Source organism: Marinobacter sp. L-80, from assembly GCF_056859395.1.
The window spans coordinates 1-115343 of record NZ_JBSXOI010000067.1 but is presented as its reverse complement, the minus strand read 5'-3'; the positions used below and the strand labels follow the sequence as shown (position 1 = coordinate 115343).

Annotated in this window: 102 protein-coding genes (1 of these 102 running past the window's edge); 47 read left to right on the top strand and 55 right to left on the bottom strand. The window is 59.0% G+C overall.

Annotated features, from left to right (window positions below):
• The 3 genes from msrB to AC13E3_RS11420 all read right to left on the bottom strand — a co-directional run.
• Nucleotides 1–956, bottom strand: partial view of a peptide-methionine (R)-S-oxide reductase MsrB gene (msrB, locus tag AC13E3_RS11430; protein WP_008177071.1) — the 5' portion only. 268 nt of this gene lie to the left of the window's left edge; the window shows 956 of its 1224 coding nt (coding positions 1–956); the start codon lies at nt 954–956; its stop codon lies beyond the left edge, outside the window.
• A gap of 79 nt (nt 957–1035) precedes the next feature.
• Nucleotides 1036–2535 (bottom strand): sensor histidine kinase, encoded by a 1500-nt coding sequence (locus AC13E3_RS11425; RefSeq protein WP_405417926.1) that lies wholly within the window; start codon nt 2533–2535, stop codon nt 1036–1038.
• Nucleotides 2536–2537: 2 nt separating this feature from the next.
• Nucleotides 2538–3239: a response regulator transcription factor gene (locus tag AC13E3_RS11420; protein WP_092031318.1), complete on the bottom strand. Its 702-nt coding sequence runs from the start codon at nt 3237–3239 to the stop codon at nt 2538–2540.
• Nucleotides 3240–3399: 160 nt separating this feature from the next.
• Here AC13E3_RS11420 and AC13E3_RS11415 point away from each other — a divergent pair, with 160 nt between their 5' ends.
• Nucleotides 3400–3981: a QsdR family transcriptional regulator gene (locus AC13E3_RS11415; protein ID WP_014579065.1), complete on the top strand. Its 582-nt coding sequence runs from the start codon at nt 3400–3402 to the stop codon at nt 3979–3981.
• Nucleotides 3982–4143: 162 nt separating this feature from the next.
• Here AC13E3_RS11415 and AC13E3_RS11410 read toward each other — a convergent pair whose 3' ends face one another.
• The 5 genes from AC13E3_RS11410 to AC13E3_RS11390 all read right to left on the bottom strand — a co-directional run bounded on the left by AC13E3_RS11410 (nt 4144) and on the right by AC13E3_RS11390 (nt 11303).
• Nucleotides 4144–5559 (bottom strand): aldehyde dehydrogenase family protein, encoded by a 1416-nt coding sequence (locus tag AC13E3_RS11410; RefSeq protein WP_008177061.1) that lies wholly within the window; start codon nt 5557–5559, stop codon nt 4144–4146.
• A 10-nt stretch (nt 5560–5569) separates the two neighbouring features.
• Nucleotides 5570–6676: a zinc-binding dehydrogenase gene (locus AC13E3_RS11405; RefSeq protein WP_405417923.1), complete on the bottom strand. Its 1107-nt coding sequence runs from the start codon at nt 6674–6676 to the stop codon at nt 5570–5572.
• 72 nt (nt 6677–6748) lie between these two features.
• Nucleotides 6749–7933 carry an acetyl-CoA C-acyltransferase gene (locus AC13E3_RS11400; protein WP_273084630.1) on the bottom strand — a complete coding sequence of 395 codons (1185 nt, stop codon included), beginning with the start codon at nt 7931–7933 and terminating at the stop codon, nt 6749–6751.
• Nucleotides 7934–8097: 164 nt separating this feature from the next.
• Nucleotides 8098–10191 carry a 3-hydroxyacyl-CoA dehydrogenase NAD-binding domain-containing protein gene (locus AC13E3_RS11395; protein WP_405417921.1) on the bottom strand — a complete coding sequence of 698 codons (2094 nt, stop codon included), beginning with the start codon at nt 10189–10191 and terminating at the stop codon, nt 8098–8100.
• Nucleotides 10192–10478: 287 nt separating this feature from the next.
• Complete coding sequence (locus AC13E3_RS11390; RefSeq protein WP_088826290.1) at nt 10479–11303, bottom strand: IclR family transcriptional regulator; 825 nt, start codon at nt 11301–11303, stop codon at nt 10479–10481.
• A 276-nt stretch (nt 11304–11579) separates the two neighbouring features.
• Between AC13E3_RS11390 and AC13E3_RS11385 the strand changes: the two genes are divergently transcribed.
• Complete coding sequence (locus AC13E3_RS11385; RefSeq protein ID WP_053113652.1) at nt 11580–12509, top strand: 2-hydroxyacid dehydrogenase; 930 nt, start codon at nt 11580–11582, stop codon at nt 12507–12509.
• A 42-nt stretch (nt 12510–12551) separates the two neighbouring features.
• Here the strand turns inward: AC13E3_RS11385 and AC13E3_RS11380 are convergent, their stop codons facing one another.
• The gene (locus tag AC13E3_RS11380) at nt 12552–13913 is read right to left on the bottom strand and encodes a hypothetical protein (protein ID WP_053115515.1); all 1362 of its coding nucleotides are present in this window, start codon (nt 13911–13913) and stop codon (nt 12552–12554) included.
• 183 nt (nt 13914–14096) lie between these two features.
• Here AC13E3_RS11380 and AC13E3_RS11375 point away from each other — a divergent pair, with 183 nt between their 5' ends.
• A complete protein-coding gene (locus AC13E3_RS11375) occupies nt 14097–15266 on the top strand; it encodes an acyl-CoA dehydrogenase (RefSeq protein WP_273069118.1) in 1170 nt (389 codons plus the stop codon).
• 74 nt (nt 15267–15340) lie between these two features.
• Here AC13E3_RS11375 and oadA read toward each other — a convergent pair whose 3' ends face one another.
• From oadA to AC13E3_RS11355, 4 genes are all read right to left on the bottom strand, one after another.
• A complete protein-coding gene (oadA, locus tag AC13E3_RS11370) occupies nt 15341–17140 on the bottom strand; it encodes a sodium-extruding oxaloacetate decarboxylase subunit alpha (protein WP_092031332.1) in 1800 nt (599 codons plus the stop codon).
• A 21-nt stretch (nt 17141–17161) separates the two neighbouring features.
• Nucleotides 17162–18583, bottom strand: a complete 1422-nt coding sequence (locus tag AC13E3_RS11365; RefSeq protein ID WP_273069119.1) for an acetyl-CoA carboxylase biotin carboxylase subunit — start codon at nt 18581–18583, stop codon at nt 17162–17164.
• 81 nt (nt 18584–18664) lie between these two features.
• Nucleotides 18665–18943, bottom strand: a complete 279-nt coding sequence (locus tag AC13E3_RS11360; RefSeq protein ID WP_273069120.1) for a hypothetical protein — start codon at nt 18941–18943, stop codon at nt 18665–18667.
• Between the two features lie 191 nt (nt 18944–19134).
• The gene (locus AC13E3_RS11355; protein ID WP_014579051.1) at nt 19135–19734 is read right to left on the bottom strand and encodes a CBS domain-containing protein; all 600 of its coding nucleotides are present in this window, start codon (nt 19732–19734) and stop codon (nt 19135–19137) included.
• Between the two features lie 726 nt (nt 19735–20460).
• Between AC13E3_RS11355 and AC13E3_RS11350 the strand changes: the two genes are divergently transcribed.
• The 4 genes from AC13E3_RS11350 to AC13E3_RS11335 are packed head-to-tail and all read left to right on the top strand — an operon-like array spanning nt 20461 to nt 24085.
• Nucleotides 20461–21657, top strand: a complete 1197-nt coding sequence (locus AC13E3_RS11350; RefSeq protein WP_088826298.1) for an acyl-CoA dehydrogenase family protein — start codon at nt 20461–20463, stop codon at nt 21655–21657.
• A 10-nt stretch (nt 21658–21667) separates the two neighbouring features.
• Nucleotides 21668–22804 carry an acyl-CoA dehydrogenase family protein gene (locus AC13E3_RS11345; RefSeq protein ID WP_092031340.1) on the top strand — a complete coding sequence of 379 codons (1137 nt, stop codon included), beginning with the start codon at nt 21668–21670 and terminating at the stop codon, nt 22802–22804.
• A gap of 42 nt (nt 22805–22846) precedes the next feature.
• On the top strand, nt 22847–23605 hold the full coding sequence (locus AC13E3_RS11340; RefSeq protein ID WP_175497373.1) for a class II aldolase/adducin family protein: 759 nt from the start codon (nt 22847–22849) through the stop codon (nt 23603–23605).
• A 21-nt stretch (nt 23606–23626) separates the two neighbouring features.
• Nucleotides 23627–24085: a MaoC family dehydratase gene (locus AC13E3_RS11335; RefSeq protein WP_092031342.1), complete on the top strand. Its 459-nt coding sequence runs from the start codon at nt 23627–23629 to the stop codon at nt 24083–24085.
• A gap of 5 nt (nt 24086–24090) precedes the next feature.
• Here the strand turns inward: AC13E3_RS11335 and AC13E3_RS11330 are convergent, their stop codons facing one another.
• The 7 genes from AC13E3_RS11330 to AC13E3_RS11300 form a co-directional block, all read right to left on the bottom strand.
• Complete coding sequence (locus tag AC13E3_RS11330) at nt 24091–25758, bottom strand: long-chain fatty acid--CoA ligase (RefSeq protein WP_405417914.1); 1668 nt, start codon at nt 25756–25758, stop codon at nt 24091–24093.
• Between the two features lie 22 nt (nt 25759–25780).
• A complete protein-coding gene (gene surE / locus AC13E3_RS11325) occupies nt 25781–26560 on the bottom strand; it encodes a 5'/3'-nucleotidase SurE (protein WP_008177035.1) in 780 nt (259 codons plus the stop codon).
• A complete protein-coding gene (locus AC13E3_RS11320; RefSeq protein WP_104270448.1) occupies nt 26557–27621 on the bottom strand; it encodes a phosphotransferase in 1065 nt (354 codons plus the stop codon). The genes surE and AC13E3_RS11320 overlap by 4 nt, the downstream gene beginning before the upstream one ends.
• Nucleotides 27622–27655: 34 nt before the next feature.
• Nucleotides 27656–28423, bottom strand: coding sequence for an SDR family NAD(P)-dependent oxidoreductase (locus tag AC13E3_RS11315; RefSeq protein WP_008177032.1), 768 nt, complete (start codon nt 28421–28423; stop codon nt 27656–27658).
• 163 nt (nt 28424–28586) lie between these two features.
• The gene (locus tag AC13E3_RS11310; protein WP_053113634.1) at nt 28587–29789 is read right to left on the bottom strand and encodes an acyl-CoA dehydrogenase family protein; all 1203 of its coding nucleotides are present in this window, start codon (nt 29787–29789) and stop codon (nt 28587–28589) included.
• Between the two features lie 47 nt (nt 29790–29836).
• Nucleotides 29837–30277 carry a PaaI family thioesterase gene (locus AC13E3_RS11305; protein ID WP_053113633.1) on the bottom strand — a complete coding sequence of 147 codons (441 nt, stop codon included), beginning with the start codon at nt 30275–30277 and terminating at the stop codon, nt 29837–29839.
• Nucleotides 30277–31071 carry an SDR family NAD(P)-dependent oxidoreductase gene (locus AC13E3_RS11300; RefSeq protein WP_405417910.1) on the bottom strand — a complete coding sequence of 265 codons (795 nt, stop codon included), beginning with the start codon at nt 31069–31071 and terminating at the stop codon, nt 30277–30279. Before AC13E3_RS11300 ends, AC13E3_RS11305 begins: the two co-directional genes overlap by 1 nt.
• Nucleotides 31072–31223: 152 nt before the next feature.
• On the opposite strand from AC13E3_RS11300, the gene AC13E3_RS11295 reads away from it, so the two are divergent.
• The 5 genes from AC13E3_RS11295 to AC13E3_RS11275 all read left to right on the top strand — a co-directional run bounded on the left by AC13E3_RS11295 (nt 31224) and on the right by AC13E3_RS11275 (nt 36741).
• Nucleotides 31224–32819: a class I adenylate-forming enzyme family protein gene (locus tag AC13E3_RS11295; protein WP_053113629.1), complete on the top strand. Its 1596-nt coding sequence runs from the start codon at nt 31224–31226 to the stop codon at nt 32817–32819.
• 241 nt (nt 32820–33060) lie between these two features.
• A complete protein-coding gene (gene dctP, locus AC13E3_RS11290; RefSeq protein ID WP_008177022.1) occupies nt 33061–34107 on the top strand; it encodes a TRAP transporter substrate-binding protein DctP in 1047 nt (348 codons plus the stop codon).
• Nucleotides 34108–34192: 85 nt separating this feature from the next.
• On the top strand, nt 34193–34741 hold the full coding sequence (locus tag AC13E3_RS11285; protein ID WP_053113628.1) for a TRAP transporter small permease subunit: 549 nt from the start codon (nt 34193–34195) through the stop codon (nt 34739–34741).
• Nucleotides 34738–36048 carry a TRAP transporter large permease gene (locus AC13E3_RS11280; RefSeq protein ID WP_202346381.1) on the top strand — a complete coding sequence of 437 codons (1311 nt, stop codon included), beginning with the start codon at nt 34738–34740 and terminating at the stop codon, nt 36046–36048. Before AC13E3_RS11285 ends, AC13E3_RS11280 begins: the two co-directional genes overlap by 4 nt.
• A gap of 99 nt (nt 36049–36147) precedes the next feature.
• A complete protein-coding gene (locus AC13E3_RS11275) occupies nt 36148–36741 on the top strand; it encodes a hypothetical protein (RefSeq protein ID WP_273045706.1) in 594 nt (197 codons plus the stop codon).
• A gap of 94 nt (nt 36742–36835) precedes the next feature.
• On the opposite strand, the gene AC13E3_RS11270 is transcribed toward AC13E3_RS11275, so the two are convergent.
• From AC13E3_RS11270 to AC13E3_RS11260, 3 genes are all read right to left on the bottom strand, one after another.
• The gene (locus AC13E3_RS11270; RefSeq protein WP_273045704.1) at nt 36836–38233 is read right to left on the bottom strand and encodes a sodium-dependent transporter; all 1398 of its coding nucleotides are present in this window, start codon (nt 38231–38233) and stop codon (nt 36836–36838) included.
• A 166-nt stretch (nt 38234–38399) separates the two neighbouring features.
• Nucleotides 38400–39974 (bottom strand): methyl-accepting chemotaxis protein, encoded by a 1575-nt coding sequence (locus AC13E3_RS11265; protein WP_273069126.1) that lies wholly within the window; start codon nt 39972–39974, stop codon nt 38400–38402.
• Nucleotides 39975–40126: 152 nt separating this feature from the next.
• The gene (locus AC13E3_RS11260; RefSeq protein ID WP_041646450.1) at nt 40127–40999 is read right to left on the bottom strand and encodes a carboxylate/amino acid/amine transporter; all 873 of its coding nucleotides are present in this window, start codon (nt 40997–40999) and stop codon (nt 40127–40129) included.
• An 85-nt stretch (nt 41000–41084) separates the two neighbouring features.
• Between AC13E3_RS11260 and AC13E3_RS11255 the strand changes: the two genes are divergently transcribed.
• Complete coding sequence (locus tag AC13E3_RS11255) at nt 41085–42506, top strand: MATE family efflux transporter (protein WP_405417905.1); 1422 nt, start codon at nt 41085–41087, stop codon at nt 42504–42506.
• Here AC13E3_RS11255 and AC13E3_RS11250 read toward each other — a convergent pair.
• Both AC13E3_RS11250 and AC13E3_RS11245 read right to left on the bottom strand, forming a co-directional pair.
• Complete coding sequence (locus AC13E3_RS11250; RefSeq protein ID WP_008177005.1) at nt 42470–43507, bottom strand: GGDEF domain-containing protein; 1038 nt, start codon at nt 43505–43507, stop codon at nt 42470–42472. The two genes, AC13E3_RS11255 and AC13E3_RS11250, sit on opposite strands and share 37 nt — an antisense overlap.
• A gap of 27 nt (nt 43508–43534) precedes the next feature.
• The gene (locus AC13E3_RS11245) at nt 43535–43750 is read right to left on the bottom strand and encodes a hypothetical protein (protein WP_482902052.1); all 216 of its coding nucleotides are present in this window, start codon (nt 43748–43750) and stop codon (nt 43535–43537) included.
• A gap of 14 nt (nt 43751–43764) precedes the next feature.
• Between AC13E3_RS11245 and AC13E3_RS11240 the strand changes: the two genes are divergently transcribed.
• Nucleotides 43765–44889, top strand: a complete 1125-nt coding sequence (locus tag AC13E3_RS11240) for an HD-GYP domain-containing protein (RefSeq protein WP_273045697.1) — start codon at nt 43765–43767, stop codon at nt 44887–44889.
• Between the two features lie 14 nt (nt 44890–44903).
• On the opposite strand, the gene fghA is transcribed toward AC13E3_RS11240, so the two are convergent.
• Both fghA and AC13E3_RS11230 read right to left on the bottom strand, forming a co-directional pair.
• On the bottom strand, nt 44904–45746 hold the full coding sequence (gene fghA / locus AC13E3_RS11235) for an S-formylglutathione hydrolase (protein WP_062783358.1): 843 nt from the start codon (nt 45744–45746) through the stop codon (nt 44904–44906).
• Between the two features lie 29 nt (nt 45747–45775).
• On the bottom strand, nt 45776–46207 hold the full coding sequence (locus AC13E3_RS11230; RefSeq protein ID WP_041645917.1) for a CBS domain-containing protein: 432 nt from the start codon (nt 46205–46207) through the stop codon (nt 45776–45778).
• Between the two features lie 182 nt (nt 46208–46389).
• Here AC13E3_RS11230 and AC13E3_RS11225 point away from each other — a divergent pair, with 182 nt between their 5' ends.
• Together AC13E3_RS11225 and AC13E3_RS11220 are read left to right on the top strand one after the other, a co-directional pair.
• On the top strand, nt 46390–47751 hold the full coding sequence (locus tag AC13E3_RS11225) for an alanine/glycine:cation symporter family protein (RefSeq protein WP_219122411.1): 1362 nt from the start codon (nt 46390–46392) through the stop codon (nt 47749–47751).
• Between the two features lie 122 nt (nt 47752–47873).
• Nucleotides 47874–48527, top strand: a complete 654-nt coding sequence (locus AC13E3_RS11220; protein WP_062783364.1) for a peroxiredoxin — start codon at nt 47874–47876, stop codon at nt 48525–48527.
• A 78-nt stretch (nt 48528–48605) separates the two neighbouring features.
• Here AC13E3_RS11220 and AC13E3_RS11215 read toward each other — a convergent pair whose 3' ends face one another.
• The 3 genes from AC13E3_RS11215 to AC13E3_RS11205 form a co-directional block, all read right to left on the bottom strand.
• Nucleotides 48606–49388 (bottom strand): MetQ/NlpA family ABC transporter substrate-binding protein, encoded by a 783-nt coding sequence (locus AC13E3_RS11215; protein ID WP_405417900.1) that lies wholly within the window; start codon nt 49386–49388, stop codon nt 48606–48608.
• Nucleotides 49389–49576: 188 nt separating this feature from the next.
• Complete coding sequence (locus AC13E3_RS11210; protein WP_008176989.1) at nt 49577–50242, bottom strand: methionine ABC transporter permease; 666 nt, start codon at nt 50240–50242, stop codon at nt 49577–49579.
• Nucleotides 50242–51249, bottom strand: coding sequence for a methionine ABC transporter ATP-binding protein (locus AC13E3_RS11205; RefSeq protein ID WP_104270440.1), 1008 nt, complete (start codon nt 51247–51249; stop codon nt 50242–50244). Before AC13E3_RS11205 ends, AC13E3_RS11210 begins: the two co-directional genes overlap by 1 nt.
• A gap of 211 nt (nt 51250–51460) precedes the next feature.
• On the opposite strand from AC13E3_RS11205, the gene AC13E3_RS11200 reads away from it, so the two are divergent.
• Nucleotides 51461–52882, top strand: a complete 1422-nt coding sequence (locus tag AC13E3_RS11200; RefSeq protein ID WP_405417897.1) for an HDOD domain-containing protein — start codon at nt 51461–51463, stop codon at nt 52880–52882.
• Nucleotides 52883–52918: 36 nt separating this feature from the next.
• Here the strand turns inward: AC13E3_RS11200 and AC13E3_RS11195 are convergent, their stop codons facing one another.
• Both AC13E3_RS11195 and AC13E3_RS11190 read right to left on the bottom strand, forming a co-directional pair.
• Nucleotides 52919–53536 carry a hypothetical protein gene (locus AC13E3_RS11195; RefSeq protein ID WP_053113587.1) on the bottom strand — a complete coding sequence of 206 codons (618 nt, stop codon included), beginning with the start codon at nt 53534–53536 and terminating at the stop codon, nt 52919–52921.
• A 130-nt stretch (nt 53537–53666) separates the two neighbouring features.
• The gene (locus tag AC13E3_RS11190; protein WP_053113585.1) at nt 53667–55154 is read right to left on the bottom strand and encodes an amidase; all 1488 of its coding nucleotides are present in this window, start codon (nt 55152–55154) and stop codon (nt 53667–53669) included.
• A gap of 52 nt (nt 55155–55206) precedes the next feature.
• Here AC13E3_RS11190 and AC13E3_RS11185 point away from each other — a divergent pair, with 52 nt between their 5' ends.
• Both AC13E3_RS11185 and AC13E3_RS11180 read left to right on the top strand, forming a co-directional pair.
• Entirely contained in the window at nt 55207–56346 is a 1140-nt protein-coding gene (locus AC13E3_RS11185; RefSeq protein WP_273069142.1) for a lysozyme family protein, read from the top strand.
• On the top strand, nt 56325–57095 hold the full coding sequence (locus AC13E3_RS11180; RefSeq protein ID WP_230706113.1) for a sulfite exporter TauE/SafE family protein: 771 nt from the start codon (nt 56325–56327) through the stop codon (nt 57093–57095). Before AC13E3_RS11185 ends, AC13E3_RS11180 begins: the two co-directional genes overlap by 22 nt.
• Here AC13E3_RS11180 and AC13E3_RS11175 read toward each other — a convergent pair.
• Entirely contained in the window at nt 57078–59426 is a 2349-nt protein-coding gene (locus AC13E3_RS11175) for a sensor domain-containing diguanylate cyclase (RefSeq protein WP_273069145.1), read from the bottom strand. The genes AC13E3_RS11180 and AC13E3_RS11175 overlap by 18 nt on opposite strands.
• A gap of 188 nt (nt 59427–59614) precedes the next feature.
• Here AC13E3_RS11175 and AC13E3_RS11170 point away from each other — a divergent pair, with 188 nt between their 5' ends.
• The 10 genes from AC13E3_RS11170 (at nt 59615) to AC13E3_RS11125 (ending at nt 67055) form a co-directional block, all read left to right on the top strand.
• Nucleotides 59615–60403, top strand: coding sequence for a MotA/TolQ/ExbB proton channel family protein (locus AC13E3_RS11170; RefSeq protein ID WP_273069147.1), 789 nt, complete (start codon nt 59615–59617; stop codon nt 60401–60403).
• Nucleotides 60390–60785, top strand: coding sequence for an ExbD/TolR family protein (locus AC13E3_RS11165; protein WP_273069148.1), 396 nt, complete (start codon nt 60390–60392; stop codon nt 60783–60785). Before AC13E3_RS11170 ends, AC13E3_RS11165 begins: the two co-directional genes overlap by 14 nt.
• Nucleotides 60782–61192 carry an ExbD/TolR family protein gene (locus AC13E3_RS11160; protein ID WP_064229296.1) on the top strand — a complete coding sequence of 137 codons (411 nt, stop codon included), beginning with the start codon at nt 60782–60784 and terminating at the stop codon, nt 61190–61192. The genes AC13E3_RS11165 and AC13E3_RS11160 overlap by 4 nt, the downstream gene beginning before the upstream one ends.
• Nucleotides 61189–61941: an energy transducer TonB gene (locus AC13E3_RS11155; RefSeq protein ID WP_273070935.1), complete on the top strand. Its 753-nt coding sequence runs from the start codon at nt 61189–61191 to the stop codon at nt 61939–61941. Before AC13E3_RS11160 ends, AC13E3_RS11155 begins: the two co-directional genes overlap by 4 nt.
• 337 nt (nt 61942–62278) lie before the next feature.
• A complete protein-coding gene (locus AC13E3_RS11150; protein WP_230706109.1) occupies nt 62279–63127 on the top strand; it encodes a formate/nitrite transporter family protein in 849 nt (282 codons plus the stop codon).
• A gap of 77 nt (nt 63128–63204) precedes the next feature.
• A complete protein-coding gene (locus AC13E3_RS11145; RefSeq protein ID WP_008176960.1) occupies nt 63205–64929 on the top strand; it encodes a bifunctional protein-serine/threonine kinase/phosphatase in 1725 nt (574 codons plus the stop codon).
• Nucleotides 64930–65143: 214 nt separating this feature from the next.
• Nucleotides 65144–65662: an Hcp family type VI secretion system effector gene (locus tag AC13E3_RS11140; protein WP_008176957.1), complete on the top strand. Its 519-nt coding sequence runs from the start codon at nt 65144–65146 to the stop codon at nt 65660–65662.
• A gap of 53 nt (nt 65663–65715) precedes the next feature.
• The gene (locus tag AC13E3_RS11135; RefSeq protein ID WP_139043689.1) at nt 65716–66063 is read left to right on the top strand and encodes a hypothetical protein; all 348 of its coding nucleotides are present in this window, start codon (nt 65716–65718) and stop codon (nt 66061–66063) included.
• A 10-nt stretch (nt 66064–66073) separates the two neighbouring features.
• Nucleotides 66074–66523 (top strand): hypothetical protein, encoded by a 450-nt coding sequence (locus AC13E3_RS11130; RefSeq protein ID WP_139043688.1) that lies wholly within the window; start codon nt 66074–66076, stop codon nt 66521–66523.
• A 103-nt stretch (nt 66524–66626) separates the two neighbouring features.
• On the top strand, nt 66627–67055 hold the full coding sequence (locus tag AC13E3_RS11125; protein ID WP_008176952.1) for a hypothetical protein: 429 nt from the start codon (nt 66627–66629) through the stop codon (nt 67053–67055).
• A 119-nt stretch (nt 67056–67174) separates the two neighbouring features.
• Here AC13E3_RS11125 and AC13E3_RS11120 read toward each other — a convergent pair whose 3' ends face one another.
• Both AC13E3_RS11120 and AC13E3_RS11115 read right to left on the bottom strand, forming a co-directional pair.
• Nucleotides 67175–68080 (bottom strand): nucleotidyl transferase AbiEii/AbiGii toxin family protein, encoded by a 906-nt coding sequence (locus tag AC13E3_RS11120; RefSeq protein WP_008176949.1) that lies wholly within the window; start codon nt 68078–68080, stop codon nt 67175–67177.
• 47 nt (nt 68081–68127) lie between these two features.
• Nucleotides 68128–68700 carry a type IV toxin-antitoxin system AbiEi family antitoxin domain-containing protein gene (locus AC13E3_RS11115; RefSeq protein WP_008176946.1) on the bottom strand — a complete coding sequence of 191 codons (573 nt, stop codon included), beginning with the start codon at nt 68698–68700 and terminating at the stop codon, nt 68128–68130.
• Nucleotides 68701–68999: 299 nt separating this feature from the next.
• On the opposite strand from AC13E3_RS11115, the gene AC13E3_RS11110 reads away from it, so the two are divergent.
• Nucleotides 69000–69665, top strand: coding sequence for a hypothetical protein (locus AC13E3_RS11110; protein ID WP_050898367.1), 666 nt, complete (start codon nt 69000–69002; stop codon nt 69663–69665).
• Here the strand turns inward: AC13E3_RS11110 and AC13E3_RS11105 are convergent.
• Nucleotides 69649–72294, bottom strand: a complete 2646-nt coding sequence (locus AC13E3_RS11105) for a nitrate reductase (RefSeq protein ID WP_405417890.1) — start codon at nt 72292–72294, stop codon at nt 69649–69651. The genes AC13E3_RS11110 and AC13E3_RS11105 overlap by 17 nt on opposite strands.
• A 95-nt stretch (nt 72295–72389) precedes the next feature.
• Here AC13E3_RS11105 and AC13E3_RS11100 point away from each other — a divergent pair, with 95 nt between their 5' ends.
• From AC13E3_RS11100 to AC13E3_RS11085, 4 genes are all read left to right on the top strand, one after another.
• On the top strand, nt 72390–72572 hold the full coding sequence (locus tag AC13E3_RS11100) for a hypothetical protein (RefSeq protein WP_139043687.1): 183 nt from the start codon (nt 72390–72392) through the stop codon (nt 72570–72572).
• A 223-nt stretch (nt 72573–72795) separates the two neighbouring features.
• Entirely contained in the window at nt 72796–74178 is a 1383-nt protein-coding gene (locus tag AC13E3_RS11095; RefSeq protein ID WP_008176939.1) for a CmpA/NrtA family ABC transporter substrate-binding protein, read from the top strand.
• Nucleotides 74179–74205: 27 nt separating this feature from the next.
• A complete protein-coding gene (locus AC13E3_RS11090) occupies nt 74206–75213 on the top strand; it encodes an ABC transporter permease (protein ID WP_286803757.1) in 1008 nt (335 codons plus the stop codon).
• Nucleotides 75214–75366: 153 nt separating this feature from the next.
• Nucleotides 75367–76233: an ABC transporter ATP-binding protein gene (locus AC13E3_RS11085; RefSeq protein WP_339621696.1), complete on the top strand. Its 867-nt coding sequence runs from the start codon at nt 75367–75369 to the stop codon at nt 76231–76233.
• A 10-nt stretch (nt 76234–76243) separates the two neighbouring features.
• On the opposite strand, the gene AC13E3_RS11080 is transcribed toward AC13E3_RS11085, so the two are convergent.
• Nucleotides 76244–77539: a nitrate- and nitrite sensing domain-containing protein gene (locus AC13E3_RS11080; protein ID WP_286803759.1), complete on the bottom strand. Its 1296-nt coding sequence runs from the start codon at nt 77537–77539 to the stop codon at nt 76244–76246.
• Between the two features lie 384 nt (nt 77540–77923).
• On the opposite strand from AC13E3_RS11080, the gene AC13E3_RS11075 reads away from it, so the two are divergent.
• From AC13E3_RS11075 to nirD, 3 genes are all read left to right on the top strand, one after another.
• Nucleotides 77924–79156 carry an NAD(P)/FAD-dependent oxidoreductase gene (locus tag AC13E3_RS11075; RefSeq protein ID WP_273084165.1) on the top strand — a complete coding sequence of 411 codons (1233 nt, stop codon included), beginning with the start codon at nt 77924–77926 and terminating at the stop codon, nt 79154–79156.
• 25 nt (nt 79157–79181) lie between these two features.
• Complete coding sequence (nirB, locus tag AC13E3_RS11070) at nt 79182–81689, top strand: nitrite reductase large subunit NirB (protein ID WP_339621702.1); 2508 nt, start codon at nt 79182–79184, stop codon at nt 81687–81689.
• Nucleotides 81690–81875: 186 nt separating this feature from the next.
• Entirely contained in the window at nt 81876–82244 is a 369-nt protein-coding gene (nirD, locus tag AC13E3_RS11065; protein WP_008176927.1) for a nitrite reductase small subunit NirD, read from the top strand.
• A 135-nt stretch (nt 82245–82379) separates the two neighbouring features.
• Here the strand turns inward: nirD and AC13E3_RS11060 are convergent, their stop codons facing one another.
• A complete protein-coding gene (locus tag AC13E3_RS11060; RefSeq protein ID WP_482902051.1) occupies nt 82380–85556 on the bottom strand; it encodes an efflux RND transporter permease subunit in 3177 nt (1058 codons plus the stop codon).
• Entirely contained in the window at nt 85556–86620 is a 1065-nt protein-coding gene (locus tag AC13E3_RS11055) for an efflux RND transporter periplasmic adaptor subunit (RefSeq protein WP_053113564.1), read from the bottom strand. The genes AC13E3_RS11060 and AC13E3_RS11055 overlap by 1 nt, the downstream gene beginning before the upstream one ends.
• A gap of 200 nt (nt 86621–86820) precedes the next feature.
• Here AC13E3_RS11055 and AC13E3_RS11050 point away from each other — a divergent pair, with 200 nt between their 5' ends.
• Complete coding sequence (locus AC13E3_RS11050; RefSeq protein ID WP_053113562.1) at nt 86821–88188, top strand: WS/DGAT/MGAT family O-acyltransferase; 1368 nt, start codon at nt 86821–86823, stop codon at nt 88186–88188.
• Nucleotides 88189–88198: 10 nt separating this feature from the next.
• On the opposite strand, the gene AC13E3_RS11045 is transcribed toward AC13E3_RS11050, so the two are convergent.
• Both AC13E3_RS11045 and AC13E3_RS11040 read right to left on the bottom strand, forming a co-directional pair.
• On the bottom strand, nt 88199–88606 hold the full coding sequence (locus AC13E3_RS11045; protein WP_176443079.1) for an NINE protein: 408 nt from the start codon (nt 88604–88606) through the stop codon (nt 88199–88201).
• Nucleotides 88607–88972: 366 nt separating this feature from the next.
• The gene (locus AC13E3_RS11040) at nt 88973–90079 is read right to left on the bottom strand and encodes a helix-turn-helix domain-containing protein (protein WP_053113558.1); all 1107 of its coding nucleotides are present in this window, start codon (nt 90077–90079) and stop codon (nt 88973–88975) included.
• 225 nt (nt 90080–90304) lie between these two features.
• On the opposite strand from AC13E3_RS11040, the gene AC13E3_RS11035 reads away from it, so the two are divergent.
• Nucleotides 90305–91210 carry a metal-dependent hydrolase gene (locus AC13E3_RS11035; protein ID WP_273018478.1) on the top strand — a complete coding sequence of 302 codons (906 nt, stop codon included), beginning with the start codon at nt 90305–90307 and terminating at the stop codon, nt 91208–91210.
• A gap of 132 nt (nt 91211–91342) precedes the next feature.
• On the opposite strand, the gene AC13E3_RS11030 is transcribed toward AC13E3_RS11035, so the two are convergent.
• The 3 genes from AC13E3_RS11030 to AC13E3_RS11020 form a co-directional block, all read right to left on the bottom strand.
• Entirely contained in the window at nt 91343–92128 is a 786-nt protein-coding gene (locus tag AC13E3_RS11030; protein WP_273070948.1) for a class II glutamine amidotransferase, read from the bottom strand.
• A gap of 48 nt (nt 92129–92176) precedes the next feature.
• Entirely contained in the window at nt 92177–93277 is a 1101-nt protein-coding gene (locus AC13E3_RS11025) for a GGDEF domain-containing protein (protein ID WP_008176916.1), read from the bottom strand.
• Nucleotides 93278–93378: 101 nt separating this feature from the next.
• Entirely contained in the window at nt 93379–94194 is an 816-nt protein-coding gene (locus AC13E3_RS11020) for an SDR family NAD(P)-dependent oxidoreductase (protein WP_053113553.1), read from the bottom strand.
• A gap of 205 nt (nt 94195–94399) precedes the next feature.
• On the opposite strand from AC13E3_RS11020, the gene AC13E3_RS11015 reads away from it, so the two are divergent.
• Both AC13E3_RS11015 and AC13E3_RS11010 read left to right on the top strand, forming a co-directional pair.
• On the top strand, nt 94400–94858 hold the full coding sequence (locus AC13E3_RS11015) for an NfeD family protein (RefSeq protein WP_008176913.1): 459 nt from the start codon (nt 94400–94402) through the stop codon (nt 94856–94858).
• Between the two features lie 2 nt (nt 94859–94860).
• Nucleotides 94861–95895 carry an SPFH domain-containing protein gene (locus AC13E3_RS11010; RefSeq protein WP_273070950.1) on the top strand — a complete coding sequence of 345 codons (1035 nt, stop codon included), beginning with the start codon at nt 94861–94863 and terminating at the stop codon, nt 95893–95895.
• 13 nt (nt 95896–95908) lie between these two features.
• On the opposite strand, the gene yfbR is transcribed toward AC13E3_RS11010, so the two are convergent.
• The gene (yfbR, locus tag AC13E3_RS11005; protein ID WP_273018459.1) at nt 95909–96502 is read right to left on the bottom strand and encodes a 5'-deoxynucleotidase; all 594 of its coding nucleotides are present in this window, start codon (nt 96500–96502) and stop codon (nt 95909–95911) included.
• 106 nt (nt 96503–96608) lie between these two features.
• Here yfbR and AC13E3_RS11000 point away from each other — a divergent pair, with 106 nt between their 5' ends.
• Entirely contained in the window at nt 96609–97433 is an 825-nt protein-coding gene (locus tag AC13E3_RS11000) for a substrate-binding periplasmic protein (RefSeq protein ID WP_227497887.1), read from the top strand.
• A gap of 2 nt (nt 97434–97435) precedes the next feature.
• Here the strand turns inward: AC13E3_RS11000 and AC13E3_RS10995 are convergent, their stop codons facing one another.
• Nucleotides 97436–100261: a DUF748 domain-containing protein gene (locus AC13E3_RS10995; RefSeq protein ID WP_039882155.1), complete on the bottom strand. Its 2826-nt coding sequence runs from the start codon at nt 100259–100261 to the stop codon at nt 97436–97438.
• A 79-nt stretch (nt 100262–100340) separates the two neighbouring features.
• Entirely contained in the window at nt 100341–101627 is a 1287-nt protein-coding gene (locus tag AC13E3_RS10990; RefSeq protein ID WP_008176902.1) for an MHYT domain-containing protein, read from the bottom strand.
• A 234-nt stretch (nt 101628–101861) separates the two neighbouring features.
• Here AC13E3_RS10990 and pdxH point away from each other — a divergent pair, with 234 nt between their 5' ends.
• From pdxH to AC13E3_RS10965, 5 genes are read left to right on the top strand one after another with little or no spacing between them, the layout of a single operon-like run.
• A complete protein-coding gene (pdxH, locus tag AC13E3_RS10985; RefSeq protein ID WP_008176900.1) occupies nt 101862–102497 on the top strand; it encodes a pyridoxamine 5'-phosphate oxidase in 636 nt (211 codons plus the stop codon).
• A complete protein-coding gene (locus tag AC13E3_RS10980; RefSeq protein ID WP_008176898.1) occupies nt 102466–103224 on the top strand; it encodes a 4'-phosphopantetheinyl transferase family protein in 759 nt (252 codons plus the stop codon). The genes pdxH and AC13E3_RS10980 overlap by 32 nt, the downstream gene beginning before the upstream one ends.
• A 33-nt stretch (nt 103225–103257) precedes the next feature.
• Nucleotides 103258–103839, top strand: a complete 582-nt coding sequence (locus AC13E3_RS10975; protein WP_008176897.1) for a DNA-3-methyladenine glycosylase I — start codon at nt 103258–103260, stop codon at nt 103837–103839.
• Between the two features lie 57 nt (nt 103840–103896).
• Nucleotides 103897–104202: a DUF6482 family protein gene (locus AC13E3_RS10970; protein ID WP_008176895.1), complete on the top strand. Its 306-nt coding sequence runs from the start codon at nt 103897–103899 to the stop codon at nt 104200–104202.
• Nucleotides 104199–104657 (top strand): DUF3429 domain-containing protein, encoded by a 459-nt coding sequence (locus AC13E3_RS10965; protein WP_008176894.1) that lies wholly within the window; start codon nt 104199–104201, stop codon nt 104655–104657. The genes AC13E3_RS10970 and AC13E3_RS10965 overlap by 4 nt, the downstream gene beginning before the upstream one ends.
• A gap of 33 nt (nt 104658–104690) precedes the next feature.
• Here AC13E3_RS10965 and AC13E3_RS10960 read toward each other — a convergent pair whose 3' ends face one another.
• From AC13E3_RS10960 to AC13E3_RS10925, 8 genes are all read right to left on the bottom strand, one after another.
• Entirely contained in the window at nt 104691–105689 is a 999-nt protein-coding gene (locus AC13E3_RS10960; RefSeq protein WP_008176892.1) for a sigma-70 family RNA polymerase sigma factor, read from the bottom strand.
• A 138-nt stretch (nt 105690–105827) separates the two neighbouring features.
• Nucleotides 105828–107270, bottom strand: coding sequence for an aspartate kinase (locus AC13E3_RS10955; RefSeq protein WP_039882177.1), 1443 nt, complete (start codon nt 107268–107270; stop codon nt 105828–105830).
• 50 nt (nt 107271–107320) lie between these two features.
• Nucleotides 107321–108589 carry a diaminobutyrate--2-oxoglutarate transaminase gene (ectB, locus tag AC13E3_RS10950; protein WP_008176887.1) on the bottom strand — a complete coding sequence of 423 codons (1269 nt, stop codon included), beginning with the start codon at nt 108587–108589 and terminating at the stop codon, nt 107321–107323.
• 207 nt (nt 108590–108796) lie between these two features.
• On the bottom strand, nt 108797–109312 hold the full coding sequence (gene ectA / locus AC13E3_RS10945; protein WP_008176886.1) for a diaminobutyrate acetyltransferase: 516 nt from the start codon (nt 109310–109312) through the stop codon (nt 108797–108799).
• Nucleotides 109313–109460: 148 nt separating this feature from the next.
• Nucleotides 109461–110411 carry a hypothetical protein gene (locus AC13E3_RS10940; RefSeq protein ID WP_273155797.1) on the bottom strand — a complete coding sequence of 317 codons (951 nt, stop codon included), beginning with the start codon at nt 110409–110411 and terminating at the stop codon, nt 109461–109463.
• A 4-nt stretch (nt 110412–110415) separates the two neighbouring features.
• The gene (locus tag AC13E3_RS10935; protein WP_482902050.1) at nt 110416–111819 is read right to left on the bottom strand and encodes a sodium:solute symporter family transporter; all 1404 of its coding nucleotides are present in this window, start codon (nt 111817–111819) and stop codon (nt 110416–110418) included.
• Nucleotides 111820–112206: 387 nt separating this feature from the next.
• Nucleotides 112207–113178, bottom strand: coding sequence for a radical SAM protein (locus AC13E3_RS10930; protein ID WP_482902049.1), 972 nt, complete (start codon nt 113176–113178; stop codon nt 112207–112209).
• Nucleotides 113165–115138, bottom strand: a complete 1974-nt coding sequence (locus tag AC13E3_RS10925; protein WP_482902048.1) for an FAD-dependent oxidoreductase — start codon at nt 115136–115138, stop codon at nt 113165–113167. Before AC13E3_RS10925 ends, AC13E3_RS10930 begins: the two co-directional genes overlap by 14 nt.
• Nucleotides 115139–115343: the final 205 nt, after the last annotated feature.

The window sequence follows — 115343 nt, the reverse complement described above, 5'->3', positions numbered from 1 at the left end:
GATTTGTACTTGTCCCGTGAAGAAAACAGCGGCTCGCCGGAGACAATATCCACGTAGAGTCCTGGCTTCTTGTTGTCCCAGTATTTGTTGTTAAACGCCGGCTCGGTGCCGTCTTCCTGGGTCACCTCGTACTGCATATCCGTCAGGCGCTGCTTCAGGACATCCTGAGCCGGCTTTTCAAAGCTTGCCGGATCGAAGCCAACGCCCATCTGGCCGGGCTCTGTGCTGGCGCTTTCATCGCCCACCAGATCGTCACTGGCGTCCACTGTGGCATTCTCCTGGAACCGGGTGTAATCGAGCTCGTAATCTTCGCCATACACCTTCTCGATAAACTGATAGCGTCCAGAGTTGAAGGTGTAGAAGTTGTAGCGCACCGGGTTTTTGTCGTAATAATCCTGGTGGTATTCCTCCGCCGGGTAAAATTTCTCAAACGGCACGATTTCGATCACCACGGGTTTCTCGTAAACTCCGGATGCCTCCAATTCTGCAACGGCCGCCTCGGCCAGGCGCTTCTGCTCAGCGTTATGGTAGAAAATAGCAGGACGATACTGCTGGCCGCGGTCCACAAACTGACCCTGATTATCGGTCGGGTCCATCATCCGCCAGAGCGCCTGCAACAAGCCCTCGTATGTCATTTCGTTGGGGTCGTAATAGACCTGTACCGCTTCGGTATGGCCAGTCTGCCCCGAGGCAACCTGCTTGTAGGAGGGGCTTGCCTCTTTCCCACCAGAATAGCCCGAGACTACTTCCACCACGCCCGGCACCCGCTTTTCGTACCCGGCCTCAACACACCAGAAACAACCGCCAGCAAAGGTCGCCACGGCCAGACCCGGTTGATCCGGTGCGTATTTGCTCATCTGCGACTCCGACTTTTCGGCAACCGCGTAGGTGGTGAACAGACCAACTGCAGAGACAAATGCCACTGCGGAAAACAGACCCATGATCTTGCGTTTCATCAGATATCTCCTTCACGTGATTCCATACCTACAGCGTAGGGCGGTGGATTCACGAAAACGTTCACCAGGTATTACGAATTCATAACGCTGTGGATTTTTCGCCGCCCGCGACCGAGCTGTCGCGGGCCAGGGGCAGCCAGACACTGAAAACGGCGCCATCGGCATTGCGTACCGAGAGTTTTCCCTGCTGCAGCGTCACCATTCGCTGGGCAATCGCGAGCCCCAGACCGGCATGGCCCGTCCTGGACGCACCTGCGGCCTGATAAAAGGGTTCGAAGACGTGCTCCAGGTGCTCATCATCGATACCGGGGCCAGCGTCGGCGACGGTAATTTGCGCACCCCCGGCCTGTTCGACAACGCCCAGTGTGATCTCCGTATCTTTCGGCGAATGGCTGAGGGCGTTGCTGATCAGGTTATCCAATACCCGCTCGGTCATGGCGATATCCGCCAGCACCTGGACCGGAGCGACGGAAACAATCGACAGGGCAACGCCTGCGCGCTCCGCCTCGGGTTGGTGCTTCTGCACCACGTCATGCAGCAGTTCGGCAACCACAAACGGTTCCGTCTTCGGCTGTTTCTCCCGGGCATCCAGTGCGGCAAGTTCAAACAGTTCCTCCACAAGACGACCAAGCCGGTGGCTTTCGGTCAGGGCCACATCCAGGAAACGTGCCCGCTCCTCGGCGGCGAGCGTGTCCTGTTTCATGCGCAATGCTTCGATATAACCCTGGATGGATGCCAGTGGCGTTCTAAGGTCATGGGAGACCTGGGCAACCAGCTGCCGGCGCTGGGCATCCTTGTGTTTCAGAAGGTCCAGCTGGGCAACAATTCGCTGGGCCATCTGATCGAACCGGGCGGCCAGGTAATCAATGTCATCGCCTTTGCCCGCCACCGCGGCGGCGCGCTCCGGAGACATGCCGCGCTCGAAGGATTCCACCCGCTCGGTCAGCCGCGACAGCCGACGCGTCAGCAACCGGAAGAACACCAGCCCGGCCAGCAAGCCGACGAACAGGCTCACCGCCAGCGCGCCCGCGCCTAACTGGAGGAGCCGGTTACTGTGCACCATGCTCTCGGCCAGGTCGTACTCCTCGCCGCGCAGAACCACGTACAGATAACCCGTTGGATCCGCAGCCGAAGGCACCGGCGTTACCGAGAAGACCTTCCGCCGGTCATGACTGCGCGGATCATCGCCGGGCAGTGGGTAAGCGCCCGGGTTTTCAAGCAGCGTGCGTACCGGTTCCAGGGATACCCGGTTGCGCTTGATCTTGTTCGGGTCGGCGGAGTAGGAAAGGATATTACCTTCGGTATCCAGCAGGTAGATTTCGATACTGGGGTTGATGGTCATGTACAGCTCGAAGAGCTGCTTCAGGGCATCGCGGTTGAGCTTGCCATCGGTTACCAGGTTGCGGTCAGACACCAGGTTACGGGCGAGGTCGCGGTTCAGCTGCTGGTTGACCGCAGCCGAGTATTCCCTCACCGAAGCCAGACTCAGAAAGGTAAAGAGCCCACCCACCACGAGCAGCAGCAGGAACAGACCGATCGCCAGCCGGGCATAAAGGGTGCGGAAGACAGACAGGGCCATCGCTAATCCATGAACCGATAGCCAACACCCCAGACCGTCTGGACGTATCGTGGGTCGGCGGGATCGGCTTCAATCTTGTTGCGCAGGCGGTTGATGTGGGTGTTCACGGTATGCTCGTAGCCCTCATGGTTGTAACCCCACACAGAATCGAGCAATTGCGCCCGGCTGAACACCCGGCCCCGATGGGAGGCAAAGTGCCAGAGCAGGTCGAACTCGCGGGCGGTCAGGTCCACTTCCCGATCATCCACAAACACTCGCCGGCGAACCGGATCAATCCGAAGCCCGTCCACCTCAATCTCATCAGCCTGACCGCCGGCAGGCGCTGCCTGAGAGAGTGCGTCTACCCGTCGGAAAAGCGCTTTGACGCGCGCTGCCAGCTCCGCCACGCTGAACGGCTTCGTCAGGTAATCGTCCGCGCCCATCTCCAGGCCCAGGACCCGATCCAGCTCTGTGCTCTTTGCCGTCAACATCAGAACCGGCACATAGCCCGGGCAGGCACGAATCTCGCGGCACACCGCCAAACCATCCAGGCCAGGCAACATCAGATCCAGAATAACCAGATCGACGCCGCCCTCACGGAACCTTTCCAGGCCGGTGTCCCCCCGGTCCACGAGCACGGGCTTCATTCCCAGATCTGAAACCTGCATACGGACCAGCTCACCGATGCCGGGGTTGTCTTCAATAATCAGTACCGTTCGCGTCATGGTGATGGGCTTCGCTGAATTTGCCGGAGGCTTTCGATGCTTTCATGGCAGAGTGTAGGCGGAAAAGTTCACAAAACCATCACAAGCCGTCAGAACCGCGCGCATAGCCGGCTCCGGGTTTAGCCGTTAAAATGAATCCAAATTCGGGCATGAGGTTTCAGTGGCAGACAAAACCGTAACCAGGGCAACACCGGCCGAGGCGTTCAAGCGAGCACGTCGCATGTGGCTCAAGGGTGAGCGCATTCACTTGGCGCCGCTGGCTGATGAGCTCGGAATTGGCCGCGCCACCCTGTTTCGCTGGGTCGGCAACAAGGATCTGCTGATCGGCGAGATTCTCTGGTCCCTGTACGAACCCCTTTGGCGACAGGCCATGGCCGAAACGCCCGGCACTGGCGTGGACTACATTGTCGGCGTGTACCGCCGCACCAACTCCGCGATCCTGCACTTCGAGCCGCTGCGGCGATTCATCAACCAGGACCCGGAATATGCCCTGAAGATCCTCACCTCGTCCCAGTCGATCCTGCACACTCGCACGGTCGAAACCAACACGCGGATGCTGAAAGACCAGGTAGCGGCCGGGCATATCAAGCCACCAATGAACATCTTCAGCCTGTCTTACTTCATGATTAGACTGGCAGAGTCCTGCCTTTACAGCGACATCATCGCCGGACGCGAACCCAGGGAAGCAGAATTGGAGGATGCCTGTACGGCCGTGCGGATTTTGCTTGGGGGGAAGGCCTAGGGCTTACAGGCTTTGGGGGCTGGCCCCGAGGCGAGGGTGTCTTTTCTGCCGGGAAAAACAACTCGCTTCGCTCAGACATTTTTTCCCGGCAGAAAAGACACCCCCACCCCGTGGCCGATCTAACTCTCAGGGCCACCGATCGGCAGCCCAGCCTATCGGCATTTACAGCTGCAAAGACCGGATTTCCAAAAACTCCTCCAGTCCCCACTTGCCAAATTCGCGGCCGATACCGGAATGGCCGAAGCCGCCAAACGGTGCCATCGGGTTGAACGCACCACCGTTCACGAATACCTGACCAGTGCGCAGCTTGCTGGCAATTTTCTTGGCCTTGGCGTCGTCGCCGGACCAGACTGCACCGGATAGCCCGTACTGGGTGCCGTTGGCGATTTTCACCGCTTCGGCTTCGTCGTTGTATGGGATCACGCACAGCACCGGCCCGAAAATTTCCTCCTGGGCGATGCGGCTGTCCGGTTTTACGTTGCCGAAGACGGTCGCCTTGACGAAGTAACCTTTCTCGCATCCCTCGGGCGCTTCCGGCCCACCGGCGATGAGCTTGGCGCCTTCCTGGATACCCAGTTTGATGTAGTCGATCACCTTGTCACGCTGCTGGGCAGACGACAGCGGGCCCAACCGTGTGGTTTCTTCCAGCGGGTTACCCGGGGTCATTTTAGCCACGGCAGCGGCGGCCAGTTCACAGGCCTCGTCGTGCTTGTCGGCCGGAACCAACATGCGGGTGAGCGCGGTGCAGGTCTGGCCGGAGTTCAGCAGGCAGTTGTTGATGGTACCTTTAACAGCAGCCGCCAGGTCGGCGTCCGGGAGGATCACGGAGGCGGATTTGCCGCCCATCTCCAGGGCGAAGCGTTTGAAGTCATCGGCTGCGGCGTGGGCAATCAGGTTGCCGGTGCGGGTGGAGCCGGTGAAGGACACCATGCGCACATCCGGATGCTTGATCAGGGTATCACCCACGGTATGACCATAGCCGCACACCATGTTGAACACGCCCTTGGGCAGGTCGGTGCCATCGAGGATCTCGGCAAGGATAAACGCCGTCTGGGGAGCGATCTCCGAAGGCTTGAGCACCACGGTGCAACCGGCCGCAATCGCAGGAACGATTTTCAGGATCACCTGGTGCAGCGGGTAGTTCCAGGGGGTAATGCAACCAACCACACCGACCGGCGCATATTGCACCTCGGAGTTGCCCGACTGTTCGGTGAACGGGAAGTCGGGCAGCAGCTTCAGGTAACTCTTGGTCACCGCAGCCGGCATACCAGCCTGGATCGGCGTGGCCAGTTTGATGGGCATGCCCACTTCCCGGCAGACGGTCTCGGCGATTTCCGGCGCGCGCTCTTTCAGGCCCGCGTGCAGCTGTTCCAGCACCTTGATCCGTTCTTCCAGGGTGCTTTCCGACCAGCTTTCAAACGCCGCATCGGCGGCGGCAATGGCCTGTTCCATCTCATCCGCGCCGGCGGCGGGAACGCGGGCAATCACGTCACCGGTGCCAGCTTCGTGAACGTCGATCATGTCACCGGCCCAGCTAACCCATTGGCCGTTGATGTAGTTCCTGTTCAGCTCGTTCATGCTTCCCCCTTCATTCAAATACGATAACGCCTCGAGCGTTCTTGCCTGCCACCATATCATCGAACGCCTGTGCGGCTTCTTCTATGGGGTAGGTCCGGGTAACCAGTTCATCCAGCTTGAGTTTACGAGCCTTGTAAAGACCCAGGATCCTGGGAAAATCGTGCTGCGGCCTTGCCGAACCCAGCCAGCTGCCTTTCAAGGTTCGCTCGTCCGCCGGCAGGGTGAGGGTGGTCAGCGAAGTCTTGTCCTTCGGATCTGCCACACCCACGACCACGGCGGTACCGCCACGGCCCAGACTCTTGTAGGCCTGTTCCACCACCGGCCCGGCACCGACGCATTCGAAGGCGTAGTCAACGCCGCCGGTCATTTTCTTCACAGCCTTGGCGGCGTCCTCCACCTCGTTAATATTCACGGTGTGGGTGGCACCAAACTCTTTCGCCATCGCCAGCTTGGCGGGGTTGCTGTCCACCGCCACGATCATCTCGGCGCCGGCGGTCACACAGCCCTGGATGGCGTTGAGGCCAACGCCACCGATGCCAAACACGGCGGCTCGGGAGCCGGGCTCCAGCTTTGCCGTATTGAAGACAGCGCCGACACCGGTCATCACAGCGCAACCCACCAGGGCGGCGTTCTGCATCGGCACGGTTTCATCCACTTTTACGCAGTTGTCGACGTGCATGGTGGCGAACTCGGCCATCACGCCGCAGGCGCCGAAGACGTTCAGGGGCTCGCCGTCCGCGCCTTTGGTTCTGACCGTGCCATCCGGCAGGTTGAACATGGCCTTGCGGGCGTTCTCACAGAGCACCGGGCGGCCACGAACACACTGGCTGCATTTGCCGCACATGGATATGAAGGTACTCACCACATGGTCGCCTTCCTTGAAGGCCGTGACGCCCTCACCGACTTCGACAACCACGCCGGCGGCTTCGTGCCCCAATACAAGGGGAGGCGGGTAGGGAATCTTACCCGTGGTGGCGGACAGATCGCTGTGGCAAACGCCGCAGGCCGCGATCTTGATGGTGATTTCATCCCGCTTGGGGCCTTCTACCGTGATGGTTTCCACCTGAACAGGCTGCCCCCATTCCCGGCAGACGACGGCTTTTGCTTGTCTGTCCATGCATTTCCCCTTTTGGTCAACAAGGGGTCAAAAGAAAGCATTCTTCTGACCCCGATCTCATACCGGCCGGCTTCAAATCACCTCGAATAGGCCAGCAGCACCCTGGCCACCGCCGATGCACATGGTGATCACCACGTATTTCGCCCCACGGCGCTTGCCCTCGATCAGGGCGTGGCCTGTCTGGCGGGCACCGGTAACACCAAATGGGTGGCCGATGGAAATTGAGCCGCCGTTCACGTTCAGCTTCTCCATGGGAATGCCCAGGCGGTCACGACAGTAAATCACCTGGGACGCGAAGGCTTCGTTCAGCTCCCACAGATCAATGTCGTCCATGGTCAGACCATTGCGCTCAAGCAGGCGCGGAATCGCATACACCGGGCCGATGCCCATCTCATCCGGCTCACATCCCGCCACAGCGAAGCCACGGAAAATACCCATGGGTTCAATGTTGTGCTTCTCGGCATAAGTGCTGTTCATCACCGTGCACACGGAGGCGCCGTCCGACAGCTGGCTGGCGTTGCCCGCCGTGATGAACTGCTCCGGACCACGCACCGGCTCCAGACCCGCCAGGCCCTCAAGGGTCGTATTCGGGCGATTACACTCGTCACCTTTCAGGGTCACCTGCTTTTCACTGACCTCACCGGTTTCCTTGTCCTTGACCAGCATGGTGGCATCGAAAGGCACGATCTCATCATCAAACTTGCCCGCCTGCTGGGCCGCCGCCGTGCGCTGCTGGGAAATCAGCGAATACTCATCCTGGGCTTCACGGCTGACGTTGTAGCGCTTGGCGACAATATCCGCCGTCTCAATCATCGAAAGGTACAGCTCGGGCTTGTTCTTCATCAGCCACTCATTGGTGGCGTGGAAGCTGTTGATCTTCTCGTTCTGCACCAGGGAAATGGACTCAACGCCCCCGGCCACCATGGCGGGTACTTTTTCGGACACCACCCGCTGTGCCGCCAGGGCAATGGACTGCAACCCCGAGCTGCAGAACCGGTTGATGGAGAACCCGGCAGTGGTCACCGGAAGACCGGCGCGGATGGCCGCCAGACGGGCAATATTCCGGCCCTGGGCGCCCTCCTGGTAGGCCGCGCCCATGATCACATCCTCAACAATAGACGGATCAATACCTGCGCGCTCAACAGCATGCTTGATAACGTGACCTGCCATATCCACGCTGTGTGTGTTGTTCAAAGAGCCCCGGTAGGATTTCGCAAGGCCGGTGCGCGCGGTGGAGACGATTACTGCATCAGACATAACAATGCCCTCAATTTTTGAAACATGTAGGTCGGGTTAGCCTAAACACTCAGCTAAGCCGGTCGTGGGGCGGGGTGTCTTTTCCGCCGGGAAAAGATGTCTGAGCAAAGCGAGTTGCTTTTCCCAAAGGAAAAGACACCCCGCCCTGCGACCCGCCCGCCAAGTTACAGGTCAGCGAACTTACGGCCTTCAGCAACCAGCTTCTCGAGCAGAGCCGCCGGCTCCCACTGCTCGCCACCAACGGTATCCTGGTACTTCTTAACCGCTGAAAGAATCGTATCCAGACCTTCCTGATCGGCCCAGAACATGGGGCCACCGCGATAGGCCGGGAAGCCATAGCCGTAGATCCAGACAATGTCGATATCCAGAGGACGATCGGCGATGCCTTCCTCCAGGATCTTCGCGCCCTCATTGATCATCACATACACGCAGCGCTCGAGGATTTCCTGATCGGTGATCTCCCGGGGCGTAATCCCCTGTTCCTTGCGGAACTGCTCGATCAGCTGCTCCACTTCCGGGTCGGGAATCGGCTTGCGGCTGCCTTCCTCATACTTGTATACACCTGCCTGGGTCTTCTGACCAAGGCGGCCCTGTTCGGCAAGCTTATCCATCCAGCTGGCGGGAATGTCTTCGCCAGCCTTGCGGCGCTCTTCGCGAATCCGGTAACCCACATCAATCCCGGCAAGATCGGACATCGCGAACTGGCCCATGGGGAAACCGAGATCGGTCAGCACCTTGTCGACCTGCTGCGGGGTGGCGCCCTCGTCCACCAGGGACATGGCCTCGGTGCCGCGCTTGTGGAGCATCCGGTTGCCGACAAAGCCGTAGCAGTTACCCACCATGACGCCCACTTTCTTGATCTTCTTGGCAACCGCCATCACCGTGGCTTTGACCTCGTCGGAGGTCTTGCTGCCACGCACGTTCTCCAGAAGCTTCATCACATTGGCCGGGCTGAAGAAGTGCATGCCCACCACGTCTTCCGGTCGCTTGGTGGCAGACGCAATCTCGTCGATATCCAGGGTTGAGGTATTGGACGCCAGAATCGCACCCGGCTTGCAGACCTCATCGAGCTTGGCAAAGATTTCTTTCTTGATGGCCATGTTCTCGAACACCGCCTCGATGACCAGATCAACGTCCCGGAAATCGTCGTAGGTCAGGCTCGGGGTGATCAGCGCCATCCGATGTTCCACCTGCTCCTGGGTCAATTTGCCCTTCTTCGCGGAGTTCTCATAGTTGCGACGAATGATAGCCAGGCCCTTGTCGAGGGCCTCCTGTTTGACCTCGACGATGGTGACCGGAATACCCACGTTGACGAAGTTCATGGCAATACCGCCACCCATGGTGCCGGCACCAATTATGCCAACGCTCTTCACGTCACGAACCGGCGTATCCTTCGGCAGTCCCTTGACCTTGGAGACTTCACGCTCCCCAAAGAACGAATGGATCAGACCGGCGCGCTGGGGCGACTCCATGCATTCCATGAACAGTTCCCGCTCGCGCTTCATGCCTTCGTCGAAAGGCAGATTGAACGCCGCTTCCACAGCGTCGACACACTTGAACGGGGAGAAAAGACCCCGGGCCCGCTTCTTCAGCTCGTCACGGAACTGGTCGAAGACATCGCTGCCCTTGTCAGCCTCGATCTTGTCGGTGATATCGCGAACACGACGCACCGGCTTGCCTTCATCGACTACTTTCTGCGCGTAGGCCATGCCGATAGCGCGGATATTGTCGCCTTCTTCCACGGCATCGAGAATGCCCAGGGCCAGAGCATCCTTGGCACCGACAAATTCACCGGTGGTGATCATTTCCAGTGCTTTCTGAGCACCGGTCAGGCGCGGAAGCCGCTGGGTACCGCCGGCGCCGGGCAGCAGGCCCAGCTTCACTTCCGGCAGACCCACCTTGGCACTGCTCACCGCAACCCGGTAGTGACAGCTCAGAGCGGTTTCCAGACCACCACCCAGAGCCGTTCCGTGGATCGCGGCAACCAGCGGTTTGTCGCTGTTTTCAAAGGTGTTGACCAGTGTCGGCAAGGTGGGCTCCTGCATGGGCTTGCCGAATTCACGAATGTCGGCGCCGGCAATGAACGTGCGCCCTTCGCAAACCAGCAGAAGCGCCTTGGCCTCGGCATCTTTCTGGCCCTGCTCCAGGGCTGCGAGCAGACCAGAACGAACAGCCTGGCCGAGGGCGTTTACCGGCGGGTAATTCACGGTAATAACGCCGATGTTGCCTTCCCGGTTATAGCTAACGACCTCAGACATGATTTCTCCTCGCATTCTTTCTGAAATATGGTTTTAACTAGCGAAACATGCGTACGATTTAATACAAGTTCTTTGGTGGTTTCAACCACCCATTAAACTACAGGCACAAAAAAACCGCAGGGGTTCTTCTGCGGTTTCTTGGTTTGGAGTTTGTCGGGAGGTGGCGAGTAGGCCCTACAGAAACACGCTGTGAATACATCCTTGTACGCTCGGCTCCGCCATCCATGGCTCCGCACGGTTTCTGTAGGGCCTACTCGCTACCTCCCTTCGTTACTTCACGGCTGTTATCAAACACCCAAAGATTCTATATCGCCTGCCAGCATGGCCAGCTGGTGGGCAATGGAACCCCGAAGCTTTTCCGCCGGCACCAGATAGGACGGCGCAGCGCAGGTCAGGGCCATGATGGTGCCATCCTGCAAGTGAATGGGCACGCCAGCAGAGTTGATGTTCCGGTCCCATTCGCCAATGGACAGGCAAAAGCCGTGCTCCTTGTAGTCCTTCATGGCCTGGTCGAGGCCCTGCTTCTTCTCTGGCCAGGCATCACCATATTTCGCGGCCATGGCGTCGTCGATCACCAGGCGGGCCTTGTCGCTGACGGCGCAGTAGTAGGCGCGGCCGGCGGAGGTACTGGCCATCGGCAGTTTCAGGCCGATATCCATGCGCAACAGGGAGGCTTCCGGTGGCAGACGGTTTTCCACGTAGATCATGTGCAACCGGTCCCGGCAGGTGAGGCCAACGGACATGTTGGTCTGGCGGGCGAACTCGTCCATGTAGGGCTTGGCCAGCTGACGCACCTTGAGATTGGACACGTAGGCATAGCCAAGCGCCAGCACCCCGGAGCTCAGCTGGTATTTCTCCAGTTGGGTGTTGTAGCTGAGGTATCCCAGCTTGGTGAGGGTATAGGTCATCCGCGACACGGTCGGCTTGGGCAATCCGGTGATACGGGCAATGTCCTGGTTTCCCAGGATGACAGGACCCTGGCTGAAGGCCCGGAGCACGTCCAGGCCGCGGGACAGGGCCTCGACAAACTTGCGGTCTTTTTCCGGCTTCACGGGCTCACCGTCAGTGGATGCCACTTTCAGTTCGGGTGAGATCTGCTTCTTTCCTGCCATAATGGGACGTCCTCCAACCGCGTCGCCCGCTCCGGTAACCGGTGTATTAATATGGTGAATAACAAAGGATTCATGATTTTAATCGCTGCAGAAATCAAGTACCAGAAAGTCTTTTCAAAATCCGCACCAAATATGAAACACTTATCAATTATGTTTCAAAATCAGAATCGCATGGCGGTATCGAATACCGACTTTCAACGTTTTCGCGGATACCTTATTCTGCATTGCAAAACAAATTAGCAGCCAATGAACCCCGTGGCGACCCCCGGAGGCAAAATGAAAATTCTATTTGTGGCAGGCGACCCCAAACCAGAACGCTGGACGGTACCGATCCTGGAGCAATTACCGGACGCCGAGGTTTATGTCTGGAACCCAAACGGCCCAGCCATCGATGCGGATTACGCCATTGTCTGGCAACCGCCCGAGGCGCTGTTCGAACGGGAAAAGCATCTCAAGGCGGTATTCAATCTCGGGGCGGGCATTGATGGCCTGCTCAAAGTGCCCAACCTGCCGGCCGACCTTCCGGTGGTGCGCCTGGAGGATGCCGGCATGTCGGCGCAGATGGCAGAGTACGTGCTGCACCAGTTGCTGGAGGCAAGCCGCGAGATGGAAACCTATCGGGAGCAGCAACGCCAGGGTATCTGGAAGATCCATCGCCCGATCAAACGCAGCGAATGGCCGGTGGGTGTCATGGGACTTGGCCACATTGGTAAGCGTGTGGCCCGCACTCTGTCCAATCTGGATTATCGGGTGAGCGGCTGGGCCCGCGGGGACCATAGCCTGGAAGGAGTCAATACCTACGCCGGTCCGGATCAGCTCGGCGACTTTCTGAAAACCACCCGGGTTCTGGTCAACACCCTGCCGCTGACTGATGAGACCCGGAACATCATCGACTATGAATTACTTAGCCAGCTCCAGCCGGGCGCCGTACTGATCAACGTTGGCCGGGGTGAACACCTGGTTGAGGAAGATCTGCTTCGGACGCTGGACGAGGGCAAACTGTTGCGCGCCTCGCTCGACGTGTTCCGGAAGGAACCGTTACCGGAGGAGCACCCATTCTGGCAACGAAAAGAAATCACCATCACCCCACATATCTCGGCCCGGACCCTGAGGGACGCCACCATTGAGCAGATCACCCGCAAGATTCGGGATCACGCCGAGGGCCGCGCCATTTCCGGCATTGTAGATACTGACCGGGGTTACTGAGCTCTGGCACCAGAACACAACGGCACCGGCCACGCCCGCTCGTCAGGCAAGGCCGGGTGCCAGCCATGCCACCAGCGCTGTCAGCACCAGCAGCACCGGGAGCGCAATCAGCACGAACAGTCCGTTCCAGCGGAACGCCACCACCCATCGTGAGATCTGCCCGAAGCGGGCCAGCAACATCACCGAGGGGCCAAAAGGCGACAGCATCATGGCGAGGGAGAAGCCGATAACCAGTGCCACGGCGACCGGCAAAAGCTCCATCCCTTCGGCCACCAACTGGGGCAGCAAACCAGCCTGAACACTCAGGACCGTGATGGGAATGATCCCGATCATGGAGAACATGGGCATCATCAGCATACCAACAACGGCGACCAGGAACACGCCGCCACCAGTGGCGACAAGGCCGGCAAGCGCATCCGCTGGAATGACAGCAGACAGGGCCACTCCCAGGATGGCAGAGGCGGCAAAAATGGCCATTTCGTTCTGCATGGCCCATACCTGGCCCACACCCTCCTTCAAAACCGGCATGAGCGCCCGCTCCTGCCAGAGCATGTAAAGCAGCGTAACGGTGGGCACCGACAACATAGCCGCCACCGACACCTTGAAACCGGTCGTCGCCACCAGGCCCGCCATCACCGTGAATACCACCAGGATCAGCGCAAGCAGGCGCCCGGTGCCCGGCAACCAGCCTTCAACGGCGATGCGCTCACTGCTGACCTTGCGGAAGCGCCGCTGTTCCAGCACCCAGCCAATCAGCACCATCAGAAGCGCCGCAACCAGACCGAATGGCAGCAGCTGTGACCAGCTGAGTTGCGGCAGTTCGCGGGTAAGAATCGCCACCGCCACACTGGTGGGCGCCACCAGCGGCACCAGGGCAAAGCCCCTGAGGGCACTGATCAGAACGCTCCGTAACCACTGCAGGCGCGACTCGCCGCTGATACCGCGCTCACGCAGTGTTTCAGAGAGGCTTCCGCACAACAGGTTCATCATGCCAAAGCTCAGAACCGTGGCTACGCCACAACTGACCAGGGCGTACTTGGGATAAAGCAGTATGGGCTTTCCACCCAGCAGCACATCGTGAATCCGGCGCAGTACCTCGAACCGGCGCACAAGGCACTGCATCAAGCCCAGGCTACCCAGAAACGCGGAATAGAAGGCCGCGTCAGACGCCGCTTTCAGCAGTTGCCCGGCGTCGAGAGATCCGCGCCAGGCGAAGCCGCCAAGCACCAGCAGGGCGATTACCAGCAGTATCCGGGCGTACCCCTGCAGGCGACCGGCCCCAGCCAAAAAGGCAGATACAAACATACCCCCCGCTACAGCACTGAGCTCGCGGCTCTCCAGGCAAATGGCCACCAGCTCGACAACCACCGCCATGGACACCAACCACTGGAGCATGCCACTCAACACGGGGGCACCTGGTCAGGCTTGAACACCGCTTGCATTTCCATAACACCCGGATTAGTCTTTCGTAAGCAAATTACAAAACTGTGTTTCGCTTAATGAAACACCGTTGACACAAAGATAGCACAGATTGGCCCCTCGCCCCTAGCGCTGGGCTTTAACTATTCGCTTTCAGGAGAGTAAACAATGGCTTCCGCACCCTGGAATGACCTGCTGGGTTTCGACGCCCAACTGGACGAAACCGAGCGCCAGGTCCAAGACAGCATCCGCAGCTTCTGTGACGAGCAACTGATGCCCGGAATCACCGAGGCCAATCGACATGAAAAGTTCGATCGCTCTATCTTCAACCAGATGGGCGAACTCGGCATGCTGGGCGCGACCCTGCCGGAAGAATACGGTGGGCCGGGGCTAAACCATGTCTGCTACGGCCTGATTGCCCGGGAAGTGGAAAGGGTTGACTCGGCCTACCGCTCCGCCCTGAGCGTTCAGTCTTCTCTGGTGATGTACCCGATCTATTCCTACGGCAAGGAAGCGATGAAAAAACGCATCCTGCCCAAACTGGCCTCCGGCGAATACGTCGGCTGCTTTGGCCTGACTGAACCTGATCACGGTTCCGATCCAGGCGGCATGGAAACCCGGGCCAAGAAAGTGGACGGAGGCTACCTGCTGAGTGGCTCCAAAACCTGGATCACCAACTCCCCGATTGCCGATGTTTGCGTAGTCTGGGCCAAACTGGACGGCAAGGTGAACGGTTTTGTGATCGAGCGCGAAGGCGCCAAAGGCCTTGACACCCCAAAGATTGAGGGCAAATTTTCCCTGCGCGCATCGGAAACCGGCTCCATCTTTATGGACGAGGTGTTCGTTCCGGAAGAGAACCACCTTGAGGTGGAGGGACTGAAAGGACCGTTCAGCTGCCTTAACAAGGCCCGTTTTGGCATCAGCTGGGGCTCGCTGGGCGCCGCTGAGTTCTGCTGGCACGCGGCCCGCAACTACACGCTGGAGCGCAAGCAGTTTGGCAAGCCCCTGGCCGCCAACCAACTGATCCAGAAAAAACTGGTGGATATGCAGACCGAGATCACCATCGGCCTTCAGTCGGTTCTGCAACTGGGCCGCATGATGGATGCCGGCACGGCAACGCCGGATGCAATTTCGCTGCTCAAGCGCAACAACTGCGGCAAAGCCCTGGACATCGCCCGGGTTGCCAGGGACATGCACGGCGGCAACGGCATTTCCGACGAGTACCACGTGATCCGCCACGTGATGAACCTCGAAGCCGTAAATACCTATGAAGGTACGCACGATGTCCACGCCCTGATTCTGGGGCGGGGCCAGACCGGTATTCCGGCTTTCAGTTGATCTCGCCCGGTTAACCCCCAAACGAAAACGGCCCCTCAAAATGAGGGGCCGTTCTGCATCACGCTCTGGCGAACCTAATCGATCTCGACCAGAACTTCTCCGGGCACCACACGATCACCCTTGGCAATAAACACGCCGGAAACCTTTCCGGCCGTGGTCGCCTTTACTTCGGTTTCCATCTTCATGGCCTCGATGATCAGCACCGGATCGCCGGCCTGAACCTCGTCACCTTCCTTCACCAGCACATCCACGATGTTGCCGGGCATGCTTGTGGTTACATGACCTTCCTTGGTGGCGGTGGCCCGGCCACCACTGGACCGCGCACCCTCGCCGTCTTCGCCCAGCGAAGCCAGGTGGATTTCCTCCGGCACCCCATCGACGGTCATGTAGAAACGACGCTCATTCTCACCGGAGGGGTTGGCGCCGGTGACGTGGATATCGTAGCTCTCACCATGAACCGTGATCTTGAATTTGCTGGAGACCGAGCCGCCAGAAGAACCGGTGGGAATCGGCTCCAGGGGCTCCGGCTGCAGCGTGCCGTCACGCCGCTGCTCAAGATACGCCTTGGCCTGATCCGGGAACATGGCGTACGTGAGCACGTCCTCTTCGCTGGTGGCCAGATCGCCCACCTGTTTGCGCAGCTCGTCCAGCTCCCGGGGGATCAGGTTAGCCGGGCGCTCTTCAATAAGATCTTCCTTGCCGACGGCGCGCTGCTGGAGTGCCGTGTCGACCGCGGCAGGCGCCTTGCCGTACCAGCCCTGGAGGTACTTCTTCACCTCGTTCGTGATGGACTCGTAGCGCTTGCCGGCAAGCACGTTGATCACCGCCTGGGTACCCACAATCTGGGAGGTGGGTGTTACCAGCGGCGGGTAACCAAGATCCTTTCGAACCCGCGGAATTTCCTCGAATACGTCCTGGATGCGATCCAGCGCGCCCTGCTCCTTCAACTGGTTGGCGAGATTGGACATCATGCCACCGGGCACCTGGGACAGGAGCACCGAGGTATCAACACCGTTATAGGCACTCTCGAACTGGTGATACTTCTTGCGCACTTCCCGGAAATGGCGCGTGGCCTTGTCCAGCAGCTCCAGGTTCAGCCCGGTCTCCAGACCGGCATCGTGCAGCGCCGCCACCAGTGATTCCGTGGGCGGATGACTGGTGCCGCCGGCAAAGGCCGACAGCGCGGTATCAATATGGTCAACGCCTGCTTCCATGGCCGCCCACTGACACATGGGCGCCATGCCCGAGGTGGCGTGGGAGTGCAGGAAAACGGGCAGATTGAGGGTCTGCTTCAGCTTACCGACCAGCTCAGCGGTTACCGCCGGCGTCAGCAGCCCTGCCATGTCCTTGATCGCGATGCTGTCCGCGCCCATGTCAGCCATGGCCCTGGCCTGCTCCAGATAGGCATCAGTGCCATGTACCGGACTCACGGTGTAGCAGATGGTGCCCTGTGCATGCTTGCCAGCCTTCTTGACCGCCTTGATGCTGGTTTCGAGATTGCGCACATCGTTCAGGGCATCAAAAATGCGGAACACATCCATGCCATTTTCGGCAGCCTTGGCCACGAATGCCTCAACCACGTCATCGCCATAATGGCGATAGCCCAGCAGGTTCTGGCCGCGCAGCAACATCTGCAGGCGGGTATTGGGCAGGGCCTTTCTCAGGGTCCGCAGGCGCTCCCAGGGATCTTCCTTCAGGAAACGCACACAGGCGTCAAACGTGGCACCCCCCCAGCACTCCAGGGACCAGTAGCCGGCCTGGTCCAGCCACTCGCAGGCCGGAAGCATGTCTTCCGTGCGCATCCGGGTGGCGATCAGAGATTGGTGGGCGTCCCTGAGAATAACGTCGGTAATATGAATCTTGCGCTTGGTCATTGGGATCTCTCCGATGTTCTTTTACAGGCCCGCCTGCGCCGCAATGGCTGCGCCAATGGCTGTGGCGATGGATTCCGGGCGGGTTTTGCTGCTGTACTCAAGCAATTGGGGGTTACGTTCCACAAAGCCGGTATTGAAGTCAGCGGCCTGGAAATCCGGGTGCTCGAGAATCTGCTTGTAATAGGGGATGGTGGTCTGGACGCCGTAAATGCCCATATCGCCGAGAGCACGGCGGGAGCGGGCAATCAGCTCGTCCCAGTCCATGGCCCAGACAATCAGCTTGGCGCACATGGAGTCGTAATACGGGGGAATCTCGTAACCGGTATACATATTGGCATCGGTGCGCACGCCCGGACCGCCGGCGGAATAGTAGCGGCTGATGCGGCCGAAACTTGGCAGAAAGCCGTTCTTCGGATCTTCGGCGTTGATGCGGAACTGGGCAGCAAAGCCCCGGTAGGAAATGTCTTCCTGCTTGAGGCCCAGTGGTTCGCCGGCAGCGATCCGTATCTGCGCCTTGATGATATCCACCCCGGTGATTTCCTCGGTGATTGTGTGCTCAACCTGAACCCGGGTATTCATTTCCATGAAGTAAAAGCTGCCATCGTGGTCCAGCAGGAACTCGACGGTGCCGGCATTTACGTAACCACACTGCTTCGCCACCCGTTTGGCCAGATCGCCGATGTATTCGCGCTGACTTTCCTCAAGCTGCGGCGACGGCGCCAGCTCAATCAGCTTCTGGTTGCGGCGCTGGATCGAGCAATCCCGCTCGTAGAGGTGGACAACATTGCCATGGGTATCGGCAAGAATCTGGACCTCGATGTGACGGGGCTCGATGATGCACTTCTCAAGGAATACCTCGGCGCTGCCAAAGGCTTTGGTGGCCTCGGAGATTACCCGCTCGAAGTTCTGGCGAAGCTCTTTTTCATTATCGCACCGGCGAATGCCTCGCCCACCCCCACCGGAGGTGGCCTTCAGCATCACCGGATAGCCGATATCGGCGGCCTGGGCGACGGCATCCTCGACATCGGCCAGGTTGCCTTCAGAACCCGGCGTTACCGGGACACCCGCGGCAAGGGCCGTCTGGCGGGCCTGGGTTTTGTCGCCCATGGATGAAATAGCATTCGCCGACGGTCCCACGAACGTAATACCTCGCTGCTCACAAATCGCAGCCAGTTCCGCATTCTCCGACAGGAAACCATAGCCGGGATGCAGTGCATCACAGCCGGTTTCCACCGCCATATTCACAATATGGTGGGGGTTCAGGTATCCCGACAGGGGGTCCTTGCTGATCTGATAAGCTTCGTCGGCTTTTTTGACGTGCAGGGAGTACTCGTCAGCCTCCGAATGAATAGCGACCGAGCGGATGCCCAGTTCGCTGCAGGCCCGGGCAATCCTGACCGCAATCTCTCCGCGATTGGCGATCAGCAGCTTCCGAATAGCCATGGAAAATCCTCCAGGTGATGGAAGTCGTTTAAATCGAAAGGTTGGTTCGAAGGGCAGACACGCCCTTCAGTCGGCAAAAGCTCAGATGCCAGGTGGCGCCTGCGGCAGGACCGGAAAGCTGGCGCAATGCACCACACCCGAATAGCCCCTGATGCCCGGAAGGATACCGGCCGGGTGAAGACTGAAATCCCGCATGCGGTTGCCATGGGAAAGCCCTCCCTCCTGACCACCGTCGCTTGTCACATCCGACAATAACGGGCAGAAAGCCGCATCACAGGACAGGGGTACTGGCGCAGAGTCCGAAGAATGGGTAGGCAATGAAACCAGGCCCAATGCCAGAATGATTAAGAGGCTTAACACCTGCGTCCGGCATTTTTGATGGGCGTCCTGCATGGGCGTCCTTTGATGTGACTAAAGTCGTAGAGAGTGTCACGTGATTACGGCATCGGTTCAATACGGTTTTCTGGGCAATAAACATCGTTTTTTTCGATGCTTTCCCGGTTCCACGGGAATCATCGGCGCCCCGGGGAGCGCCGATGACAACTGCCAGACTAGAAACCGCCTTTCACCACGTGAACGATCTCATAGAACTTGGTTGCCCGATGCTCCAGATCGATCGCCAGGTCCAGCCGCTGCAGAAGCTCTTCGGCACAGACCAGTCCCCGGAGATAGGAACGGGAAGGCTGATGTCGGTCGTCATCCAGCACAAGCAGATACCCTTCATGAACCTCACGGAATGTGCTGACCAGGTCGCCCACCGTTGCCGCCCGCAAATCCTGATAATGGATAGCCGGCAGCTCACTTATCGGGCGCATGATATCGCGGACCCGAACGTCCTTGAGGGGCACACCCTGTCGATGGGCGACACTCATGGCCTTCTCGCCGTTCACATCTTCGATGGCCAGAATGCCCAGACAATCCCCAGCCTGGTTTTCCACCACCTTGAAAGACGTATCGGCCAGTCTCATCCACAACCTCGCCTCCGAAACGGACATATCGGAACTCAAAACGGACAGTCGCTGCTCGGAGAAGTCTGTTAGCAGGTGGACTGCCGAATCCTCGCTTCCTATATGAGACAGGGGTTTGGCGGTGGGTAACGCGCCGGTGCGTCCCAGATCCTGTACTGGCAATGCGTTGAATACACTGTTCATGGTAAACCTCGTGAATCTGAATTCAGGTTGGAGTTCCCTGTGTACACAGGGACAAATCCGTAATGGTCAGAGTTAAACGAGGCTGGGCGGGCCCTGAGGCAGCACCGGGTAGCTAAGCAGCCGGAGCGGTGGCTGAATGAAATCGAGGCTGGCCGAGAAGACAGCCCGGAATCCTCCTCCGGGGAACAGAAGAGGTGAGGTGATCGAGACGGATGCATCCGGCGACGAGGGATCGCCTGTCCCGTCAACTGATATCAGCGTGGGCGTTAAGTGATCGTCTAGCTGTGGATCCAGTGCCGGGTGAGACGAACCGTTGAGAAAAACCACAAACAGACCCGCAACCAACACAGCCAGGAGGCTGAGCTTCAGAGTGCTTCTGTTGATGGAGCAACTCGACATAGTGAGGCTCTGCTATCGTTATTTGAACGGCTCGTCCCTTTCAAACATATAGCCTTTTGAGGGCAATGCAAGCTCCCGACAAGGTTAAAACTGCGCAATGTGCACCGGCGATGGGGGCAGGCTGCCCTGCCGAATGGCCCGATGCCGAGCCAAACCGGATGGATTGACTTTTTCCGGGGCCAGGTGTTTAAGCACTAAAATTTAATCAATTTCGCCTAGCGGTACAGGCTTTTACATTATTGTTGACAGAAGCCATCACAATCTTCGATCATTGGTACATTCTGCTATGCGGTACGTATTTTCGCTTTTCAGCAAACGAGGTTGCCCATGAACTTGAACTACACTGCTGAGGAACTCGCCTTCCGTGATGAAGTCCGGGCCTTTCTGGATGAGAAACTACCCGCGGATATTGCCGCCAAGGTAAAGGGGTTCCGCCGCCTATCCAAACAGGATCATCAACGCTGGCAAAAGATTCTCAGCGAAAAGGGCTGGTACGCCACCCACTGGCCAGAAGTTTATGGCGGCGTTAACTGGGGTCCTGTCCAGAAACACATTTGGGATGAAGAGTCTGCCCGTTACGGAGCACCGCGCTCGGTGCCCTTCGGTGTCAACATGGTGGCGCCGGTGATTATCAAATTCGGCACCGAAGAGCAGAAACAGCGCTACCTGCCGCGAATCCTTAGCGGTGAGGACTGGTGGTGCCAGGGCTATTCAGAGCCAGGGGCCGGCTCCGACCTGGCGTCCCTGAAAACCCGCGCCGTTCGCGAGGGTGATCATTACATAGTCAATGGTCAGAAAACCTGGACCACCCTGGGCCAACACGCCAACATGATTTTCTGCCTGGTGCGCACCAACACAGAAGTGAAGGCCCAGGAAGGCATTTCATTCCTGCTGATCGACATGAACACTCCGGGCATTACCGTACGTCCGATCATCACCCTGGACGGTGAGCACGAAGTAAACGAGGTGTTTTTCGAAGACGTTAAAGTCCCCGTGGAAAATCTGGTAGGCGAGGAAGACAAGGGTTGGACCTATGCCAAGTACCTGCTGACCTATGAACGCACCGGCCTCGCCGGCATCGGCATTTCCAAGGCGGCACTCCAGCACCTCAAGGAGCTGGCCAGCCGCCGCCTCAAGAATGGTCGACCGCTGATCGAAGATGCCTCGTTCAGCCAGCGTATCGCCCAGGTCGAGATTGACCTGATGGCCGCCACCATCAGCAACCTGCGCATTATTGCCTCAGTGGAAGGCGGCGGCGTACCGGGCGCAGAAAGCTCGATGCTGAAAGTCCGCGGCACCGAAATCCGCCAGGCGATCAATGACCTGGCGCGTCGGGCCATTGGACCGTACGCCATTCCATTTGTGGAAGAGGAACTGGACCTGGATTACGACGGCGATTTCCTCTCCGACGAAAACGCCGCACCACTGTCTGCCCAATACTTCAACAACCGCAAGCTGTCGATTTTCGGCGGGTCCAACGAGATCCAGAAGAACATCGTGTCGAAAATGATTCTCGGGCTTTAAGGAGGCGACCATGGATTTCCGACTCAACGAAGAACAGCAGATGCTGCAGGACACCGTGGCCCGCCTGGTGCGCGGTGAATACAGTTTTGAAAAGCGGCTCGAATACAGCGAATCGGAGCTCGGCTTCAGCGCCGACTTCTGGAAACAGCTGGGTGAACTGGGCCTCACTGCAGTGCCCTTCCCCGAGGAACTCGGTGGTTTTGGCGGCAGTGGCGTGGAAGTGCAGAGCGTGATGACCGAACTGGGTCGCGGCCTGTGCATTGAGCCCTACTTGCAGTCTGTCGTCTTGAGCGGCGGGCTGATCAGCCAAGCCGGCAACGCCGTACAGCATGAGCAGTGGCTCGGCGGTATCGCCAGCGGCGAGATGCGCGCGGCTGCAGGACTTCAGGAGCCCCAGAGTTTTTACAACCTGAACGATGTCGAAACCCGGGCTGAGAAATCCGGTGACGGCTACGTGCTGAACGGTCGCAAGGCCGTAGTCATTGGTGGGCACTGCGCCGACGTGCTGGTGGTCTCGGCCCGCACTTCGGGTGAAAGCAACGATTCTGACGGCATCAGTCTGTTCCTGGTCGCACCGGAGACCGAGGGCGTCGAACGCCGCACTTACCCGACTATTGATGGCTCCAAGGGCTGCGACCTGTTCCTGAACAACGTCAGGCTGGGCCCGGACGCCTTGCTCGGACAGGAAGGCAAGGCTGCTGATGTCATCGAGTATCAGGCAGGACGTGCCATTGCCGCTCTGTGTGGTGAAGCCGTCGGTGCCATGGAGATCGCTTGCGAGCTGACACTGGAGTACCTGAAACAGCGTAAGCAGTTTGGCGTGCCCATCGGCAAGTTCCAGGTGCTGCAGCACCGAATGGTGGACATGATGTCGGAGCTGGAACAGGCCCGTTCCATGGCAATACTGGCCGCCAGCGTGGCGGACGAGCCCCAGAGTGACGAGCGCCGCCGGATCCTGGCCGCCGCCAAGAATGTGATTGGCCGCAGTGGCCAGTTCATTTCCGAGCAGGGCATCCAGTCCCACGGCGGTATCGGTATGACCTGGGAGTACAACTTTGCCCACTACGCCAAGCGGCTGGTGATGATCAACCATCAACTGGGCGACGACGACTTCCATCTGGAGCGCTTTGCGGCCCTGCTGAAGTAAGGGTCCGCAAAAAATGAAGTTTTGGGCCCGAAGAGATCAATAATGACAACAAATGAACCGTCAACGGAACAGGATCTCAGGAAAGCCGAGGGGCAGGTCCGCACCGAGTTGGCCGCCGCCTATCGGCTGGTGGCCCTGTTCGGCTGGGATGATCTGGTGTTCACCCATCTATCGGCCCGGGTACCCGGGCCGGATCACCACTTCCTGATAAACCCTTACGGGCTGCTGTTTCACGAGATTACCGCCTCGTCGCTGGTCAAGGTCGACCAGGAAGGCAAAGTGGTGGAAGCTGCCGGCCTGGGACGCGTCAATCCCGCCGGTTTCACCATTCACAGCGCGGTGCATATGGGCCGGGACGATGCCGGCGCAGTGATGCATCTGCACGCGCCCGATGGCGTGGCGGTCTCGGCCCACCGGGACGGCCTGCTGCCCCTGAGCCAGACCGCGATGCTGTGTCTCGACCACCTCTGCTATCACGAGTACGAAGGCGTGGCACTCAATCTGGAGGAACGCGATCGGCTGATCCGGGACCTGGGGAACCGGTCCATGATGATACTGCGCAACCACGGCGTGCTGACCGCAGGCAAGGATGTACCGGAAACCTTCACCTACCTGTATTTCCTCATGAAAGCCTGCGAGATCCAGGTCAAGGCCCAGAGCTGTGGCCCCACCCACCTACCCTCGGAACAGGCCATTCGCACCACCGCCGAGCAGTCGCAACAATTGGGCATGGCAGCGAAACTGACCTGGCCGGCACTGATTCGACTTCTGGACAGCAAGAATCCGGGTTATGCGGTCTGACGCCCAGCGGGGACTGCGACTATGCTGACAGTGCAACTGGACGATCTGGCCCATCACAAGAACTCGGTGATTGGCCACAGTCCCTGGAAAACCATCAGCCAGGAAATGATACAGGCCTTCGCCGATGCCACTGGCGATCATCAATGGATACATCTTGATGTGGAGAGAGCCAGGCGAGAGTCTCCCTGGAAGAGCACCGTGGCGCACGGATTTCTTACAGCATCACTGATTCCCCTGTTGAATCAACAGGTCATCAATGTGCAAGGCAAGAGCGCCAGTATCAATTACGGGCTTAACAAGCTGCGCTTCCCGGCAGCGGTAAAGGCCGGCGCGCAGATCCGAAGCAAAATGGAGCTGCTGGACGTGACCAGGGTAGATGAGCAGCGGACGCTGGCCACCTATCGCACCACCCTGGAAATCCGAGGCGGGGAAAAGCCCGCCTGTGTCGCCGAACATCTCGCCATGTATGTGCGGAGCTGAGTCGCTCAGGACTTCGCTTCCCACTCCTCTTCCTGCAGCGCCCGCCACATCAGCTTGCCGGTTGGCGACTTTGGCAACTGGTCGACAAAATCGATCAGGGTAGGAATCTTGTAGGCAGCCATCTGCTCCTTGCACCAGGCGATGATGTCCTCTTCGCTCGTTTTTCCCTCCGCCTCCGGAGTCAGCACGATGCAGGCCTTCACGGTCTCACCGCGCTTCGGATCCGGCGAGGAAATAATGCAGACCTCATGAATCCCGGGATGGCGGTACATCAGGCCCTCCACCTCGGACGGCCAGACCTTGTAACCGGATGCGTTGATCATCCGCTTGACCCGGTCGACCATGAAGAAATAGCCCTCCTCATCGTAGTAACCCAGATCGCCGGTGCGGAAAAACTGCTTGCCATCGATCTCCACAAACGCAGCTTCGGTTTCCGCGGGCCGGTTCCAGTACCCGATGGTAACCTGCGGCCCGCTGGAGACAATCTCACCGGTCTCGCCAGGGCCTTTTTCCTGAAGGGTGTCGACATCAACGATCCGGCTGTCGACATCAAACACCGGGATCCCGAGGCACTGGGGCTTCGGACGGCTCGAGGGGTTGATGTGAGTGGCTGCCATGGTTTCTGAAAGGCCATACCCCTCAATATAATCAAGACCGGTCATGGCCTTGAGCTTGGCGGCCACGGCCTCTGGCATCGCAGCCCCGCCCCCGCCGATGGTGGTGAGACTCGACAGGTCGTACCGGCCAATGTCGGGGTTGGAGAGGAAGTCCACCGCCATGGTGACAATGTTGGTCCAGCCGGTGACTTTATACCTTTCGATCAGCCGCGCCGCGGTGGTCCGCTCCCAGCGAGTCATGATCACTGTAGTGGAGCCGCTGTAGATGGGGCTGTTCATGGAACCGGTCATGCCGGTGACGTGGAAGAATGGCAAGGTGGCCAGCTGCACCGTACTGGCGGTGCTCAGGTTCCAGAAGGCCCGGTGCACGGCGGTAGCCATCACGCTGCGATGAGTGTGCATGCAGCCCTTCGGCGCGCCGGTGGTGCCGGAACTGTAGGGAATCACGGAGAGATCGGCCGGGCCTGCGGTGTGCGCCGAGGGCGCATGGCCTTCCGCCAGCGCCTGCTCCCAGCTGACCATGCCGGCCAGGTCCTCTGACCAGGCTGGAGCGGCGACTTCCGCTGGCAAGGCCAGATCGGTGTCCGGGGCGATATAGCTGCTGTAGGAAGCTACCACGATGTGGTTGAGATCGGTGGTCTCCAGCAACGGGGCAATAAAGCCGGCCAGTTCCTGACCTGCGAGGCAGACATTGGCACCGGTATCAGCAACAAAGTGCTCCAGTTCCGCCGCTCGGTTCATCGGGTTGATAGGGATTACCACGGCATCCGCCCGCAGAATGGCGTAATAGGCAATGACGTATTGCGGGGAGTTCTGCATGTACAGCAACACCCGATCACCTTTAGCGACGCCCTGAGCCTGCAGGTAGCCGGCCATGGCCTCCACTTCCCGGAACAGCTGGCTGTAGGTCATGGGTGCATCGTAGAAAACGATGGCGTTACGGTCCGGATAGCGCCGCGCCGAAATCTCAAGGTTGGTAAACACGCTGGTTCGTGGCAAGGCCAGGCTTTTGGGCAGTTCCCTGGGCCACACGGCGTGATGGCGGGTAAATGGCATTGTTGTGATCCCCTTTTTCGGTTCAGTGGGCCGCTGATGCGGCCAAATCAAAAACGTCAGCGCCGCCGGGCAGGCGGTCCTGGTGGCGTAATGGCGTAATGGCGATGGCTTTGTCCCGCAGCACGCTGGCGTCTTCATCGGGCGCCACAATGTGACGCGAACTGCGATCAAATCCCAGCCACCAGTACGGCAGACTGCGGGCATCCTGACCCGCCTGCAGGCGGGCGCGCTGTATGGAGCCGTTGGACTCCCGGCACCACCGGGCCCGGCTGATGGCGGCCGCCTCGCAGGCGGGAAAGTTGACGTTCCAGGCCCGATTCAGACCTGGCTGCCACAGCTGCCTGATGATGGCCTCGCCATGAATGGAAACCGGCGACCAGTCCACGCCTTCGCGACTCAGAAACGCCTGGCTCAGTGCCATGGCAGGTATGCCCATATGTTCGGCACTCAGCACCGCGCCGACGGTTCCGGAATACTGCACGGAATCGCTGATATTGGCCCCGCAGTTCACCCCGGAAAGCACCAGATCCGGCGGGGTTTCCCCGAACCACCGGGCCAGCGAATAGAGCACACAGTCCGCCGGCGTACCGGAGACTGCATAGCGCCTGTCACCCTGCTCATACACCCGCAAAGGATCATGAATGGAGATGCTCTGGCCGGCGCCGCTACGATCATGCTCCGGCGCCACCACCCAGACCTCCTCGGCCAGGTTGCGGGCGATCTGCTCGAGCACTTTCAGGCCTGGCGCGTTGATGCCGTCATCATTGGTGATTAGGATGCGTTTGACCATGGGATCGTTCATGACGATGGTCCCTCACTGGCAATCCGCCAGCCGACATCGGCCAGAAGGCTGGCCCGCCGGCCAACCTCCAGGGCATCGGCATTGGCGGCATTGCCATCCAGAGCCCGCTTGTAGACACCCTGAAGAATAGACGCCAGCCGGAACAGGGAAAACGCCAGGAACACGTGCCAGTCGGCGATGCCGTCCCGGCCGGTCTGCCGACAGTATCGGGCAATGGTTTCCTGTTCGTCCGGAATACCCAGCGCCTCCAGGTCTTCTCCCTGCAGTCCTCGCATGCCCTGCAGGTCCGACGGCAGGTAGTACGGCAGACAGTAATACGCCAGGTCCGCCAGCGGGTGACCGAGGGTGGACAGCTCCCAGTCGAGGATGGCAATAACCTCGGGCCGCTGCGGCGCCAGCATCAGATTGCCAAAGCGGTAATCGCCATGGGCGATGGCGCATTCGTCGGTCGAGGGCAGGTTCTCCGGAAGCCAGGCCATAAGCTTGTCCATTGCCGGAAGCTCGTCGGTTTTGGAAGCCAGGTACTGTTTGCTCCATCGAGCCACCTGCCGGGCCACATAACCTTCCGGCCTGCCAAAGTCACCAAGACCGACCGCCTTCACATCCACCGAGTGAAGGCGCGCCAGGGTGTCGATGGCCGAGTGATGGGCCGGCAGCCGTTCCTGGCGATCCAGCGCCCGCAGCGCCGAGTGGCTGACAATACGGCCCTCAAGATAGTCCATGACGTAGAACGGGGTGCCGATGACATTGCTGTCTTCGCACAGAGCCCGGGTGTTTGGCACCGGGACACTGGTGTGCTCGGACAGGGCACGCATGACTTTGTACTCTCGTTCTACCATGTGGGCGGAGGGCAGGGTTTTGCCAGGCGGCTTTTTGCGCAGCACGTATTGGCTGCTGTCGGTGTCCAGCAGAAACGTGGGGTTGGACTGGCCACCCTGGAATTGCCGGACATCCAGCCTTGTGCCGAAGCCCGGTATGGTCTGCTGCAGCCAGGTCAGGAGGCTGGCTTCATCGAATTTGTGGGCCGGGAGGACGTCTACCAGCTCTGGGGTGATGCTCATTTTTGTTTTGCCTTCAGTTTTGGGGCGTCGGCCCCTAGCAAATCGTTTCGCCGCCGTCGGCTACGATGACCTGGCCGGTGATGTAGGCGCTGGCCCTGGTGGAAAGAAACACCGCCAGGCCGGCGATGTCGACCGGGTCGCCAATTCTGCGCAGCGGCGTTTTGTCTTCGGCGCGTTTGACCCGTACCGGGTCTTCCCACAGCGCCCGGGCGAAGTCGGTTTTGATCAGGCCGGGGGCGATGCTGTTAATCCGGATACCTTTCGGGCCCCACTCCACTGCCAGGTTCCGCGCCAGGGCAGCTTCTGCGGCCTTGGAAACGCCGTAGGTTCCGATGGTGGTGTTGCCCCGCATACCGGCGATGCTGGACAGCAGCACCACAGCACCTTCGCCTTTTTCCGCCATCTGCGGCAGCACCATGTTCGTCAGCCAGAAGGTGCCCTTGACGTTGGTGTCCATGATCTTGTCCCAGGCGTCGTCGGTCATTTCAGCGGTGGTGCCGTACACCGGGTTGGTGGCGGCGTTGCATACCAGCACATCGATAGTGCCCCAGGCCTCGTTGGTTTTATCCACCAGGTTCTGCAGCTGGTCTTTTTTACCAACATGGCAGGGAATGGCGATGGCCTCGTAGCCCTGGGCTTTCAGTTCACTGGCCACCTGCTCACAGGCCTCGGCCTTTCGGCTGGAGATCACGACTTTGGCACCCAGGCGGGCCATTTCTTCGGCGATGGCGCGGCCGATGCCTTTGGTGGAGCCGGTAATCAGCGCGACCTTGCCGGTCATGTCAAACAGTGGATTATTCATTCTTCGATCCTCATGCACTGAAGCACGGGAGTGGGCGGGGTGATGTCCTTCAGGGACTGTGCAAAACAGGGATGTTTTGCTCAAGCCTACATGAACGTATTCACGGCGTGTCCCGGAAGGACATCAGCCCAACCGCTCTCCCCCTGATTCAGAGGTTATCGTTTTAGCGGTATTGGCGAAGCTCAATCTTGGCCACAGAATCCAGATGAACCTCATCGGGCCCGTCTGCCAACCGCAGAGTCCGTACCTTGGCCCAGGCTTCGGCCAGGAAGGTGTCCTGGGAAACACCGGCTCCGCCGTGCACCTGAATTGCCCGGTCCAGCACCTTCAGCGCCATGCTCGGTGCAATCACCTTGATCATCGCGATTTCCTGACGGGCCACCTTGTTGCCGACGGTGTCCATCATATGCGCCGCCTTCAGGGTCATCAGCCTTGCCTGCTCGATCTCGATGCGACTGCGTGCAATGTCCTTGCGGATGGAATCAAAACTGGACAGCGGCTTGCCGAAGGCCTCCCGGGCATTGGCACGCTTGCACATCAGCTCCAGAGCCCGCTCGGCGACGCCGATGGTGCGCATGCAGTGATGGATACGGCCAGGCCCGAGGCGGCCCTGGGCAATCTCGAACCCCCGGCCCTCGCCCAGCAGGATATTGCTCACCGGCACCCGCACGTTTTCGTAGTGAATCTCCGCATGGCCATGGGGCGCATGGTCATAGCCGAACACCGTCAGGGGGCGAATCATTTTCACGCCTGGCGCATCCAGCGGCACCAGAATCATCGACTGTTGCTTGTGCTTCTCGGCCTGAGGGTCGGTCTTGCCCATCACGATGGCGATCTTCGAAGTGGTGGTCATGGCACCGGAGGACCACCACTTTTTGCCGTTGATTACGTACTCGTCACCCTCGCGGCGGATTTCACAGGCGATGTTGGTGGCATCTGACGACGCCACATCCGGCTCGGTCATTGAGAAACAGGAACGGATCTCGCCATCCAGCAGAGGCTTCAGCCATTGCTCCTGCTGCTCTTTATTGCCATAGCGGGCGATGGTTTCCATGTTGCCTGTATCAGGAGCGGAACAGTTGAACACCTCAGGAGCCATGGCCGAGCGACCCATCACTTCACACAGGTGGGCGTATTCGTAGTTGGTCAGCCCGGCGCCGAATTCGCTTTCCGGCAGGAACAGGTTCCACAGGCCGGCGGATTTGGCCTTCTGTTTCAGTTCCTCAATAATCGGAACCGGCGCCCAGCGGTCTTCTGCCTGCTCGATCTGCTCATGATGCTTGTGCTCGTTCGGGTAGATATAGGCATCCATGAACTCATTCAGCTGATTCTGCAGCTGTTTCGCTTTGTCAGACAGTTCAAACATGTCCGCTTCCTCTTGGTGTTGTTGGCATTAAGTCGGTAACCGTTCCGTCAGATCGGAACGCCCTCTGGTTTGTCGCTGCCGGACCGGATCCGGAATGTACCTTCGGCGATGGCCAGCAGGTTGCCCTTGTCGTCATGAACCTCACCCGTACTGTTGAAAATCCGGGTGCCCCCGGCGCGCTTACGTCCGGTGATCCTGATCGTTCCGCCGGAGCACTGCCCGGTGAAGGTGGTGGTCAGGGACAGGGTGATGGCCTTACGCATCCGCCCCGGGTAGGGGCAATAGGTGCCTGCCTGGGCCAGCACAATATCCAGCAACGAGGTAAGCACACCCCCGTGGATCACCCCTCCCAGGTTCAGGTGCCGTGGCTGCAGTTCCAGCTCAAGCACCGCCTCGTCTTCCTCCCAGGAGACCTGACGATAACCCAGCAGGCTGTGAAAACCGGGCAGGTCCTTACCGTCGGTAAACAGGGGCTCTTGATCATTCATTACACTTTCATTCCTGGCAGGTTAAGGGATGCGGTATTGCCGCCGTCCACGGGCAAGGACTGGCCGGTGATGTAGCTGGCATCGTCGCTGGCCAGAAACAGGATTGCCGCGGCGATTTCTTCCGGATTGCCATACCGGCGCAGCTCACAGCGGGCGCCGAGCTTATGGGCCTTTTCATTGGCCCGGGCGTAGTCGAACACCGCCCGGGTCATGCCGGTTTCCACCAGACCGGGGCACACTGCATTTACCCGTACGTTGTCGCCGCCCAGGTCACAGGCGGCGGTCATAGTCAGATTGATGACGCCGGCTTTGGAGGCACTGTAGGCGTTGCCGCCCGCGCCGGACCGGATACCTGCCACCGACGCAGTGTTGACGATAGCGCCGAGCTTGCGGGCCTGCATATGGGGCGCCACGTGCTTGATCAGAAGCATGGTGCCTGTCAGGTTCACCGATAGCACCTGGTCCCACTCGGCACGGTCGTTGTCGGTCACCGGCGGGTGGCCCTGACCGGTACTGGCAATGCCGGCGATATTGCACAGCACGTCGATCTGACCGAAGCTGGCGATAGCCTCGTTGACCAACGCATCCACCTGGGCTTCGTTGGCCACATCCACCAGCCGTCGAAGGCGCCGGGCTCGCTCTGGCAACTGGTTTTCAGTTTCCACCAGACCGGCCTCAGAGGTATCCGCCAGGATCACTGACGCACCCTCCCGAGCGAGTCGCAGAGCCGTCGCCCGACCAATGCCGCTGCCGGCACCGGTGACAATGGCTACCCGTTGATCAAACCGTCCCATATGCCGATGCTCCCCGGTCTGTCTCATTGTTGTTGGTTGATGGTGCTGGGGTCTTTCCATCCAGTTAATTTGTCACGCCTGTTGGTTTTGAGTCAATATAATCGGAAGTTAATTTCACTAGATAAAACACAATAACGTTTGAGGGGCAAAAAATGGAAAGCGGCAAGCGAGACATGCCGGTCTATGCGCCAATCGATCCCAGTGAGTCCATGGACGCAATCGGAAATCGTATCCAGCAACACGCCCAGACCCGTCGCAGCCACCCGGCCCTGATTGACGAACAGGGCACCCTGGACTGGCGAAGCCTTGTCGACCAGGTAAACCGTATTGCCAACCGGTTACGCGAGGCCGGTCTGCGGCCGGGCGAGTCTGTGGCTGCCTTGTCAGGAAACAGCCGGGACGATGTCGCCCTGTACCTTGGCACCCTGGTGGCCGGGGGCTGTATGGTGCCGCTGTCTGGCATGGCCAGTAGCGAAGCACTTGCACTGATGGTGGCGGATTGCCAGGCACGCTTTCTGTTCGTTTCCGGCCAACAGCGGGAGCTGTTTGGCCGCCTGCGAGCACAGCTGACCAAGGTACCCGGCGAGCGCATCATCAGCCTGGCCGGCCCCCTGGACGGAGCCGGTTACTCCCTGGTTGACTGGCTGGCGCAGACTACGGCCACCGCCCGGCCCGAGCCGGTCACCCTCGACGATCCGTTCAATATCATTTACAGCTCCGGCACCACAGGCACGCCCAAGGGGATCCTGCACGATTATCGCTTCCGCCAGCGTCAGATGGTCAGGATGAGCCGCTATGGGTTGGACGGCGAGGCTATCAACCTTGTATCAACGCCACTTTATTCCAACACCACCCTGGTTTCAGTGTTACCCACGCTCTACCACGGCGGCACCCTGGTGCTGATGGCGAAATTCGATGCCCACAGGTTCCTGCAACTGGCCGAAACCCACCGTGTTACGCACGCCATGCTGGTACCGGTGCAATACCAGCGGATCCTGGCGCAGCCGGATTTTGACCGGTTTGACCTCTCCAGCTTCAAGCTGAAGCTCTGCACCAGTGCCCCGTTGCGGTCGGCGGTGATTGCCGATGCCATGGCACGCTGGCCCGGCAACCTCCGGGAGGTCTATGGCCTTACCGAAGGCGGTATATCCACCAGTCTCGACTGCGCTGCCCACCCGGACAAATGGGACTCGGTTGGTGTACCCACCCAGGGCGCTGAGGTGCGGGTGATCGGCGAGGATGACCGTGAGCTGCCCCGGGGCTCCAATGGCGAGATCGTGGGCCGCGCCATTTCCATGATGCGCGGCTATGTGAATCGCCCGGAGCTGACCCGGGAGATGCTCTGGACGAGCCCGGAGGGTAAGGTGTATTACCGCAGTGGTGACATGGGACGAATCGACGAGGACGGCTTCATCTACATCCTTGATCGACGGAAGGATATGATCATTTCCGGCGGCTTTAACATCTATCCAGTGGATCTGGAAAAAGTACTGCTGTCGCACCCGGCGGTAGCCGACGCCACGATCATCGGTATTCCCAGCGAACACTGGGGGGAAACGCCCCTGGGCCTGGTGGTTCTCCAGCCCGATCGTAATGAAACCGAAAACGGGATACTGGAGTGGGCCAACACACAGCTGGGAAAATCCCAGCGTCTGGCGGCCATTGAATTCCGTGCCACGTTGCCCCGCTCTGCCATTGGCAAGGTGCTCAAACGGGAACTTCGCGCGCCTTACTGGCCCGGAACCTGAGGCGGCGCGAGACAGATCGGCCGTCGGTACTGCTGACGTTCAATCGATGAACTATCCTTTTATGAATTCTGTAATCAATGACCGATCAACCGCCTATTGCAAAAAACAAGACATGTGTTAGATTCAGAAAACTACGATTCACCATGCAGTCGCCAATTCTGCACAGTGAAACAAAGAAAGATCCATTGGTATAACTAAACAGTCATTCAATGCACAAGTACAACAACGAAAGAGGCCTACCATGACTCTAGTTAATAACGCTCGAAAAAAACTGACCGTCTTTGCCTCGGCACTGACCCTTGGTCTGTCAGCCGCCCTGGCTGCCACACCGGCCGCCGCGCAGGACACCGTAACCTGGAAAGTCCAGTCCCACTGGCCCGGTTCCAGCAGCTCATACACAGACAGCCTTGGCCGGATCAAACGGGTTCTGGAAGAGCGCACTGATGGCCGTCTGAAGCTGCAGCTTTACGAGGCTGGCTCGCTGTTCAAGGCCACGGACACTTTCAACGCGGTAAGCCGTGGCATCCTGGAAATGGGCACTATTTCCCCGTCATATGCCCAGGACAAGATCTCCCTCGCCGGCATTGCCTCTGGCCTGCCGTTTGCCTTCCGCAACGTCTGGGAGGCCGCCTACTTCCACCAGAACCTGGGGTTCGAACAGATGCTCCGGGACGAAGCGGCAGAGCATGACGTTTACTGGGCCACAGACAAAGTCTACCCGACTGAAATGGTGGTCAAGGAGCCGGTTGAAAGCGTGGAGGACTTCAACAGCCTGAAGATTCGCTCCTCCGGCGCCCTGCAAACCTTCCTGACCGAAGCCGGGGCCGCCGCCTCTTATATTCCGGGCAGTGAACTCTACTCAGCCCTGGATTCCGGCATCGTGGACGGTGCCCACTGGGGAGCGGCCCAGGGTGCCTACAGCATGGGCCTGTATGAAGTGGCCAAGTACCATGTGCAGCCTGCCCTGAACATTGCCGGCACTGATGTCATCATCGTCAGCCAGAAGGCTCTGAACAAGCTGCCGGAAGACATGCAGAAGATCGTCAAGGATGCCCTCAACGAGCAGTTCTGGATCCGCACCAACGAGTACCAGTACAAGGAGCGTATCACCCTGGCCAAGGCCATCGAGGAACAGGGCGTGCAAGTGAATGTCCTCCCGGATGAAGTCCAGAACAAGCTGGTCGCCACCGCCCAGGCCATGTGGGATGAGGAAGGCAAGCGCAGTGAGAATGCCAAGAAGGCGCTCGACATGCTGAAAGGTTACCTGGCCGACCTCGGCTATCTCTGATCAGCCATTGCTCTGACCGGGGCCGGGGTCTTCGACTCCGGCCTTTCTTTCCCCGAACCAAACCAGCATCCCATGGGAGAATGCCATGAGTGTGATGATTGCCGCATTCATGAGAGGGGTTACCCGTCTCAACGATTTCATCGGCCGGTGGGTTGCCCTCCTGATTTTCGCAATGTTCGTGTTCCTGCTTCTTGAAGTGGGGTTCCGCTATCTGCTCAATTCTCCCACGGTCTGGACCAACGAACTGACCCAGATGCTTTTCGGCATCTACGCAATAATGTCCGGTGGCTACATCATGGCCCATCGCGGCCACGTCAACGTGGACCTGTTGCATTCGCATCTGAAGCCACGGAAACGCGCGGCTCTGGACATTGTTACCTCCGTGGTCTTTTTCATTTTCACGCTCGCCCTGCTGTGGTTCGGGATCGACATGGCCCAGGAATCCATGTCCAGTTGGGAAACTTCCTACTCGGCCTGGAATCCGCCTATCTGGCCAGTGAAGCTGGCCATTCCCATCGGCACCGCGCTGCTGGTTCTGCAAGGGTTGGTCAAACTGCTCGAAGACATCGCCGTGGCCTTCAACCTGGATTACTACACACCTCAAGAGTCCGAATCTGAAGGAGATCAGCTGTGAGCATTGAAGCCCTGACTCTCCTGTTCTTCGGTTCGCTGCTGTTTTTCCTGCTGCTGGGCCTGCCGCTGGCGTTTGTTCTCGGTGGCGTCTCGGTGGTGTTCCTGTATTTCACCTGGGGATTTGATTCCTTCTACATGGTGGCCTCCCAGATCTGGGGCACCATGGAAAGCTTTACCCTGGTCGCCATCCCTCTGTTCGTATTCATGGCCATGATTCTGGAGCGCACCGGTGTGGCCCGGGATCTGTACCGGATGATGCACCTGTGGTGCGGCGGCCTGAGAGGCGGCCTTGCCCTCGGCACCCTTGGCATCTGTGCGGTATTTGCCGCCATGGTCGGCATCAGTGGCGCTGCAGTGGTTGCCATGGGAACCATAGCCCTGCCATCCATGCTCGAGCGTGGCTACGACAAGAGCATGGCCCTGGGCGTAATCAATACCGGCGGTGGCTGGGGCATCCTGATTCCGCCCAGCATCCTGATGATCCTCTACGCCCTGATCACCGGCGTGTCTGTCGGCCAGATGTTCGCCGCGGGCATCATGCCCGGCATCCTGCTGATGGTACTGACGGCCATCTACATCCTGGTGCGCTGCCACCTGCAACCGGAGCTGGCACCGGCGCTGCCAAGAGAAGAACGAGGCACCTGGCCGGAGAAATTCCGGGCTCTGCGAGCCGTGCTCCTGCCGATTGGAGTGGTGGTCATGGTACTGGGCTCCATCATCGGCGGTATTACCACCCCGACTGAAGCCGCTGCCATGGGTGTTCTCGGCGCCCTGATTTCCGCCGCCGTGTATCGGCAGTTCAAGTGGAGCATTCTGAAGGAAGCTGCGATCCGCACCTTCAAGCTCACCGGCATGATCATGTGGATCCTGTTTGCGGCCCATGCCTTCAGCGCTGCGTACCAAAGCATGGGCGCACAGGAGCTGATCGAGGGCCTGATGAACATGGTGCCCGGTGGGCCCTGGGGCATCATCATCGCCATGATGGTAATCGTGTTCCTGCTGGCGATGGTGCTGGATCCGGTGGGTATCATGCTGATCACCCTGCCGGTGTTCATGCCGATCGTGGAATCCCTGGGCTTCGATCCGATCTGGTTCGGCATCCTGTTCGTGATCAACATGGAAATCGGCTACATGACGCCACCCTTCGGCTTCAACCTGTTCTACCTGAAGGGCATCGTGCCGCCGTCGATCACCATGAAGGATATCTACAAGTCGATCATTCCCTTCGTGATTGTGGAGATCATCGGCATCATCCTGATCATGATCTTCCCGGAAATTGCCACATGGCTGCCGGATCTGTTTTTCTGAACCTGGCCTGAACGCAAAGTTGCCAGCCAAAGCGGGTAAGCGCTAATCTCGTGGGACTTCCGGACAAAGGAACCGGAAGCCCACACAAGGAGAACAGACATGGATAACCCGCAACGAGAGCCGATGCTGGCATTGAACAGCGTCATCCTCACAGTATTTTTCTTCCTGCTTACTCTACTCCCTGCCCAAAGCCAGGCCGACACCCTGTCCGACCAGAGAGTCGCCTCGTTTATCGAAAGCGTTCAGGCGGCACAAACACTGGCACCGGAATTCGAGGAGCTGGAGCGTCAGATGGATAGCCAGAACGAGAGCGCCATGCCGGATTTCTCCCGGATCGTGTCGGGATCCCTGGAGCAGATGAAAGGCCATGAAGCCTATGGCCGCCTCGAAGACGTGGTGCAGGATCACGGCTTCGACAACCTTGAATCCTGGGGTGCCACCGGAGACCGGGTTTTCCAGGCCTGGATGGCCATCGAAATGGCAGAGCAGAAGCCGGCCGCCAGGCAGGAGATGGAAGCCGCGCTCGCCGAGATGGAAAACAGCCCTCACATGACGGCCGAACAGAAAGCCCAGATGCGGGCCATGATGGAGGGTGCGATGGGCGCCATGCAAAGCGCGAGCAACGCTCCGGCGGCAGATATCGAGGCGGTGCGTCCCCACGTAGAGGCGCTGAGACAGCTAGGCGAGGAGTAGGAAGCAGCCACCGGAAAACAGAAAGCCCGGCAAGATCACTTGCCGGGCTTTTTCATTGCCACGTTTCATTCAACCGTGATGTGGATACCTTTGCTCAGGACATCAGGTTGTAGAAAAAGACGATGGCAACTGCGATGGGAGTCACGAACCGGATCAGGTTGTACCAGAGGGTAAAGGCTCCTCCCTGAAGGGCCAGATCGGATTTCAGCGACTCTTTGGCCACGAACCAGCCGACAAATACCGCCGTCAGCAAACCGGAGAGCGGCAGCAGCACGTTGGCTGTGAAGAAGTCCAGCAGGTCGAAGATGGTCTTGCCTTCGAAGCGCTCAAACATGGCGAGCGGCGCGACGTCGGCCCAGACATTCAGCGACAGAATCGAAGCAATGCCCAGCGCCCAGCAGAGCACACCGACAAGGATGGAACTGCCTGTACGGGCCAGGCTGGTTTTTTCCTCAACCCACTCAACTACCGGCTCCAGCAGGGAAATACCGGAGGTCCAGGCGGCGAACAACAGCAGGATAAAGAACAGGGTGCCAAACAGGCCGCCCATGGGCATATTGCCAAAGGCCAGCGGCAGGGTCTGGAAAATCAGTCCGGGACCGGCACCGGCTTCCAGACCGTTGGCAAACACCACCGGGAAAATGGCCAGACCGGCCAGGAGTGCGACGACGGTATCCATGATGGCCACGCTGACAGCGGTGCGACCAATGGACACATCCCGACCCAGATAGGAACCGTAGGCCATCATGATGGCCATACCGAGGCTCAGGGTAAAGAAGGCGTGGCCAAGGGCGATCAGAACCCCGTTGATGGTCAGGGCACCAAAATCCGGCATAAACAGGAAGCTGACGGCCTCACCAAAATGGCCTGTCGTGGTGGCATAACCTACCGCCACCAGCAGCAACAGAAACAGGGCCGGCATCAGGATGGTAACGGCCCGTTCCAGGCCTCCTTTCAGTCCCTGAGACACCACCAGAATAACCAGCGCCATGAAGATCGTGTGCCAGAGCAGCAGCTGCCCGGGGCTGGCCAGCAGGCCGCCGAACAACTCACCGATGGAGTCTGCGGTGCCACCGGTAAAGTCGCCCATGGCGGCATGTCCCACATAGGACGCTGCCCAGCCGCCGATCACCGAGTAGAAAGAGAGGATCACAAAGGCCGCGATCATCCCGATGATGGCCGAGATCCGCCAGCCCGGCGCGCTGAGGTTGCGCTCTGCCACCAGCCGCATGCTGGTGATGGGGTTATGTCGGCCATTCCGGCCGATAAACACTTCCGCCATCATGATGGGGATACCGATCACTGCGATACACAGCAGATAAACCAGCACGAAGGCGCCACCACCGTTTTCGCCGGTAACGTAGGGGAACTTCCAGATATTACCGAGACCGACGGCCGAACCGGTTGCCGCCAGAATAAACGCCAACCGGGAAGACCAGAGACCACGGGCGGCCCCTGAACCGTTGCCCGAAACCGAGTTGGACTGAGTCATGTTGTGTTCCTGTGCTTTTGGCTGAGGAATGTCTTCAAAAAGGGATAGCCACGGCGTTGCCGGGGCAATTGGGGCGGGATTCTGCCAGCACTGGCGCGTCGATGCCAGTGCTGGCGCACTCCCGGTCCGGATTGGTCCGGCGGGAGGAAAAGGAAGCTAAAGCTAACTAGCCGTTTTTGCTGATAAACCTGGCTATCAGGTCTTTCAGGCCACGGGACATGGCGCTGAGCCGGTCACTGCTCTGCTTGGCGGAGTCGGCCTGGGCATCACTATGATCGGCCAGCTCGGCAATATTGGTAATCTGGCGATTGATCTCGTCGGACACCTGGCTCTGCTCCTCAAAGGCCGCAGACATACTGATAAAGCTGTCGGAAATGGTCTGGATCGAGGTCACGATATCGCGCAGCGAGTTCTCGGCCTCCCGCACCTTTTCAAGGCCCTGACCGGCAACAGCCTCACCGTCCCGGGTTGCCTGGACCGCCGAGTCCACCTGCTGACGGAAATCATCGATCACGTTCTGGATCCGCACGGTGGATTCCCGAGTCCGGCGGGCCAGTGAGCGCACCTCATCCGCTACCACTGCAAAACCCCGGCCCTGCTCACCGGCACGCGCCGCTTCGATAGCCGCGTTCAATGCCAGAAGGTTGGTTTGCTCGGCAATATCGGAAATCAGGTTGGCGGCTTCACCGATGCTGTTGGTGGACTCACCCAGCTTGCTGATCGTCGAACCAATACCATTTACGCGGGTTACCAGCTCTTCAATCGCAACCAGCGCTTCGGCGCTCCGGTCGCTGCCCACACCCGCAAGACGATTGGCCTCCTCGGCTTCACGGGCGTTACTGGTCACCGACTCGGCCACTTCCTGGATTGAGGCGGTCATTTCATTGATGGCCGAGGCAGTCTGATCGGTTTCCGCCCGCTGCCGGGCGATTGCCGCCGCGCCATCGCTGATATAGCCGTGGGAGGCCCGCGCCTGCTCATAGAGCAGTTCTGCCTGGTCATCAATCCGCGCCAGGGCCGTCCGAACACGGGCCTCTTCACTGACCAGCAACAGCGACAGCTGCGAGAACAGTCCGCGTTCGTCGCTGTAGGTACGGGCAACAATGGGATCCCGGAAGGCATCTGGGCGAAGGTCCAGCAGCTTGCGCAAGCGAGCGGCCAGGGAGTTGAACACGAGGCCAAACCCCAGGGCGTGACCCACAACAATCAGGCCTGCTGCCAACCAAGGTTGGTTGATCTTGAGGGCACCAAGGCTGAGTACCAGCGACACCAGGAATGGCCAGCCGGAACGGAGCATCGACAAGGCACGATTGCTGAAGGATGAGGTCATCTTCCCGGCAGAGATCTTGGAATACAGCCGCTCGGCCCTGGCGATCTGCTCGCGGGTCGGCTCGACCCGAACCGACTCGAAGCCAACCATCTGGCCGTTCTCACGGATCGGCGTAACGTACGCACTGACCCAGTAATGGTCGCCGCTCTTCGCCCGGTTCTTCACCACACCCATCCAGGCCTTGCCGGCCTTCAGGTAATCCCACATATCCTTGAATACGGCCTGGGGCATGTCCGGATGGCGGATGATGTTGTGAGCCTGGCCAACCAGTTCTTCCCGGGAGAAACCGCTGATTTCCACAAACTCTTCGTTGCAGTAGGTGATCACCCCTTTCAGGTCCGTGGTGGTAATCAACCGACCGCCTTTCCGCATTTTTACTTCACGCTGGGTTACCGGGAGATTCTTGCGCATAAACGGACCTTCTGACTCGGGGCTGACCACGGGGATAAATATGGGCAAACAAGGGTAAGCCCCGATGAATATCATTGATATTCATCAAAGGTTACCTTGCGTATGTGGAGTGTAACGGCAGAGGTGAGCGGAACCTTAGTGCGTGCAGGTACTTATGTCGTAACCGCCAGCCGGGCCCGGGGATGGAAGCGGGCGTTTACCCAGAGGGAGAAGGCAATCACGCCACCGCCAATCGCCAGCCTCAGCAAATCGGCGTCGCGATTCCAGATCAGCAGGTTGACGATCAGGCCTGCAGGCACCAACGCATTGTTCATGATAGCCAGGGTGCCGGCGTCAACCACACAGGCACCGCGATTCCACAGGAACAGACCCAGGCCGGAGGCAGCAAGCCCCAGCCATGCCAGGATGCCCCACTGTACCGGTGTGGTCGGCAGCTTCTCGGCATTGCCGAATATCAGGAAGGACGGCAACGCAATAATCAGGGCGCCAAAGAAGAAATAGCCGAAGGTTCGGTAGCCCGGCAGATCACTCTGGTAGTGTTGCATCACGTGCTTGTAACCTACCTGGCCGGCTGCAAAGGTAAAATTCGCCACCTGCAGCAAAAGGAAGCCGGTAATGAAGTCCTCACTGAGCCCGTCGTAGCGTATGATACCCGCCCCGACAGTTGCGATGGCTGCAGCCAGGAGCGCCACCGGTGAAAACCGGCGAAACAGGGCGTCATCCAGCAGGGTCACATACAGCGGAGTGAAAATCGTGAACAGCAGGACTTCCGGGACTGTCAGGTAGCTAAAGGACCGGTACAGACAGAGGTAGGTAATCCCGAACTGCAGCATGCCGGTAACCAGAATACCCAGCTTCTGTCCGGAAGCCACGCCCCGCCAACGGGTGAACGGCAGAAAGACCAGAGCACCGAGCAGCACACGGCTGAGCACGGCAAAATCGCTGTCCACCTGGCCGGCCAGAAATTCGCCGATCAGACTGAATGAAAACGCCCACAGAACGGTAACAAAAACCAGAAGTCCCATCGCCACTGCCATCTGTTGTGATCAAGGCGCGTACTTTAACGGTTTTCGGAGAAACTTGCAGTGCAGAAACACGGGATAAAACCCCATGGATGAGATCCACCAGCCATTACCGGAACCCCGCCAGCCGCTGGTCACCAGAACACTGACAGAGTGGCGAACCCTCGCCATTCTGGGCGGGCCAATCCTGATCGCCCAACTGGCCCAGATGGCCAACGGCGTGATCGATACCATCATGGCCGGCCACGCGAGTGCCGAGGATCTTGCGGCAGTGGGTATTGGTAGCAGCCTGTGGATGCCCCTGTTCCTGTTTTTCATAGGCATGCTGGGGGCACTGCAGCCAATTATTTCCGGCTACAACGGTGCCCGGGAGGTGGGGAAAATCATGCCTGCAACCTGGCAGGGGCTTTACCTGGCCGCCGCCGGATCCGTGATCATGATCCTGCTGCTGACTCACGTGCACCCGGTGCTGGCACTTCTGAACCTGGAAGCCAATACCGCACGCATCACCCAGGGCTACCTCAATGCCTTCGCCTGGGGCATCCCGGCGCTGCTGTTAATGACGGCACTACGGGGCCTGACCGATGGCCTCGGGCACACCCGCGTGATCATGGCATTCTCTGTACTCAGCACACTGATCAATCTGCCGATGAACTACATCTTCATCTACGGCAAGTTGGGGCTACCTGCGATGGGCGGTGTCGGTTGTGGCTGGGCCACATCCATTTCCAACGGTGTCGCGGCAGCGGCACTGCTCGTGTATCTGAACCGAAGCCGGGTTTACCGTCAGTTTCACCTGATTGCCGATTGGGTGAAGCCGGACCTGGCAGGCATGCGCTACATCCTCGGCATCGGCGTGCCCATCGGCTTCACCATCTTTGTCGAGGCCAGCCTGTTCTCGGTCATTGCTCTGTTTCTGGCACCCCTTGGCCCGGTGGTGGTGGCCGGGCACCAGATTGCCCTGAACGTGGTATCTCTACTGTTCATGCTGCCGTTGAGCATCGGTATGGCGCTGACTCTCCGGGTCAGCTTCCTTATCGGTGCCCGGGCACCCGCCACCGCAAGACTCATCTCCCGAAGTTCACTGATTCTGGCGGCTGCTACAGCGCTGGTTTTTGCAATACTGCTGTTCGTATTCTCCCGGGAGATCGCAGCACTCTATACCAGTGATACCGAGGTACAGGCGGTCACCGTGAAGCTTCTGATGTTCGCGGCCCTGTTCCAGATTGCCGATGTTATCCAGGTAACCTGCATCAGTGCCTTGCGGGGTTACAAGGACACCCGCATTCCCATGTTCATCATGCTGTTTTCATTCTGGGGCGTCGGCATGCCACTGGGGTATGTGCTGACGTTCATGGACTTGTTGGTGCCGGCCATGGGGGCTGCCGGCTTCTGGGTAGGCCTCACGGGGGGCCTGGCATCTGCCAGCATTCTGCTGGGGTGCAGACTCTTTCTGTTTGCTCCCAATAGCGATCAGGCCGTTTCGGCTGCAAGCTCCGGCGTGCGCTGAGCATCGGCAAATACAACACGATCCCGGCCAGCTTCCTTGGCCTCATAGAGTGCCGCATCCGCCCGGGCAAGCCAGCTATCAACGCTTTCGCCATGCTCGAGCAGTGCCACGCCGAACGACGCCGTCACCGAACCGCCGGGGTGCTTCATGTATTTGCGCAGCACCTGTTGCAGGTTGTTCATCACTGCCTTGAGGCCAATGCCATCGACACCCGGCAGGAGCAGTACGAATTCTTCGCCACCGTACCGGAACAGCTGGTCTGACTTGCGGGTGTTCTGTTTCAGCAGCGCCACCAGATCGGTCAAGACACCATCGCCCACGCCATGGCCATGCTCATCGTTGATCTTCTTGAAATGATCGATATCCAGCATGACCAAGGCATAGGGCAAACCGGTACGCTCGGCATTCGCTGCCGCCAGATCCAGCTCCTGATCCATTGAGCGCCGGTTCTTGATGCCGGTCAGCGGATCGATCGTTGCCAGATGCTCCAGACGCTCCCGCTGATCATGGTTCCTGTGGGCAAAGACATAGGCGCAGGCACTGACCACAAAGGCCGTTGAAGCAAACGACCACATCTGGACATCAGAGCGGAAAGCCCCACCATGAACCATCAGGGCAATGACCGAGGCAATGTTCAGGGCTACCGCAATCCTGGGATTAACGAGAAAGAAGGTAGTGACAAGACACGGGTATAACCAGAACAGTCCCGGCTCGCCTACCACAATGCCCACGACGACCGCGCCGCCACAAGCAACACTGGCGACAACCACGCCACTTCGTCGCGTGTCCCCGGTTACCCATGCATAGACCAGCGCAGAGCAGATACCGAGAAGAATCGTTGTATCCACCAGTCCGGCCAGCAGATTGCCCTGCAGGTAGCGCATCACGGCAAATGGAGTAATCCCCAGAAACGCGCTCACCCCCAGCAGGGTGATGATCGATAATCGGAAATCGGAAATCGGTCTTGAGGCGATGGAGCATTTAGCGTTTTCGTCCGACAAAAGTACTATCCAGAATCCCAGAATAGCTCAACCAATTTGAATGATCGTTAAAGGACAACGATTCTTTACATATTCTCTATCAAAAAAGACAAAGTGTGAACGCTTGCTCATTTTTTCTTCCTCCCGAAACAGGGGCAGCGGTAAAATCAGGTAAAACCGCACTGCTTCCTGGCCAGAGCCAGCCCGCGCCAGTGGAGCCCCAGCCGCATTCGGGGTTACACTGGCGACACAATTAACCTGCACCAGAGACACCTGATTTGACCGAACTTGTCCGAATTGCGCCCGGGGCGCTGACCATCGGCCGGCCCCTGCCCTGGGACGTCTACGATGCAGACGGTAATATCCTTCTGCGCCAGGGCTATGTGATTCAGACAGATTCCCAGCTGGAGCAATTGTTCGAGCGCGGCCGATTCAAACCTCGCAAGATCGAACGCCCTCAGGAAGAAGTGTTCGAGGATAACCGGGACAGGAACCCGTTTGCCGATTACCCGGACCTGCTCCACTCCCTTGAAGCAACCCTGAAAGCCATTACCGATTCTGATCCTTCGGCCCAAAAACGGCTCCTCGGCCTGGCCCGGATGATCGAGCGCACCTGCACGGAATCACCCGATGCAACCCTGGCACTGGTTCACCTCTACTCAATTGGCCCGGTCATTCACGAACAGATCCTGTTTTACGCCATTCTTTGCCAGTTTATTGGCCGGCAATTTGGCCTGGAGGAGAAAAGAGTTGCAGTACTGACTGCTGCCGCCCTCACTGCCAACCTCGGGCTCGTGCCCATCGCCGACAAGCTGAATGCCTCCAATACAGTGCTGAACGATGAACAGCGCGGCGTCATTCGCAAACACCCCGAACGCAGCATCCAGGCCCTGCAGGCCGCGGGCATTGATAACAAGCTCCTGTTGACCATCATTGCGCAACACCATGAGCAAGCCGACGGAAGCGGCTACCCGAAAGGTCTGAGTGGCACCGAAATACGGCCGGAAGCGGAAATCCTGGCGCTGGCAGAGCGGTATGTGGCCATGATCACCAAACGTGCCTACCGGCAGCGCATGAACGTGGCCGACGCCCGGAAGCTGATTGCCAACCTGGCCGACGGCAAGTTCCGACCGGCCATCCCCAAGGCCCTGCTGCAGATTCTCGGGGAGTATCCGCCCGGCATTCTGGTTCGTCTGGAAAACAACGAAGTGGGCGTGGTCACGCGCCGGCCAGTCAGAGCCCGGGGACCTTTCGTCAAGGCCATCTTCGGCTCCCGGGGCAACCGTTACACTGGCACCTTCGAGCGGGACACCAGCGAGCCGGACTTCGGCATCCAGTCCCTGGAAGAGCCGGAAGTCATGCCTTCCATGGACTTCAGCTTGGTCTGGGGCTTCCGCTCCTGACCATCGTCACCACGCTATAAACCCAGTGCTTTTGCATGATGATCAAGGTGATCATCAATGAATGAGGCAATGAAGAAATAGCTGTGATCATAACCTCGGTGCATGCGCAGGTTGATGTGATGGTGGAACTTCTCACAGGCGTCCGCCAACGCATCCGGGTTCAGCTGGCTGTCCAGAAACTCGTCCGCAGTACCCTGGTCCACAAGTAGCGGCAACCGCTCCCGAGCGGTGGGAATGAGCAACGTGGCATCCCATTCTTCCCAACTTCGCGGATCGTCTCCAAGATAGCCCTTGAAGGCTTTCTGACCCCAGGGACACTCGGTTGGGTTGGCGATGGGCGCAAACGCCGACACCGAGGCGTAGCGGCCCGGATTTTTCAGTGCGCAGATCAGAGCGCCGTGGCCGCCCATGGAGTGGCCGCTGACTGAGCGCTTGTCTGTTACCGGCAATTCATTCTCGATCAACTGCGGCAATTCCTTCACCACATAGTCGTACATCCGGTAATGGGGTGCCCAGGGTTGCTCGGTGGCGTTGATGTAGAAGCCGGCGCCGGAGCCAAAGTCATAACTGTCATCCTCGCCCGGCAGGTTCACTCCACGGGGGCTGGTGTCAGGACAGACGATGGCCATACCCAACTGAGCGGCCCGTTTCTGGGCGCCGGCTTTCTGCATGAAATTCTGGTCGGTGCAGGTCAGCCCCGACAGCCAGTAGAGGACTGGCACCTTCTTCGGGTTGGAGCCCACAGCCACGGGCGGCAGATACACCGCAAATTCCATGTCGCATTCGAGGGTAGCGGAGGTATGCCGGTAGCGGCGGTGCTCGCCTTCGAAACTGACGTTCGTGGATAGGAGTTCCATAGTGTCCTCAATTTTGGGAAAAGTGTGTTTCAGTATTCGGCACTGGCGTGCTTCGGCGGTTCCAGACCAAAGCCCGTTCGTGCCAGCTCGGCCAGGATAGCAGTACGCGTGACAATACCGATCAGTTTGCCGTGATCCACAACAGGGTACACCTTTGGCTTGCCCGCACCGAGGTTCTGGGCGAGATCGACCACCGACATCTCTGCCGAAATCGTGACCGGTTTCCGGAACATGACATCGTCAACGAGCGGGTCGCCCTCCCGATGATAGCCGCTGACCAGCAGAGCATGGATGCAATCCTGCTCGGAGATAAAACCGATCACATGGCGCTGGTCATCAACGACCGGCAGACCAGTCACGTGGTTGTGGAGCAGCGTCTTCACCACTTTGGTGAGCTGCGTGCCGCAACGGACCGGCTCGATGTGGTTCCACATGACATCTGAAACTTTGAGTGAACGCATGGGCAGAATCTCTCTCCTCGGTGGATGGTCGCCATTGTAATGAGCATAGGCAATCACCCCTGAATCCACCACTTTTACCGGGCCATCGGTTTACATGGGAAAATTTCTGACTAAACTCAGCCGGTTATACCCAATCCGGGTCAAAAATCCAAACCAATCCATGGCAGACAGAGGGAGATCCCATGGAAGCTATTTCTGAATTCGTAGGGCAGATAAACGGGCTGGTCTGGGGCCCACCCATGCTGGTTCTGATACTGGGTGTCGGGGTTTTCCTCAGCCTCGGTCTCAAGATGATGCCGGTTCTGAAGCTGGGCGCCGGCTTCCGGCTGATGTGGAAAGGCCGCTCCGCCGCGGGATCTGAATCCGAGGGTGAAATCCCGCCGTTCCAGGCGTTGATGACAGCGCTCTCAGCCACCGTTGGCACAGGCAACATTGCCGGGGTTGCCACAGCCGTGTTCCTTGGGGGCCCCGGCGCGCTTTTCTGGATGTGGCTTACGGCCCTTGTGGGCATGGCCACCAAGTACTCCGAGGCGGTCCTGGCGGTGCGTTTCCGCGAAGTCGACGAACGCGGTGCCCACGTGGGCGGCCCGATGTATTACATCCGCAACGGCCTGGGTCGCAAGTGGGCCTGGCTTGGCGTCCTGTTTGCCGTCTTTGCCGCCATCGCCGGTTTCGGCATCGGCAATACTGTGCAGGCAAATTCGGTTGCCGATGTCATGGAGACCAACTTTGGGCTGCCGCACTGGGTGACCGGCCTCGTTCTTATGGCTCTGGTGGGTATGGTCCTGATCGGCGGTATCCGCAGGATCGGCCATGTCGCCAGCGCCCTGGTGCCGTTGATGGCAGTTTCCTATCTGCTCGCCGGGCTTGTGGTTTTGGCTATCAACGCCGCCGATATTCCTGCCGCTTTTGCCCTGGTGATCAAACATGCCTTCAGCCCCATCGCCGCCGAGGGTGGGTTTGCCGGTGCGGCAGTCTGGGCAGCCATCCGCTTCGGGGTGGCCCGTGGCATCTTCTCCAATGAAGCCGGCCTGGGCTCCGCGCCCATTGCCCATGCCGCCGCACAAACCCGAAACCCGATCAATCAGGGCATGGTAGCCATGCTCGGCACCTTCATCGATACCATTATCATCTGCACGATTACCGGACTGGTGATTATCACCTCCGGCACCTGGACCTCCGGGGAATCCGGGGCGGCACTGACCTCCATGGCATTCCAGGAGGCGCTGCCCGGCGTTGGCAACTATCTTGTAGCCATTGCCCTCGCGGTTTTTGCGTTCACAACCATTCTGGGCTGGTCATTCTATGGTGAGCGCTGCATCGAGTTCCTGTTCGGCGTAAAGGCCATCGTGCCGTACCGTATTGCATGGATTCTGGCTATCCCGGTGGGTGCCACCCTGAATCTGGGCTTTGTCTGGCTGGTGGCAGACACCCTGAATGCCATGATGGCATTGCCGAACCTGATTGCCCTGCTGATGCTGAGCCCGATTGTGTTCAAGCTCACCCGTGAGCATTTTGAGAAGGAGAAAGCGCTGGGGGTCTGAGCCCCTTGTAATTGCCTCATCTGGCACCAAGGTTTGTCGTATACACTCAGAACATAACCCGGCCGTTTCAGGGCCGGAATAACAAACGAAATTGTCACTAACATGATCAAAGGAGAGTACACATGACTTTACGTCTCGGAGATACCGCCCCTGATTTTGAACAGGACTCCAGTGAAGGGAAGATTTCGTTTTACGACTGGCTGGGCGACAGCTGGGGCGTGCTGTTCTCGCACCCGGCGGATTTCACCCCGGTCTGCACCACCGAGCTGGGCCTGACCGCCAAACTGAAGGACGAGTTCGCCAAGCGCGGCGTCAAGGCCATCGCACTGAGCGTTGATCCGGTCGATTCCCACCACGAGTGGATCAAGGACATCAATGAAACCCAGGGCTGCGCGGTAAACTTCCCGATCATTGCAGACCATGATCGCAAGGTGTCCCAGCTGTACGACATGATTCACCCGAATGCCGACAGCAGCCTCACCGTGCGCTCGCTGTTCGTGATCGACCCGAACAAGAAGGTTCGCTTGATGATTACCTACCCGGCCAGCACCGGTCGTAACTTCAACGAAGTTCTGCGGGTGATCGATTCGCTGCAGCTGACCGACGAACACAAGGTCGCGACCCCGGGCAACTGGGAGCGTGGTGGCGATGTGGTTATCGTTCCGTCCCTTCAGGACGAGGAAGAAATCAAGCAACGCTTCCCGAAAGGCTACAAGGCTGTCAAATCCTACCTGCGGATGACACCAGACCCGAAAGCCAACTGGAGCGGTGACTGATCACTAGCCTCTTAAGCCTATAAAAAAGGCCGGGCAGCATTCGCTGTCCGGCCTTTTTCATGGTCGTGGATCAGGCAATCAGAATGCCGGAACCACCGCACCCTCATACTTTTCCATGATGAAGTCGCGAACCGCATCAGACTTCAGAGCCGCAGCCAGTTTCTGCATAGCCTCGCTGTCCTTGTTGTCCGGACGGGCCACCAGGATGTTCACATAAGGTGACTCGGAGCCCTCAATTACCAATGCATCTTCAGACGGGTTCAGGCCGGCTTCCAGCGCATAGTTGGTATTGATTAGCGCAAGGTCGACCTGGTTCAGGATACGGGGCAGGGTGGCAGCTTCCAGTTCCTTGAAGTCGAGATCTTTCGGGTTATCGGCGATATCACGGGGTGTTGCAGTGATCTTGCTCTCGTCTTTCAGGGTGATCACGCCGGCCTTCTGCAGGAGCAGCAGCGCACGGCCACCGTTGGTCGGGTCGTTCGGAATGGCAACCACCGCACCTTCTTTGAGCTCGTCCAGCGAATCAATCTTGCTGGAGTAGGCGCCAAACGGCTCAACGTGAACGCCGGTCACGGTTACCAGATTGGTACCACGGCCTTCGTTGAATTCATCCAGGTACGGCTGGTGCTGGAAGAAGTTGGCGTCCATCCGCTTCTGGTCCACCTGGATATTCGGCTGGATGTAATCGGTGAATACCTTCACGTCCAGTTCCACGCCCTGCTCGGCCATCTGAGGCTTCACGAATTCCAGGATTTCGGCATGGGGAACCGGGGTGGCAGCTACGGAGAGTTCTTCGGCAGCAACGGCGCCGGAGAACGTGGCTGCGGCAGCTAGTGCTGCGAGTGTTTTCTTCAGATTCATAGATCGATTCTCCTGTTGAGCATCTTGAACAAATGAGTTCGGGTTCGGAGTACGGCCGGCGGTCGGTCGGAGTACCCTTCCGAAAAACGCCCGTGAATACGTCCGTGTAGGGCTCGGTCGCGCCATCCCTGGCGCTCCACGTTTTCGGAAGGGTACTCCGACCGCCCAACGGCCTATATCCAGCTTTTCTACTTTCTGCTGAAGTACAGAACCAGACGGTCGCCGACCATCTGCAGCACCTGTACGAAAATAACCAGTAGCGCGACTGTAATGACCATTACGTCGGTCTGGAATCGTTGATAGCCGAAGCGGATGGCGAGGTCGCCCAAGCCACCGCCACCAATAACGCCGGACATGGCCGCGTAGGAAACCAGAGTGATCGCAGTAACGGTGATACCGGCAATGATGCCTGGCAGCGCTTCCGGTAACAGAGCACCGAAGATGATCTGTTTAACGCTGGCGCCCATGGCCTGGGTGGCCTCGATGATGCCGCGATCCACTTCTCGCAGGGAGGTTTCCACCAACCGTGCGAAGAACGGCGCACCGCCCGCCACCAGCGGCGGAATCGCTCCGGCGACGCCCAGCGACGTGCCGATCAGCATTACGGTGAAGGGGATCATTACGATCAGCAGGATGATGAATGGCACCGAACGGAGCACGTTCACCACGAACGACAGCACCGCATAGGCCACCGGCTGTTCCAGCAGCTGGCGTTTGCCGAACAGGAACAGAAGAACGCCGATGGGTAGGCCGATCAGGACGCTGAACAGCAGGGACATACCCACCATCACCAGGGTATCCCAGCTGGCCCAGCCAATTTCGGTCCAGTCTACATTGCTTAACAGGTCTTCCATCAGCGCAGCACCTCCACGTGAACGTCGGCAGCCTTGAGCGCCTGCATGGCCACCTCGAGATCACCGCCCACCAGTGACAGGGTCAGCTGGCCGTATGGTGTGTCCTTGATGTGGTCGATTCGGCCGGAAAGAATGCTGAAATCCACGCCGGACTCCCGGGCAACGCTGCCCAGCAGCGGTTTATAGGTGGATTCGCCCTTGAAGGTCAGGCGGAGGATCCGGCCGCTGGCCTTGCTCAGGTCCTCCTGGAGTTCGTCCCGGTCAATGCTTTCGCTCTCGAAGACAAAGTCTCGTGTGGTCGGGTGCTTCGGGTGCAGGAACACCTCGCTGACCGGGCCCATTTCGACCACTTCACCAGCGTCCATCACTGCCACGCGATCGCAGACCCGGCGCACCACGTCCATTTCATGGGTGATCAGTACGATGGTCAGGCCCAGTTCCCGGTTGATGTCGGCCAGCAGCTTCAGCACCGACTGGGTCGTTTGCGGGTCAAGAGCGCTGGTGGCTTCGTCGCAAAGCAGGATCGTGGGCCGGCAGGCCAGGGCGCGGGCAATGCCCACTCGCTGTTTCTGCCCGCCGGAGAGCTGCGATGGGTATTTGTTGGCGTGGTCGGTGAGGCTGACCCGGGCCAACAGTTCCTCAACCCGATCCCGAATCTCGGCCTTCGAGTAGATCCCCGCCAGCTTCATCGGGAAGGCAATATTGTCCGCCACGGTTTTCGACGACAGCAGGTTGAAGTGCTGGAAGATCATTCCCACCTTGCGGCGAAAGGCACGGAGTTCGGCAGCGTCGTAGTCGGTAATGTTCTCGTCGTCGATCAGAATACGACCGCCGGTGGGTGGTTCCAGCAGGTTGATCAGACGCACCAGCGTCGATTTACCGGCGCCGGAATGGCCAACGATGCCGAATACCTCGCCGGTTTCAATGGTCATATCGGTGGGATGAAGCGCGGGGATCGCCCGGCCGCCTACCTGATACGACTTCTGTACCTGGTCAAATACAATCACGGTCAGCGCCTTGTGGGTGCAGCGTTAAAAACCGGCGATTATAGCCCATTCGGTTGGCAAACCCGAATTCCGGAATGATTCTCAGTGTGGGTAGATGTCCCTACACAAACGGTTACCTGACATCCGCCACAGCCCTGAACTAAACTTGGAAGTCATAAGAACCTTAATTTCCCTCCGTTTCGAGAGCCGCGCCACCCAGAGATGCCAAAACGTGACCATTGAAAAACAGCCAACGCCCTCACGGATGAACTCCACCCAGGCATGGGTCACTTATCTCAGCAAGGTCGAGCTGCCGGTTCTGGCCAACACTCTCAAGCGTATCAATGAGTTGACGGACAGCCAAAACAGCACGGTTAACGAACTGGCCAACGTCATCCTCAACGATGCCCAGCTCACCTCCCAGGTGCTGAGACTGTCCAACACCGTGTTCTACAACCAGACGCGGACGCAGGTCAGCACGGTCAGTCGGGCCATTACCCTGATCGGCTTCGATGCCGTGAAATCCATGGCCATTTCCTCGCTGATCGTCGACGCGCTCCTGAAACGCAACGACCGCCCGCACCTCTTGCGCTGCCTGGCACGAGCCAGTCACGCCGCGGTTCAGGCACGGTGTCTGATGCCCAAACGGAATGAAACGGCCCTGGAGGAGGTTTTTATCGGGGCCTTGCTGATGAACATCGGCGAGCTGGCGTTCTGGTCCTGCGAGACAGAACAGGCGACGGAACTCGAGGAACGACTGCGGCTTGAGGAACCGCCGGTTGAGGCCCAGAAAGCCGTTCTGCACTCAACGTTTACCGAAATCACCCGCGGTCTTGTGGAGGCCTGGTCCCTCGGGCCATTTATCAGGGATGTTGTGTCTCCGGGTCAGGCCAATTCCATGGCTTCGAGCCTGGTGCGGAATTCCGTGGAAATGGCCCGACTGTCAGAACAGGGCTGGAGCGGTCCGGACATGGACAAGGTATTGGAACGCCTGGGCAGGGATATTGGTGAGCCCCCGGCGGTGGTTCGCGACCAGCTCAAGGTGAACGCATCGGAGGCCACCCGCGTGGCCGTTTCCCTGGGCATTCCGCAAGTCACTGCCATGATGCCCGGCGCCGAGGGCAAATCAGGCGACACCGGCGCAAGGGCGCCGGACATGGATGCAGAGCTGCAGCTTGAAATCCTGCGCGAATTAAGCCATTGCCTCGCCGAGAAACCGGATATCAACGAAGTCTGTCAGCTGGTAATTGAAGGCATACACCGTGCTATTGGTATGCAGCGAGTCGCCCTGTTGATGAGTGACCGCACCGGCAACGAACTGGTGCCCCGAAAACTCGGCGGCCGTGGCACCGAGGAATGGCGCGAACATTTCGTGATTCCCAAGGACGGCACCGGGCCACTGGGCCCGCTTCTGCCTCACGCCCATTGCAGCATCTACGAACCAAAACCAAACGCCGAAGGCGTGGCGTATGATCGCTGGCTGGGCAAAGTGCCGGCGTTGATTGGCCCGATCAAGGCAAATGGAAGGCTGGTCGGTCTGTTCTATGCCGACAATGCATCCGGTGCTTACCTGCCCTCAAGAGAGCAGCTATCAGCCTTCGGCCACTTTATCCAAAACGCACAACTCTGTCTGACGTTGCTATCCACACACTGACAGCCGGAGCGAAAGGTTCCGGCTGTCAGTTACCTTTCAGTGGAGAGCTCGCATCTGACGCGGATAGAGCGCTGCACTGACTTCCGGCTCTTCCAGCAGGTCGGCCAGCTCGCGGTCTACGTTAGTCTCTTCACCTTCTTCCGGCAACGGCTCGAACAGGGTGCTCAGCCAGGAGGCTACGGAGGGTGCTTCGTCCCGTTTGTAATCGGTGGACAGCGCCTTGATCCGGCGGAAGCCGATGATGCGCTGGTGTTTGGGATCCCGAATCTGTTCAAAACCCCGCCAGTAGACGTGATCCCTGGTGTGCAGTTGCACGAACAGGGTGTCGATGGGGCCGTCTGAATCGTCGGCACCCTCGGCTTCTTCCTCAATGGCTTCCGGGGCCGCTTCGGCTTCCACTTCGGGTTTCTTGTGACGGATGGTGGTCCAGGCCGGGTACAGCACGGCCACGGCATCCGCTTCAACATGCTCGCGGGCGGCGCGGAGGATCAACCCCCAGCGGGCCTTGTCGGCATCGGTTTCAAGGGAATTGATGGGCAAGTCATAGCTTTGTTCGCTGGACAGGACGATGGCCATCATGGGGGCGTCTAACTCCCCCATGGCCTCGGCCTGTGCTACTGATACCAGTTCGTCGATTGCCATCGGTTGGTTCATAATACGCTCGCCTCCTCGATGCCATCAGGGTCGTTCAGGAAGAAGGGGTCTTCCTGACTAACAGCATAGCCTGTTCCGGCTACAAAGATAAACGTGGAGTTTCCCCAGCCGGATCACAACCCCGGATACCTCAGAACGCGTCCTCAAGCCTTTCGTAGTTGCTGAACCAGGGATTGGCCTCTTCCAGTTGGCCCGCCAGCTGAAGCAGGGTCGCTTCGGCGCCGTGGGGACCGCCAAACTGGACCCCGACCGGTAACCCTTCGGCAGTCCAGTGCATCGGCACAGACATGGCCGGTGTCCCGGTCAGGTTTGCCAACTGGGTAAACGGCGTCCGGGCCAGGCTTTCCAGGGCCATCTGATCCACCTGTCCAGAGCGATGAACCAGTTTACCGGCCTTCAATTTCAGCATCAGACGGGCAGCGAATTTGAGGTGGGCCGGCGTTTCCAGTTCGCCGATGGCGGCCGGCAACTGCCCGGTGGTCGGGCTGAGGTAGAGATCGTAACTCCCGAAAAACGCACCCAGCGCCCTGGCAAACTCGTTCCACTGCTGGCGCCGCCGGACATAGTCGGACAGCGGCATCGTCTCACCAAGCATGCCAATCAGCCGGGTATCCAGCTCGAAATCGCTGTCGGTGGCGCCGAACTGCTCTTTCGCCTTCGCCATCAGCGCCGACACTTCACCGAAATACAGGCCGAGGTAGCAGCGGGCCAGGGCCATGCCGTCGAATTCCGGCGCAGCATACTCAACCCTGTGACCCAGATTCTCGAGAACCCGGGCCGTTTCCTCCACGGCTGCAACGCACTCCGGTGCTACCTCCGTATTGTAGGGTGAAGACGTGAACACGCCGATTCTTAGCTTGCCCGGAGACCGCTGCATGAGCTCGGAGTAGGCCGCAGACGGCCCGGGAATCTCGAACGGGTCGCCCGGAGCCGGCCCACTGAGCACATCCAGCATCGCCGCACTGTCTCTCACCGTCCGGCTGACCACATGGTCGGTAGACGCACCGGTCCAGGCTTCACCCATAAAGGGACCCGAGGAAATGCGTCCCCGGGACGGCTTGAGGCCAAACAGGCCATTGTAGGCAGCTGGAATGCGGATGGAGCCGCCGCCATCGTTGGCGCCGGCCATGGGTACAATGCCGGCCGCCACCGCCGCGCCGGAGCCGCCACTTGAGCCACCCGGGGTCAGCTCCGTGTTCCAGGGGTTGCGGGTTGGCCCCCAGAGCTCAGACTCGGTCACCGCTTTCAGACCAAACTCCGGCGTGGCGGTTCGCCCCAGGAAAACCAGCCCACCGTCCCGTGCCCGGCGGACAAATTCCGAATCCTGGGGCGCAATATTCTTTATCAGCCCCCGGCTGCCGTAGGTACACGGGTGACCCGCCTGCTCCTGGGCGAGGTCCTTGAGCAGCAGGGGCACGCCGGCAAAAACCGCCTGCTCGGGGAAGTGCTGTGCTGGCGCCTCGGAGAACTGCGGATAGCAGATCGCATTAAGTGTGCTGTTCACGCGGGTTGCCCGCTCAACCGCTGCCTCGCATACTTCCCTTGAAGTGACCTCACCCCGACGGACAAGATCAGCGAGTGCGGTAGCATCGTAACGAAGATATTCAGATTGCTTCATGGCAGGTTCCCTTTGTTATTCTGTTTTGAGGAAGGTCACGGGTATATCGTCTATGGTCAGAATTCTCAAGAGCTTACGCCAGCTTGCCGTGATTTTCATCCTGGCAGCGCCGGTTGCCGTTGCCGCCCAGGACCCGCCGCCAGCGGCCAGTGAAGACAGCGACTGGACTCGCGTGGTCCGGTCCTCGCCCTACTGGGTCAGCCAGGGGGTATTTGAAAACATCCTCACCATCCGGCGCTGGGTATTAAAAGAATCCGGCTATTGCGCCAGTGCCGAGCGCCACGTCCTCTACGATATGCGGGGGCGCTTTCTGGCCTGGATCAGTGATGGCGAAGACCGCGAGGCCACCCAGCGCCTGCTGAACACCACCCGAAAATCACTGTATGAGAATGACAAGGTGGAAGACTGGGTTGCCGGCGAGACCGGCCAGACCGGCTATCCGTTCGCCCTTTCCTGCGACCAACCCCATGTGAACGTCGACGAGGCCGTTGCGCGGTATCTTGGCACCCTGCCGGCGGACCGGATCTGGGGCGCCTGGGACGACCTCAATTTTGCCGACAGCAGTGCTCCGGAAAGCCTTCATGATGCACTGATCTACGTGTACGAGCACCGCAGCAGTCAGAACCGCCTGACTCTGCCACAAGCCTTGCCCCGCTACCTGGCGGGCCAGATCCTGATTGAGAGTGGCGCACAGGCAAGAGCCCATTCCCGGGCAAACGCCAGGGGCATCCTGCAGCTGTCACCTGCGGCTCTGTCCGACTGCCAGATTGCCCCCAACAATTTCTGGCATCGGCTGGCACAGATCGACTGCGCCCTGCGGCTGATGAACCAGAATGCCCGCAATCTGGCACCGGTGTTCCAGCAACGGTTCGGCCATTTGCCGGAGGCCAAAAGGGACCGATTGTTCACCCTTTTACTGGTTCAGGCCTATCATGGCGGCGCCGGACGGGTCCAGGCGCTGCTGGACGACCCGGTGCTGGCACAGCCAGCCGAGTATTTTGCCGCCAACCATGAACGCTTTACCGCCGGCGATATTGCCTTCGGCCTGATTTTTCACAACCTGGGGCGGGACCGCCTCGGTCTTGCATCGCTCTACTATGTGGCCGACGTTCAGCTGGCAACCGAGGCCCTGTGTCGCACGGCCAAACTCAAATCAACGGAATTCTGTGAATGGAAGTACTCAACCAACTGATACCCGAAAGCCTGAGCCTCCCGGTCGCCGTTTTCCTGCTTGCCAGCTCCACCATAACTTCGATGATCACCGCCAGCCTAGGCGCCGGTGGCGGCGTTCTGCTGCTGGTACTGATGGCCAGCTGGATGCCGCCTGCGGCCATCATCCCGGTTCATGGCATGATCCAGTTGGGCTCCAATGTTGGCCGGGCGGCACTGACCTGGCGGCACGTAGACTGGCGGGTGATTGCCGCGTTCCTGCCCGGTGTGATCGCAGGGGCGGCGCTGGGCGCCTGGCTACTGGTGAATCTTCCGGCCCACATCTGGCAGCTGACCATCGCCCTGTTCGTTCTCTATCTTTGCTGGGGGCCGGCACTACCAAAGGGTGCCTTCGGTGCCCCCGGGGTGTTTCTGGCCTCGGCCCTGACCAGTTTTGTCAGCCTGTTCGTGGGCGCCACCGGGCCGCTGGTTGCGGCGTTCATCAAGCAGATTCACACCGACAGGTTCAAAACCGTGGCCACCTTCGCCACCGCCATGACGCTGCAACATGCGCCCAAGGCGCTGGTGTTCGGGGCGGCGGGTTTCATGTTCTTTGAGTGGCTCCCGTTTATCCTTGCAATGATCGCCTGCGGCTTCGCCGGCACCTGGCTCGGGCTCCATGTACTCAGTTCCCTTAGCAACCGGAAGTTCACACTGATCTTCAATATCGTGCTGACCGCGCTTGCGATCCGCCTGCTATGGCAGGCCAGTCTCTCAGCCGGCTGGTGGTGACGGAACCACAACAACCCTGTTACGTCCCCGGGATTTGGCGACGTAGCTACCCTCATCCGCCCGGGCCATAACCTCCCGGGGGCCGCTGTCTTCCGGTGTCAGTTCCGTCAGGCCGATACTCGTGGTTACACCGAATGACCGGCCGTCATGCTCAATGCGAAGAGCCTCAACATCCGCGCGGATCCGTTCCGCCAGAGCCTGCGCCCTTGCCATGCCACAGGCGGGCAAAATAATGCCAAACTCATCCCCGCCAAGCCTGGCCACGGTATCGGACTGGCGAACCGAGTCCTTGAACAGGTCCGCCAGCCGTTTGAGCAGATCGTCGCCCAGCAGGTGCCCACCTTCATCGTTTACCGGTTTGAAGTAGTCGAGATCAATGAGCATCAGTACCGAACGGACGTCCTGGCGATCGGCTTCTCCCAGACATCGGACCAGCGAGGCGTTGAACGCCCGCCGGTTGAGTAACTGAGTCAGACTGTCGTGGGTTGCCTCCCAGGACAGCCGTTCCTCCTGCCGGCGGCGGTCGCTGTCATCCCGTAACACGAACACCAGGCGCTCATCCTCGCGACCCTGACGAATGTGCAACATAGTGAGATCAATCGGGAATGGCACACCCAGCGAGTTCCGCAGAGTCACGTAAAGACTGTCCAGATCTTCTCCGGACAGGAACTCCTGCGCTGTCAATTCCCGCTCTTCAGTTTCAATGGTGACCAGCTGGAAAAAGTTCCTGAGTAAGCACTCACCCTCTGTTCCCAGAAGCCGACAGGCGGCAGCGTTGGCAAACCGGATTACACCCTCGACGTCTACCATGAGAACGCCTTCCTGGAGGACGCGAAGAATCGTCTCGGCGCGCTGCTGCTCTGTCCTGAGCGCCTCTTCCACCTCCAGTTCATGGGAAATGTCGCGGACTACGGTGATGGTACCGAGGGCCTTTTCCGGCGTCTGAATTGCTGCCGTCATCACATCCCCCCAGATCACCTGATCCGGAGCAGGGGATTCCAACCTTAACCGGCCACGGAAAACGCTCTGGTTCCTGATCGCATTTTTCCAACCGGCAATCGCCTCCTGCCGGTCGGCATTGTCCACACGATCGGCCAGGTAACTGTATGTGAGATCTTCCGCCGGTTTGCCGACGATCGCCTCGAAAGCCGGGTTGGCAAACTCGATACGGCCCAGGACGTCGGTCTGGACAATACCGATGGGCGCACTCTGGGTAAGGGAACGGAAAAATGCCTCTCTTTCTGCCAGAGACACCAGAACTTCATCACGCTCATCGGTCACCGTGTTAAAGATCTCGGCAACCTGGCGGATTTCCTTACCCCCGGCGACGTCCACCGGATCGGAGCGCATACCAAGGTGGCGCTCGCGGATCTGGCTGCCCAGTGTTTTGAGCGGCGCCATCAGTCGCCGGAAGCGCCACAGTGCAATAGGTGCGATCAACAGGATCACCACCAGCAGAATCCATAAGAAGGCATCCACAGTGCGGGTAATCGGCGCCAGCGCTTCTCGAGCCGGCCAGGAAGCTGATACGAACCAGGGAACCTGGGTAAGCTGCTGCACCGACATGATGGTCCGTTCACCCTCGCCGCTGTTAGTCTCCAGCGTGCCTTCAAACCCCTCCATGGCATCCCGGAGCACAGGATTCGCTACCCGCACCGGCGCCATGGCCTCGTCGTCCCTTTGACTGACCACCACAAAACCACTGCGGGTTGCCACTCCGAGATAACCGGTAGTTCCTATGCGGATGTTGATAAACTGATCAAGAAAATTGTTTCCATCCAGGGCAATGGCACCGCCAAGCACACCAATGAAACGTTGGCGGTGGTCGAAGATCGGCGCAGCCACCATGATGGCCGGCTTTTCCTGATAGTTGGAAATATAGGGTTCGCTGATCACCGGCGTGAGCGTGGAGGAAATCCGCCTAAAATATTCCCGATCACTGACATTCAGCCCCGCCTGACGGTAATCCTCCGGGTGCTCAGCAATAACCAGGCCTTTTTCATCCATCAGGTAGACCGCATCAAACAGATGCTCCAGGGCCGTTTGCCGACGAATCAGAACCCTGGCCCTTGCGTCCAGAACATCGCTGGACATGGTCAGGTTCTGGGCCACGTGGTTGAGTGCTTCAAGACGCAGGGCCAGCTTGTCATCCAGCTCCCCGGCAATCAGGGTGGCAATGGTTTCCACCTGGTTCCGGGCCTGCTGTTCCAGTTCAGAACGGCTCAGCAAGAAACCGGCGACGGTTACCAGCAAGGCCGTCAGTATGATCGCGACAACCACCAGAGCAACGGCCCGATTCGCCAGGCTGCCCAACCATCGCTTGATCAGCATGACTTCCAGACTCCGCAGCGGATTCGACAACCGGTAATGATCTGACCTCCGTTTTCAAACTCTTATTTGTGGTTCTTATGCATGACTTAAGTCTAACAGAGGGGGTGCCATAGTCAGATTACAGGCTTGCAAATTCAATGATAATTGTTATTATTTAGTTCCACTTTTGCACATTGAGAACTCCTCTCATGACGGACATCCTCTCGCCTCTGAATACCGGCCCGCTCGCGCAAGTTATTGATATGGGAGGCCCTGTGATGCTGGTGCTGGTGGTGCTCGCGATCATTGGCTTCGTTACCTTCGTGTATCTGATGCTTATCGGAACCCTTTATGCGCCCCGTTTGTCCGGTCAGCTTAAAAAAACCGTAATGAACTGGCAGAATAATCCGGCGTCGGTACGGCCGTCAGAAGTGCGACATCAGGCAGGCCGCTGGGGGCGGATGAATCCGCTGCAGCATCTTGTCACCGATACGATAGAGGCCATTCAGAACGATCAGGACGACCGGCAGATCCGGGAAACCGCCGCACGGGATGCCCAACATGCCCTGGAGCCGTTCGAGGCACCGTTGAAGATCATCGAAGTCATCGCAGCCCTGGCCCCTCTTCTCGGCCTGCTGGGAACCGTACTGGGCATGATGGAGGCCTTCAGCGCCATGGCTGCTACCGAAGGCCGTGCCAATGCCACCCAACTCAGTGGCGGTATTTACGAAGCCCTGACCACTACAGCCGCGGGCCTGGTAGTGGCCATACCGTTTGCTGCACTGGCTGCATGGATCGAGTTCCGGCTGCGACGCATCCACAAGACCATCAACAGCACACTGGTTTCGATTCTGCATATCGTGCCGGAGCAGACTCTGGACGCCGTTGAAGCAGATTACCGGTCGCCGGAAAGCCAGCGTGCCGCCGAAACCGCCGTCGACGAGCCCGACCGTTACTCAACCGCCCGGGGTCAGCGATTCGCCCATGCAACTGGTTGAGCCAAGGCCAAACCGTCCGATTCCAATCCGGATCACGCCCCTGATCGATGTGGTCTTCATTCTCCTGGTGTTCTTTATGCTGACCACCCGGCTATTGCCTGTGGACTACCTGGAATTGGCCAATAACACGTCGAGCCGCAGTCCGGTCACCGGAGAACCGCTACCAGAGCTGACGGTCACGGCCAACGGCGACGTAAGATGGCAGGGCCAGACGTTACCCCTGGAGCGCCTGGTCACCGATCTGTCTGAAGCCGGTACCACCGAAGTGAACCTCTCAACAACGGGCGATACACCCCTGGGAGCTTTTACCGCGGCCCTGAGCGCTTTGACTGACAGCGGCATCGACACTCACTGGAAGCGGACAAACGCAACGACACCATGAGCGATCTGGTTCCACCTCCGTTTACCTCCGGCAAAACCCTGATGGAACGCGTGGAGGATGCGCTTCTGCCGTTGATCAACCTGGTCTTCCTGCTGTTGATGTTTTTCATCGTTGCCGGCCAGCTTGCCGATGACCCACTGCCCGAATTGCCCGCCACCGAGCAGGGCGAAGACCGTCAGTCTCCTCATGCGGACATGATTGTAAGCGCCAACGGAGACTGGAAGGTCGACGGTGAGCTGCTCAACAAGGAATCCCTGGTTGCCAGGCTGCCGGAACCTGATGGCCAGCAGCCCCTGAAAATTGCCGCTGCCGAGAGCATCACCATGGCAGACCTGGAAACACTCTTCCGCTTGCTGGAGCAGGGCGGATACCAGGATATCCTGCTGTTGACGGAGCCCGCCCGATGATGCCGCAAAAGCCGCCCTTCCGGTGGGCACTTCTGCTGCTCGCAATCGTAGTGACCTTCGTCGCCCTGGCGATCGCCGCTCCCGAAGAGACGGTGGAACTCAACACCCTGGGCGAATCCGCGGTCAACACAGCGCCAGCCATCCGAATCAAGCTGGCTGGCGAACCCGAGCCGAAACCCGACGCCGCGCCAAAGCCAAAACCAGAGCCGAAGCCACAGCCTGAACCTGAACCCAAGCCCGAACCCGAGCCCGAGCCCGAGCCTGAGCCTGAGCCTGAGCCTGAGCCCGAGCCAGAACCTGAGCCGGAACCTGAGCCTGAACCGATAACGGAACCAACGCCCGAGCCAGAGGTTGCCGAAGAGGTCGCGGAAGCGGAAACACCGAGCGGTGATCCGGCAGAGACTGCAACAGAGAAACAGTCACAGGCGACCGTTGCACTGCAAAACGCTGGCGTTAGATCGGAAGTGGATAATTACCTGTCCAAACTCAGCCGCCATCTTGCCCGATACTATGAATATCCACGCAGGGCGAGGCGCCTTGGCCAGGAAGGCACACCCGTGATTGTGTTCGAGTTTCAACGGGACGGATCCCTGGTGGCCCACAGCCTCAGAACCAGCTCCGGACATCAGCTTCTGGACGAGTCGGCGCTGGCCATGCTCGAACAGGCAGCGCCTCTGCCATCAGTGCCGGAAGCAATTGCAGGCCAGAAATTCCGCTACGCCTTGCCCGTACGCTTCAGTCTTCGCTGAGACGTTGCCCTGCTGCGCCAGGTTGCAGCAGCGGTCAATGGGAACGCACCGATCAGGTGCGTGAGAGCGGAGGTCGCCTCTTCTGCCGAGCCCGGCAACCACAGCATGAAAATTCTTACCCTTCTGATTTAATTCCGGTTTCCTGGCAACCTGCGATTCTGGCACAGTCTCTGCAACTTCTCAGACAGCGGAACCAATGTCGGTTCTGTTCACAGCGACAGATTTATTCAGACGACGGCGTCTACTTGCACCTGCAGATTGCAGGCAGCGGGTATCGCCGTTTTTTTATGGCCGTTTCAAAAGTCTGGTCATCCGATAGAAGTCAGAGGAAAACACTATGTCTTACATCGTGCCTTCGGAATTCGTCACCAAAATGGTCGACGCCGGCGAATCCAAAATTTATATGTCCACCCGGGATACCCTCATCCGGGCTTTCATGGCCGGCGCCATTCTGGCGCTGGCTGCAGCGTTCGCCATCACTGTAGCGGTCGAGACCGGAGTCTTTTTGATCGGCGCTATCCTGTTCCCGATCGGGTTTTGCATGCTCTACCTGATGGGCTTTGACCTGCTGACCGGCGTGTTCATGCTTACACCCCTGGCATTGCTTGATAAGCGCCCCGGCGTAACCCCGGCAGCCATACTGCGCAACTGGGGCTGGGTATTCCTTGGCAACCTGGGCGGCGCGCTGACCGTCGCCTTCATGATGGCCTTTATCTTCACCTATGGTTTCAATACCGACCCGGGTGCCGTTGGCGCGAAGATCGCCAGTGTTGGCGAAGCGCGCACGCTTGGCTACGCGGAGTTCGGGGCTGCCGGCTGGGCCACCATTTTCATTCGCGGCATGCTGTGCAACTGGATGGTATCCATGGGCGTGGTTGGCGCCATGATTTCCACAAGCGTCAGTGGCAAGGTACTGGCCATGTGGATGCCCATCATGCTGTTCTTCTTCATGGGCTTTGAGCACTCTATCGTGAACATGTTCCTGTTCCCGTCCGCCATCATCATGGGCGGCGAGTTCTCAGTGATGGACTACCTGTGGTGGAACGAGATTCCCACCGTGCTGGGTAACCTGGTGGGCGGCCTGGCCTTTACCGGCCTTACCCTCTACACCACCCACGTGCGCACCGCACCCAAGCGCAAGATTGCAGCAGCCTACAGCGACGCTGCCCTGGCCCGTACCAACTGAGTCGGGGCGTCCTGCAACTCCGGCTGCCGCACCCGCCGGAGTTGCGTTTTCCTTGATCGAGGAAATGCCGTTTCCCAATGACCAGCTCCCTTTCCGTTTCCGCCGGCCAGTACTCCGACGCTGGCGTCAAACCAGTCAACCAGGACTTCCACGGTTTACTGGTGCCAAAGGGCCACCAGCTGATCACCAAAGGCATCGCCGTTGCCATCGCCGACGGCATCAGCTCCAGCAATGTCAGCCAGATTGCCAGCGAGTCCGCCGTCGCGGGTTTCCTCAGCGACTACTTTTCCACTCCGGAAAGCTGGTCGGTGAAACAGTCCGCCCAACGGGTGCTGCTCGCAACCAATGCCTGGCTTCATGCCCAGACCCGGCAAAGCCAATACCGCTATGACCGCGACCGAGGCTATGTCTGTACCCTGAGCGTGATGGTGCTCAGGTCCGCCACCGCACATCTGTTTCATATCGGCGACACCCGCATCTACCGGGTTCACCACGACCAACTTGAACAGCTCAGCACCGATCACCGGCTCTGGCTCTCCCCGGAAGAGAGCTGCCTGACCCGGGCCATGGGCATTGGCCATCAACTGGATATCGATTATCGAAGCCTGCCGATCCAGCCCGGCGATACCTTTTTGCTGGCGACCGACGGCATCCATGAGCACCTGGATGAGCGAACCATGGCCGGTATCATCCGGGAATCTGGCGATGATCTGGACGCTGCCGCCCGCCGGTTGGCAGCCCAGGCCCTCGAACAGGGCAGTGATGACAACCTGACCGCCCAGATCATCCGGGTGAACTCGGTCCCCGCGGTTCCGGAAAGCAGCGAGCTGTTTCACCAGCTGGCCCAGCTGCCCTTTGCGCCGGAACTTCAGCCGGGCCAACATCTGGACGGTTACCGGATTCTGAGACAGATTCACGCCAGCAGCCGCAGCCATGTCTACCTGGCGGTGGATGAGGAAACCGATACCCGGGTGGTGCTGAAGATGCCCTCACTGGAACAGAGACACGATCCGGTCTACCTGGAACAGTTTTCCACCGAGCAGTGGATTGCCAGGCGAATCAGCAGCGCTCATGTCGCAAGACCGTTCCAGTCCAGCCAACGACCCAGCTTTCTCTACCAGGCCACAGAGTTCGTGGAAGGCTGTACCTTGCGGCAATGGATGCTGGACAACCCGGCTCCGACACTTGATACCGTGCGTGATCTCGTTGAGCAGATTGGTAAAGGCTTGAGGGCATTCCACCGGCTTGAAATGGTGCACCAGGACCTGAAGCCGGAAAACGTGCTGGTGGATCCCCATGGCACTGTCACGCTGATTGATTTCGGTGCCACCCGGGTCGCCGGCCTTGAGGACTCTGAGATCGGCGAACAGGCGGTTCCTCGGGGGGCCGCCCTTTACAGTGCCCCTGAGACCTTTCTCGGCGAGCCCGGCAGCTGGCTATCAGACCAGTTCTCCCTGGGCGTGATTACCTACCAGTTGCTCACCGGCCAGCTTCCCTATGGCGCGGAAGTACCGAAAATCCATAGCCGGAACCAGCTTCGCGGGCTGAACTACCGGCCCGCGAGACACTTACGTGAGAATCTTCCCGCCTGGGTCGACGATACAATTGAAAAAGCGGTTCACCCTCAGGCCCACAGACGTTACCCGGCGCTCTCGGAATACCTGTACAAGCTGCGACACCCATCCGTCGACTGGCACAAGCGTCATCGGCCGCCGTTAATGGAGCGCAATCCCGTGGCCTTCTGGCAGGGTGTATCCGCGTTATTGCTCCTGGCGTTGCTGGCAGCCCTCGGCCTGGGCTGAAGCGGGTATTGCCCGAGCAAGTTTTTGCCCCACCAGCAATCCTTCGCCCGGCGTTCGGGCGCGCGGTTGCCTGGCCCGCCGGGGACATCTCCGAGAAAAAAGATAACCCACTGTTTTAAAAACTATTTCCTCTTCTGGCACAGGCTTTGTAATGAAAGTCCGCGTCCAGGGAACACCCGGGGACACTATTCATTCACAAGTCATGGAGCAGACTATGCCAACTCCTTGTTATATCAGCATCGAAGGCCAGACCCAGGGCAACATCACCGCCGGCGCATTCACGTCCGATTCTGTCGGTAACATCTACGTGGAAGGCCACGAAGACGAAGTGCTGGTGCAGGAATTCAGCCACGTTGTTACCGTACCGACCGATCCCCAGTCCGGTCAGCCATCCGGTCAGCGCGTGCACAAGCCGTTCAAGTTCACCTCCGCCCTGAACAAGGCCACCCCGCTGATGTACAACGCCCTCGCCTCCGGCGAGATGCTGCCCAAGGTCGAGCTGAAGTGGTACCGCACCTCTGTTGAGGGCAAGCAGGAGCACTTTTTCTCCACCATCCTCGAAGATGCGACCATTATCGACATCAACTGCAACATGCCCCACTGCCAGGACGCCGGCAACGCCGACTTCACCCAGCTGGTCACCGTTTCCCTGTCCTACCGCAAGGTAACCTGGGAGCACGCCGTTGCCGGTACTTCCGGTGCTGACGACTGGCGTTCGCCGATCGAGGCGTAATCACGCCAGAAGGGCCCCGCAGGGGTCCTTCTGCCTTTGCAGGGATGAAAAAAATGGATAGTCAATTGTCGGCCGAAGACATTGATAAAATCAGAGCCATCATGAAGGCGTTCTACGGCCATTCTGTTGCTTCAGGATTCACTGAAAGCAGCGTAACCGAAGAAACCGTGCGCGCTATCGCCCATATGCTCGTGGAAACCGTCGATTGTAGTAGATGGGTTGATGCTGTTCCTTCTCCACAGGACCTACTACGACCAACACGCAGGATCACAAAATGGGCTTTACGCCTGATTCGCGAGGCAGGGAAACCTTTTTTGCAGAACGAAGTGAAGGTAAGCTGGATTTGCCGAACTGTTCGTTCTGGCCAGTTCAGATCCTCTATCGAAACGACATTGAGATGAGACTCCCACCATGGCAAGGATAGCCCTAGCTTTATCATTTTTACTTCTTCTCTCCGGCTGCGCATCCCAATCTTCATTGGTCATTCAACCATACAGCGAACTAGCTATAGAAGTACCAGAAAAGATGTTCTCCTCTGTGAAGATGAGGGATGGCGAGCTTGTATTTTTGAGAAACAACCGGGTCGTAGGTTTTGTCAGATCGGAGGAGATTCCAAGTACAGTAAGCTCAAGTTCAGCGATTGACACCTCAACGACGCTTTTTGAGAGTGCCAATCAGGGTTCAAGTAAACCAATTTGGATGGAGCAAATTCCCGAAGCTCAGGTATTTGGAGTAGTTCAGGGGGACTTTAGAACCGTATTTATTGTACCGAACGGCCAAGCTCAATCGCTTATTACCTTCCAGGGCCCAGTTGAAAGCTCAACGTCATTGCGGATAAATGGCGCGAAGATTTCAGAATAATGCATAGCTACCACTCACCCGAGTCCCGAATTCAGCAGCCTTCCAGCAGCTTTACGTCGAAATACAACCGGTAATGAGAAGATTCATAATTTTAAGGATTGTTTTGGCCAGCCTGGTCTCAGGTTGTGCTGTAACTGACCAGGCATCCATTGAGTTTCGCACCTCCAACGATCTGACGTTCGAACTCAGTAAGAGTCGGTTTGATGCTATCGAAGTGCAGCCTTTCGAAACACAACTTTGGCTTGATTCAGCAATCGTTGGTTCGTTGAGGACTATGGAAACCAGCCCAGATTTTGAAACGGCCGTTGACGAAGTTCGGCAAGGATCTAACGAAACGCAACAATACTCTGGTAAGGTCAAAAAGTTGGATTTGGGTGGCAGCGCCTACGGCTTCTCGGTCACCGTCAAAGGCTACACCACTGCATTTATCGCGACCTCGGAACACCCTTCTTCATGGATTACCATTAGTACTCAGGATGACGTGTTCGGCGAAGTTCTATCTTCTTTGTCTGTCAGTAAAACACGCGAATGATCTATGCTGTCTATGTCAGGTTTTCCAGCTTTTCGGTATGACGGTCCAGCCCATTGGAGCCGTAAATATGCTGCAAGCGCTGCAAAAGTTCTTGCTTGATACTGTCTTCCGAAATAAGACTAGCCATAAGCCTGCCGACTCCATGGACCGGGTGGGCACCAAATTTCCTTGGGCGCGTCCACGTCTCTGCTCAGCATCAAAGGGCCGAGGAACTCAACCACCGCCTCTACTACCTCCGAAAAAGCCTCTGGCACATGTTCTTGGCCAAGGCGCTTACGGAAAGCCCGCCACTGTGGTTGCTTGCTGTCCATAAAAGCGGCAGAAAAGGGACTGGTTTCAGGGATTGCTGTCCCACGCTTTCGGAAGGTGCCCTCAACCGCCCCCTCGAGATTTTCCAACCGGAACTCGTGCTGACGCGAAAGCAGCCAGATATCGTAAAAGTCCTTCATCCGGCTGTTCAGTTCGCCAAGGTTGACCATCGCCTGGAACTTCTCAGCAATCGACGATTCCGGGGTGTAGCACTTAATCCGTGCAGTTGGAAAATCCAGCAAGCCCGGGAACTCCAGCCAGGATGGGAACGGAAATATGGGATCGCCAAAGCCAATGTCCAGTTGCATTGGAATCCTGGCGTTGTCGAGAAAACCGCTGAAGGTCACCCTTAGCCCCTGATAGTCTGCATCTTCGGTAATGGTCTCCGCCTTCAGGGTATCCGGATCAAATCGCAAGCCATCATCCGGCACCTCAGTCGCAATAATCTCGCCCACCTGGGCCAGAATAGCCTCTGGATCATTGCTGGTCTGGCCCGACATATCGATATCCCGTGTCGGTCTGCTGTTCGGCCCCTGCATTGCCCAGAACATCAGCGCACCTTTGAGGGTAAAGCAGCGGTTATGGGGCGACTGACTCAACCGGTAAAGAAACCGCTCCATGGCGTAATACTGCAGCAGTTCATCAAAGCGACGCTTTTCTTCCCGGGACTTATTCAGCAATCTCTGCCGAACGGACGCAGCAGTGTTTTGTGCCACCGTGATCTCCTTTCACTCTTTTTATTCCATCGCCAGGATGATTCTGTTCACAGCTTGGCTTCCAAGTAGGGTGCCATGACATTGGCGACCCTGCAGATTCTGGCATATTCCATCAGTTTTCCTGGACGGAAGTTTTTGCGGGTGCGGTATAGATCCAACGCCTCCAGAACCACATCCATGCCGATTCGATTCCGGAACTTGAAACAGTCGGCCAGGGTTTTCTCCGGGTTGTAGACGTTCAGGGTGATGGCATCCACGTCAACCTGTTCAATGCCTTCACTAAAGGCCCGCCCGGAGAACCGGTACCCGGCTACCGGCGGATAATCCAGCACCGGCAAACGGGCATCCCGCTCCACCGCCAGATGCACCTGATGGGGAATCTGTGTAGTAATGTCGTGCCAGGCCAGCGCGGAAATCAGGCAAAGCACCGCATTGGGAAAACGGGTAGCGGCAGCCACCAGATCCGGGTTCTCTATTGAGGGCAGGTCCGCCAGCCGGTAAATGCCACGGCTGACCGGCTCAATCAGCCCCTCGTCCCGAAGCTGATAGAACTGGTACCGGCTAAAGCCCCGAGCCAGCGCTTCTGTCAGGCGGAGCTGACCGCCGCGTTGACGGAACATGGTTTGGAGTTTTGCCCTGGAAGATCGGGCGGAGTCGGAGCCAGACAAATCGTCACCACTTATTTATATATGGTGACAGTTTGTCTGAATGGCATAGGTCATTCAAGTGTCGGCTTTGCTGGACCTTTCCCAAGGTCGATAATCAGTACCACCGCATAATATTGCCGAGCCAGACCATAGCAAACCGTAAATTCGAACGTTAAGCTTGTTTGGTATTACGCATCCGTGAAGTAGCCAGGTACCCAAGTTTGCAGAAAACGCCCCTACCAACCCAGACCGCCATCAGCCTTGGCGAACTCATGTGCGCCGTCACCCGGGACTGGCTCTGGCAACCGGCGGAGCAATGGGTCCGGGAACGCAATCCGGGCAGCGTCCTGCATTGCCGGGTTGGGTCCGGCCAGGCCACCTATCACCGTTACGATTCTCGAGACGGGCAACACCTGATCACCTACGGTGCCCGCATGATTGCCGCCAAGCACCAGCCGGAGACGGCGAGCGGCTGGCTGTCAGGCCGAGAGATCCGGAAACGGGGGTACTTTGGCGGGGAACTGAGCACTCTGAATCTGTTGGCACACACCTGCTGCCACGAGTTTGCCCATCTCCTGCAGCAAAGTGCCGGCCAGCGATATCGGGGCTCTGTGCACAACCGCCATTTCTATACCATTCTGGATGAGTTGCACGAGAACGGGGCGGCGCAAGCGACCCGTAAGGCCCTGGCAGATGAGGCGAGGGAACAGGGTCTGGCGCTACCGGATACGCCCTTCGAGCCTGTGGACACAAGGCAACAGATGGCCCACTGGCAGGTGGGCGATACCGTGCGTTTTGGTGCCGGCCGGCGGGAACTGCACGGGCAGATCATTCGGGTCAATCGAAAGACCTGCACCGTGGACGGCATCGGGCACTCGAAAGGGGTGCGATACAGAGTGCCTGTGCAGATGCTAAGCCCGCTTACACCACCTCGGTAGAGGCAACCAGGAGGCTCCGTATCTCCGGCACACAGGACCCACAGTTGGTGCCACACTTGAGCTCACGGCCGAGGGCATCGACGCTGTTGGCACCCCGCCCAATTGCCTGCTGAATCTGTCGGTCCCCAACCTGGAAGCAGCTGCAAACCAGGTTGCCAGCATCATCCCCATCGACGGCCTTTGCCGCCAGCAGGCCGCGCCGGCTCGCCTCGTCGAGCTCTGGCTGACTAAAGCAGCTGACCAGCCAGTCCACGGATGGCAAGGCAGCCGCGTCACGATCCACCATGAGTACCGCCTCCAACTGACCATTGCGCAACCGCGCCGCCCGGAAGCGGCCTTCGCGGACATCTTCCATCACCAGCTGCGGCTGGCCGCCGAGCCAGTCTGGCACAGCACTTTTCCAATCCATTTTGCACTGCCCCGCCACGATCCAGCTATCGCAATCGGGCAGAACCTGTTGGGCCCAGTAGTCTGCCTTCCAGCGTTTTGGACGATCCCGTCGCACCAGCAAACGTCCATACCAACGGGCAGGCCAGTGGGTGAGGGTAGCACGACCGTGCTTGGCTTCCGGTTGCCCGGATATCGGGTCTACCAGGCTGTCAGTAAGCGCTGTAGCCAGACCCTGCCCGGTGAACTGATCGTTCCAGTGGATCGGCACAAACACCTCACCACGCCGCTGCTCCGGCGCACTGCGCACCCGGCCGACAAAGTGCCCATGGGCACTCTTCAGTGTTGCCAATGCCCCCGGGGTGAGGGAAAGCGCCCGAATATCCTCGGGATGCACCTCAATGAACGGCTCGGGGCGATGGGCCAGCAACCGGCTGGACCGGGCTGTCCGGGTCATGGTGTGCCACTGGTCCCGGATACGGCCGGTATTCACGATCAACGGAAACGCTTCATTCGGATTCCTGGCCGGTAATCGAGAGGCAACTGGCATCAGTCGAGCGCGCCCGTTGGCGGTCGCGAACCGACCGTCAGTGAACAGTCGCCTGGAATCAGACGCCGCCCCGGTAACCGGCCATTGGACAGGCTCAAGCAACTCGTATTGTTCATTGCTCAACTCCGCCAGCCCGGAAATATCAAAGAAACGCTGACCGGCGTTCTCGAACCCCGACAACCGGGCATGTTCCCGGAAAATGTCCGCGGGCTTCCCATAGTCAAAGCCCGCCTGGTGTCCCAGGGCGCGGGCCACCGCACTGACGATCCACCAGTCGGGCCGGGCCTCTCCGGGCAACGGCAAAAAGCGCCGCTGACGGGAAATGCAGCGTTCGGAATTGGTAACCGTGCCGTCTTTCTCACCCCAACCTGCCGCCGGCAACAGGATGTCCGCATGGCGAGCGGTGTCTGTGTCCCTGACGCAATCAGACACAATGACAGTCGGGCACAGGTCCAGAGCCCGCCGAATACGATGGGTCTCCGGCAAACTGACCGCAGGGTTGGTGGCCATGATCCACAACACCTTGATATCACCCCGCTCAACCGCATCGAACAGGTCGACGGCTTTCATGCCCGGTCCATCTGCGACCGCCTCGGTCTCCCAGAACCGGGCCACGCGGTCCCGGGCATCCGGTCTGTCGTAATCCATATGAGCGGCAAGGGTGTTGGCCAGCCCACCCACTTCCCGGCCACCCATGGCATTGGGTTGGCCGGTCAGGGAAAAGGGGCTGGCGCCGGGCTTTCCCACCCGGCCTGTGGCCAGATGGCAGTTGATAATGGCGTTGCCTTTATCGGTGCCGGCTGAGGACTGGTTGATGCCCTGGGAGAACGCCGTCACCGTGCGCTGTTCTTCTGCGAACCATCGGTAAAAGGCAATGACATCTTCTACCGGCAGTTCACAGATCCTGGACACCGCTTCGGAAGAGGGTGCCGCGATTCTGGCAGCGCTGAGGCTGGCGTCGAAACCCTCACAATGGTCCTCCAGATAGCCATTATCAACAGCCTGCTGGTCGGCCAGCCAGACCAGTAAGCCATTGAACAGCACCGTATCGGTCCCGGGGCGGATGGCCAGATGCAAATCCGCCAGATCGCTGGTCGCGGTTTTACGGGGATCAATCACTACGACCCGGCGACCGGGTCGCGCCGAAGCCTGCATTCTCTGATAGAGCACCGGATGCGCCCAGGCCGCATTGCTGCCGGCCAGCACCAACAGGTTGGCCAACTCCAGGTCTTCATAACAGCCGGGAACCAGATCCCCGCCAAAGGCCCTTTTATGGGCTGCAACGGCAGACGACATGCACAGGCGGGAATTGGTATCCACGTTGGGTGTGCGGATAAACCCCTTGGCGAGTTTGTTGGCCACGTAATAATCTTCCGTCAATAACTGACCGGAGAGATAGAAGGCCACAGACCGGGGCCCATGAAGCGCCACTGATTCACGAATCCGTCGGGCCACTTCCGCCACTGCCTGCGGCCAGGCACTTTCACGACCGTGAACAACAGGCCGCAACAGTCGTCCATCAGGAGTCAGCGTTTCGTGTAAGGCAGAGCCCTTCACGCAAAGGCGCCCCAGATTCGCCGGATGTGCCTCATCCCCGCGGGTCGCAGATGGCGTTGCGCTCACTCCACAACCCACACCGCAATACGGGCAGGTGGTTTGAACCGTCGCCGGTTTTTTGTTGGTACCGGTCACAGCACCTCCTCGGGTTTCATAAAAAAAGCCCGCCAATCCGGATGCCTTGGAGGCGCATCAGGGGCGGGCTTCTTTGCCAATGGAATCAGGTTGTCTTGAACAGTCGCATTACCGGCTGCAATAACAGGGCCATTCCGATCAAGGGCGGCTCCGGGCTCTGCCAGACACCGACTATGGCGGCTCTCGAGGATTTCAGCCCCGCATCAATGCGCCAAGGCTCCGGGCCAACCATCAAATCCGGTATCAAAGTGGTGCAAACCTGGCCTACCACGCACTAAAACCAGACGAATGCCCGCTCACCATACCTGCCGCCTCCTCGAAGAACTCTCCTAACTCGTTGTTTTATTGAGACCAGCCGAGATGGCACGGCCCGTGCAAGACTATAAACAGAGACGCGCGTTACGACTCAACAGAAAACTGATCCCCAGGCACAGGCGCCTGCTTTCCGGCAACGGAGAGCGGGCGTTTTTGCGTTTGGGCCACACAGAATGAGGTATATCCATGTACACGCTCACACGAAGAACCGCCCGCTGGCTCACTCGAATTCTGCTTACAGCCACCGTCTGGACAGTCAGCACGGGGGCTCACGCGGAGATCGGTCCGGCCGAGAAGCCGGACCTCAAGCTCGGCTTTATCAAGCTGACCGATATGGCGCCCCTGGCGATTGCCTGGGAACAGGGCTTCTTTATGGACGAAGGCCTGTTTGTTGAACTGGAAGCGCAAGCGAACTGGAAGGTCCTGCTGGACCGGGTGATTACCGGAGAACTGGATGGCGCCCATATGCTCGCCGGCCAGCCTCTCGGCGCCTCCATTGGCTACGGCACCCGGGCCGATATCATCACGGCCTTCAGCATGGACCTGAACGGCAATGGCATTACGGTTTCAAACGATGTCTGGGACACCATGAGCCAGCACATCCCCGACAATGCCGACGGCAGGCCCGAACATCCCATTAGCGCCAGCGCGCTGCGGCCGGTCGTGGAAGCAGCCCGGGATCGGGGCGAACGGTTCCGGATGGGCATGGTGTTTCCCGTGTCCACCCATAATTACGAGCTTCGCTACTGGCTGGCGGCCGGTGGCCTGAATCCCGGCTACTACGCGCCCCAGCGCGGCGACACCAGCGGCACCCTGGAAGCCGACGTGCATCTGTCCGTAACTCCGCCGCCGCAGATGCCCGCCACCATGGAGGCGGGCACCATCCAGGGCTACTGCGTAGGTGAGCCCTGGAACCAGCAGGCCGTGTTCATGGGCATCGGCGTTCCGGTGATTACTGACTATGAGATCTGGCCGAATAACCCGGAAAAGGTCTTCGGCGTAACCCGTCAGTGGGCCGAGGACTACCCGAACACCCATCTGCGCCTGCTGCGCGCCATGATTCGCGCCGCCCACTGGCTCGATGAGAACAACAATGCCAACCGGGACGAGGCCGTGAAAATCCTGGCCCGGCCCAGCTATGTAGGTGCCGATGAGGCGGTGATTGCCAACTCCATGACCGGCACCTTCGAGTATGAAAAAGGCGACGTTCGCGAAGTCCCGGATTTCAATGTCTTCTTCCGGTATCACGCCACCTACCCGTATCCGTCCGATGCCATCTGGTATCTCACCCAGATGCGCCGCTGGGGCCAGATACCCGAGGCCAAGCCGGACGACTGGTATATGGAAACCGCAGCCCGGGTTTACCGGGCCGACATCTACCAGCAGGCAGCTCGTTCACTGATTGCCGACGGCACGCTGAAGGCCAAGGATTTTCCGGACTTCGATGCCGAGAACTTTCAGCGCCCGCAACAGGGCGAGCTGATTGACGGTATCGCCTTCACCCCCCGAACACCCAACGCCTATATCGACAGTTTCGAGATCGGCCTGAAAGGTACGCAAACCCCGTAACCGGGTTTGCAAGGAGGTTTGATAACCATGACTACGATTACTTCGGCCAAAAAACCCTCCCAGCCGCCGCGCTGGCTGGGCCAGAGATTCAGGTCCCTCGGTGAGTCGCTGACACCCGGCCAGCTCGCCGCCACCGGGCGCCAGATGTTGCTGCCACTGATAGGTATTCTGGTATTCGTCGGTTTCTGGCATCTGGCGGCACCGCAGGTGGATACCTCACTGGGCAGCTTCCCGGGCCCGGCACAGGTCTGGGAACAATCGGGGCAACTCTGGCAGGAGCACGTCAACCAGCGCGAGCGGGCCGACAAGTTCATTGCCATGCAGGAAGAGCGGAACGCCCGGATTCTGGCGGACAACCCCGAGGCTGAGGTCAGGATTCGGAATTACCCCGGTGCCCCCACCTTTCCCGACCAGATCCTGACCAGTCTGGTTACGGTCCTGGCCGGATTCATCGTGGCGACCGCTATCGCCGTGCCCCTGGGCATCGTGGTTGGCCTGAACCGGCACTTTCAGGCGGCGGTCAACCCGCTGATTCAGGTTTTCAAACCGGTGTCACCGCTGGCCTGGTTGCCGCTGGTGACTATGGTGGTCTCAGCAACCTACGTGAGCGACGACCCGATGTTCGAGAAGTCGTTCCTGACCTCCATGATCACGGTCACCCTGTGCAGTCTCTGGCCCACGTTGATCAATACCAGCGTCGGTGTGGCCGCGGTCAATCCGGATCTGCTGAATGTCTCCCGGGTGCTGCGGCTGTCGTTCTGGACCCATGTCCGCAAGGTGGTTTTGCCTTCTTCGGTGCCGATGATCTTCACCGGCCTTCGGGTGTCGCTGGGCATTGCCTGGATGGTGCTGATCGCGGCCGAGATGCTGGCCCAGAGCCCGGGGCTGGGCAAGTTTGTCTGGGACGAGTTCCAGAACGGCAGCAGCCAGTCCCTGAGCAGGATCATGGTGGCGGTTCTGGCTATCGGGTTTATCGGGTTTGTGCTGGATCGGGTGATGCTGTTGATTCAGCGCAGGGCGGCCTGGAACGAATGAGCCCTGGTTTGGAGTATGCCGCACCGGGCAGGGGATGCCTCCCGGGACACGCGGTGAATACATCCCTGTACGCTCCGCAAAAACATCCATGTTTTTGAGGGTCCCGGGAGGCATCCCCTGCCCGGTGCTCCGCATGATTGAGAGGTGACTTCTATGAGTAAAACACATTTGGAACTGACTGGTGTTGAGATGGCGTTTGATACGCCGAAGGGGCCATTTGTGGCCCTGGACAACATTAATCTGAAGATACAGAAGGGCGAGTTTGTTTCCCTGATTGGCCACTCCGGTTGTGGCAAGTCCACCGTCCTGAACATTGTGGCTGGCCTGCTTCAGGCGACCAGGGGCGGCTGTGTGCTGGATGGCCATGAGGTGAATTCGCCGGGGCCGGAGCGTGCGGTGGTGTTTCAGAACCATGCGCTGATGCCCTGGCTGACGGTGTACGAGAATGTCGAGCTGGCAGTGCAGCAGGTTTTTCGAAAATCCATGGGCAAGCAGGAGCGACGCGACTGGATTCATCACAACCTGGAGCTGGTGAATATGGCCCATGCGGCGGACAAGCGGCCGGGTGAGGTCTCCGGTGGTATGGCCCAGCGAGTGGGGATTGCCCGTGCCCTGGCCATGAAACCCAGTGTGCTGCTGATGGACGAGCCGTTTGGCGCACTGGATGCACTGACGCGGGCCCACCTGCAGGACTCACTGATGGAGATTCAGCAGGAGTTGAATAACACCGTTATCATGATCACCCACGATGTGGACGAGGCGGTGTTGCTGTCAGACCGGATCATCATGATGACCAACGGGCCCGAGGCCACCGTGGGCGAGGATCTCTACATTGACCTGCCCCGGCCGCGCAACCGGGTGACTCTGGCCGATAACCCGGAATACGTGCATTACCGGCAGGAGGTCTTGCGCTTCCTGTACGAGAAACAGCGCAAGCTGGAGCACATCTCGCCACGTCGTTCGGGAAAGCCGGAAGCCTCCGAGGGTGAGCAACCGAAGGCCCGGGCCGCCAGGGCGTGATACGTTTCGGTTACTTCAGCACATCCGCCATGGACACCAGGGCCCGGGCTACCTCGGGCAACTTCCGGCCCTGGTCCATGGCCAGTTTCCTTAATACCCGGTGAGCTTCGTCGTTGCTGATCCTGCGATGCTCCATCAGCAGTAGCACGGCTTTTTCCTGGGTTTTGCGGTCTTCCAGAGCCTCCCTGGCACTCTGCAGTTCATCGGTCATCTGTTGCAGGCGCCGGGTCTGCTCCTGGACCAGATCGAAGATGGAGCGGCCAAACTGCTGACCAATACCATCGCTGGCCCAGGACTCACCGGCCTGTTGTTCGTTTCCGGAATCGCACAGCACCAACATGGGTTGAGAAGCCGGTTCCTGGGCATCCAGGGAAGTAATCAGGGTTTCCTGGTGGGCCAGCGAGTTTCTGGCATCGGCAAAACGCTCGGTGCAACGGGCGTGAAAACAGCCCTCCACGGAATCCTCTATCTTTTTGAGCTCATCCATCCGCTCAGACATGAGCCTGAACCATTCATCGGCCAGGGCCGGATCCAGGTCTTTATAACGACCGATGGCAGTGCCCCGCTGGCGAAGTTTTTCAATTTCGGACTCACGGGGGTTTTCGCGCAGTTTTTCCCACAGGTCCAGGGAACCCTCATCGGCAAAGCTGTTAAACACCTCGAAACAGCGTTCCTGCGCCTCAATCAGGTGCGCCATGCGCTCTGACAGTGCACGATCAAACCGGCCACTGGAAAACCCCGCCGAACCGACAGCCCGCTCCTGTCCACAGAATTCTTTGCCGTTCATCAGGTGCACCATGGCCACCAGAAGCCCCGCTATGGTGGGGTCAACCGCGGTATCTGCGGCCTCAAACACCACCGCAATCAGGTTGTGGATCAGGGTACTGTAATCCTCGGTGGCAGAGGCCGCGGTTACTTTCCGGGCCACCACACACCGTCGCAGTTCGGGCAAGCCCTCAAGGCCGTGAAGGGCGCTCGCAAGCTGGTTAAGCAGGCGGCTACTGACAGGATGCGCCGTCAGTTCCTGGTGAATCTCGGCAAGGGCCTGCTCAAACTCCGCACGGAGCCGATCCGACGTCGCAACCAGGTGTTTTCGCTCCTGGGCAAACTTTTCGCCGGAAGAACCAAGAAACACGTTGGACGCACCCCGCTCGCACTGCAGTGCATGTACCAGATTGCTGATGCACTGGACCAGTTTGCCCATCTGCAAGAAGTACTGGAGGTTCATCAACTCGCAGCTTTTCGAGGCAATCAGGTAGTCGCCCGCGGATGGCGATTTATAGGCGGCGGCACGTTTGGTGTTCATAACAGACTCCGGAGGCAGACAGCCTCAAATGCGACAATCACGGTCAGATCAGTCACTCGCGTAACCAACCTCTTGCCAGTGCGCAGCAATTACCGCGCCACCGCATCTGGCCCAAAACCGTGCAATCCGCCCCGTCGCGGGGCAGTTTTCAAGTGTTCGTACTGGTGATAGCAGCCTTATAAAATTTTAACCATCTGATTTTTAAAGGTTCGCAGAACTGGCACGAAGATCGCTTTGCAATTGGTAAGGACGAACGTCCCGGCCAAGGATCAGGCCGGACCATCAGATCATTGTTGTTGGCATTGGCGCCGGACCATCGATTTCCCCTCGGGAATAGATGCTCCGGCTTTTTTTGTTTGGTCGAAAAGTACGGGTTCGAGCGAAATGACAGGAAACACTGAATCGACACTGGTGATCTGCGGGCACGGCATGGTTTCGCAACGCCTGCTGGAAGCTCTCTGCCGTGGGCGAGTCAGACCGTTTACCCGCATCATCGTGTTCAACGGCGAAGCATCCGCTGCCTACAACCGGATACAACTCTCGCTGCTGCTCGCCGGTGAAACAAACGAAGCTTCGCTGGCCTTGCAGCAGGACGAGTGGTTTCGGAACAGCGGTATTGAAGTCTGCAACGGAGAACCGGTAGTCACCATCAATCGGGAAGATCAGACGGTGACCACCGGATCCGGTCGGGTACAGCCCTACACCCATCTGGTGCTGGCCACCGGATCGAGGCCCGCAAAACCGGGGCTACCGGGCGCAGACCTTCCGGGTGTCATGACCTTCCGGGACCTGGAAGACACCAGGACCCTGATTGAGTCTGCTGGCCGCCATCGGCGGGCGGTGGTCGTCGGCGGAGGCTTTCTTGGCCTGGAAGCCGCTGAAGGTCTCCGCCAGCGTGGTATGGCCGTCACCCTGCTGCACCGCAGCGGCCATCTTCTGAACCGTCAGTTGGACAGCATCGGGGGTCAGCTCCTGCAACAGCACATGGAAGAGCGGGGCGTAAATATTCGCACCGGAACGGCTCCCAAAGCCCTGCTCGGGCGTTCCATGGTCCGGGCCGTCCAGCTGGATGACGAAACTCTCGTCAGCACGGATCTGGTGCTGTTCGCCACCGGTATCACGCCTGCTACCGAGCTTGCCCGGACTGCCGGCCTGGAATGCGATCGCGGCATTCTCGTGGACGGGCAGCTACGCACCAGCGACCCGGCAATCTCTGCACTGGGTGAGTGTTGTCAGTCGGGAAACACCACCTTCGGACTGGTGGAGCCCGGGTACCAGCAGGCCGAGGTGCTTGCAGGCGTGCTCAGCGGAAACACTCCAGACGCCGAGTATCGGCCAGTGGATACTCCGACCCGCCTGAAGATCAGCGGCGTTCCGATTTTCTCCTGCGGACAGATCAGCCCCGACGGGGACACCGAATCCGTGGTCTGGCAGGACCACGAACAGAACCACTATTGCCGGCTGCTGATCCGCAATCAGCGCCTGACCGGCGCCGTACTGCTGGGCGACACCCGGGACGGCCCCTGGTACAGCCAGCGCATTCAGCAGCAGGACGATATTTCCCGCTACCGGAACTTCATTGCATTCGGCAAGAACTACTGCGAGGCGGCGGCATGAGCCGCTCCGGAAAGAGGACAGACCCATGAGCAAGAAAACCCTGATAGTCGTCGGCAACGGCATGGTCGGCCATCACTTCCTGGAACAATTCTGCGCCAGCCCGGCCGCTGCCGATTTCGAGATCATCGTGTTCGGCGAGGAAAAACAGCTGGCCTATGACCGGGTTCACCTGTCCGAGTATTTCGGCGGCTCCAGCCATGCCGATCTCGCCATGGGCACGCTGGAGTGGTACACCGAGCAGGGGATTCAACTGCACCTGAACGAACAGGTAACCGGCATCAACCGGGAACATCGCACCCTGGAAACGCCCCGTGGCAGCTACCGGTACGACGAACTGGTGCTGGCCACCGGCTCCTATCCGTTTGTGCCTCCCATCAAGGGCAATGATCGCCCGCACTGCCTGGTTTACCGGACCCTGGATGATCTGGATGCCATTCGTGCCAGCTCAGAAGGTGCCCGCACAGGCGTGGTGGTAGGCGGTGGCCTGCTGGGCCTTGAAGCTGCCAATGCGCTCAAGAGCCTGGGATTGGAAGCCCACGTTGTGGAATTTGCGCCCCGGCTGATGCCGGTTCAGCTTGATACCGATGGCGGCGCCCTGCTGCGCCACAAGATTGAGGAGCTTGGCGTTCAGGTGCACACCGAGAAGGCCACCACAGCGATCACCGAGGGCGAGGATGCCCGTCTGCGCATGAATTTCAGCGACGAATCCTTCCTCGAGACAGACCTGATCGTCTTCTCCGCAGGCATTCGGCCCCAGGACGCCCTGGCCCGGGCCAGCGGCCTGGAGATCGGCGAGCGCGGCGGCATCGTGATCGACAACCACTGCACCACCTCGGACCCACATGTGCACGCCATTGGCGAGTGCGCACTTTGGGAGCAGAAGATTTTCGGCCTGGTGGCCCCCGGCTATACCATGGCCCGCACATTGTCTTCCGCCCTGAACGGCGATCGAGACACTGCTTTCACCGGTGCCGACATGAGCACCAAGCTCAAATTGCTGGGTGTAGACGTGGGTTCCATCGGCGACGCCCATGCCCAGACCCCGGGCGCTCGCAACATCCGCTTTAACGATGAACAGGCCGGCCACTATCGGCGCATGGTGATCAGCGAGGATGGCAAGACCCTGCTGGGCGCCATTCTGGTGGGTGACAACAGCCACTACGACACCCTGCTGCAATACGCCCTCAATGGCATCACCCTGCCGGAGAATCCGGAAACCCTGATCCTGCCGGAGAGCCAGGGCGGCGCGCCGGCCCTGGGCCCGGATGCCCTTCCGGAAACCGCCTCGATCTGCTCCTGCCACAACGTGACCAAGGGCGATATTTGCGGCGCCATTGATGCCGGTTGCTCGGACCTTGGCAGCGTCAAGGCCGAAACCAAGGCCAGCACGGGCTGCGGCGGCTGCACCGCCCTGCTCAAGAACGTGGTGGACAGTGAGCTGGAAAAACGCGGCGTGGAGGTCAGCAAGGATCTGTGCGAGCACTTCCCGTACAGTCGCCAGGAGTTGTTCCACCTGGTGAAGGTGAACGGCATCCGCACCTTCCGCACCCTGATCAGTCAGCACGGCAAGGGCCACGGCTGCGACATCTGCAAACCGGCCGTGGCCTCGATTCTGGCCACCTGCTGGAACGAGCACATCCTGGCCACCGACCACGTGCCGCTTCAGGACACCAACGACACCTTCATGGCCAACATGCAGAAGAACGGCACTTACTCGATTGTGCCGCGCATTCCCGGCGGCGAGATCACCCCGGACAAGTTGATTGTGCTGGGTGAGGTGGCGAAGCAATACGATCTGTACACCAAGATCACCGGTGGCCAGCGCGTGGACCTGTTCGGTGCCACCCTGAGCCAGTTGCCAGAGATCTGGGAAAAACTGATTGCCGCCGGGTTCGAGACCGGCCATGCCTATGGCAAGTCACTGCGTACCGTGAAGTCCTGCGTTGGCAATACCTGGTGTCGCTACGGCGTTCAGGACAGCGTGGGCATGGCGATTCGCCTGGAGGACCGCTACAAAGGCCTGCGGGCGCCCCACAAGGTGAAGATGGCGGTCTCGGGCTGTACCCGGGAATGCGCGGAAGCCCAGAGCAAGGACTTTGGTGTGATTGCCACGGAGAACGGCTGGAACCTGTATGTCTGCGGCAACGGTGGCATGCGGCCCCGCCACGCCGATCTGTTTGCCACGGATCTGTCTGACGAGGAGCTGATCCGGACCATTGACCGGGTGGTGATGTTCTATGTGCGCACGGCCGACCGGCTGCAGCGCACCAGTGTCTGGATGGAAAATCTGGAGGGCGGCCTGGAGTACCTGAAGCAGGTGGTTCTTGAGGACAGTCTGGGGATCGGCGCTGAGCTGGAGGAGCACATGGAGGGGATTGTTGGGACCTACCAGTGCGAGTGGAAGACGGCCGTCGAGGATCCGGAGAAGCGGAAGCGGTTCCGGGAGTTTGTTAATGCGCCTTCGCAGTGCGATCCGGTTCAGGAGTGGACGGTTGAGCGGGGGCAGCGTCGGCCTGTTTTGGAGTCTGCGTAGCCTTTAGGTTCTGGTGAAGAGCAAGGCGCCATGGGGGTGCTTTTCTTCTGGGAAAAACAACTCGCTTCGCTCAGACATCTTTTTCCCGACAGAAAAGCACCCCCATACCACCTCGCTCACCAAGCTTCCGTGGTATCGCTTGTAACGCACAGTTGAAATAAACGCACAAGGAATAGGAGAAACACAATGAAACCACGCACTCGTTGGGAAGCCGTTTGCACCGTAGACGACCTGGTGCCGGAATCTGGCATCGCGGTATGGACCGAAGAAGGTCCGGTGGCGGTGTTTTATCTGCCGCATCGGCTGCCGGCGTTGTTTGCCATCAGCCATACGGACCCGTTCAGCGGCGCCAATGTGCTGGCCCGGGGGATTACCGGGGATCTGAAAGGGGAGCCGGTGGTGGCGTCGCCGTTGTACAAGCAACATTTCAGTCTGCTTACGGGTGTCTGTCTGGAAGACGATACCGTGCGGGTCAAAACCTACCCTGTCCTGCTGGACGGCAACCAGATCCGCTTGGAAGTACGGGCCAACCAGCGAGAATCCATCGCGGCCTAGGCCCTTAACAATGCCGGCGAAAGCCGGCGCGTGGTATGGGAAGTCTTTGTGCAGGGGAAAAGATGTCTGAGCGAAGCGAGTTGCTTTTCCCCGGAAGAAAGACTTCCCATGGCGCGTGACGGCGATACTCCGAGGCTAAACCTCTCTGGAGCGACGCCAACGCTCCCGCCAGCCAAGAACAAAGATGGTCAGTGACGGCAGAAAAGTCACGGTTACGATCGCTGCCCCCAGCAGGCCAAACAGAACGATAGCGCCCACGCCGCGATAGAGCTCGGTGCCTTCGCCGGGCAGGAACACCAGGGGCGAGAGGCCGCAGATGGTGGTCAGGGTGGTCATGGCAATCGGGCGCAGGCGGGTCTGGACGGCGGCGGTGACGGCCTGTACTACGGTAACGCCTTTCTGGCGCAGGTTCTGCCGGGCCTGGTCCACCACCAGGATGGGGTTGTTCACCACGGTTCCCATCAGGATCAGGAAGCCCAGCATGGTAATCATGTCGAAGGGTTGTCGCAGAGGCTGGAGGCCGATCATGGGCAGCAGGCCACCGACCAGGTTCATCAGGGCCAGGCCCACAATGCCACCGGCCACGCCAAGCGGTATTGCGGTCATGATCAGCAGCGGGAATCCCCAGTGCGCGAAGATGGCCACCAGCAGCAGGTAGACAATGGCAATGGCAATGGCAATGGCAATGATGAAATTGCCGGTCAGAGCCTCCCGTGTGGCATTAAGCTGATCGCTGGCGCCGGAAATATCCACGTTCACATTCGCGGGCAATGCGCCGCTGTCCCGCATGAACTGCAACAGTTCCGTGCGTACCCTCTCAACGCCGGCTTCGAGCGGCACATCGTCCGGGGGAATCACGTTCAGAGTCACCGTGCGGCGACCGTCCACCCGGCGGACCGTGCTGGTATCGACGGTTTCCTCGATGGTAGCCAGGCTGGAGAGCGGCAGGGTAGCACCCTGGGGGGTGTGCACCATGACATCCGGCAGGCTGTCCAGTGACGGGTTGCGACCCTCGCTGCCGTAGACGTAGATATCGATCTTTTCGTCGTCCAGGAAGAAATCGTCGACGTAGCTGCCCTCGGTTAGAGAGGCTACGGTGAAGCCAATGCTTTCTGCTCCCAGACCCAGTTCAGCCGCGCGATCCCAGTCGGGCATAATCTGGATCAGCGGTTGCGCCAGGGACAGCGTGGAGGGCTGGCTCTGGATGCGGGGGTTGTCGAAGATCTCCTCGGCCCGCTGGTAAGCGGCATTGGCGGCGCTGTAGACCGACACCAGGTCCGGGCCGGAGATGTCCAGGTTGATGCTGCGGGTGCCGCCGTCGTTGCTGGAAATGATGGAGCCCTTGGCCGCGAAGGCGCGCATGCCCGGGAACTGTTCATAGAACCGGGTGATCTCGTCCATCAGGGCTTCGATGTGCCTTGGATTCAGGGTCTCGGCGATGATCCGGATCCTGGTGGGCGTTACCTGCATGTTGAGATAGGCCATGGGCGGCACGCTGGTTTCGCCCGCGGCGTAGGCCTGGCCGTCCGCGTTCACGTGGGGCAGGAAGTAGTCTTCCACCTGGCGGGCAATGGCTTCCATCTCCTGCAGGTTGTAACCCGGCGGCGCCGACATGGCGGCAAAGGTCTTGGGCTCCTCGCCTTCCGGCAGGTATTCGGCGGGTGGGGTCAGCACAAAAATCACCCACAGGCTGAAGCCGACGGTGGCTGCCATCACCAGAAGCCGGCGCACCGTGCCATTCACCAGCCATCGCACCGCCCCCATGGCGGCCCCGCTCCAGCGACCCGAGGTTTCGTTGCCGTATTCATCGGTGGTCACGCCCCGGCGGCCGAAATCCAGCCGGGCACAGAGGGTGGGTATGATGGTGATTGCCACCAACATGGAGGCGAGAATGGCAGCAGAGATGGCAATGGCCACGTCGGAATACAGCTGGCCCGCCTCTTCCTCGATAAACAGGATCGGCAGGAACACCAGGATGGTTGTGGTGGTGGACGCCAGCACCGCCGGCCAGACTTCACGCACGCCCTTGAGGGCCGATTCGAAACGGTCCAGCCCCAAACGCCGGTGTCGCTCGATGTTCTCAAGCACCACGATGCTGTTGTCCACCGTCATGCCGATGGCAAAGGCGATACCGGCCAGAGAGATCACGTTGATGGTGCGGCCGGTGATCAGCAGCCCGATAAACGCGGCTATGGCACACAGCGGTATGCCCACCACCCCGGCAAACGTGGCCCGGCCGGACCTCAGAAACAGGAACATCACCAGGGTTGCGAAGGCGGCACCGATACCCAGATTGGTCCAGACATTGGCAACCGAGGCTTCCACGTACCGGGCATCGTCTGCGGTCAGGCCCAGGGTCATGCCCGCAGGTTCCAGCACTTCGCGGTTGATGGCGGCGACTTCGTCCATCATGGCGTGCTTGATATCGATAACGTTGGATCCGCTCTCCCGACGCACCTGCAGGCCGATCACCCGCTGGCCATTGACGACGGACAGTTCCCTAATCCGTGAGTGACCCTGCTGCACCTGGGCAACCTCGCCCAGGCGCACCACGCTGTCACCCTGTCGGCGCACCACCAGTTGCTCCAGGGATTCAACATCATCAAAGCGACCCACCGTGCGCAGCAGGTACCGGCGCTTGCCGGAATCAATCTCGCCACCGGAAATGTCCTGGTTGCGGCTGACAATGGCATCACGCAGATCGAGCAAGCTCAGGCCACGCTGGGCCAGGGCGGCTTCGTCCACGATAACCTGCATTTGCCGGTCGGCACCGCCGCCGACGGTCACCTCGGAAACCCCCGGCACGCTCTCCATCCTGGGCCGCACGCGGTCCTCGATAAAATCGCGCATCAGCTCGATGTCCAGCTCACGGGGATTGCCTTCGAGGGTGGCGATGCGAAAATACATGAATGCGTTGGAGGAGAACGACGCCGCAACTATGCGCGGCTCATCGACGTTCCTCGGATAATCCGGCACCTGGCTCAGGGCATTATTGATCTGGATCAGGGTCTCGGTGATATCCACCCCGAACGGAAATTCCAGCTCAATCTCCGCTGCGCCACTGGAGGCGGTGGAGGTCATCCGGCTCAGGTTCGGAACATTGCGCAGGAACCGTTCCTGCTCGATCAGGATGTCTTTCTCGATGTCCTGGGGCGTGGCGCCTGGCCAGCTGGTTTCCACCGTGACCGTCCGCACCTCCAGATCCGGAATCATCTGGACCGGAATCCGCAGTGCTGCAGCAGCCCCAAGGATCGCGACAATCAGGGCAATAACGGTGACCAGAGTGCCGTGGCGGATAATGCCGGCAAACATCAGCGGCTCTCCCGTTCGGCAATGCGAACGCTGATGCCCTCGCTCAGGGACTCGTTGCCACGGACCACCACCTGCTGGTCCGCTTCAAGACCACTAGTGACCTCTACCCGGCCCTCGAAGCCGGTGCCAAGGCGCACCCGCTTTTCGCTCACGGTCCAGGTGTCTTCATCCCCCGGTTCGGCGATCCACACGGTGGTTCGTCCTTCGGGATACCGGTTGATGGCATCGCGGGAAACCGTCAGGCCACGTTCACCGGTAGTGACCCGCAGTACCGCCTGTACCGACATCCCCGGGAGCAGCTTCACGGATTCGGGCTTGATGGCGCGGAGGAGAAAGGTTCTGGACTGGGGATCGTTGACCGGTACCAGAACATCGATGGTGGCGCTGCTCAGTGCCTGGTCATCCTGCACCAGCAGCCGGCTGTTGTCGTCGATGCGTTTGTAGAAGGACTGGGGTACCTGGAAATCCAGACGAAGGTTGTCGGTATCCACCAGAGTCAGCAGCTGGTCACCGGGGGTAACCCATTCCCCGAGATCCCGGGAGCGCTGGCTGACCACACCGTCGAAGGGCGCGGTCACGCGGTGGCGCCCGGCCCGGACTTCCACCTGGCGGCGGGCGGCTTCCAGGCGAGCCAGGGTCGCTTCGCTGGCGGCCACTTCACTTTCCCGTGCACTGACTTCGGTGGCCGCGATATTGCGGCCTGCGCCGACGGATCTGGCCTCACGCAGGCGACGCCGGGCTTCCTCCAGGCGACTGCGGGCCTCTTCTGCCTCGGCTCTTGCCGCGGCCAACTCCCAGGTAACCAATTCGTCATCCAGCTCGACCAACACATCGCCCCGGTCAACACGATCACCGGTTTCCACCCGAACCTCGTCCAGCAGGCCCGCAACCGCCGCCGACATGCCAGATACCCGAAGGGCATTCACCGTACCATTCAGGGTCACTTCCTGAACGATATCTTCTGAAGAGACGGTTTCCAGCTGAACACCAGGCAGGTCCTGGGCAGCGGTGAGCACCGGAAACAGGCTGCACAAAAACAGAACAACACCCTGCAGGCTCTTCATGGGGGTAGCCACGTCCTTTTCTCCAAGATTCATTTCGATGGATGCAATTACTAACCTTAGTTCATGGCTTACGAAGAAAAACCCCGTCCAGACCTTGGCCCGCGTTTGACCTGGCCGGTGCGGAGAATGCGAACCGTGGTCAATCACGTTGCCAGCTATCTGCGCTACTATTGTCACAACACCGACAACAAGGACGCCCTGTGAAACCTCTTAGCCCTACGGATCAGCTTTTTCTCTGGCTGGAAAAGCGGCAGCAGCCCATGCACGTGGGCGGTCTTCAGCTGTTCTCTTTTCCCGACGACGCACCGGATGATTACGTCGCACAGCTGGCCGACCGGCTCAGGCAGTACACGAAGGTGACTCCGCCGTTTAATCAGCGTCTGGATTACCGTTTCGGCCAGCCGGTCTGGGTGGAAGACGAGCACCTGGACCTGGAACACCACTTCCGCTTCGAGGCACTGCCGACACCCGGGCGGGTCAGGGAACTCTTGTCGTTTGTCTCGGCGGAACATTCCCACCTGATGGACCGGGAACGTCCGCTGTGGGAGTTTCATCTGATTGAAGGCCTGGGGGAACGGCAGTTTGCGGTGTATATCAAGGTGCACCATGCCCTGGTGGATGGTGTATCCGCAATGCGGATGGTCACCCAGATGCTCTGCCAGGACACCGGCGAGCGGGACATGCCGCCGATCTGGGCCATGCCACCACGCCCGGAGCGTGAGAAGGATGATGGCGGCCCCTCGCTATGGCGAAGCATTGGCCACCTGCTGGGTGAATCCGGGAAGCAACTGGGTACCGTGCCCACCGTCGCCCGGGAACTGCTGCGAACCATCAATAACGCCCGCAAAGACCCCGCGTACTCCTCCATATTCCACGCGCCCCGCAGCATTCTTAACCAGAAGATCACCGGCTCCCGACGCTTCGCCGCACAGTCCTATGACCTCAGCCGGATAAAGGCAGTGTGTAAAATCTACGGAACCACGGTGAATGATGTGGTGATGGCCATGTGCGCCACCGCGCTGCGCAGCTACCTGATGAACCAGGACGCCCTGCCGGAAAAGCCGCTGATCGCCATGGTGCCGGTGTCCCTGCGCAAGGATGACAGCTCCGGCGGCAACCAGGTCGGCGTTATCCTCGCCTCACTGCACACCGATGTCACCAGCCCGGTGACACGACTGATGCAGATCCATGAGGACGTGAAAGCCGCCAAGGACCGCTACGCCGACATGTCTGCGGAAGAAATCATCAACTACACCGCCCTGACCCTGGCGCCGGCGGCGTTCAATCTGCTCACCGGCATGGCACCGAAATGGCAGACCTTGAACGTGGTGATTTCCAACGTTCCCGGCCCGCGAGAGACTTGCTACTGGAACGGCGCCACGATGGACGGCATGTACCCGGTCTCCATCGCCATGGATCGCCTGGCCCTGAACATGACCCTGACCAGCTACGGCGACCAGGTGGAATTCGGCCTTATCGGCTGCCGCCGCACGCTACCCAGCCTGCAGCGGATGCTCGACTATCTGGAAGAGGCCCTGGTCGAACTGGAAACCGCCGCCGGCCTTTAGGCAAAACCGATCAACCGAACCGGCGTTCTTCGTTCCGGATGGAAATCTGGTTGTTCAGGGTCCAGAAGTCATACAGCACGCCGATCAGGAACAGGCCGCCGGTAAACAGGTAGATGATGCCGGTAATCCACTTGCCCATGTACATCCGATGAATCCCGAACACCCCCAGGAAGGTCAGCAGGATCCAGCTTATGTTGTAGCTGACCTCACCTTCCCGGAACCGAAGATCCGCCTCCCGGTCCATGGCCGGGATCAGGAACAGGTCGATGATCCAGCCGATGAACAGCAGCCCCAGGGTAAAGAACCAGATGGTGCCGGTAACGGGTTTGCCGTAGTAAAACCGGTGTGAGCCCAGGAATCCGAAGATCCAGAGCAGGTAGCCGATCAGTTTGCTGTGGGTGTCTGGGCGTTCTGTCATATCCGTTCTCATCCTTCTGGATTCGTAGCCGATTTACACTATAGACCCAGCCTGCATGTGCTGGGGGCTGGCCGGGGGGAAGGAATATTTTCCCTCGGGAAAAACAACTCGCTTCGCTCAGACATCTTTTTCCTGTCGGGAAAATATTCCTTCCCCCCGTCCGTCGAACCATTGTGGCATAGGATTAGAAAAACAAATTAAGAACGAGCAATAACTCTTCTGACGGCATTCTCAGCTGTCAGCAGGGCGTGGGGTGGGGCATAAATTTTTCGGGGAAAAAGATGTCTGAGCGAAGCGAGTTGCTTTTTACCCGAAAAATTTATGCCCCACCCTGCGACCACGCTCCAAACCAAGAGGCCCAAAAAATCAGGGCCCAACCTCTGGGGCAGGATCCGGACCACCCTCGCGAAACTCGCTGGCCGACTTGCCGGTCCACTTCCGGAAGGCGCGGCTGAAGTTGGAAAGGTCGGCATAGCCCAGCTCGTAGGCAATCTCGCTGACCGATTGGTTGGTATACCGGAGCAGCTGGATCGCCCGGTCTTTCAGCACCGATTCGACAATTTCCCGATAGCTGGTATCCCGGTCCGCCAGCCGGCGTTTCAGGGTGCGCGACGAGACGCAGAAGCGTTCGGCCATGGCTTCCAGTGACGGCAACGGCCCGGGCATCATTCGGAGCATGTTGCGGATCGCCAGGACGATATCGCCCTGTTCCTTCAGCGCCTTCTGCAGCTCGAATTCGCATTGGTCCCGGGCCATTCGGGAGGCTTCCGCATCGGCCAGGCGCATACGCACATCGAGAAGCTCCCGGGGGAACACCATCATTTCGTCGGCCTGGCCGTACTCGAACCGAACCGGAAGCTGGTCGGCAAACCGCTGGTACCAGGGCGGCTCCGGAGCGCTCAGGCGAACGGTGACACCCGGCAGTTTGCCGTCTTCCAGGGCAAAGCCGTGTTTGGCGGCGTCCTCGCGGTCCAGGAGCTGTTCGGTCAGCAGAATCAGGGTGGCGCTGACGGTCTCGGCCAGAAACGGGTAGAGGCCGGGCACTTCGAATTCGGTGCAGAGTTTTACCAGTACCTGATCCCCCGCTTCGGACTGGCTCATACTGAGAAACGGCACCCGCAGATGCAGGTATCGGCGCACAGAATCCAGGGCATCGGCGAAGGTGGGGCTGGTGAGGGCCGCGAAGCCCAGGGTGCCGTGGATTGTCAGCCGCAACTCCCTGGCCAGCGTGAAGCTGAGACCGTCCTGGCCGGCCAGGTTCACGGCCCGTTTGGCCATGATGATGGCATCGGTGACAAACACCCGACTGTCGTTGGACTTGAGATCGTCCGGGCTGAACTCCAGGCCTTCATAGAGTAACCGGTCGTTATAGCCCAGCTGGCGCACTGTCTCGGCCAGAACCCGCAGGTAAGCGCCCGGCACCAGGAACAATCCCAGCATCTGCCGTTCTTTGTCCGGACCGCTTGCGCTCATTGGCATTCCTTATGATTGAGGTGGCTGAAGCACTTCAACTGACTCTATCAGATGCCTCCCGCCGGAACAGTGGGGCCCGGCACACCCGGATCGCCGTCAGCATGGCCAATCAATTTCCAGCCCGTGTCCCATCCTGATCGACCACCGTCCCCTTTGCGCATTCCTGCCAGACATTGACTGCCCCACACTGGAGCCATGACATCAGCCAGAGTGAGGAGTACGCAGATGCTGAGCACTAAAACCACAGAAAAGAAGACGGCTCCGGTTACCAGAGCCTCCAACACACCCGATAACGTCACCATCACAGCCCAGCGCATGGGCTTTGAGTTCGGTGAGCAGGTTCCCCGTTACTGGGTCGATAACAGCTACACCATCAGCCACATCATGAATGCGCTCTCGGTCCTGTTTCCGCAGGGCGAGCAGTTCTTCGTGGATTCGGTAAGAGCGTTCCGGGACCAGATCTCCGATCCCAAACTGAAAGAGGAGATACGCGGGTTCATCGGCCAGGAGGCCATGCACTCACTGGAGCACATCGCCATGAACCAGCACGTTCGTGACCAGGGCATGCCGGTGGAAGAGCTGGAAAAACACCTGGAAGTGGTTCTGGGGATTGCCAAGAAGCTGCCCAAGCGTCACCAGCTGGCCATCACCTGTGCCCTCGAGCACCTCACCGCCATGATGGCCGACATGCTGCTGGAGCGTGACGATGTGCGCCAGGACATGGATGAATCCATGCGCCCGCTGTGGGTCTGGCACGCCATTGAAGAAACCGAGCACAAGGCGGTTGCCTACGACGTTTTCCAGGCAGCTGGCGGCACTTATGCAGAGCGTGCGTTTTATCTTATGTTCAGCACCGCCGCACTGGGCGTGATGAGCACCTATTTCACCAGCCGGATGATGCTCAACGACCGCAAGAACTTCTCTCTTGTAGACACGGCTACGGGTCTCTGGCGCCTCTGGGGCGTAAACGGCACCTTCTCAAGTCTGATTCCCACATGGCTTGAGTACTTCAAACCGGGTTTTCACCCCTGGGACCACGACAATAGCGATCTGATTGCCCGTTTCAAAGAGGAGATTCAGGCGCACATCGCACCACAGTACAAGAAAGGTAATCGCAGGACGCTTCAGTAAACCACGGAAGCAACTCCCAACCCTGAAGGGAAGCGGGTGGGGAGGTCTTTGTGCAGGGAAAATGATGTCTGAGCGTAGCGAGTTGCCTTTTCCCGGAAGAAAGACCTCCCCGCCCGATTCCCCACTTCCGGGTCAGGCATTCGGCTCAGCGACTCCGGATCGAATGACTTCTCCCTTCCGCCAAAGCCGCCATTCACCTGGCTGGTAAACATCCCACTTTTCATCTGTGGTCAGAGGTTCAGTAACGATCACGCTGACGATGTCATTGGGCGTCGTTTCCGATTCGAAATCCACCGTTACATCGGCGTCTTTCAGACGTGCAGGACCAAACGGGGCTCTCCGGGTGATGCTGGCCATTTTGGTGGTGCAGTAAGTGAACAGCCAATCACCGTTACTCAGTAGGAGGTTGAAAACGCCCTGGCTGGCGTAGGCGACGGACAACCGGACCAGGCGGTCGATGATTTCATCGGTTCCGGTATTGCGATCGCAGTGCGTTCGAAGGTGGTTAAGAATATCGCAGAACAGCGCCTCGCTGTCGGTGGTTCCGACCGGCTCGTAGAAGCCGGGATTCGAACGGAAACCGGAGAGCTGGCCGTTGTGGGCGAACACCCAGTAGCGACCCCAGAGTTCGCGCATGAAGGGATGGGTGTTGGCCAGGCAGGTGTCGCCGACGTTGGCCTGGCGAATGTGGCAGATGGCCACTTCGCTTTTTATTGGATGAGTCTGGACCACTGCGGCGATTCGGGAATTGGCGCTGGCATCGGCGTCGTGGAAGGCCCGTACGCCTTTGCCTTCGTAAAAGGCGACGCCCCAGCCGTCCTTGTGCGGGCCGGTCTGTCCACCCCGACGGGTCAGGCCGGTAAAGCTGAAACACAGGTCAGTGGGGGTGTTGGCGCTCATGGCCAGTAATTCGCACATGGGTTACGTCATTCTTGCCGGAGGATGTCTGCCACAAGAATAACGTAATCAACTCGCTTCGACAGTGAGAATCTCAAGCTGGCGGGGATTGTGGCCGGCGCCGACCACACAGTTACGCCCCGCTCGCTTGCCACTGTAGAGCCACCGATCGGCAACCCGGAACAGGCTTTCGGCCTCGCGACCATGGTCTGGCCACTGGGCTATCCCGAAGGAGGCAGTCACCCGGATGCGGGCTTCCCCGTAGGGCAGTTCAAGGTCAGATATCCGCTGGCGCAGCTCGTCCATCAGGACAAAGGCATCCGCCGGCTTCACATCTCTCAGAATCAGGCCGAACTCCTCGCCACCCAGGCGGCCGACAAAATCGGTGCTCCTCAGCCGTTCGGTCATGCATCGGCTGATGTTTTTCAGAACAAAGTCTCCGGCCTCATGGCCCAGAGTGTCGTTAACGACCTTGAAGTGGTCAATATCCATCACCACCAGCGCAAAACCGGCTCCACTGCGATCGCACTCGGCAATGGTGCGATTCAACGTACCCTGGAAGTTGCTGCGATTGGCGAGGCCGGTCAGTGCGTCAGTCTGGGCCATGTCCACCAGGCGCTGCTCGGACTCTTCGCGGCGCACCTCATACAGGTGAATGAAGGCCAGCATCAGTGCACCGCACAACACCATGTTGAGCAGATCGATCATCGCGTGGGGGCTGCCGACCTGGCCAAGGTGAATGTAATAGATAACGCCCCCGACGAGCATAAAGGGTGCGCTGAGAATCATGCCTTCTTTCTTGCCAAGCAACAGGTAGGCGAGAACCGGCATCATCAGCACCCAGACGAAAGCGGACACCGAGGCTTCCGGTAACAGCATGATCACCAGGAAGAACGCGAACAAAGGCACCAGATAGGCATAGACCCACTGCTGCAGATGAGGAGTGGATTTCAGGCGCCAGACGCCGAAAAAAAGCAAAGTGCTGGCAAACAGCTCAGCAACCGCCACCCATGGGTAGCCATTGAGAAACTGCAGGCAAGCAAAAATCACCAGAGCCGAGCCGGTGATCAGAAAAAGCAGCCGCATCAGTGAGCGGCGATGGCTGTCGCGCAGACCCGAGCGGCTCTGTTCCAGAGTGGCCCCCAGGTCAGAATGGTGAGGCGTATTCATGCTGACTCTTCCTTGGATCAGCTTCCGAGTATAGCCCCGAAAAACTGTTTGTAAAACGTACAGCGAGCCCAAGCTTCAGGCCCGCCGCACGCATCGAGTCTTCAGATATAGAGGTTCTTGCGGGAGAAACGCTCCACCAGCGGCTGGTAAGCAGAACCCAGCAGGCGGTTGATCGCATCAATACCCCAGGCGTCCGGGCCCACCAATATGCGGGACTCATTCTTGAGGATGCCTTTTACAATGATTTCTGCGGCTTTCTCGGGCGTGGTCATGGCGAGTTTATCGAAGCCTTTACGCTGGGCGACGGCGTTCTCGGACTTGCCCATGCGCGCTGCATTGACAATGTTGGTGCGGATACCACCAGGATGCACACAACTCACCGCCACCGGCTGGTTCTCCAGCTTCATTTCCTGGCGCAGGGCTTCGGTGAATCCTCGCACCGCAAACTTGGCGGCGTTGTAGGCGCTCTGCTTGGGCACTCCAATCAGGCCAAATACACTGGAAACGTTCACCACATGGCCATCGCCCGAGGCAATCAGATGGGGCAGGAAGGCCCGGGTACCGTGAGCAACCCCCCAGAAATCAATGTCCATGACCCATTTGAAGTCTTCGTCGGTCATCTCACGGACCGTGGCAGACAGGGCAACGCCCGCGTTGTTGATGACCAGATTGACCTGACCGAAATCTTTCACAACCTCCTCCGCATGGGCAAAGATGGCATCGCGATCAGACACGTCCAGCCGGTAGGTTTTTACATCAGCGCCGCTTAGCGCTGCAGCGGTTTCGGCCAGGCCTGACTCATTGACGTCGGACAGCGCCAGTCGGCAGCCCCGGTCCGCCAGCGATTTGGCGAGCGCGCGGCCGATACCCGAACCGGCACCGGTAACAACGGCAACTTTGTTCTTCAGATTCTTCATGGTCACAGACCTCTTAATTGTAGGCACATCAATTAAAGCAGATACTCTAACAATTGCCTGCTTGCGGGATATGGCTTTAGTGAACCAGGCCACATGGCATTCCGGCCACCCTCTGACGCGGCACCCGGTTTCCGGTACAATCCCTTGCCGTTGGCCGGTGCACGACACCGGCCCTCTACCTCCCCCGAATCTGTGGATTTTCTGTATGGAATGGAGTCTTACGCATTTCTGGCTGATCCTGGCGCTGGTGCTGGGCCTGGCTGAACTGGCCTCAGGTGTCCTGTTACTTCTGGCCCTGGGCATTGCGGCCGCGCTGACCGCCTTGCTGGCCTTTCTGGGAGCACCATTCGAATGGCAGCTGGCCGGTATGGGGCTGTTCTCGGGAATTCTGGTACCTGTCGCCATTCGCTGGATCCGTCCGCGCTTCTCACCCAAAGGTGTGGCATATGGCACAACCGGTACCGGCGTGGAGCAAGGCCGGCGTTATCAGACCCTGAAGCGGGATTTCGATGGAGCCACAGGCATCAAGGTCAATGGCGATTTCTATCGCCTGCGAGTGACTGACACCGGGGAAACCGACCTTCCGGAAGGAACCGACGTCATTTTCAAACAGTTTGACGGCACGACCGCCGTTGTTGAGACGATCACACACAAGGAACAGTAAGCATGGAACAGTATCTTTCACCCGGGCTGATCATCAGCCTGATTCTGGTCGCTATTGGCATCTTCATCATCGCCAAGGGTCTGGTCATCGTGCGCCAATCCGAGGTTATGGTCATTGAGCGCCTCGGTTCGTTCAACCGGATCCTCGAAAGCGGTGTGAACATCATTATTCCCTTCATCGAGCGCCCACGGCCGATCACCATGATCCGCTACGTACGCATGGGTGAGGATTATCATCCGGTGATGAGCGACGAAACCCGCATCGACCGCCGGGAAACGGTCATGGACTTTCCGGGACAGCCCGTGGTGACCACCGACAACGTGACGGTGAAGATCAACGGCGCCCTCTACTACCAGATCATCGACCCGCGCCGGGCCGTGTACGAAGTGGCCAACATGAGCCAGGCGGTGGAAGTGCTGGCCAAGACCACCCTGCGCTCGGTGGTCGGCAAGATGGAACTGGACAAGCTGTTTGAATCCCGCAGCGAGGTGAATAACGCGATCCAGGCCGAGATGGAAGAGGCCGCTTCCAAGTGGGGTGTAAAACTCACCCGGGTGGAGGTTCAGGACATCAGCATGCCGGAAGAAGTGGAAGAAGCCATGCGATTGCAGATGGCTGCGGAGCGGAAACGCCGGGCCACGGTCACCGAAGCCGAGGGTGAAAAGTCAGCAGCCATCGCCATGGCCCAGGGTCAGCGGGAGTCCGCCATCCTCAACGCCCAGGGCGACAAGGAATCGGCCATTCTCCGGGCCCAGGGCGAACAGGAGTCCATCCGTCTGGTACTCAGCGCCATGGGCGACTCCGAGGAAAACAAACAGACCGTCATTGGCTACCTGCTGGGCCAGAGCTATATCAAGGTTCTGCCAAATATGGCGAAAGAGGGAGAGCGGGTGTTCGTGCCCTATGAATCCTCAGCGCTGCTGGGTTCCATGGGCATGTTCCGGGAACTGGCCGGCAGCCCCGAAGACACCGTTCGCCAGCACTTGCAGCGCGATGGCTTGCGTGGCGGACTGGTTGGCTCGGCCGGTAACAGTTAAGCCCTGAAAGCTTTCACCCCAGCAGGTTGTCCAGGGGTTGCTCGTAACTGGGGGCAAACACCTTCAGGAAATAGGCAACCTCTGACAGCCCGTCTGCGTCCAACCGCTGGCGGATCTGCCGGGCGGCCGGCTCGAATTCCTTGTTGCCGGCCCGGATCTCCGCCTGGCACTTGAGCCACGCCGAGAGCCTGTCGGCGGCCTTGATCAATTCCCGGTCTTCGGCCGGTAGCTGAGACTCCCGAACGTAGGGCGAAAAATCCTCCCGCAAATCCTCCGGTAACAGCGCCAGCAGCTCGGCCTCGGCCTTGTGCTCGATGTCCCCGAACGCCTCACGCATCACCTTCGAATGGTATTTCACCGGTGTTGGCATATCCCCGGTAATTACTTCCGTCGCATCATGGTAAAGCGCTGCCGCTGCAATGCGGTCGGCGTTCACCTGGCCGCCAAAATGCCGGTTGCGGATGATGGCAAGGGCGTGGGCGAGGGTCGCCACCTCCCAGGAATGGGTGGCCACATTTTCCTCAATGGCATTTCGCATCAGCCCCCAGCGCTTGATCCAGCGCAGGCGGGAAACATAGGCGAAAAAATGGCTGGCAACGTTACCCATCACTTACAGACCTGTTTTGCATAAGTTCATAATCTTTTGCTTCAGGTGCACAAAATCCCCGTGCTATTCTGAATGCGTATTCAATTGTTACATAACCGGGGATATCGTGTCCGCTGAAGCCCATATTCGAAGATTAATGGCCATTCTTGTTGCGGCTATTATGCTGGCAACGGCGCCGGTTCGGGCAAACGAAACCGAAATCACTGTGGGCGTTTACCACTTTCCCCCGATCGCCAGTGTCAATTCCGATGGCAAAGTCGAGGGCTTCCTCGGGGGACTGCTGGAGGTGCTTGAGCAGATACACCCGGATGTCTCATTCCATATCATCCACACCTCCCCCAAACGCCGCCACCTGGATTTCGATGCCGGTCTCTACGACGTCATCTTCTTTCAAAGCCCTGACTGGGGTTGGACAGAGAAGGATGTGGACATTACCCGCCCGATCCTGGCCGACGAGGAACTTTATGTCGCTCTCAAGAAACCCGGCAGAGACTCCTCATTCTTTAACGACCTGCGCAACCGATCTATTGTGGCCATTTCCGGCTATTACTATGGTTTTACCGGGTACGAAACTGACAACTCCGTGCTGGAAGAAAAATTCAATATCGAGTTTTCCGACAGCCACACGCGCAACATGAATCTGATCAAGGCCGACCGGCCTTCTGTTGCCGAGGTTGCCATCATCAGCCGTTCTTACCTGCAGAAACATTTTGCCCAGCACCCGCAAGACCGGGACAAATTGCTGATCTCGAACGAGCCGGATCAACGCTACCAGCTCAGCATCATTGCCCGAAAGGGCGGCGCCCCGAGTGCGGACGAAATGCTTCGACTACTGGCGCCACTGGTGGACGACGGCCGCTACCGGCAACTCGTTGAAAACTGGGGCCTGCGGTTGCCAGCGGGCTTTCTGACCAGCTTCGAGGCACCCTGACTTCATCGCACGTCCAGGTTGAACGCCACGATAACGTTGCCCTCATCACCCACTTCCGCATTGCGGGCCGGACTCAGAAGGAACAATTGATCGGCAGGGACTCCGTGGGTTTGCTGCATGATGTTACGCAAGCTTTGGCCTCGCGAGGATGCCAGATTTCTCAATGCCTCCGGCGCAAGTGACCGCTCACCGGCCAGGTAGGCTTCCCGGGCCTCCTGCCATGCCTCCTCCGACAGGTCCTGCTCACCACTTGCAGTCAGTTCATCACGCAACAGGGCAAGGCCATCTGCCTGGGACTCAACGTTGCCACGTATGTTCAGCAACAGGTCCGGCCGGTCCAGCAGCGCGTCTGCCAGAGCGGCCAGCTTTTCCGCCTCGCCTTCGGCCAGTTGGATACTGCCGGGGATAAACCTCACCTTCCCGAGCTCCTCCCCGCTCAGGCCGGCGAGCTCGGCAATCGAGCCGAGCATACTGAACGGTGAGGCCGCTGCCTTGGCCAGAAGGTTCACGAACGCCCGCATCACAACTTTTCCGACGCTGAAGTCCGGGTCAGACAGGTCGCCGCTGATGGGCAAGTCGACTTCAATCACTCCCTTACTGTCCCGAAGCAGCGCGAGGCCGAGTTTTACCGGCGCATTAACGGCCTGATCACTGGCGATGGCCGAACCCAGCTCGAGACGATCCATCACCACCAGATTGGACGCATCGATCCTGGATCCGGCAATTTCATAATCAAGATTCAGGTTCAGCTTGCCACTGTCCACGCCATAACCCAGGTAACGACCAAAGTAAGGCGAAAGCGCAGGCAGGGACAATTCCTGCATATTCAGTTTCAGATCGCTGACATCCTCGGTACCAAGGGTGCCAATGGTGCCTTCAAAGTCCAGGTCCGCCACGCCGCCGACCCGGCCCCGGATAGAGACCTTGCCCTGTTGTGGGGAAATGTTGCTGAGGCCTGTCACGCTGCCGTTCAGCTCATCAAACCAGGTGGTAAACGCCGGCGCCAACGTGCGGTCGGTATACGCCAGCTCGCCATTTTCCAGCATCAGCTGGCCAATACGGAAAATGAACCCCGGCTCGGAATCCTCCCCCTGCTGAGCATCTGCGGTCGCCTCCTGCTGACCACCGGCCGCTGGCGCTTTGGCGATCCGCTCGACGTTGTGGATATTGTCGGTATTGCGGACAACGTTGATGACCGGCTGGGCCAGGGTCACCGTTCCTATTTCCAGGCGTGCCGGATACACGTTGTATTCAATAGGTGCCAGGCGCAGAGTTTGCCAGGAAACCAGCGAACCAGAACTGTCGGGCAGCTTCAGATCCAGACCGGCCACTTCCGCGGTGCCGCTGAAGGTGCCCGTGAGAGGCTCCTGCTGCCCATCCAGATCAAGGTTGCCGTCAACGCCCAGAGTGCCGCTGGTAATGGCGAGGTTGGCGCCTTCCTGAACGTAGGGCTCAAAGGCGGCCAGAGCGATGCCGTTTCCGGAGATGGCGGCTTCCAGGGTAAACGGTGCAGGTGTCAGCTGGCCGTTCAGTGACAGTTGGCCGCCACTGGCCAGGCTTCCGGTTATTTCGTAAGAGACCGGTTCTTCAAGTAGATGGCTCAGTGGCCCGATGGATGCGGAAAGCTGCTCTACGGCAATTTCAGTCGCTGTCGCCGGTTGACTGTCCTGCCAGAGAATACGCCCACCGGAGAGCGCGACGCCCGCCACTGACCAGCGGAATGGCTGGCCGCCGGTAGACGCTTCGCCGCCGCCCTCCGTCTCACCGTTGTTGGTGGCCAGCGGCGCCAACCAGTCAATCTCTCCGTTTGCGCTCCTGGCCACGGCCACATCGAGCTTGTCCAGAGAGACCTGGCCGATACGGATTTCGCGGCCATTCAAGTCGAACCCGACAGCATCCACAGAAAGCTCAGCGTTGGTCAATCTCGCCTGCTCACTCTGTTCATCCAGAGCGACGGCCAGATTCTCGAGTTGCAGCTGACCGTTGGCCGTCTCCAGGAAAAAGCCGTCGCCGGCCTGGATTTCATAGTCGGAGCTCAGGGTGACGCTGCCACCACGCAGATCATAGGGAAAGAAAGGAGCCAGGAAATGAGCCAGGGTTTCATAGCCCACCGATGACACCTTGAGCGTGCCGTTCGAGTAGAACGGGGCGACGCTCAGATCACCCTGCCACTCGATGGTCTGACTGCCCAGCGCCGCCAGCAGGGAGTAATCGCTGTCCTGCCCCTCGCGACGCCAGGTGGCCAGATCACTCAGGGTAAGATCCATCGGGGTAATCCGGAACTCGGCCATGTCCGCCTGGGTAAAATCCCGGAACAACATTTCGCCGCCGTTGAGTTCAATTTTCCCGAAGTACAGCCGGGGTGGCGCCGCCGCGTCATCCGATTGCGACGCTTCAGGCGCTGGTTCTGCAGGTCCCGGGTTGGCCGCCTGCCAGTCTCTCGCAAAATTGACGCTGTAGTCCTCCAGCAGATCCACCCGAACATAGGGCTCATCCAGCTGGATGGCTTCAAACCCGGCAATACCCCGAACCAGCTGGAAAAAGTTCATGTCCAACATGAGCCGGTCAAAGGCAACCACCTGCTCACCCTGGGGATCGTTGGCCGACAGACCCAGCGCCTCAACTCGAAGGGTGAACGGGTTGGTTCGGATATCAGTGATTTCTGCCTGCCAGCCCATACGCTGGTCCAGCTGCTCGGGTACCAGACGCTCCAGCCACCAGGGAAGTAGCAGGAAACCGGCCAGGGCATAGAGGATGAAAAGCACCAGGAATCCGATCAACAGATTCCTGGGCATATGACTGCGTTTACGGCTCTGGGCCACGGACATCTCCTTCTAAACGGCGGATTCCCGGGGCAATCTTGCCCACCTGCCTGTTCACAAGGATAGTCGTCCCAGAGGCTGTTTGTCAGCTGTGACGGTTATGACCCGGCATCACTAACTCCGGGTCGGCGGCCATGTTCGCAAATTCGCCGATCTCATTGAGGTCTCTGGGTACCATGGCAGCCCGCACCAACTTGCGGGTCGAATTGCCGGTTTTCGGATAGGCCGCCTGGCCGGCGCGCCAGGTAACCGGCATTGAAGGCGTGCCGATACGCTGATCAATCTGCCGCAACCGCTTGTACATGAAGGCATGCTGGCTATCTTCATGATCTGGCACCAGGGCAAAGAAGGCGCTGGCCGAGTATCGGGCGAGAAACACCTGATCCGACATCTGATCACGCAATGCCTCGCTGATTTCCCTGACGACCGCGTTCAACGACTCATCACCCATTCCGGTGGACAGTTCACGGAAGTTGGCGATGTCGAGGTAAATCAAGGCAAACGGGTTGCCGCGGTCGTTGTCCCGGGCAAGGATATCCAGCAGGCGTTGTTCCAGCGCTGACCGGTTGGGCAGGCCGGTAACGGCATCGGTAAAGGCAAGCTCTGCCACCCGTTTATCCTCTTCCGCCTTGAATGCCTCAAGTGCCCGCTGATGTTTTACATCCAGAACGGTCACAACCAGGGCCACGGCCAGCATCGCAATGCAGAAGACTGCCAGGGGTATTCCCATCCAGTTCCCCCGCAGGCCGTTGTCAGCTGCAGGCACGGCGCCCTCCGGAAAGGTCATCGCCATCATGCCCGTGTAATGCATCCCACAGATTGCAGCGGCCATCACCAGGGCGGCCACGAACTGTACCGCCAGGGTGCCGGATCCGTCCATGCCCTGCAGTTTCCGGCAGAGGGCAAGCGCAGCTCCCGAAGCCACAACGGCAATCGCGATCGAAATCAGCAAAAATACGGTGTTAAACGTTGGCGGCGCTGACATGCGCATGGCATACATGCCCAGGTAGTGCATCACTACGATACCGCTGGCCATGGACAGGGTCGCACTGACGAACAGAGGGACTCCCAATTGTTTGCGCCCGATGATGTGCAGAGCCACACCGGAAGCGAGCACGGCTGCGAGCCAGGAAACCAACGTCATCATCACATCAAACGACATGGGAACACCCATCGGCATAGCCCGCATTCCGACGAAATGCATCGTCCAGACTCCGGTGCCCATCAGCAGGGCGCCGGCCAGTAGCCATTTCCGACGTTCGCCAGACTCCGCATTAACGAGTCTGGCACCAAAAAACAGAGCCGCATAAGCTGCCAATACAGCAACCAGAAAGGAGGCGACAACCAGGGGCAGATCATATTCGGACATCATTTGTGCAAACCTTTGTTTTGTGTGTGCGCGCGGGCCAGCCAGGCAGTTTGCCCAAACCAGACCCGCATCGGCGTCGAAGGAGATACGGGCCAGCTGTGATACAGGTCTCACTTTATTGTTGGGTTTATGTAACCGTTTCAGACATAAGCAGCGCTGACAGTGAACCCTGAACCCGATATGCTTCTGGCTCGTATTTCTCCCGGGGCGTTTTACGCGCAGGCAAGAGGACAGGTTATGGACATCGGCGATATGCGTCGTGATTTCGAGAGCGAGGGGCTGGATCGCGATGCACTGGACAATAATCCGGTGCAGCAGTTCCAGAACTGGTTTGAGGATGCCCGGGAAGCAGGCATTCTGGAACCCAACGCCATGTCGCTGGCGACCACGGGGCAGGACGGCATGCCAGATCTCCGCACGGTATTGCTGAAGTACTTCGACGACCATGGCTTTGTGTTCTACACCAACTACGGCAGTCGCAAAGCGAAGGAGATGGAGGAAAATCCGCAGGCGGCGCTTTTGTTCCCCTGGATCGGATTGAACCGACAAGTAAGGATCCAGGGTGCCGTTGAGAAAGTCAGCAAGGCCGAATCCCTGCGGTACTTCGCATCGCGCCCCAGGGGCAGCCAGATCGGCGCCTGGGTTTCCGAACAGAGCAAGGCCATTACGTCCAGGGGCCTACTCGAACAGAAGGTTGCCGAAATCAAGCGGAAGTTCAGCGAGGGCGAAGTGCCTCTTCCCAGCTTCTGGGGCGGCTATCGCATCGTGCCGGAGCGTATCGAATTCTGGCAGGGCAGGCCCAGCCGGCTTCACGACCGTTTTGAATATGTGAGGAAAGGCGATGGCTGGCTCATCCAGCGACTTCAACCCTGAATCCCGACCGTCGGTCTGGCTGTGTCACCAGACCGACGGGCCCGAAATTGCGCACCCGCACTGGCTGACTGACTACGAACGCCAGACAGCGAGCAAGTTCAGCGGTCCCCGGGAACGAGAATACCTTTCCAGCCGCTGGCTGATTCGTCAGGCCATCGGCAAGTCAGCGCAGATGGCACCGGACCTCTGCTGCCCGGTATCCGGGCGCCCTAATGCGTCCGGCACGCCCGAGGGCTGGCGACTGTCCCTCAGCCACAGCCAGGGCCTGTCTGCCTGCGCCACTCTATCAGGCTCCCCCATTGGACTGGATCTTGAACCCTGCCAGCGCCATGCTCAATGGCAGAAAGTAGTAAAACGCTGGTTCTCCCCCGTCGAGCAGGAGTGGCTGTTCCGCGAAGACGACTCCAACACCTTCCTCAAGGTCTGGACCCTGAAGGAAGCATGGCTGAAAGCCACGGGCAGGGGCATTGCCGGCAACCTGCAAACGCTTGAGGTGCGGAAGAATTTCGAGATCTACGGCGACCAGCCCGAGCAGGACTGGCAGGCGGCCTGTTGCTATATTGAAGGCTATCTGTTGACCGTGGTGTACCGTGGAAGCCGGCCCCTATGGCCGGAAATCACCCTACTTGAGCCGCCGCCACGGGACTTCGCCCTGGTGGATGCCGAGCCGATGGAGGCCTACTGGGAGCCACTGTTCCAACGCACGATTCGTCGAAAAAGCCCGTAACCCGAACCAGACACAAATAACACAGGCTATTGTATGGAGACCGCTGAACGCTGCCCCTGGTGTGGAAATGATCCGCTTTACGTGCACTATCACGACACCGTCTGGGGCCGCCCGGAGTACGACGATCTCGCCCTTTTCGAAAAACTCTGCCTGGACGGCCAACAGGCCGGCCTGAGCTGGATCACCATCTTGCGAAAACAGCACAATTACCGAGCCGCTTACGATGACTTCAATCCGGAAAAGATCGTCCGTTACGATGAAGCGAAGGTCGAGGAACTGCTGTCAGACCCGGGCATCATCCGCAACCGGTTAAAGGTCAGATCGATCATCAAGAATGCCCGGGGCTATCTGGATCTGCGAGAACAAGGTATCGGTTTCAGTGATTTTCTCTGGTCGTTTGTTGGCGATAAACCAATCCAGAACCATTGGCGCGCCTTCTCCGAAGTGCCGACCACAACCGCAGAATCCGAGGCCATGTCGAAAGCTCTGAAGCGGTCCGGTTTCACCTTTGTCGGCCCAACCATTGTGTACGCCTTCATGCAGGCGACCGGCATGGTGAATGATCATCTGGTTCAGTGCCCACAACACCGGGAATGCTATTTACTAAGCCAATGATCTCAATAGGCTGGGGGGTCGTAAGTTCTGGAGTGTTTGAAACCGCGGAGCTTTACTGTGCGAATCACTCTTGACCAACTCAGAAGCCTGCAGAGTCCGGTTATCGACCTGCTTGAGATCCTCTCGCTTGAGGGCCAGCACTACATGGCCCGCCTGAGTATGGACAACCAGACCCTGCTCCTCTCGGAAAAGAACGGAACCACCAGCCTTTTCCGGGGTGCCTGGCAGATCCAGGACACCCTGGCGTCGTTCGACATTCGGGAGACCCAGGTGGTCCACCCCTCCGCTTACCACGAAATGGTGGGAATGGAACCGACCGACGTTGAACCGATGCGAATCCGGGTGCAGAGGCAGAAACCGTGATTGCTGTAGCGAGACTAGCCATCCTTGTTGGCATCGCGGGGTTGATCCCGTTTATCGGCCTCTTGGCGGGGCTGTTTTTCATGCCGCAATACAGTGTGGCGCTTCTCGGCTACTTCTATCTGTACAGCGCAGGCATTCTGGCGTTTATGGCTGGCGTCTATTGGCCCATTGCCATGCAGCTGGACAACTGCTGCTACCCGTTGTCTCCACTGATGACTATGCTACTCAGCCAGGTCTTCTTTGTGGCCGCAGGGATAGGGCTACTTCTGCCTGTCAGTGGCCAGATTGTGTTGTATACCAGTGCCTATCTCGCCCTCTATCTGGTGGACGCCCGCTGGATGAAGGTCTATTGGCCAGCCTGGTATCTTCGCCTGAGACTCGTCCTCACCTCAGTCGTCCTGGTCTGTCAGCTTACAGCGGCAGCCTGGTTTCTCCTGCTGCACACTGCTCACTGAATTCTGAAGGGGAATGCGGGAGCCTGACGTAAATCAGGCTCCAAACGCATCTTCGGGGGATTCGTAACGACTCTGCAGCTTCTTCAGGGCAGTTTTCTCGATCTGGCGCACCCGCTCTCTGCTGATGCCAAGATCGTCGGAAATCACCTGCAGCGTTTCCGGTTCCGGCAGTCCCAGACCATAACGACGCGACAGAATGTCTTTCTCACGATCATTCAGCTCGCTGAGCATCGACTTCAGGGTGCGCTGCCGGTCCCTGTCCGACATCGGGTGATCCGGCGCCATCTGGTCGCCGGCGTCCAGGCTGTCTCCGAGGGTGACGGACCCGTCCTCAACAAGGGGAACATCGGTTGATATCTCCCGGGTCGCCAGCGCCCTTAACTCGCCGATCCTCGACGGGCTTGCCTCCATTTCGCGGGCAAGCTCCGATTGGGAAGGCGTCCGCCCAAGGCTCTGATGCATTCGCAGCGACACCTTGTGCAGCTGTCGAATTTCATCCACCACATTTTCCGGTGTGTGCACCAGCCGCGTCCCCCGCTGCAGGCAGCGTTTGACTTCCTCGCTTATCCACCAGTAGGCATAAGTCGAGAATCGGAAGCCCTTGGTGGGATCAAAACGCTCTACCGCCTTGATCAGACCGACGTTGGCGTCCTGGATGAGGTCAGACATAGGGATGCCGTGCTGCCCGTAACGGCGGGCAATATGCACCGCCAGACGCAGATTGCTCTGTATCAGCTTGCGACGACAAGCCGTCGCCAGATGAAAGGCCCGGCGACATCGAGATGAAAACGCACAGGCGTCTCCGAGGCTACCAATCACTTCCCGGAACGTCTGCGGAGTCTCCTCCGGCAGGGCCAGTTCGGTACTGATAATTCGGTAGCACAGTGTCAGTTTGCGGGAGAGGCGGCGTTCGGCCTCATCTGTCAGCAGTTCATACCGGGACGCATCCCTGAAGTACAGCCCGACCAGGGAATCCCTTTCACCATCGTTGGGCGTTGTCGGAGACGGTCCCAGCCTTTCGGTCGTTCGCATGGCTTAGGTACCGGTCAGAATTTACACCAAAGAATACGACGTGCTGTAGCTGATGGATTTACCGGGGCAGGGTCAGTAAAAACCCACAGGCGACACGGACGGTCGGCTGTGGGTATCGTGCGGGGAAGTTACAGAAACTCAGGCTGCGACGATCGCATACTCATGGTTGTGAGGCTCGATCAGAACGCCATGCAGAGCAACGATGGCTTTCTCATAGTCGTCCTCATCCACCACAAACTGGATGTCCACCTGACGCATGCACTGGTGCAGCGCAAGAATACTGATTTCCTCATCGGCCAGCGCCTTCACGGAACGGGCCAGAATACCCGGAACCTTCATATCGCTGCCGATGGCCGAAACAACCGCCACCTTCCGGGTGTTGATTTCGGCATTGGGGAACTCTTCCTTCAGCGCTTTGACCACCCGCTTGACGTGTTTCAGCGTGCTGCCCACATAGTGGGTAATGGTGTTGGCGTTGGTGTCCTTGGACATGAACCGAACCTTGAAACGGCTCAATACATCCAGAATACGGCGATCGGAGCCCGGCTCGCCCTGCATGTCCTGATCGAACACTTCCACGGCAAAAACGCCTTTGGCGCCCGCGATGATCTCCACCTGAGGCTTCTCACTGACGTAATCGCCGGTGATCAGCGTACCGGTGTGCTCCGGCTCAAAGGTGTTCATCACACGCAGCGGAATCTCGTTCTGGCGCATGCCTTTACCGGCACGGGGATGGATCGCTTCCATGCCCAGATTGGCCAGCTGGTCGGCCACGTCATAGTTGGTCCGGCCCAGTGGCACCACCTTGTCTGCGCCAACAATGTTGGGGTCGGCAGAGCTCAGGTGGTATTCCTTGTGGATAATCGCCTCCCGGGCCTCGGTGATTACTGCTACCCGGCTGAAGGTCATCTCGCTGTAACCCCGGTCGAAGGTACGCATCAGACCTTCCTTGCACTGGGCATAACCGGTCACGATCGGCAGCTCACGGGTGAGGTCCACCGCATCGAAGGCCTGCTTGAGCTTTTCGTCCAGCGGCAGCAACTCGTTATCGCGCCAGCCGGTCAAATCCACAAAGCGGGCATTGATGCCTTCCTGCTGGAGCTTCAGGGCGGTATTGAAGGCACTGTGGGCCTCACCAATACCGGCCAGCATTTCACGCACCGTCAGCAGATGTTCTTCCAGCTGGAACTGGCCATAGGAGCACAGGCGCTGCAGGTCGATGAGGCAGCCCCGAACACCTTCAATCCGGTCGGTGATAAACTGATCCGCCTGCTGCTTCAGCATCGGGTCTTCGAACAGCTCGCCGTTGATGTCGGTCAGGAACTTGACCAGCTTGGTGAGATCGTCACCCCAGGCCCAGTCAGACTCTGCATCCGCAAACAGGGCATAGACGCCTGGCTCACCGGTCTTCTTGTGTTCCAGCAGTTCATTGGTCACGCCGCCATAGGCAGAGACCACGAAAATGCGCTGGTACAGATTGTCCTTCTTGCGATTACCGATAATGATGTTGTCACGAACGGCCTCGTAGTTACTCATCGAGGTGCCGCCGATTTTCTCAACGGTATGTAGTTGGCTGGTCATAATCTTGCCTTTGCTATCCTGCAGCATGAATGTCCGGAGGTGCAGGCGTCTTACGACGCCTCGCTGAGCCCTTCCTGCATGATTTCGTCCACACTTTTTGCCAGCAGAGCAGCCCCTTTCTTGAGGTCTTCCTCGCTGGTTGTAAGCGGCATCAGGCACTTGATGACTTCATCATTCGGACCACTGGTCTCGATGATCAGGCCGTGCTCGAAGGCACGTTTGGTGATCGGGCCTGTGATGTCTGCGTGTTTTGCTTCAATACCACGCATCAAACCGCGCCCCTTCATTTTGAACTGACCGGGGTACTTGTCGCAAATCGACTGAAGGGCATCGCCCAGCACCTTGGTCTTGGCCTTCACCTCATTGGCAAAGGCATCGTCTTTCCAGTAGTTCTCGACAGCAGCGCGGGCAGTGATAAACGCCATGTTGTTGCCGCGGAAGGTACCGTTGTGCTCGCCCGGATCCCACACGTCCAGCTCCGGCTTGAACAGTACCAGGGCCATCGGCAGGCCATAGCCGCTGAGGGACTTGGAAACCGTTACGATGTCCGGCTTGATACCGGCAAATTCAAAGCTGAAGAACTCGCCGGTGCGGCCATTGCCCGCCTGGATATCATCCAGGATCAGCAGAATATCGTGCTTCTTGCACAGCTCCGACAGACCTTTCAGCCATTCCGCGCGACAGGCGTTCAGACCGCCTTCGCCCTGAACCGCTTCGACGATTACCGCCGCTGGCAGTTCAAAACCGGAGGAACCATCGCTCAGCAGTTTATCCATGATCGCCAGGGTATCGACATCGTCGCCCAGGTAGCCGTCATAGAACATGAAGTCGACATTGCCCAGGGGCGTGCCAACACCGCCGCGGTGATGCTTGTTACCCGTAGTGGCAACCGCGCCCATGGTCACGCCGTGGAAACCGTTGGTAAAGGAAATAATGCCGCTGCGGCCTTTCACCTTACGGGCCAGCTTCAGGGCCGCTTCCACACAGTTGGTGCCGGTGGGACCGGTGAACTGCATTTTGTAGTCCAGACCACGGGGATCCAGGATGTGCTTCTTGTAGGATTCCATGAAGTCGTGCTTGGCCGTGGTAAACATATCAAGGCCCTGGCTCACGCCGTCTGCCTCGATGTACTCAAGCAAAGCCTTCTTCAGGGTGTCGTTGTTGTGGCCGTAGTTCAGGGACCCGGCGCCGGCGAGAAAATCCAGGTATTCCTTGCCATCTTCAGTGTACAGGTGCGCGTTCTTGGCACGGTTGAAGATAACCGGAAACGCACGGCTGTATACACGTACTTCGGATTCAGTCGACTTGAAAATTTCCATCGTCTTGCCTCTTAGCATGTCAGGTTCGAGGTAGATGCGCGGTGGCTTATCAAAAACTGCTGATGGGGTAGCGATAGGCCTACCGTGCGTTGATTAAAGCCCTGTGACAGACCTACCTCAGTGGTCCGCCGGCTAATTCAAATCACAGCTTTACAGTCGTTCACAGCGCCGCAATCTTGTTGCAGGGCTGATCCAGGACCGCGGCCCTCAGGCTGGCTTCGTGAAAGGCCCTATGCGCAGCAAGAATTCGGAATCGTGCTTGCCGCCAAAGTGGGTCTCTTTCTCGAAATGCTCGTGGTAGGTGAGCTCGGCTCCCATATCACGGGCGAATGAACGGAACAGCGCCCATGAGGCCTCGTTGTCCTCGGTGATGGTTGTCTCCATATGGGTGACGTTCTTGCACGCATCACGGCCAACGATTTCTTTCAGCATCCGCTTGGCCAGGCCCTGTCCACGACCTTTCTCATGCACGGCCACCTGCCAGACAAACATGGTTTCGGGCTGTTGGGGAGGGATGTATCCGGAGATAAAGCCGACCAGATCGCCGTCCTTCTCCGCGGCCACGCCGGTTTCGGCAAAGTGGCTGCACTGCAACAGGTTGCAGTAAATCGAGTTGGGGTCCAGCGGCGGGCACTCTGCCACCAGCTGGTGGAGCCTGAAGCCATCATCTTTCACCGGTGTGCGAAGCGTGATGGCGGTGGTATTCGATCCTTCTGATGTCATAACGAGATCAATTCGTGGCAAAAAGTTAGTGTTGAATTATATAGACCACAAAATATATTTCAAGTACAGCTCAAACCCGCCTACGGCAAGGCTCCAGCTCACTCTTTCAGAATAGACCGGATTGAAGCATTCGCCAGTGACAAAATGGTTAAATTAGTGAAGGAAAAATCACATCATCGGCACTCAGTGAGGTGCCTTTCAGAATTCGGTTCCGATAGGACACAGCGGCAGGCGAGCCGACCGGCCACAACCGGTCAAACTCCGGCAACCAGGCCTCAAGTGCATAGGATACAGGCAGCAGAGACACATGCAGCCCATGCCGCTCAATTCCGGCAACCGGCTCAATGACGGGGCTGGACAGACCAATCCGGGTGATCAGCCCACGCGGGTCTGATTGCAGATTCCCCATGCCTGCGGAGCCATTGTTCACTACCACCCGACTCTGCTCACCCACCAACCCCGACCAGAGCACCGGCAGGCACGTGTGGGTTGAGGCAATGACATCGGCCCCCGACGCCAGGAACCATTGCGAGAGCTTGCCATCGTTACCCTCGACAAAAGCTTCGTGAGCCAACCCCCATCCGGCCAGGGACTCCAGATCCCCGTGCACCACCAAAACCTTTAGGCCTCCAAAGATCAGGCATCGATACCGCGGCAGCAAGGACAAGCGACGCTGGATATCCGGATGTTCCCCGGCAATCCCTTGAAGCCGCTCCATGATAAGGTTCGACCGCTCCACCACGCCCTGATCGACAAAATCCGGGTAGGCGCAACCGCACCCTGCACCGGCACTGGGATTGGCCAGCTCGAAATCCACGTTCCCCAGACTGACCGTGTGATCCAACACCCGGTTGTTGATGGTTCGGAACAGGCTATCGCTGGCGTTGAACCAGTTGAAGTCGCCATTGAACACCAGCTTCACCCGATGCCCCTGTCGCTCCTCCGCCAGCGCCATCTGCTCAATTTCATCAAGGGCCCAGGGATTGCCATACAGCCCGCCGATAATATAGAGCACATCCTCGGAGACCGTGCGAGGCTCCTGACACAGATCCTCGGCAGAATAGCGGTACGCCAACGGACAGCTGCGGCCTTCGCTCATCGACTCAGGCCTCCCCAGCCGCCAGTGACCGTCCGGCAAGACGACGGAGCAATAAAGGGGTAAAGAAGCCAGCCGTGCAGATCAGGAAGCCGTAGGCGTTCACGCCCAGCAACATGGCGTACTTGCCATCGCCAATGGCCCAGCTTGCCGGAATCAGCCCAACCGCCAGCAACACGCCAAGGCCCAGACCGGTCCAGAAACTCAGATGGAAACTCCAGGGCGACCACCTGGTGAAACCGTAGAAAAGGAACACCGGCGCCAGCCCCATGACCATCGTTCCGGAGATAGTGGTGGCCTTGAGGATATCGGTACCGGCAAACATGGGCAGGTTGCCCGCGAAGGCGAAGATAATCATCACCACAGCCCCCACCCGCATGCTCGGCAGCTTGTCAGATGCACGCTTTGCGAGTCGGGGCAAATCCACCGCCAACGACTTGGCCAGGGAAGTAAAGGTGGAATCCAGGGTGGACCCCGCCGACGTCATCATGACCACGCTCATGAAGAACAACGCTGCCAGGCCCAGAGACTGGCCCACGGCAGCAGGCGCGTTGCCCATGGCCTCAATGCCGTTAAGACGGGCGTGAACACCCACCAGACTGAAGATAAACACCGCCACGAAGCCCAGTAGCCCGGCCACCACAAAGCTCTTCAGCATGGTCTTTTCCTTGTTCACAAAGCCCCGGTCGGTCAGCACCGGATCGTGGAACGGATAACTGAACAGCTGCAGCAAAGCCACCAACAGCAGGTCAAAACCGGCGTTGAGCCGGAACTCACCATTGGTCAGCAAGGCGCTGGTATCGTTGGCCGGAATGATCAGTAACAGCACCGCTCCCACAAAGAACACAAACACGAAAGCCTGAATCACATCGGTGAAAATCGAAGACCGCAGCCCACCCTTCAGGCTGTAGGCCAGAGTAAACACCGTAAACAGCATCGCCGCCGCGTAATACTCCCACTCACCGGGCAACCCGAAATAACCGCCCACCACCGCCGTATTACTCCAGACTTCGTTATAAAGCCGGATCAGAATCGCCGCCGCAAACGCCAGACTGGCCAGCCGGCCAAAGCGGGAGGTCAGAAAATCCTGCAGACTCCGCGCCCCGGTCTGGGTTCGGATCAGGTAAATCACATACCCCGCCACAGGAATCGACAGCCAGTAACTGGCATAGGCCAGACCGCCCACCACGCCATAAGCCGCACCCAGGTTCGCCGCATTGGTCACCGACTTGGCAAAGATCCAGCTGATAAAAATACTGGCCGTAAGCGACCACTGCCCCACCGGGTTACCCTGGTCATCGGCGCCTTTATAAAAAGAATTCGCGTTCTTGCTCCTGGGCGACAGCCAATACATCACCACGCCGTAGACCAGCAGGAATCCCCAGAACAGGGAGGCCTCTGTGAAGTTCATGTTTTCTTACCTTGTTCTTTGTCGTTTAATCCGGGGTTTTTCCCGGGTTTCTGGTTTGGGTGCCTTTCGGGACAGGCCGGTAGGGATTTCAAAAAAACGCCCGTGAACCCATCCATGGGGGGCTTGGTCGCGCCGTCCATGGCGCTCCACATTTTTTGAAATCCCTACCGGCCTGCCCCTTGTTCAACTTCCGTTCTGGTTTCCCCGGCGAAGGAGATAGCCAACAACCGAATAGCAAAGCCGTACCCGCGGTCTGGGTGGTGAGGTTATTTTCCCGCCAGGAAAAAGATGTCTGAGCGAAGCGAGTTGTTTTTCCCAAGGGAAAATAACCTCACCTCCCAGGCCGCCAATGACCAGCAATCAGTCCTGAGCGGCCCTACACCAGAATCAAGCCGGCGCCGAACAACTAGCCCCAAAGCGGTAACAGGAAAAACACCGGTGATGCCGCAACATAATGCGCTCATCCATACTCTCGGTCAGCGTCCCCCCCAGGTCATACTGCGGGTCATCATCCACCAGCGTGCAGGCATACACCCGAACCTGGTCGCCCTTCTTCACCAGCATCCGCGTATAGGTACACATGAAATGGGAGCGAGCCTCCTTGGTCGGATACTTCTCCATACAGGTCTCGGTAATCTCCGGGCTGCCGTCTTCCGAGCCGGGGGTACCCAGATCCGGAAACGCGGTAAACGCCAGGTTCTCCGGAATATTCCATTCCCTGAAGATGTCACGGAAGGCCGCCTCGACATTCGCCGGAATTTCCTCCGGATCGGTCTGGCGGGCAATGGATACCTTGAAGCCCTGTTCGATCAGCCAGTGGATGCCCTCCAGGGCCTGGTCAAAGCTGCCGTCACCGCGATCCTTGTCGTGCCGGGCGCGGTCGGGGAAATCCAGGCTGACCCGGAAGTGAATCGGATAGGGGTTGTCCAGTAATGGCAGCACCTGGTGCCGACGTTTAAGCAACGGCTCGGTGGCGTTGGTGAGCACGAAACAGGGCCGGTGCTGACTGGCGTAATCCAGGATGTTGACGAAGTCACGGATCACAAAGGGCTCACCGCCGGTGAAGGAGAACTGCTCCACACCCATGTCGATGGCTTCGTGGATAAACGGCTTTACGTCACTCAGTTTCATGCCCGGAATGCGGCCATCGCCGGGGTGCGATCCCTCCAGGCAAAACGGGCAGGCCAGGTTGCAGGCGGTGCCGGTGTGGATCCACAGCTCTTTGAGCTTGTCGCCATCGATGTAACCCCGGGGGTCGCCGTTGCGAGTGTGGGTCCAGCTGTCGCGGGCCCGGGGTTCCAGGACTTCCACGGCCGGAATGCGATTTTTCCGGGCCGGTCGAACTTCAGTCAGGGGCATGAATGCTCCTCGGTGTATTCGTGTTTTTCCCACGGCGCCAGCCGTGCAGTTTCTCCAGCAGCTTCAGGATGCCTTCGGGGGCATGGGCACGCTTCCATTCGCCGGCAGCGTATTTCGCCGACTCGTTCCAGGTCGGGTACGGATGAATGGTGCCCAGAATCTTGTTCAGGCCCAGGCCGTGTTTCATCGCCAGGGTAAATTCGGCCAGGATTTCGCCTGCGTGTGTGCCTACCACCACAGCACCCAGGATCTTGTCCTTGCCCGGCGGGGTCAGCACCTTGATAAAACCATGATCCTCACTCTCGGCAATGGCACGATCCAGATCATCCAGGCCGTACCGGGTGACCTCGTAGGCCACGCCCTGCGCCTTGGCTTCGGCTTCACTGAGCCCCACCCGCGCCACTTCCGGGGAGGTAAAGGTCACCCAGGGCATCACCCGGTAGTCCACCCTGAATCGCTTGAACTGGCCGAACAGGCCGTTTACCGCTGCGTACCAGGCCTGGTGCGCCGCCGCGTGGGTGAACTGGTAGGGGCCCGCCACATCACCGCAGGCAAATACGTTCGGATAACGCAGGCTCATATCCTCTTCCACCGGCACGGTTCCGTTCGGCAGGGTATCCACCCCAATCCGCTCCAGATTCAGGCCGGCGGTGTTGGCCGCACGGCCAACAGCAACCAGCACCTGATCGAAAGGAATGCGTATCCGCTCACCCTCGTGCTCGCAGTAGGCAACCTTCTCTCCTTCCTCTATACGAAACTCGGCGGCGGAATGTTTCAGCCGGACATCCACGCCGTCCGCCTGGAACTGCTTCAGAACCAGTTCGGAGACATCCTCATCTTCCCTGGCCAGAATGCGCTCGCCCATTTCCACCTGAGTCACCTTGCTGCCCAGGCGGGCAAACGCATGGGCGAGTTCGGAGCCAATCGGACCACCGCCCAGCACCAACAGACGCTCGGGCTGTTCTTCCAGCTCCCACAGGTTATCGGACGTCAGCGGCTGCATGTCATTGAGACCGGGGATCGGAGGTACGGCCGGCTTGCCGCCGGTAGCAACAACGATACTGCGGGCGGTCAGGCGCTCCGTGCGGCCATCGTTGTGCCGGACCTCAAGCTCCCAGGGCGACACAAAGCTGGCTTCGCCGGCAATGCAGTCCACGCCCAACTTGCGGTAGCGCTCCGGAGAGTCGTGGGGCTCCACTTTCGCGATCACATCCTTGACCCGGTCCATGATGTTCTTGAATGAGCCTTTAACGGGCACTGATTCCAGGCCGTAACGGTTGGCGTGACGAAGGGTATCGGCCGCCTTGGCACTGCGGATCAGGGCCTTGGAGGGCACGCAGCCGGTATTCAGGCAATCGCCACCCATCTTGTGTTTCTCTATAAGAGCCACCTTGGCTTTCACGGCTGCGGCAATGTAGGCCGAGACCAGACCGGCAGAGCCACCGCCTATGACCAGCAGGTTGTAATCGAAATGTTCGGGCTTCTGCCAGCCGGCGTACACTTTGCGGCGGCGGATAAAGCCCACCACAAATTTGGCAATCAGCGGGAACAGACCCAGTAGCGCGAAGGAGAGCAGTAGATCGGCCGAGACGATGTCGCCGGTGGACTGGATCTGGCCCAACTGGGTACCCGCATTCACATAAACAAAGGTGCCGGGCAACATGGCGAGCCAGCTTACCAGCGCATAGGTGCGCAGCTTCATGGCCGTCAGGCCCATGGCCAGGTTGATCAGGAAGAAGGGAAACACCGGCACAAGCCGCAAGGTTGCAAGGTAGAAGGCGCCGTCTTTTTCAATGCCGCGATCCATCTTCGCCACGGTTTCGCCATACCGTTTTCGAAGCGTGTCTCGCATCAGGAACCGCGCCACCAGGAAAGCAAGCGACGCACCGATAGTTGAAGCAACGGAGACGGCTGCCAGACCGTAGAGATTGCCGAAAAACGCACCACCGGCCAGCGTCATGATGGTAGCGCCTGGCAGAGAAAGCGCTGTTACCACGACATAAACAACAACGAAGCCCAGCACCGGAGGCTGTAAACCAAATTGTGTAACTGCCCACGACTGAGTAGTCTTTTCAAAAGGATACCATCGTGGGTACGCAATTGGACCAAGAAAAACTTAAAGCTATGGCCGCCGAGCTGGCCAAGGACATCAAGTCTGAAAAAGA

Excerpts from the sequence above, each read along its gene's own strand:
- AC13E3_RS11130 (WP_139043688.1), top strand. The coding sequence starts at position 66,074 with ATGGCAAGGATAGCCCTAGCTTTATCATTTTTACTTCTTCTCTCCGGC.
- AC13E3_RS11190 (WP_053113585.1), bottom strand. The coding sequence starts at position 55,154 with ATGAAGCAATCTGAATATCTTCGTTACGATGCTACCGCACTCGCTGAT.
- AC13E3_RS11020 (WP_053113553.1), bottom strand. The coding sequence starts at position 94,194 with ATGAAGAATCTGAAGAACAAAGTTGCCGTTGTTACCGGTGCCGGTTCG.
- AC13E3_RS11035 (WP_273018478.1), top strand. The coding sequence starts at position 90,305 with ATGCTGAGCACTAAAACCACAGAAAAGAAGACGGCTCCGGTTACCAGA.
- AC13E3_RS11170 (WP_273069147.1), top strand. The coding sequence starts at position 59,615 with ATGACGGACATCCTCTCGCCTCTGAATACCGGCCCGCTCGCGCAAGTT.
- AC13E3_RS11330 (WP_405417914.1), bottom strand. The coding sequence starts at position 25,758 with ATGCCATTTACCCGCCATCACGCCGTGTGGCCCAGGGAACTGCCCAAA.
- AC13E3_RS10995 (WP_039882155.1), bottom strand. The coding sequence starts at position 100,261 with ATGTCCGTGGCCCAGAGCCGTAAACGCAGTCATATGCCCAGGAATCTG.
- AC13E3_RS11385 (WP_053113652.1), top strand. The coding sequence starts at position 11,580 with ATGAAAATTCTATTTGTGGCAGGCGACCCCAAACCAGAACGCTGGACG.
- ectA (WP_008176886.1), bottom strand. The coding sequence starts at position 109,312 with ATGACATCAGAAGGATCGAATACCACCGCCATCACGCTTCGCACACCG.
- AC13E3_RS11310 (WP_053113634.1), bottom strand. The coding sequence starts at position 29,789 with ATGTTTGAACTGTCTGACAAAGCGAAACAGCTGCAGAATCAGCTGAAT.
- AC13E3_RS11090 (WP_286803757.1), top strand. The coding sequence starts at position 74,206 with ATGACTACGATTACTTCGGCCAAAAAACCCTCCCAGCCGCCGCGCTGG.
- AC13E3_RS11215 (WP_405417900.1), bottom strand. The coding sequence starts at position 49,388 with ATGAATCTGAAGAAAACACTCGCAGCACTAGCTGCCGCAGCCACGTTC.
- AC13E3_RS11345 (WP_092031340.1), top strand. The coding sequence starts at position 21,668 with ATGGATTTCCGACTCAACGAAGAACAGCAGATGCTGCAGGACACCGTG.
- AC13E3_RS10925 (WP_482902048.1), bottom strand. The coding sequence starts at position 115,138 with ATGACGCTGGCCGGTGGTGCGTTTTTCGGCAATCTCTACGGTCTGGCA.
- AC13E3_RS11270 (WP_273045704.1), bottom strand. The coding sequence starts at position 38,233 with ATGACTCAGTCCAACTCGGTTTCGGGCAACGGTTCAGGGGCCGCCCGT.
- AC13E3_RS11350 (WP_088826298.1), top strand. The coding sequence starts at position 20,461 with ATGAACTTGAACTACACTGCTGAGGAACTCGCCTTCCGTGATGAAGTC.
- AC13E3_RS11045 (WP_176443079.1), bottom strand. The coding sequence starts at position 88,606 with ATGACAGAACGCCCAGACACCCACAGCAAACTGATCGGCTACCTGCTC.
- AC13E3_RS11275 (WP_273045706.1), top strand. The coding sequence starts at position 36,148 with ATGGATAACCCGCAACGAGAGCCGATGCTGGCATTGAACAGCGTCATC.
- AC13E3_RS11260 (WP_041646450.1), bottom strand. The coding sequence starts at position 40,999 with ATGGGACTTCTGGTTTTTGTTACCGTTCTGTGGGCGTTTTCATTCAGT.
- AC13E3_RS11140 (WP_008176957.1), top strand. The coding sequence starts at position 65,144 with ATGCCAACTCCTTGTTATATCAGCATCGAAGGCCAGACCCAGGGCAAC.
- fghA (WP_062783358.1), bottom strand. The coding sequence starts at position 45,746 with ATGGAACTCCTATCCACGAACGTCAGTTTCGAAGGCGAGCACCGCCGC.
- AC13E3_RS11420 (WP_092031318.1), bottom strand. The coding sequence starts at position 3,239 with ATGACGCGAACGGTACTGATTATTGAAGACAACCCCGGCATCGGTGAG.
- AC13E3_RS10935 (WP_482902050.1), bottom strand. The coding sequence starts at position 111,819 with ATGAACTTCACAGAGGCCTCCCTGTTCTGGGGATTCCTGCTGGTCTAC.
- AC13E3_RS10960 (WP_008176892.1), bottom strand. The coding sequence starts at position 105,689 with ATGCGAACGACCGAAAGGCTGGGACCGTCTCCGACAACGCCCAACGAT.
- AC13E3_RS11075 (WP_273084165.1), top strand. The coding sequence starts at position 77,924 with ATGACAGGAAACACTGAATCGACACTGGTGATCTGCGGGCACGGCATG.
- AC13E3_RS11220 (WP_062783364.1), top strand. The coding sequence starts at position 47,874 with ATGACTTTACGTCTCGGAGATACCGCCCCTGATTTTGAACAGGACTCC.
- oadA (WP_092031332.1), bottom strand. The coding sequence starts at position 17,140 with ATGACCAAGCGCAAGATTCATATTACCGACGTTATTCTCAGGGACGCC.
- AC13E3_RS10955 (WP_039882177.1), bottom strand. The coding sequence starts at position 107,270 with ATGACCAGCCAACTACATACCGTTGAGAAAATCGGCGGCACCTCGATG.
- yfbR (WP_273018459.1), bottom strand. The coding sequence starts at position 96,502 with ATGGGTAACGTTGCCAGCCATTTTTTCGCCTATGTTTCCCGCCTGCGC.
- AC13E3_RS11225 (WP_219122411.1), top strand. The coding sequence starts at position 46,390 with ATGGAAGCTATTTCTGAATTCGTAGGGCAGATAAACGGGCTGGTCTGG.
- AC13E3_RS11305 (WP_053113633.1), bottom strand. The coding sequence starts at position 30,277 with ATGAATGATCAAGAGCCCCTGTTTACCGACGGTAAGGACCTGCCCGGT.
- AC13E3_RS11095 (WP_008176939.1), top strand. The coding sequence starts at position 72,796 with ATGTACACGCTCACACGAAGAACCGCCCGCTGGCTCACTCGAATTCTG.
- AC13E3_RS11115 (WP_008176946.1), bottom strand. The coding sequence starts at position 68,700 with ATGTTCCGTCAACGCGGCGGTCAGCTCCGCCTGACAGAAGCGCTGGCT.
- AC13E3_RS11145 (WP_008176960.1), top strand. The coding sequence starts at position 63,205 with ATGACCAGCTCCCTTTCCGTTTCCGCCGGCCAGTACTCCGACGCTGGC.
- AC13E3_RS11405 (WP_405417923.1), bottom strand. The coding sequence starts at position 6,676 with ATGGACAGACAAGCAAAAGCCGTCGTCTGCCGGGAATGGGGGCAGCCT.
- AC13E3_RS11180 (WP_230706113.1), top strand. The coding sequence starts at position 56,325 with ATGGAAGTACTCAACCAACTGATACCCGAAAGCCTGAGCCTCCCGGTC.
- AC13E3_RS11160 (WP_064229296.1), top strand. The coding sequence starts at position 60,782 with ATGAGCGATCTGGTTCCACCTCCGTTTACCTCCGGCAAAACCCTGATG.
- AC13E3_RS11400 (WP_273084630.1), bottom strand. The coding sequence starts at position 7,933 with ATGTCTGATGCAGTAATCGTCTCCACCGCGCGCACCGGCCTTGCGAAA.
- AC13E3_RS11375 (WP_273069118.1), top strand. The coding sequence starts at position 14,097 with ATGGCTTCCGCACCCTGGAATGACCTGCTGGGTTTCGACGCCCAACTG.
- AC13E3_RS11300 (WP_405417910.1), bottom strand. The coding sequence starts at position 31,071 with ATGGGACGGTTTGATCAACGGGTAGCCATTGTCACCGGTGCCGGCAGC.
- AC13E3_RS11135 (WP_139043689.1), top strand. The coding sequence starts at position 65,716 with ATGGATAGTCAATTGTCGGCCGAAGACATTGATAAAATCAGAGCCATC.
- pdxH (WP_008176900.1), top strand. The coding sequence starts at position 101,862 with ATGGACATCGGCGATATGCGTCGTGATTTCGAGAGCGAGGGGCTGGAT.
- AC13E3_RS10930 (WP_482902049.1), bottom strand. The coding sequence starts at position 113,178 with ATGCCCCTGACTGAAGTTCGACCGGCCCGGAAAAATCGCATTCCGGCC.
- AC13E3_RS11410 (WP_008177061.1), bottom strand. The coding sequence starts at position 5,559 with ATGAACGAGCTGAACAGGAACTACATCAACGGCCAATGGGTTAGCTGG.
- AC13E3_RS10990 (WP_008176902.1), bottom strand. The coding sequence starts at position 101,627 with ATGATGTCCGAATATGATCTGCCCCTGGTTGTCGCCTCCTTTCTGGTT.
- AC13E3_RS11295 (WP_053113629.1), top strand. The coding sequence starts at position 31,224 with ATGGAAAGCGGCAAGCGAGACATGCCGGTCTATGCGCCAATCGATCCC.
- nirD (WP_008176927.1), top strand. The coding sequence starts at position 81,876 with ATGAAACCACGCACTCGTTGGGAAGCCGTTTGCACCGTAGACGACCTG.
- AC13E3_RS11085 (WP_339621696.1), top strand. The coding sequence starts at position 75,367 with ATGAGTAAAACACATTTGGAACTGACTGGTGTTGAGATGGCGTTTGAT.
- nirB (WP_339621702.1), top strand. The coding sequence starts at position 79,182 with ATGAGCAAGAAAACCCTGATAGTCGTCGGCAACGGCATGGTCGGCCAT.
- AC13E3_RS11210 (WP_008176989.1), bottom strand. The coding sequence starts at position 50,242 with ATGGAAGACCTGTTAAGCAATGTAGACTGGACCGAAATTGGCTGGGCC.
- AC13E3_RS11390 (WP_088826290.1), bottom strand. The coding sequence starts at position 11,303 with ATGGCAGGAAAGAAGCAGATCTCACCCGAACTGAAAGTGGCATCCACT.
- AC13E3_RS11425 (WP_405417926.1), bottom strand. The coding sequence starts at position 2,535 with ATGGCCCTGTCTGTCTTCCGCACCCTTTATGCCCGGCTGGCGATCGGT.
- AC13E3_RS10980 (WP_008176898.1), top strand. The coding sequence starts at position 102,466 with ATGGCTGGCTCATCCAGCGACTTCAACCCTGAATCCCGACCGTCGGTC.
- AC13E3_RS11355 (WP_014579051.1), bottom strand. The coding sequence starts at position 19,734 with ATGAACAGTGTATTCAACGCATTGCCAGTACAGGATCTGGGACGCACC.
- AC13E3_RS11285 (WP_053113628.1), top strand. The coding sequence starts at position 34,193 with ATGAGTGTGATGATTGCCGCATTCATGAGAGGGGTTACCCGTCTCAAC.
- AC13E3_RS11335 (WP_092031342.1), top strand. The coding sequence starts at position 23,627 with ATGCTGACAGTGCAACTGGACGATCTGGCCCATCACAAGAACTCGGTG.
- AC13E3_RS11165 (WP_273069148.1), top strand. The coding sequence starts at position 60,390 with ATGCAACTGGTTGAGCCAAGGCCAAACCGTCCGATTCCAATCCGGATC.
- AC13E3_RS11010 (WP_273070950.1), top strand. The coding sequence starts at position 94,861 with ATGGAACAGTATCTTTCACCCGGGCTGATCATCAGCCTGATTCTGGTC.
- AC13E3_RS11230 (WP_041645917.1), bottom strand. The coding sequence starts at position 46,207 with ATGCGTTCACTCAAAGTTTCAGATGTCATGTGGAACCACATCGAGCCG.
- ectB (WP_008176887.1), bottom strand. The coding sequence starts at position 108,589 with ATGGAAATTTTCAAGTCGACTGAATCCGAAGTACGTGTATACAGCCGT.
- AC13E3_RS11265 (WP_273069126.1), bottom strand. The coding sequence starts at position 39,974 with ATGCGCAAGAATCTCCCGGTAACCCAGCGTGAAGTAAAAATGCGGAAA.
- AC13E3_RS10940 (WP_273155797.1), bottom strand. The coding sequence starts at position 110,411 with ATGAGCGAAGGCCGCAGCTGTCCGTTGGCGTACCGCTATTCTGCCGAG.
- dctP (WP_008177022.1), top strand. The coding sequence starts at position 33,061 with ATGACTCTAGTTAATAACGCTCGAAAAAAACTGACCGTCTTTGCCTCG.
- AC13E3_RS11030 (WP_273070948.1), bottom strand. The coding sequence starts at position 92,128 with ATGTGCGAATTACTGGCCATGAGCGCCAACACCCCCACTGACCTGTGT.
- AC13E3_RS11155 (WP_273070935.1), top strand. The coding sequence starts at position 61,189 with ATGATGCCGCAAAAGCCGCCCTTCCGGTGGGCACTTCTGCTGCTCGCA.
- surE (WP_008177035.1), bottom strand. The coding sequence starts at position 26,560 with ATGAACGATCCCATGGTCAAACGCATCCTAATCACCAATGATGACGGC.
- AC13E3_RS11315 (WP_008177032.1), bottom strand. The coding sequence starts at position 28,423 with ATGAATAATCCACTGTTTGACATGACCGGCAAGGTCGCGCTGATTACC.
- AC13E3_RS11255 (WP_405417905.1), top strand. The coding sequence starts at position 41,085 with ATGGATGAGATCCACCAGCCATTACCGGAACCCCGCCAGCCGCTGGTC.
- AC13E3_RS11395 (WP_405417921.1), bottom strand. The coding sequence starts at position 10,191 with ATGTCTGAGGTCGTTAGCTATAACCGGGAAGGCAACATCGGCGTTATT.
- AC13E3_RS11015 (WP_008176913.1), top strand. The coding sequence starts at position 94,400 with ATGGAATGGAGTCTTACGCATTTCTGGCTGATCCTGGCGCTGGTGCTG.
- AC13E3_RS11150 (WP_230706109.1), top strand. The coding sequence starts at position 62,279 with ATGTCTTACATCGTGCCTTCGGAATTCGTCACCAAAATGGTCGACGCC.
- AC13E3_RS11040 (WP_053113558.1), bottom strand. The coding sequence starts at position 90,079 with ATGAGCGCAAGCGGTCCGGACAAAGAACGGCAGATGCTGGGATTGTTC.
- AC13E3_RS11025 (WP_008176916.1), bottom strand. The coding sequence starts at position 93,277 with ATGAATACGCCTCACCATTCTGACCTGGGGGCCACTCTGGAACAGAGC.
- AC13E3_RS11320 (WP_104270448.1), bottom strand. The coding sequence starts at position 27,621 with ATGAGCATCACCCCAGAGCTGGTAGACGTCCTCCCGGCCCACAAATTC.
- AC13E3_RS11185 (WP_273069142.1), top strand. The coding sequence starts at position 55,207 with ATGGTCAGAATTCTCAAGAGCTTACGCCAGCTTGCCGTGATTTTCATC.
- AC13E3_RS11060 (WP_482902051.1), bottom strand. The coding sequence starts at position 85,556 with ATGTTTGCCGGCATTATCCGCCACGGCACTCTGGTCACCGTTATTGCC.
- AC13E3_RS11110 (WP_050898367.1), top strand. The coding sequence starts at position 69,000 with ATGTGCGCCGTCACCCGGGACTGGCTCTGGCAACCGGCGGAGCAATGG.
- AC13E3_RS11175 (WP_273069145.1), bottom strand. The coding sequence starts at position 59,426 with ATGCTGATCAAGCGATGGTTGGGCAGCCTGGCGAATCGGGCCGTTGCT.
- AC13E3_RS11055 (WP_053113564.1), bottom strand. The coding sequence starts at position 86,620 with ATGAAGAGCCTGCAGGGTGTTGTTCTGTTTTTGTGCAGCCTGTTTCCG.
- AC13E3_RS11340 (WP_175497373.1), top strand. The coding sequence starts at position 22,847 with ATGACAACAAATGAACCGTCAACGGAACAGGATCTCAGGAAAGCCGAG.
- AC13E3_RS11195 (WP_053113587.1), bottom strand. The coding sequence starts at position 53,536 with ATGAACCAACCGATGGCAATCGACGAACTGGTATCAGTAGCACAGGCC.
- AC13E3_RS11080 (WP_286803759.1), bottom strand. The coding sequence starts at position 77,539 with ATGAACACCAAACGTGCCGCCGCCTATAAATCGCCATCCGCGGGCGAC.
- AC13E3_RS11365 (WP_273069119.1), bottom strand. The coding sequence starts at position 18,583 with ATGGCTATTCGGAAGCTGCTGATCGCCAATCGCGGAGAGATTGCGGTC.
- AC13E3_RS10975 (WP_008176897.1), top strand. The coding sequence starts at position 103,258 with ATGGAGACCGCTGAACGCTGCCCCTGGTGTGGAAATGATCCGCTTTAC.